This window comes from Pseudoalteromonas sp. NFXS53, assembly GCF_056629255.1.
The window spans coordinates 1-86,469 of record NZ_JBWVBR010000020.1 but is presented as its reverse complement, the minus strand read 5'-3'; the positions used below and the strand labels follow the sequence as shown (position 1 = coordinate 86,469).

The 86,469-nt window shown below is 39.5% G+C and carries 92 protein-coding genes; 38 read left to right on the top strand and 54 right to left on the bottom strand.

The annotated features are described in order from the left end of the window. Nucleotides 1-418: 418 nt before the first annotated feature. The 3 genes from AC1HJP_RS18360 to AC1HJP_RS18350 all read right to left on the bottom strand — a co-directional run bounded on the left by AC1HJP_RS18360 (nt 419) and on the right by AC1HJP_RS18350 (nt 5,203). Nucleotides 419-1,594, bottom strand: coding sequence for an anhydro-N-acetylmuramic acid kinase (locus tag AC1HJP_RS18360; protein WP_480363017.1), 1,176 nt, complete (start codon nt 1,592-1,594; stop codon nt 419-421). 2 nt (nt 1,595-1,596) lie between these two features. Then, nucleotides 1,597-3,555, bottom strand: a complete 1,959-nt coding sequence (locus tag AC1HJP_RS18355; RefSeq protein ID WP_480363016.1) for a RecQ family ATP-dependent DNA helicase — start codon at nt 3,553-3,555, stop codon at nt 1,597-1,599. A 97-nt stretch (nt 3,556-3,652) separates the two neighbouring features. Next, nucleotides 3,653-5,203 carry a methyl-accepting chemotaxis protein gene (locus AC1HJP_RS18350; RefSeq protein WP_480363015.1) on the bottom strand — a complete coding sequence of 517 codons (1,551 nt, stop codon included), beginning with the start codon at nt 5,201-5,203 and terminating at the stop codon, nt 3,653-3,655. A gap of 260 nt (nt 5,204-5,463) precedes the next feature. On the opposite strand from AC1HJP_RS18350, the gene hemH reads away from it, so the two are divergent. Next, nucleotides 5,464-6,480 carry a ferrochelatase gene (gene hemH, locus AC1HJP_RS18345; RefSeq protein ID WP_480363014.1) on the top strand — a complete coding sequence of 339 codons (1,017 nt, stop codon included), beginning with the start codon at nt 5,464-5,466 and terminating at the stop codon, nt 6,478-6,480. Nucleotides 6,481-6,528: 48 nt separating this feature from the next. Here the strand turns inward: hemH and AC1HJP_RS18340 are convergent, their stop codons facing one another. The 3 genes from AC1HJP_RS18340 to AC1HJP_RS18330 all read right to left on the bottom strand — a co-directional run bounded on the left by AC1HJP_RS18340 (nt 6,529) and on the right by AC1HJP_RS18330 (nt 12,088). Beyond that, the gene (locus tag AC1HJP_RS18340) at nt 6,529-9,039 is read right to left on the bottom strand and encodes a bifunctional diguanylate cyclase/phosphodiesterase (protein WP_480363013.1); all 2,511 of its coding nucleotides are present in this window, start codon (nt 9,037-9,039) and stop codon (nt 6,529-6,531) included. 146 nt (nt 9,040-9,185) lie between these two features. After that, nucleotides 9,186-10,589 (bottom strand): YfcC family protein, encoded by a 1,404-nt coding sequence (locus AC1HJP_RS18335; protein ID WP_480363012.1) that lies wholly within the window; start codon nt 10,587-10,589, stop codon nt 9,186-9,188. Nucleotides 10,590-10,711: 122 nt separating this feature from the next. Further along, nucleotides 10,712-12,088, bottom strand: coding sequence for a sensor domain-containing diguanylate cyclase (locus tag AC1HJP_RS18330; RefSeq protein WP_480363021.1), 1,377 nt, complete (start codon nt 12,086-12,088; stop codon nt 10,712-10,714). A 757-nt stretch (nt 12,089-12,845) separates the two neighbouring features. On the opposite strand from AC1HJP_RS18330, the gene AC1HJP_RS18325 reads away from it, so the two are divergent. The 6 genes from AC1HJP_RS18325 to AC1HJP_RS18300 all read left to right on the top strand — a co-directional run bounded on the left by AC1HJP_RS18325 (nt 12,846) and on the right by AC1HJP_RS18300 (nt 17,852). Beyond that, nucleotides 12,846-13,319, top strand: a complete 474-nt coding sequence (locus AC1HJP_RS18325; RefSeq protein ID WP_480363011.1) for a DM13 domain-containing protein — start codon at nt 12,846-12,848, stop codon at nt 13,317-13,319. Nucleotides 13,320-13,485: 166 nt separating this feature from the next. Continuing rightward, nucleotides 13,486-13,914, top strand: coding sequence for a DUF3429 domain-containing protein (locus AC1HJP_RS18320; protein ID WP_480363010.1), 429 nt, complete (start codon nt 13,486-13,488; stop codon nt 13,912-13,914). A 48-nt stretch (nt 13,915-13,962) separates the two neighbouring features. Beyond that, nucleotides 13,963-14,802 (top strand): GGDEF domain-containing protein, encoded by an 840-nt coding sequence (locus AC1HJP_RS18315; RefSeq protein WP_480363009.1) that lies wholly within the window; start codon nt 13,963-13,965, stop codon nt 14,800-14,802. Between the two features lie 72 nt (nt 14,803-14,874). Then, the gene (locus AC1HJP_RS18310) at nt 14,875-15,963 is read left to right on the top strand and encodes a methyl-accepting chemotaxis protein (protein ID WP_480363008.1); all 1,089 of its coding nucleotides are present in this window, start codon (nt 14,875-14,877) and stop codon (nt 15,961-15,963) included. A 94-nt stretch (nt 15,964-16,057) separates the two neighbouring features. Continuing rightward, a complete protein-coding gene (locus tag AC1HJP_RS18305; protein ID WP_480363007.1) occupies nt 16,058-16,849 on the top strand; it encodes a class I SAM-dependent methyltransferase in 792 nt (263 codons plus the stop codon). Nucleotides 16,850-17,003: 154 nt separating this feature from the next. Then, nucleotides 17,004-17,852 carry an EamA family transporter gene (locus AC1HJP_RS18300; protein WP_480363006.1) on the top strand — a complete coding sequence of 283 codons (849 nt, stop codon included), beginning with the start codon at nt 17,004-17,006 and terminating at the stop codon, nt 17,850-17,852. A gap of 90 nt (nt 17,853-17,942) precedes the next feature. Here AC1HJP_RS18300 and AC1HJP_RS18295 read toward each other — a convergent pair whose 3' ends face one another. Next, nucleotides 17,943-20,459, bottom strand: coding sequence for an alpha/beta hydrolase family protein (locus AC1HJP_RS18295; RefSeq protein WP_480363005.1), 2,517 nt, complete (start codon nt 20,457-20,459; stop codon nt 17,943-17,945). A 219-nt stretch (nt 20,460-20,678) separates the two neighbouring features. Between AC1HJP_RS18295 and AC1HJP_RS18290 the strand changes: the two genes are divergently transcribed. From AC1HJP_RS18290 to AC1HJP_RS18275, 4 genes are all read left to right on the top strand, one after another. Further along, nucleotides 20,679-21,914: a glycosyltransferase family 4 protein gene (locus tag AC1HJP_RS18290; RefSeq protein ID WP_480363004.1), complete on the top strand. Its 1,236-nt coding sequence runs from the start codon at nt 20,679-20,681 to the stop codon at nt 21,912-21,914. 126 nt (nt 21,915-22,040) lie between these two features. Then, nucleotides 22,041-23,267: a threonine/serine exporter family protein gene (locus AC1HJP_RS18285; protein WP_480363003.1), complete on the top strand. Its 1,227-nt coding sequence runs from the start codon at nt 22,041-22,043 to the stop codon at nt 23,265-23,267. A gap of 162 nt (nt 23,268-23,429) precedes the next feature. After that, a complete protein-coding gene (locus AC1HJP_RS18280) occupies nt 23,430-25,484 on the top strand; it encodes a S9 family peptidase (protein WP_480363002.1) in 2,055 nt (684 codons plus the stop codon). Nucleotides 25,485-25,658: 174 nt separating this feature from the next. Further along, nucleotides 25,659-26,342 (top strand): LipL32 family surface lipoprotein, encoded by a 684-nt coding sequence (locus AC1HJP_RS18275; RefSeq protein ID WP_480363001.1) that lies wholly within the window; start codon nt 25,659-25,661, stop codon nt 26,340-26,342. Between the two features lie 63 nt (nt 26,343-26,405). Here the strand turns inward: AC1HJP_RS18275 and AC1HJP_RS18270 are convergent, their stop codons facing one another. The 4 genes from AC1HJP_RS18270 to norR all read right to left on the bottom strand — a co-directional run bounded on the left by AC1HJP_RS18270 (nt 26,406) and on the right by norR (nt 29,904). Next, nucleotides 26,406-26,738, bottom strand: a complete 333-nt coding sequence (locus AC1HJP_RS18270) for a zinc ribbon domain-containing protein YjdM (RefSeq protein ID WP_404396411.1) — start codon at nt 26,736-26,738, stop codon at nt 26,406-26,408. Between the two features lie 363 nt (nt 26,739-27,101). Continuing rightward, nucleotides 27,102-27,590: a bacterioferritin gene (gene bfr, locus AC1HJP_RS18265; protein WP_480363000.1), complete on the bottom strand. Its 489-nt coding sequence runs from the start codon at nt 27,588-27,590 to the stop codon at nt 27,102-27,104. A gap of 3 nt (nt 27,591-27,593) precedes the next feature. Beyond that, nucleotides 27,594-28,064, bottom strand: a complete 471-nt coding sequence (bfr, locus tag AC1HJP_RS18260) for a bacterioferritin (protein ID WP_421964189.1) — start codon at nt 28,062-28,064, stop codon at nt 27,594-27,596. Nucleotides 28,065-28,302: 238 nt separating this feature from the next. Beyond that, the gene (norR, locus tag AC1HJP_RS18255) at nt 28,303-29,904 is read right to left on the bottom strand and encodes a nitric oxide reductase transcriptional regulator NorR (RefSeq protein WP_480362999.1); all 1,602 of its coding nucleotides are present in this window, start codon (nt 29,902-29,904) and stop codon (nt 28,303-28,305) included. A 183-nt stretch (nt 29,905-30,087) separates the two neighbouring features. Between norR and AC1HJP_RS18250 the strand changes: the two genes are divergently transcribed. Beyond that, complete coding sequence (locus tag AC1HJP_RS18250; protein ID WP_480362998.1) at nt 30,088-31,305, top strand: NnrS family protein; 1,218 nt, start codon at nt 30,088-30,090, stop codon at nt 31,303-31,305. Between the two features lie 499 nt (nt 31,306-31,804). Here the strand turns inward: AC1HJP_RS18250 and AC1HJP_RS18245 are convergent, their stop codons facing one another. Continuing rightward, entirely contained in the window at nt 31,805-32,257 is a 453-nt protein-coding gene (locus AC1HJP_RS18245) for an Lrp/AsnC family transcriptional regulator (protein ID WP_480362997.1), read from the bottom strand. 96 nt (nt 32,258-32,353) lie between these two features. On the opposite strand from AC1HJP_RS18245, the gene AC1HJP_RS18240 reads away from it, so the two are divergent. The 8 genes from AC1HJP_RS18240 (at nt 32,354) to AC1HJP_RS18205 (ending at nt 38,383) form a co-directional block, all read left to right on the top strand. Continuing rightward, the gene (locus tag AC1HJP_RS18240) at nt 32,354-32,947 is read left to right on the top strand and encodes a LysE family translocator (RefSeq protein ID WP_480362996.1); all 594 of its coding nucleotides are present in this window, start codon (nt 32,354-32,356) and stop codon (nt 32,945-32,947) included. Nucleotides 32,948-33,083: 136 nt separating this feature from the next. Next, entirely contained in the window at nt 33,084-33,614 is a 531-nt protein-coding gene (locus AC1HJP_RS18235) for an alpha/beta hydrolase-fold protein (RefSeq protein ID WP_480363020.1), read from the top strand. Nucleotides 33,615-33,835: 221 nt separating this feature from the next. Then, nucleotides 33,836-34,210, top strand: coding sequence for a tetratricopeptide repeat protein (locus AC1HJP_RS18230; RefSeq protein WP_480362995.1), 375 nt, complete (start codon nt 33,836-33,838; stop codon nt 34,208-34,210). Nucleotides 34,211-34,304: 94 nt separating this feature from the next. After that, nucleotides 34,305-34,649, top strand: coding sequence for a HopJ type III effector protein (locus AC1HJP_RS18225; RefSeq protein WP_480362994.1), 345 nt, complete (start codon nt 34,305-34,307; stop codon nt 34,647-34,649). 60 nt (nt 34,650-34,709) lie between these two features. Then, entirely contained in the window at nt 34,710-35,255 is a 546-nt protein-coding gene (gene sigZ, locus AC1HJP_RS18220) for an RNA polymerase sigma factor SigZ (protein ID WP_480362993.1), read from the top strand. Nucleotides 35,256-35,334: 79 nt separating this feature from the next. Beyond that, nucleotides 35,335-36,105: an arsenical resistance protein ArsH gene (gene arsH / locus AC1HJP_RS18215; protein ID WP_480362992.1), complete on the top strand. Its 771-nt coding sequence runs from the start codon at nt 35,335-35,337 to the stop codon at nt 36,103-36,105. Between the two features lie 371 nt (nt 36,106-36,476). Then, complete coding sequence (locus AC1HJP_RS18210; protein WP_480362991.1) at nt 36,477-37,385, top strand: TolB-like translocation protein; 909 nt, start codon at nt 36,477-36,479, stop codon at nt 37,383-37,385. Between the two features lie 95 nt (nt 37,386-37,480). After that, nucleotides 37,481-38,383, top strand: coding sequence for a TolB family protein (locus tag AC1HJP_RS18205; RefSeq protein WP_480362990.1), 903 nt, complete (start codon nt 37,481-37,483; stop codon nt 38,381-38,383). A 228-nt stretch (nt 38,384-38,611) separates the two neighbouring features. Here the strand turns inward: AC1HJP_RS18205 and AC1HJP_RS18200 are convergent, their stop codons facing one another. From AC1HJP_RS18200 to AC1HJP_RS18155, 10 genes are all read right to left on the bottom strand, one after another. Then, a complete protein-coding gene (locus AC1HJP_RS18200; protein ID WP_480362989.1) occupies nt 38,612-38,992 on the bottom strand; it encodes a hypothetical protein in 381 nt (126 codons plus the stop codon). Between the two features lie 172 nt (nt 38,993-39,164). Further along, a complete protein-coding gene (locus AC1HJP_RS18195) occupies nt 39,165-40,043 on the bottom strand; it encodes a PhzF family phenazine biosynthesis protein (RefSeq protein WP_480362988.1) in 879 nt (292 codons plus the stop codon). A 31-nt stretch (nt 40,044-40,074) separates the two neighbouring features. Beyond that, complete coding sequence (locus tag AC1HJP_RS18190) at nt 40,075-40,869, bottom strand: MBL fold metallo-hydrolase (protein WP_480362987.1); 795 nt, start codon at nt 40,867-40,869, stop codon at nt 40,075-40,077. Nucleotides 40,870-41,047: 178 nt separating this feature from the next. Next, nucleotides 41,048-43,072: a methyl-accepting chemotaxis protein gene (locus AC1HJP_RS18185; RefSeq protein WP_480362986.1), complete on the bottom strand. Its 2,025-nt coding sequence runs from the start codon at nt 43,070-43,072 to the stop codon at nt 41,048-41,050. Between the two features lie 242 nt (nt 43,073-43,314). Continuing rightward, nucleotides 43,315-43,788 carry a GNAT family N-acetyltransferase gene (locus AC1HJP_RS18180; protein WP_480362985.1) on the bottom strand — a complete coding sequence of 158 codons (474 nt, stop codon included), beginning with the start codon at nt 43,786-43,788 and terminating at the stop codon, nt 43,315-43,317. Between the two features lie 351 nt (nt 43,789-44,139). Beyond that, entirely contained in the window at nt 44,140-44,526 is a 387-nt protein-coding gene (gene gloA2, locus AC1HJP_RS18175; RefSeq protein ID WP_480362984.1) for an SMU1112c/YaeR family gloxylase I-like metalloprotein, read from the bottom strand. Between the two features lie 35 nt (nt 44,527-44,561). Continuing rightward, nucleotides 44,562-44,921, bottom strand: a complete 360-nt coding sequence (locus tag AC1HJP_RS18170) for a GFA family protein (protein WP_480362983.1) — start codon at nt 44,919-44,921, stop codon at nt 44,562-44,564. A gap of 12 nt (nt 44,922-44,933) precedes the next feature. Then, nucleotides 44,934-45,341, bottom strand: a complete 408-nt coding sequence (locus AC1HJP_RS18165) for a VOC family protein (protein WP_480362982.1) — start codon at nt 45,339-45,341, stop codon at nt 44,934-44,936. Between the two features lie 21 nt (nt 45,342-45,362). Continuing rightward, complete coding sequence (locus tag AC1HJP_RS18160) at nt 45,363-47,390, bottom strand: winged helix-turn-helix domain-containing protein (protein WP_480362981.1); 2,028 nt, start codon at nt 47,388-47,390, stop codon at nt 45,363-45,365. 2 nt (nt 47,391-47,392) lie between these two features. Beyond that, nucleotides 47,393-47,788 carry a MerR family transcriptional regulator gene (locus tag AC1HJP_RS18155; protein WP_480362980.1) on the bottom strand — a complete coding sequence of 132 codons (396 nt, stop codon included), beginning with the start codon at nt 47,786-47,788 and terminating at the stop codon, nt 47,393-47,395. Between the two features lie 106 nt (nt 47,789-47,894). On the opposite strand from AC1HJP_RS18155, the gene AC1HJP_RS18150 reads away from it, so the two are divergent. The 4 genes from AC1HJP_RS18150 (at nt 47,895) to AC1HJP_RS18135 (ending at nt 53,819) form a co-directional block, all read left to right on the top strand. Then, nucleotides 47,895-48,227 carry a hypothetical protein gene (locus AC1HJP_RS18150; protein WP_480362979.1) on the top strand — a complete coding sequence of 111 codons (333 nt, stop codon included), beginning with the start codon at nt 47,895-47,897 and terminating at the stop codon, nt 48,225-48,227. Nucleotides 48,228-48,378: 151 nt separating this feature from the next. After that, entirely contained in the window at nt 48,379-49,734 is a 1,356-nt protein-coding gene (locus AC1HJP_RS18145; RefSeq protein ID WP_480362978.1) for a TolC family protein, read from the top strand. After that, entirely contained in the window at nt 49,731-50,693 is a 963-nt protein-coding gene (locus tag AC1HJP_RS18140) for an efflux RND transporter periplasmic adaptor subunit (RefSeq protein WP_480362977.1), read from the top strand. Before AC1HJP_RS18145 ends, AC1HJP_RS18140 begins: the two co-directional genes overlap by 4 nt. 9 nt (nt 50,694-50,702) lie before the next feature. Next, nucleotides 50,703-53,819, top strand: coding sequence for an efflux RND transporter permease subunit (locus AC1HJP_RS18135; RefSeq protein ID WP_480362976.1), 3,117 nt, complete (start codon nt 50,703-50,705; stop codon nt 53,817-53,819). A 144-nt stretch (nt 53,820-53,963) separates the two neighbouring features. On the opposite strand, the gene AC1HJP_RS18130 is transcribed toward AC1HJP_RS18135, so the two are convergent. Beyond that, a complete protein-coding gene (locus AC1HJP_RS18130; protein WP_480362975.1) occupies nt 53,964-54,653 on the bottom strand; it encodes a DUF3667 domain-containing protein in 690 nt (229 codons plus the stop codon). A gap of 532 nt (nt 54,654-55,185) precedes the next feature. On the opposite strand from AC1HJP_RS18130, the gene AC1HJP_RS18125 reads away from it, so the two are divergent. The 7 genes from AC1HJP_RS18125 (at nt 55,186) to AC1HJP_RS18095 (ending at nt 58,932) form a co-directional block, all read left to right on the top strand. Beyond that, on the top strand, nt 55,186-55,467 hold the full coding sequence (locus tag AC1HJP_RS18125) for a hypothetical protein (protein WP_480362974.1): 282 nt from the start codon (nt 55,186-55,188) through the stop codon (nt 55,465-55,467). 11 nt (nt 55,468-55,478) lie between these two features. After that, complete coding sequence (locus AC1HJP_RS18120; protein ID WP_404396979.1) at nt 55,479-55,859, top strand: hypothetical protein; 381 nt, start codon at nt 55,479-55,481, stop codon at nt 55,857-55,859. Between the two features lie 335 nt (nt 55,860-56,194). Beyond that, a complete protein-coding gene (locus AC1HJP_RS18115) occupies nt 56,195-56,320 on the top strand; it encodes a hypothetical protein (RefSeq protein WP_276609886.1) in 126 nt (41 codons plus the stop codon). A 128-nt stretch (nt 56,321-56,448) separates the two neighbouring features. Continuing rightward, nucleotides 56,449-57,048, top strand: a complete 600-nt coding sequence (locus AC1HJP_RS18110) for a Crp/Fnr family transcriptional regulator (protein WP_480362973.1) — start codon at nt 56,449-56,451, stop codon at nt 57,046-57,048. 91 nt (nt 57,049-57,139) lie between these two features. Then, entirely contained in the window at nt 57,140-57,766 is a 627-nt protein-coding gene (locus AC1HJP_RS18105; protein ID WP_480362972.1) for an NAD(P)H-dependent oxidoreductase, read from the top strand. Further along, nucleotides 57,763-58,215: a DMT family transporter gene (locus tag AC1HJP_RS18100; RefSeq protein WP_480362971.1), complete on the top strand. Its 453-nt coding sequence runs from the start codon at nt 57,763-57,765 to the stop codon at nt 58,213-58,215. Before AC1HJP_RS18105 ends, AC1HJP_RS18100 begins: the two co-directional genes overlap by 4 nt. Before the next feature lie 3 nt (nt 58,216-58,218). Continuing rightward, complete coding sequence (locus AC1HJP_RS18095) at nt 58,219-58,932, top strand: GNAT family N-acetyltransferase (RefSeq protein ID WP_480362970.1); 714 nt, start codon at nt 58,219-58,221, stop codon at nt 58,930-58,932. A gap of 15 nt (nt 58,933-58,947) precedes the next feature. Here the strand turns inward: AC1HJP_RS18095 and AC1HJP_RS18090 are convergent, their stop codons facing one another. From AC1HJP_RS18090 to AC1HJP_RS18080, 3 genes are all read right to left on the bottom strand, one after another. Next, the gene (locus AC1HJP_RS18090) at nt 58,948-59,352 is read right to left on the bottom strand and encodes a GFA family protein (protein ID WP_480363019.1); all 405 of its coding nucleotides are present in this window, start codon (nt 59,350-59,352) and stop codon (nt 58,948-58,950) included. Nucleotides 59,353-59,404: 52 nt separating this feature from the next. Beyond that, nucleotides 59,405-60,274, bottom strand: coding sequence for an HDOD domain-containing protein (locus AC1HJP_RS18085; protein WP_480362969.1), 870 nt, complete (start codon nt 60,272-60,274; stop codon nt 59,405-59,407). Nucleotides 60,275-60,357: 83 nt separating this feature from the next. Continuing rightward, a complete protein-coding gene (locus AC1HJP_RS18080) occupies nt 60,358-61,917 on the bottom strand; it encodes a DEAD/DEAH box helicase (protein ID WP_480362968.1) in 1,560 nt (519 codons plus the stop codon). Between the two features lie 196 nt (nt 61,918-62,113). On the opposite strand from AC1HJP_RS18080, the gene AC1HJP_RS18075 reads away from it, so the two are divergent. The 3 genes from AC1HJP_RS18075 (at nt 62,114) to AC1HJP_RS18065 (ending at nt 66,266) form a co-directional block, all read left to right on the top strand. Beyond that, a complete protein-coding gene (locus tag AC1HJP_RS18075) occupies nt 62,114-62,692 on the top strand; it encodes an ECF-type sigma factor (protein WP_480362967.1) in 579 nt (192 codons plus the stop codon). Then, complete coding sequence (locus AC1HJP_RS18070; RefSeq protein ID WP_480362966.1) at nt 62,692-63,009, top strand: hypothetical protein; 318 nt, start codon at nt 62,692-62,694, stop codon at nt 63,007-63,009. The genes AC1HJP_RS18075 and AC1HJP_RS18070 overlap by 1 nt, the downstream gene beginning before the upstream one ends. A gap of 353 nt (nt 63,010-63,362) precedes the next feature. After that, entirely contained in the window at nt 63,363-66,266 is a 2,904-nt protein-coding gene (locus AC1HJP_RS18065; RefSeq protein WP_480362965.1) for a serine/threonine protein kinase, read from the top strand. On the opposite strand, the gene AC1HJP_RS18060 is transcribed toward AC1HJP_RS18065, so the two are convergent. Beyond that, the gene (locus tag AC1HJP_RS18060) at nt 66,212-67,249 is read right to left on the bottom strand and encodes a hypothetical protein (protein ID WP_480362964.1); all 1,038 of its coding nucleotides are present in this window, start codon (nt 67,247-67,249) and stop codon (nt 66,212-66,214) included. The two genes, AC1HJP_RS18065 and AC1HJP_RS18060, sit on opposite strands and share 55 nt — an antisense overlap. Before the next feature lie 350 nt (nt 67,250-67,599). Between AC1HJP_RS18060 and AC1HJP_RS18055 the strand changes: the two genes are divergently transcribed. Next, nucleotides 67,600-68,532, top strand: a complete 933-nt coding sequence (locus tag AC1HJP_RS18055) for a hypothetical protein (RefSeq protein WP_480362963.1) — start codon at nt 67,600-67,602, stop codon at nt 68,530-68,532. 57 nt (nt 68,533-68,589) lie between these two features. On the opposite strand, the gene arsB is transcribed toward AC1HJP_RS18055, so the two are convergent. After that, on the bottom strand, nt 68,590-69,603 hold the full coding sequence (gene arsB / locus AC1HJP_RS18050) for an ACR3 family arsenite efflux transporter (protein WP_480362962.1): 1,014 nt from the start codon (nt 69,601-69,603) through the stop codon (nt 68,590-68,592). A gap of 138 nt (nt 69,604-69,741) precedes the next feature. Then, on the bottom strand, nt 69,742-70,278 hold the full coding sequence (locus AC1HJP_RS18045) for a dihydrofolate reductase family protein (RefSeq protein ID WP_480362961.1): 537 nt from the start codon (nt 70,276-70,278) through the stop codon (nt 69,742-69,744). Nucleotides 70,279-70,364: 86 nt separating this feature from the next. Between AC1HJP_RS18045 and AC1HJP_RS18040 the strand changes: the two genes are divergently transcribed. The 3 genes from AC1HJP_RS18040 (at nt 70,365) to AC1HJP_RS18030 (ending at nt 72,157) form a co-directional block, all read left to right on the top strand. Beyond that, nucleotides 70,365-70,916, top strand: a complete 552-nt coding sequence (locus AC1HJP_RS18040; RefSeq protein WP_480362960.1) for a TetR/AcrR family transcriptional regulator — start codon at nt 70,365-70,367, stop codon at nt 70,914-70,916. Between the two features lie 37 nt (nt 70,917-70,953). Then, on the top strand, nt 70,954-71,418 hold the full coding sequence (locus AC1HJP_RS18035; RefSeq protein ID WP_480363018.1) for a low molecular weight protein-tyrosine-phosphatase: 465 nt from the start codon (nt 70,954-70,956) through the stop codon (nt 71,416-71,418). A gap of 100 nt (nt 71,419-71,518) precedes the next feature. Continuing rightward, nucleotides 71,519-72,157 (top strand): 2OG-Fe(II) oxygenase, encoded by a 639-nt coding sequence (locus AC1HJP_RS18030; protein WP_480362959.1) that lies wholly within the window; start codon nt 71,519-71,521, stop codon nt 72,155-72,157. A 204-nt stretch (nt 72,158-72,361) separates the two neighbouring features. Here the strand turns inward: AC1HJP_RS18030 and AC1HJP_RS18025 are convergent, their stop codons facing one another. From AC1HJP_RS18025 to AC1HJP_RS17905, 25 genes are all read right to left on the bottom strand, one after another. Then, entirely contained in the window at nt 72,362-72,739 is a 378-nt protein-coding gene (locus AC1HJP_RS18025) for a hypothetical protein (protein ID WP_480362958.1), read from the bottom strand. Nucleotides 72,740-72,814: 75 nt separating this feature from the next. After that, a complete protein-coding gene (locus AC1HJP_RS18020; RefSeq protein ID WP_480362957.1) occupies nt 72,815-73,453 on the bottom strand; it encodes a DUF2268 domain-containing putative Zn-dependent protease in 639 nt (212 codons plus the stop codon). A 30-nt stretch (nt 73,454-73,483) separates the two neighbouring features. After that, the gene (locus AC1HJP_RS18015) at nt 73,484-73,924 is read right to left on the bottom strand and encodes a hypothetical protein (RefSeq protein ID WP_480362956.1); all 441 of its coding nucleotides are present in this window, start codon (nt 73,922-73,924) and stop codon (nt 73,484-73,486) included. A gap of 33 nt (nt 73,925-73,957) precedes the next feature. Next, complete coding sequence (locus AC1HJP_RS18010; protein WP_480362955.1) at nt 73,958-74,707, bottom strand: MBL fold metallo-hydrolase; 750 nt, start codon at nt 74,705-74,707, stop codon at nt 73,958-73,960. Further along, nucleotides 74,704-75,036, bottom strand: a complete 333-nt coding sequence (locus tag AC1HJP_RS18005) for a DUF6419 family natural product biosynthesis protein (RefSeq protein WP_480362954.1) — start codon at nt 75,034-75,036, stop codon at nt 74,704-74,706. The genes AC1HJP_RS18010 and AC1HJP_RS18005 overlap by 4 nt, the downstream gene beginning before the upstream one ends. An 89-nt stretch (nt 75,037-75,125) precedes the next feature. Next, nucleotides 75,126-75,614, bottom strand: a complete 489-nt coding sequence (locus AC1HJP_RS18000; RefSeq protein ID WP_480362953.1) for a GNAT family N-acetyltransferase — start codon at nt 75,612-75,614, stop codon at nt 75,126-75,128. A gap of 62 nt (nt 75,615-75,676) precedes the next feature. Further along, on the bottom strand, nt 75,677-76,099 hold the full coding sequence (locus AC1HJP_RS17995; RefSeq protein ID WP_480362952.1) for a thioredoxin family protein: 423 nt from the start codon (nt 76,097-76,099) through the stop codon (nt 75,677-75,679). A gap of 140 nt (nt 76,100-76,239) precedes the next feature. Beyond that, entirely contained in the window at nt 76,240-76,389 is a 150-nt protein-coding gene (locus tag AC1HJP_RS17990; protein WP_480362951.1) for a hypothetical protein, read from the bottom strand. A gap of 103 nt (nt 76,390-76,492) precedes the next feature. Then, entirely contained in the window at nt 76,493-76,912 is a 420-nt protein-coding gene (locus AC1HJP_RS17985; protein WP_480362950.1) for a hypothetical protein, read from the bottom strand. Between the two features lie 104 nt (nt 76,913-77,016). Beyond that, nucleotides 77,017-77,439: a hypothetical protein gene (locus AC1HJP_RS17980; protein ID WP_480362949.1), complete on the bottom strand. Its 423-nt coding sequence runs from the start codon at nt 77,437-77,439 to the stop codon at nt 77,017-77,019. A gap of 189 nt (nt 77,440-77,628) precedes the next feature. Next, nucleotides 77,629-78,054 carry a VOC family protein gene (locus tag AC1HJP_RS17975; RefSeq protein ID WP_480362948.1) on the bottom strand — a complete coding sequence of 142 codons (426 nt, stop codon included), beginning with the start codon at nt 78,052-78,054 and terminating at the stop codon, nt 77,629-77,631. Between the two features lie 267 nt (nt 78,055-78,321). Next, nucleotides 78,322-78,768, bottom strand: a complete 447-nt coding sequence (locus AC1HJP_RS17970; RefSeq protein ID WP_480362947.1) for an energy transducer TonB — start codon at nt 78,766-78,768, stop codon at nt 78,322-78,324. A gap of 405 nt (nt 78,769-79,173) precedes the next feature. After that, nucleotides 79,174-79,365, bottom strand: coding sequence for a DUF4177 domain-containing protein (locus AC1HJP_RS17965; RefSeq protein WP_480362946.1), 192 nt, complete (start codon nt 79,363-79,365; stop codon nt 79,174-79,176). A 128-nt stretch (nt 79,366-79,493) separates the two neighbouring features. Continuing rightward, the gene (locus tag AC1HJP_RS17960; RefSeq protein ID WP_480362945.1) at nt 79,494-79,943 is read right to left on the bottom strand and encodes a hypothetical protein; all 450 of its coding nucleotides are present in this window, start codon (nt 79,941-79,943) and stop codon (nt 79,494-79,496) included. Between the two features lie 109 nt (nt 79,944-80,052). Then, on the bottom strand, nt 80,053-80,355 hold the full coding sequence (locus AC1HJP_RS17955; RefSeq protein ID WP_480362944.1) for a hypothetical protein: 303 nt from the start codon (nt 80,353-80,355) through the stop codon (nt 80,053-80,055). Nucleotides 80,356-80,493: 138 nt separating this feature from the next. After that, on the bottom strand, nt 80,494-80,982 hold the full coding sequence (locus AC1HJP_RS17950; RefSeq protein ID WP_480362943.1) for a P-loop nucleotide/nucleoside kinase family protein: 489 nt from the start codon (nt 80,980-80,982) through the stop codon (nt 80,494-80,496). A gap of 164 nt (nt 80,983-81,146) precedes the next feature. Continuing rightward, nucleotides 81,147-81,302, bottom strand: a complete 156-nt coding sequence (locus AC1HJP_RS17945; protein ID WP_480362942.1) for a hypothetical protein — start codon at nt 81,300-81,302, stop codon at nt 81,147-81,149. 905 nt (nt 81,303-82,207) lie between these two features. Continuing rightward, entirely contained in the window at nt 82,208-82,663 is a 456-nt protein-coding gene (locus tag AC1HJP_RS17940) for a hypothetical protein (RefSeq protein WP_480362941.1), read from the bottom strand. 121 nt (nt 82,664-82,784) lie between these two features. After that, entirely contained in the window at nt 82,785-83,303 is a 519-nt protein-coding gene (locus AC1HJP_RS17935) for a hypothetical protein (RefSeq protein WP_480362940.1), read from the bottom strand. 156 nt (nt 83,304-83,459) lie between these two features. Next, nucleotides 83,460-83,738, bottom strand: coding sequence for a hypothetical protein (locus AC1HJP_RS17930; RefSeq protein ID WP_475167680.1), 279 nt, complete (start codon nt 83,736-83,738; stop codon nt 83,460-83,462). 116 nt (nt 83,739-83,854) lie between these two features. Then, nucleotides 83,855-84,157 (bottom strand): hypothetical protein, encoded by a 303-nt coding sequence (locus AC1HJP_RS17925; RefSeq protein WP_480362939.1) that lies wholly within the window; start codon nt 84,155-84,157, stop codon nt 83,855-83,857. A 126-nt stretch (nt 84,158-84,283) separates the two neighbouring features. After that, on the bottom strand, nt 84,284-84,805 hold the full coding sequence (locus AC1HJP_RS17920; protein WP_480362938.1) for a hypothetical protein: 522 nt from the start codon (nt 84,803-84,805) through the stop codon (nt 84,284-84,286). A gap of 118 nt (nt 84,806-84,923) precedes the next feature. Then, nucleotides 84,924-85,316, bottom strand: a complete 393-nt coding sequence (locus AC1HJP_RS17915; RefSeq protein ID WP_480362937.1) for a hypothetical protein — start codon at nt 85,314-85,316, stop codon at nt 84,924-84,926. A 102-nt stretch (nt 85,317-85,418) separates the two neighbouring features. Further along, nucleotides 85,419-85,880 (bottom strand): DUF2846 domain-containing protein, encoded by a 462-nt coding sequence (locus AC1HJP_RS17910; RefSeq protein ID WP_480362936.1) that lies wholly within the window; start codon nt 85,878-85,880, stop codon nt 85,419-85,421. Between the two features lie 111 nt (nt 85,881-85,991). Beyond that, on the bottom strand, nt 85,992-86,469 hold a 478-nt coding region (locus tag AC1HJP_RS17905), incomplete at its 5' end, for an energy transducer TonB family protein (protein ID WP_480362935.1).

The window sequence follows — 86,469 nt, the reverse complement described above, 5'->3', positions numbered from 1 at the left end:
CATTTCGTGTTTTAGTTTAAAAACTTACCCGACGTAAAGTCGGTGCTACCGAGTTAAGCAGCCCAGGTAGCAGCGAACTAATTTCGCGTCTTAATTTCAAACGCTTACTCGACATATAGTCGGTGCTACCGAGTTAAGCAGCCCCGGTAGCAGCGAATTCATTTCGCGTCTTAATTTCAAACGCTTACTCGACATATAGTCGGTGCTACCGAGTTAAGCAGCCCAGGTAGCAGCGAACTAATTTCGCGTCTTAATTTCAAACGCTTACTCGACATATAGTCGGTGCTAACGAGCAAAACTGCCCAGGTAGCAGCGAATTCATTTCGCGTCTTAATTTCAAACGCTTACTCGACATATAGTCGGTGCTACCGATCTAAACTGCCCAGGTAGCAGCGAATTAATTTCGCGTACTTCTAAGTTAATTCGGAAAACTCAATTTTCCCATACTTACCCCAAACTCTGTAGAAGTGCCAACTAAACATTCATTAGCAAGTACGGCAAATAAAATAGCTTCTTTCGCATCAGGGTCTAGGCTTATTTCATTACTTGATGAAATTAAAACCTTGTCGTTAGATAATTCCTGAATTCTTTGCATCAATACTGGATTATGCACCCCACCACCACTGGCATACACGTTTAACTTTTTACCTTCAGAAAGGTAATTTAACTGCTTAGTTATTAGTAAAGCACTTAACTCGCACAAAGTTGCCATTACATCTTCATGGTTCAAGTGTGTTGTATTTGACTCTTCTTGTGCTGCTTGCAAATAGTCTAAGTTAAACACTTCAGGCCCTGTTGATTTAGGAAGGTCTAACTCAACAAAATCCATGTCTAGAAGTTTGGATAATAAATCTTGGTTAACACTGCCTTTCGATGAAATGGCACCATCAATATCAAACGCTTGGTCGAAGTGCTTCTGCATGTAGGCGTCCATTATGGTGTTACCAGGGCCCAAATCACTACACAGCATGTCGTCAAAGCTGCCAGCTTGTGGTAAATAAGTGATATTGGCGATGCCACCTAAGTTCAATAAAATTCGGTGTTCAGTGTTAGATGAAAAGCAAAAGTAATCGCCAAACTGAGCCAATGGCGCGCCCTCACCACCGGCTGCAATGTGCTTTTGTCTAAAGTCGCTCAAAGTGAGTATGCCCGTCTCAACAGCAAGATGATCTCCATCGCCGATTTGCAAAGTGGCGTTAGAAAAGTCTTCAAAATCATGCTGATGCTGTGGGCAGTGATAAATTGTTTGACCATGACTGGCAATGGCATCTATGTCTTTGGGATTTACTTGCCAGTCTTTTAAAGCTTGGTTGATCAGTTGGCCGTGATACTTTCCTATCCAGGGGTTTAGAAGTGTGAGGTATTCTAGCGATATTTGTGGTTTGGCAAAGACTGTTCTGATTTTGCTTTTAACTTCATCAGGGTAATCAACTGTCTTGAAGTGTTTTAAGGTCACTTCGGTACTCGTACCACAACCACTTATTTCACACAAAGCGATGTCTAGCCCATCAAGTGACGTACCACTCATTAAACCTATAATTTGGCGTTTTGGTTTTTGTGAAACGTGGTATAACTGTTCAATGTTTTTGCGCACTTTTAAGCCCCAAACCCTAATTGTTTCACTTTACTCAACACCGCTTGATAACGAATATCTGTGCAACTGCCAAACCCAGCGCGTTGTCGAAATTTCGAAGATGTCGATAGAGGTGAAGTCATGCCAGTTAAGAAACGCGTAAGTATTGCTAAACTTGGCGCAACACCTATTTGCATTAAATGTTGCCTCAATGCATTCAAGTCATTTCTTAATGCTTCATCTGATGGGAACTCAGTTGATTTAGACTGCTCAAGTTTAGCAACTTGCCCTCGACACGCTGAGCAGTGACCGCACTGCTCAGGCGCATTTGTATCATCAAAATATCTTGCCAAGTTGTAACTCAAGCACGTATTTAACTCAAAGAAACGAAGCATAGCAGCGATACGCTTAACCTCAGCTTGCTCTTTTTCTATAAAGTAATCGGCAAGCTCTTTCGCTAAATCTGGCTGTGCTAACTTATTTTCATCAACTTGATACACCTGCATCATGCGTTTTGATTCAAGTTCGATAAGCCCTTGCTCGTGTAAATAATCTAAAGCAGCAACAATGCGGTTTCTGTCATGGCCTTGTTGCACTAAGGCTTGAATATCAACAGTACCCCACACTTTTTTAAATTGTGTATTGTCAAATATTTGTTGAATAAACTGCTGACGACTTGGGTCAAATAGGCTCAAAATTTTGTGCTCAGTGTGCAACCACTTAAATCTAAAGTCGGCGTAAAAGGCGTATTTAGCTTCAATCACACCTTTTAATTCAAGTTGTACCAACAGAGTTTTAAGTGCAAGGAGCTTTATATTACTGACCTTAGAAGCACTGAGTTCCTGCATTTCCCATAAACCATGCTGTTGCTGAGATTGAATTTCATCAATCAGTGCTTGAATACTCGTTTGTTCAGGCGTATCGGCATATACAAAGTTCTCAAGCGTAGCAACACCATCTAAATTAGCTAGCGTGATACATTCTGAAAATTGTCCATCACGGCCTGCTCGCCCAATCTCTTGGCTATAATTCTCTATCGATTTTGGCAAATCATAATGCACCACAAACCGGATATCTGATTTATCAATGCCCATACCAAATGCAATGGTGGCCACAATCACTTGTTTTTGGTTGTTCATGAAGTCATTCTGAATACTTTGACGAAGACCATCATCTAAACCTGCATGATATGCAGCAGCATTAATGCCTGCAGCTTGTAATTGCTTTGCGACTTGTTCGGCTTGTTGTTGCAGCGTGACATAAACAATCCCCGCACCGGCTTGTTGCTTTAAATATCCAACAAGGGCAGAGATTTTTTCATCTTCAGGGTATGCATAAACACTTAAATCTAGGTTTGCGCGATAAAAGCCAGTTTGAACGATATGCTCAGGTTTTATATCAAAGCGACTAGCCATGTCGTGTTTTACTTTTTTTGTGGCTGTAGCTGTTAATAACAACACCAGTGGAATGTCTAATTCGTTGCGATAGTCAGGTAATTTAAGATAGTCAGGTCTAAAGTTATGACCCCATTCAGAAATACAGTGCGCTTCATCAACGACCAGCATAGAAATTGGTACTTGCTTAATGAATTCTCTAAAGCGCTCGTTTTTAAAACGCTCAACCGAAATCATCAGTACCTTGGTGCTGCCATTTCTGACATTTTGCATCACCGACTGACTTTCTTCTCGACTTAACGTGGAATCTAAACTGGCTGCATTAATGCCTTTGCTTTTTAAGAACTCTAATTGATCTTTCATTAACGCCAGTAAAGGCGAAATCACTAAAGTTAGATTAGGTAGTTGTAAGGCTGTCAACTGATAACATAGAGACTTACCTGAACCCGTTGGAAAGATAGCAAGACTAGAATGGCCGTTTACTAGCTGGGTGATTGTTTGCTCTTGGCCTGGCCTAAATTCTGAAAAGCCAAAATATTGCGCTAAGGTTTTATGAAGCACCGACTCGGTCATGATGCGAAATTCCATGTTAACAACTGCTTAGCTAAGATAGCATAATATCAACCCCAAATAATACCGACGCGCTTATTATCAGGGTTGATATAACAACTGTTTCATGTCGTGTTTAACGTTTAAATCGCACCACTAATTCAACCATATCTTGAGATACTTGAGTGAGTGTTTGGCTAGCCTGTTCAACACTTGTTGCACTATTCAGACTTTCACCTGCTAATGAAGCAATATTCACAACTTGTTGGTTTATATCTTCAGAAACATTCGCTTGTTCTTCGATAGCTGCTGCAATTTGCAGCGACATATCATTAATTTTATCAATTGATTCATTAATTTGAACCAGCATGTCGCTGCTTTGTAACAAATGAGCCATACCCTGCTGAGACTCTTGTTCACCTTGCTCAGCGACGACAACCGCATGCTCTGTACTTTGAGATAATTCGTTAATAATACCTTGTATTTCTTGAGTAGATTGCTGCGTTCTTTGAGCAAGACTACGTACTTCATCTGCAACTACGGCAAAGCCTCGACCTTGCTCACCGGCGCGAGCAGCTTCAATTGCGGCATTTAAAGCTAACAGATTAGTTTGCTCAGCGATTTGTTCAATAAATTGTGCCGCATCTGCGATACGTGAAGTTTGCTTTGATACGCCTTCTACAGATTGCTTGATGTTTAACACAGTATTTGTTAATGACTCAATTGCACACTTAGTTTGCTCGCTGTATTCAGCACTTTGTGTTGCAAGATCATGTGATTGACCTGCTTGCTCAGCCGTTGCTTGAACATGACCTGACACATCGTTAATGGTCATACTCATTTCGTTCATAGCTGTTGCGACTTGCTCGGTCTGTAATTGCTGCTGTTCTAATTGTTTATTGGCATTTTGCGCCATAGCTAAAGAGGAGTTCGCTCCTTTAGATACATGCTTTGCTGCATCAGCAATACGGGTAACAACGGTGTCTAAATGCGCTCGCTCACTCAGAATTCGTACATGTAAGTCAGCAATATCGCTTGGGTAAGTCGAATAGACAGACTTTGCAATATCATCACTAAAACTGCTCGATAGCTCATTGCTTAATGCTTTGAAATAGTAGTTCTTTTGTTTACTCTTTAAGACGATGGTTAAAATAGTGGCAAGAACAGAAGAAGCAAAAGCCGCAACTTGGTAACCAGAAATAAATGCTGCCACACATAACGCTAGAACGACGGCAAGTGCTGCATAATAAGTATCAATGCGAAAATTAAACCCGTTTTTATTCTGTTTCGCTTGAGCGTAAATAAGTTCAGCACGTTTAACTGCTGATTCACTCGGTACACTTCTGACTGACTCGTACCCGACTACTTTGCCATGCTCTGTGACAGGGGTAACATAGGCATCAACCCAGTAGAAATCACCATTCTTACAACGGTTTTTAACCAAGCCCATCCAAGGCTTACCTTGTTTTAATTCTGCCCACATGGTTTTGAATGCCACTTCAGGCATATCAGGGTGACGAACAATATTGTGGGGTTGACCAATCAACTCTTCTTTACTGAAACCGCTGATAGCAATAAATTCTTCATTACACTCGATAATATTCCCTTGCAAATCAGTAACAGAGATTAATTTCACATCAGTAGAAAAGGTTTTGCGATTTGCGGTGATTGGCTGATTGTTTCTCATTATGCCCCTCTAATGTAAAACAGCAGATTATTGATTGATTTAGGGGCACGAAATCTACTGATAAATTATTTATTACGCAAACGATATTTAATAATTAGCACAAAATTTAATACTAAATAACTATAAAAAAATCTGTACTTTGTTCTGACACAAGAATGATCTGCTTTTAGGTGTCGAACGTATTGAAAATCTTGTAAAATCTTCCACTCTCAACACCGTCTCACTTTTTTAAAGAATGGTAATTTATAAAGGAGCATTTTGTGTCTCGTTTTTCTGCGATCACTGACAACCCGCATGAGGGTCGTTTTAATAAAAAGACTGGTATTTTGGTAACCAACTTAGGTAGCCCGGATGCGCCAACGCCTAAAGCCTTACGTGTTTATTTGGCAGAATTCTTATCTGATCCAAGAATTGTCGAGATACCGCGCCTAATATGGTTAATGATCCTTCATGGCATTATTTTACGAGTTCGCCCAAAGAAATCAGCCAAAGCTTATGCAAGTATTTGGACTGAAAACGGCTCACCACTTATTCATATTTCTCAGCAACAAGCAGACAAAATCGCCGAGAAGTTAAAGGCAAATAATCATAACGTAGAAGTCGAGCTTGCGATGCGTTATGGCAACCCTTCAATCGAAGCGGGTTTAGAAAAACTTAGAGATAAAGGTATAACACGGATTATTGTATTTCCTTTGTACCCACAATATTCAAGCCCAACAACGGGTTCGACTTTTGACGCAATTGCAAATGTATTAAAGAAATGGCGCTGGGTACCTGAATTACATTTCATCAATGGTTATCACACAAATCCGCTTTACATCGAGTCTCTAGCTAATAGCATTCAAGAAGACCTAGACAAACATGGTACGCCTCAAAAGATTGTCTTCTCTTACCATGGGATGCCAAAGCAGTTTTTAGATCATGGCGACCCGTATCACTGTCTATGTCATCAAACCACGCGCTTAGTGGTTGAGAAATTAGGTTTAGATAAAGACCTAGTAATGACGACTTTCCAAAGTCGTTTTGGTAAAGCTGAATGGTTAAAACCATACACAGATGCAACCCTAGAATCTTTCCCTAAAGAAGGCATCAAAGATATTGCCATTATCAGTCCGGCATTCAGTGCTGACTGCTTAGAAACACTCGAAGAACTTGAAGAAGAAAATCGCGAGATTTTCGAAGAAGCGGGTGGTGAAAAGTATCGTTACATTGCTGCGTTAAACGACAGAAATGATCATATTGACGCATTATATGATGTGTTAAAACCAAACTTATAAACACTTAAATAAACAGGCACTCATTTTGGTGAGTGCCTAACTCTACTTCTATTTATCGAGCATATCTAAGCAAACCGATACCGGTTGTGCTGGACTATAAAAGAATCCCTGCACATTATGACAGCCAAATTGCTTAAGCATGTTGACTTGGGCTTCTTGTTCAACGCCTTCGGCAATTAACTGTGTGCCAATTTCATCGCCTAGTTCGACAAGGTACTTAACCATGGCTTGCTTCTTCTTGTCGTCAATAAGCGTATCAATAAAAGAACGATCAATTTTGACAAAATCAACCTGACTCTTTAATAAATGGCTTAAAGAAGAATAGCCGGTACAGAAATCATCTAGTGCAATTTGCACGCCTTTCTTTTGAAGATCACCCAGTACTTGCCACGTATATTGATTGGCAGCTACAGATTCAGTCACCTCAATCGTTAATGCATTATAAGGCAAGTTGTTTTCTTCAATCGCGTTGATAATCTGTTTATATTGATCGTTACTTGCTTTAAATTCATTAACAGAGCGGTTAATAGAAATTGATATGTGTGTATGGCCTTGACTGTGAATTTTAGCCAAGTCTTTACAGCTCTTTTCTAGTACAAACTGACCGATTTGATGGATAAGACCAAACTCTTCGGCAATTGGAATAAACTGCCCGGGTGAGATAGCACCAAGCTCACTATCAGACCAACGCACAAGTGCTTCGAACTTGCGAATGTTCCCTGTCGTAGAGTCAATGATTGGTTGGTAGTGTACTGAAAGGAGTTGGAATTTTATGGCCTCTTTGAGTTTGTCTCTGAGGTATATTTTCTGCAGATAAGCATTTTGAATCGCTTCGTTATATAGTGCAATTTGACCTGGTGACGTTTTCTTTGCAGAGCCCAAAGCATGCGTTGCATGACTGATTAAAGTCGATGCAGTCAAAGGTTGGTTTGATGTTAATTCTGCTACGCCAATACAAGCAGTGATCTCTACTGACAATTCATTAAACACATACGGAAGTGATATTTTGGACTGAATTTTTTCAGCGACAAGCATCGCATTATCTATGCCGCTGTTCTGGAGTAAAATAGCAAATTCATCACCACCATAACGACAAACGATATCCTGCCGGCGTACGCCATTCTTTATTCGCTTAGCTACTGACAATAAAACATTATCACCAATCTCTGAGCCATAAACGTCATTGACTTCTTTAAACCGATCTAAGCCAATAAATAAAACAACAGACTCTTTTTTCTTTGCGCGGTTTTCTGAAATAACTTGCTCTAAATTCTCTAAAAATGAGCGACGATTGGTCAGGCCTGTGAGCGGTTCATGATTTGCGTAAAACGTCAACTGGGCTTCATTGCGCTTCCATTCAGTGATGTCTCTGAATATCGCGACATAGTTGGTGGGTTGATTTAACTCATCTTTAACGACACTTAAAGTTAATTCTTCTGGGAAAATCTGACCATTTTTACGTCGGTTATAAATTTCACCTTTCCAGGTTCCCGAAGTGTCTAGCGCATGCCACATCTTTTTGTAAAACTGTTTGCTTTGCTGACCTGATGAAAGGACCCCGGGGTCTTGGCCCATTAGTTCAAAGCCTTTATAACCTGTCAAATCTTCAAATGCTTTATTGACCATGATGATTTTGTTTTCATGATCTGTGATCATAATAGCGTCTGTTGCGTGTTCGAAAACCACATTAGTTAATTCTAGCTGCTTTGTTAGTGCATTGATTTGAGATATGTCTTGCACTGTAGCAGTAAAAACACGTTCAGATATTGGGCCGGTTTCGTTTTCAATATGCCCAATAATCCGCATCAGGCCTTTACGCTTAGACAATATTTTATGTCGCACTGTGGTATCGACTTGTTCAATAACCCCACGTTTTAGGAGTGTGAGTAAATCTTCTAGTCGCTCTTTGTCTCTTGGTTCTAGGCACTCTAAAAAACAATCTAGACTTAAATCTATATCATGATGTTTACCGATAAGGTGGCGCATTTCTTTACTAAACCAATGCTTATCTTGTTCTAGATGCCAATTCCAGGAACTCAGTTTTGCAATGCGTTCACCTTTAGCAAGCTGCTTTAAAATCAAATCTTGTGAAGCCATTTCTAAATTATGATTTAGTTCAGCCCCAACGATGTAACTTAATTCTTTTAAAAACGATTGCTGACTGTCGGTTAATAGCCTTTCATCTTCATACATACAAACCATTATGCCAATGGGTGTATGATCTAATGCACGTAAGGTGACACCTGCATAACTGTTGATGTTAAAAACTCTTAATAATTCATCATCAACATAAGTCTCTTGCAGACAATGATTAAGCATACAGACCCCTTCACTATCTTGCGCATCATTGCAAGGGGTACCTGCAAGGTCATAAGTAATATTTGGTTGTAAAACGCCGTCCTTAGCATAACAAACTGTTTGTACTTGAGTTCTTCCATTAACAAATTGGCCTATTAGGCAATGAACAGGAGTAAGCTCTTCAAACATCATCTGAATGGCTTGTTCATACCTAGCTTGGCTATTCTCAAGACTGTAAAAATGGCTAAAAGAAAGTGTCATGTGATCCACTAATTAAACGACGTTTATACAAAATGCACGAATCGTAATAATAATGGAAGGGTTTTGAATTGTTTTGTAGTGAGATCAAAAAAATGCAGATAAATTGCTGCAACAATAAATTATTGCAGCAATTTTAAACGGTGCGGTTATTGAATTACAGGCTGAACGTCCAGACCATAACCTCCAATAACTGCTAAAACTAATACAAGGGAAGCTGCTGCCATAAGTTTAAGCATAAGTGGCAAACAGAATCTAAACCAGTGTGTGTATGGTACTCCCGCCATACCCAGAATACCCATTAGTACGGCATTTGTTGGGATGATCATATTTGAGAAGCCATCACCAAACTGATACGCAAGTACTGCAACCTGACGTGGTACGCCCACTAAATCACCTAAAGGCGCCATTAATGGCATAGTTACATAGGCTTGCCCTGAACCTGACGGTATAAAGGTATTTAATAAAGTTTGGATGATTAGCATACCTACCGCTGACACTTCAGCACCCACGTAAGAAAGTGGTAGAGACATTGCGTGAACTAATGTATGCAGTATTTGGCCATCTTCCAATACTAATGCGATACCACGAGCTACACCGATTAAGATTGCTGTCGTAACTAGGTCTGACACACCTTCAATAAAACGATTTGCAGTTTCATCTGCAGATAACTTACCTAGTACTGCTACTACAGCTCCCCAAGCGATAAAAACACCACCTAATTGTGTTAAGTACCAACCCTTTGTAGAAATGCCCCAGATTGCAATCACGAGCGTAATGATGAAGCTACCTAAGATCATCTGGTGGCGTTTATTTAACTGCGGGTAAGATGGTTTTTCTTGACCTTCTAAAGGACAAGGTACACCTATCATCATTGATTTGCTTGGATCTTCATACACTTTTTTAGAGTAGCTCCAAACATGGTGGAAACCGATGAAAACAAATGGAATGAAAATAGCAAAACGTAACCAAACACCTGAATATTGAGGCACTTCAGCAATTTGTTGAGCAATTAGTACAGTGAATGGGTTAAATGCTGATACACCGTAACCGATACCATAACCAGCTACGATCATGCCTACTGCTGTCATTGCATCAAGACGCATTGCCTTACAAAGGCCAACTAGGATTAATACAAAGGGAATGTATTCACCGGCAGTACCGATCGCACTCGAAGCAAGTGCAAAACAAAATACAACCATGAAGATAAGACGCTGTGGTTTAGTGCCATGCTTTTCTAAAAGACGTCCGATTAGTGCATCAACAGTGCCTGTTGCACGCGCGATTGCCAGTACACCACCTACAATTAATACAAAGAAAATGACATCTTGCGCCGCTGCAAAAGCGCGTGGAATAGAAGTTAGTAGATCCCATGGGGTAAGATAAGTTTTGTCTGCAACCTGCGCATAAGTGCCTGCCACAACCATTTGACGACCTGATTCAGTCGTACTTGTTTCAAAAAAGCCCTGTGGCACAACCCAGGTTGCAAATAAAGCTACAACCATCATGCCCAATAACAAAATCAAGGTATGGGGTACTTTTAAATTACCCATTTACACGCTCCTATTCTTATAAATCTGAGACTCTCTAGTAGTCTGGAGCGCGCATAATACCTAAATCAGCGCCATTATTCACCTTCAAGATGTCAACAAATGAAAACAAGAATTGAAGTAGCTTAGTTTGGATAAGCTTGCTCTGCAATGTGGGTGCGATTTCTACCTGCTTCTTTGGCACTATACAGTGCTCTATCAGCTTGCTTTAACACAGTATCTATATCTTCGCTCAAGTTAGGCCAATGAGATATGCCTATCGAAGTTGTAACGCTACCGACTTGCTGAAAATTAAAGTCAGCGATACTAAGGCGCAGCCTTTCCGCGATTTTATATGCGACATCTAGCTCTACATTTGGCAGGAAAATTAAAAACTCTTCTCCCCCAGAGCGACAAACAAGGTCTTGCTCTCGGGCACAATTTTGCATAAGCGCTGCAAACTCTTTAATGACAATATCGCCAATGTCGTGCCCATATGTATCGTTTACTCGCTTAAAATGATCTATATCTAGTGCCAATACTGAGAAAGCTTGCTCATTTGCAACAAAGTACGATAGAGCATTTTCCATACCTCGTCGGTTTAGCAATTGAGTTAATTGGTCTTTTTGTCTGTCTTGATCAAGTCTTTGAATTGTTTGTTCTATACGTTTATGGCTTGATAGGAATGCTTGCTTTAAATAATCTGCTTCAAAATACCAAGTATTAATTTTATTGGCGTCAAACTTACTATCTAAACCTTCTTCTTTTAATGCCTGGGCTAAGCTTGCTAATGGTTGGGCTATTTTAGTACCAAACAACAGAATAATAAGCAAAGTCAGAACAATAAGTGGCAATGTGCTTAATAAGACATCAATGATTGTATTCGAAACCTTATCCAGCGTTGCTGACTTGTGACTCTGCGAAACAACTCCCCAATTTGGCAGTTTCGCTGGGGCAAATCCCGCCAGCATTTTTTGGTTTTGAGAGTTATCTGCAATCATGCTACCTGATATACCCGCCAAAACCGCATCAACTATTTGGTTGTTTGTTATTTTTTCACCAATTCTAGTTACATCTTTGTGGAAAATAATATGACCATTTTGGTCGACAACGTATGTGTAAGAATCATCATTATGGTGGTGTTTATCGAGTATTTGATTGAGGATATTTTTTTCTTGAAGATAAATAGCGCCACCTACAAAACCTACAAATCTTTTTTGGCTATCAAACACAGGTGAAGTGATACTGACGATTAAATTGCCGACCGGAGACAAGAAAGGTTCTGATATATAAGTTTGTTGTCTAGTTAATGGTTCTAGTGCTTTCTCGCCTTCAATATAGGTATTAACTAAATTTAATGATGAGGGAGATACGGCACGCACTTTGCCATGCTTATCAACAAAAATGGTTGCATTAAAACTATCAGTTTGTTTTAACAAACGCGCTAGTTCAATCTGTAAAACAGTCTGATCATCATGATTATTTTTTAAGGCATCTGAGGTATATTCGAGCTGAGATAACACTGAACCCAAAAAAAGGTCTGTTACATGAGCTATTTTGCTAGCATAGACTCTATTTGCGTCTAAGGTGTCGTTGACTATCAAGTCTTTTTGAACTTTGTAGACAGCAAAAAGTGCGTTTCCGAGTGTTAGGAGCACACCGAAAAAAGCCAATATCAAAACTAAGCGTTTTAAATCAAGTCGCCTGAAGGCACCAAAAACATTAACCAAATGAACCTCTAATGGTTAAAAGTGTAAATACAAACCCAACATTACAAAGTTACGCTTAGAAAAAAATAAATCATTAATCTAAATCAACTTTATGTTTTAAATTTTATATACCAATTATAACAATAAAAAACATCAAGAACCTCAAAAAATTGATTAAGATAACATCTTATTTACCAAAAATAAGTTAGTCGTTTTTTCTATCTGACATCGGTATAATTTAAATATCTTAATTTGTGCTGATTTTTATGGTTCGCAGTAAACTCAAAGCCCTGACTACTCATCTTACTGTTGCTTGTGTATTGCTCGCCACTCTGTGGTTACTTGTCAGTGATAAGCATGTTTTGATTATAGGTAATTCGTTAATCCTAGTCTATGTCGTTTCTTCTCTTGGTTTCTGTATAGTGCCTGAAAAAAATAAAAATAAAAAAAAGAAACATTAGGATTTATATAAGTATAAGAGTCTAAGAAATCCAATTCTTCTCTTCCATATTCAAGCTAGATGGGTGACAAGCGGCTATACTTGCAGAAAGTGATAATTTTTGGTCGCGTTTTGAATAAACTTAAATCTTTAATATTAGCCGTATTAATCTATTTGTTTGGTTTTGTCAGCGGCATATATATGTTGCCCATTTTAATGGCTCCACCATCACCTAGCATGCTTGAATTTGCTACCGCAACATTAAATGCAAAATACCAGGCGGTTATCCCTGACTCATTAAATGGTTCAGATTTTCTTCACTTCGGAGAAGGGACTTTTTCGCTCTCAGAGAAAAGTATTGTCTTTCAAGGTACACTCGCTCCAGGCCCAGATTATCAAGTGTATCTATCGCCAATTTTTGTAGAAGATGAGTCTCAGTTTCTTCAATATAAACAACAAATGGTTAGAGTTGGTGAAGTTAAATCATTCAATGGTTTTATTTTAGAAGTGCCAAAAAACGTTGATATTAATAAATATTCCAATGTTGTCATTTGGTGTGAAGCCTTCCAAGAATTCATTACAGCTGCGAACTACAAACAAGGTTAGAAATGCTTTTCGTCATTTAATGGAAAACTTTTAAATACGGGTTCTTATTTCGTACTTCAATTACCGTACTTCAATCGTTCTGCTCACAGAAAACGACTAGTATTGATCTAGTTTTTTATAAAACTGGTATCATAATGAATTAGTATAAATAAATTTTGGGATCTTCATGCACTCTTTCTCAAATCATGTACAGCTTGGCTATTATGGTGTTTTACCATTTTTAGCATGTATATTCGGCAGTTTAATACTTGGAAGTAACGAAGCGCTTATCCAAGCATTTACATTTTATAGCCTTGGTATTTCAGCCTTCTGTGCTGGTGTAATGTGGCGCCCGGGAGAGCAAAGCATTACCCATGCTGTAATGGCCGTCTTACTCATTATTCCTTTCCCTTTACTGGCTTTTGCGAATACCACAATTACCTTAGCTTATTTAGCTGTTTGTTACCCATTAATCTTACTCTTCGAGCGAGGTATGCCAGCATGGCAGTCCTACCACAAGGATTACCACAAAATGCGTTTTGTGCTGACTTCAGTATTATTTGTCAGTCATTTATTCATGATTGCACAACAAATTGAACTTTCTAGCAACATTTAACTATTAAATCTGCTATATGTAGTATGTAGCTTAAACTAGATGTAGCAGATGAAGATTAAATATTTTTATGCCTTTATAATAATCACCACTTTGTGCCTAGCCTTTTTGCTTCTAAAAAGACCTGGTATAGACATAGATGCATTCGAAGAATTATTTTGGTTTTCGTGCACTGGCTTATTAATCGGTTACGGTGCACAGTATGTCAGTAACCGCTTTTTAATCGTCGCTTGGGGAATGTACTGTGTTGGACTATTTCTTGACGTACTCGATGACATTCTGAGTAAAGACACACTCCCGTTGCTGGTCGCTGATACCTCACTAAAAAAAATTGGTTTGATCTTAACCTGCGTGGTGCTTTACAACGTTATTCATCATGAAAGAAAAATCATAAACAAATTAAATAATGAGATTTTACGACGAAAAAAGCTCGAAGATAAACTGAGCTTTGAAGCTAATCATGATCACCTAACCCAACTTGGTAACAGAAAATCTTGCTTTGAGAACTTTGCTACATTGAGTAACAAGTATCCTTATTTACTTTATTTTGATCTTGATAATTTTAAGTCTGCTAATGATACATATGGTCATCAGACTGGTGATAAAATACTAACTGTGATTTCAAGCACTTTGCAATCCGAGTTTGGCAGTGATAACTGTTTTAGGCTTGGGGGAGATGAATTTGTCGCTTTTAGCAAAATCCCTCCTGAAAACCTTGAAATGTTGAGGGAAAAATTAATAGAGCATATTTTTGAGTTTGGTGTGGGGGTGAGTATTGGAGTGGCCCAAATTACGTCTAAAGAATCTCCAGATGAGATTATGCATCGTGCCGACTCAGCCATGTACTCTGATAAATCACACAAAATAATTCGTCAAAGACCAAGAACTTAGTGCGCTTATTTCTGGCACTTTCTAGATCATGCTGATAGTCTAATACTAATTTCTATTTGTGAGGGAATCGCTGTGTTCGGTAACTTATTCAATAATCAACAGCAAGAACAAGAACTTCAGGCATTACGTCAACAAGTACAGCTTTTACAGCAAGACAACGAAAAGCTTCAATCTGAGAATGATAACCTTAACGAATTGCTAGTCGAAACCCAGGCTCAACTCAATGAGAACACCGATAACCAACTCCTTCAATGTGCTATTAATGGTTTATCTCAAGTTCGAGATATCAGAGAAACCGTTAGTCAAAGTTTTAATTCAATAGAACAAGAAAGCCAGTCTATTAATAACATTAATTCGATTTTCCAAACATCTGAAAAATCTTTGTCTGACATTTTATCGGGTATGGATGGGCTGACCGAGAATATGGCGACCATGACAACCAACATTTCCGGCTTGTCGCAAATGGCTGATAACATCAATACGTTCGTTACCACTATCTCTAAGATTTCTGACCAAACTAACTTACTGGCACTTAATGCTGCAATTGAAGCTGCACGTGCAGGTGAAGCGGGTCGAGGTTTTAGCGTTGTAGCTGATGAAGTTCGTGCGCTTGCGAATAATACCAATGAGTCAGCAAACGAAGTATCTGACCTTGTAAAAAAAATCATGGATACAACACAACAAACGGTAAACGCGGTTAATGTGATCCAAAGTTCAAACAATGATTTATCTGAAAGCATCGCACAATTAAATGATGACTATTCAAGTATAGTTGGCAGTTGTGGCTCGATGAAAAACACCATCATGGATGCAACCACACAGACGTTTGTGCAAACCGTAAAGCTAGACCATGTTGTGTGGAAGTCTGATGTTTACAACCACCTTATTGGACTAAATTCACAGCCGATTTCAGCATTTGCTGATCATGCAAGCTGCCGCTTAGGGACGTGGATGAATTCTGAGGGTCATAAGAAGTTTGGTGATTTAAGTGCTTTCAAACGTTTAGATGCGCCACATAAACAAGTCCATGTTAGCGGCGTTGAAGCAATGAATTTATTTGCTCAAGGAAACAAGCAGGGTTGTATTCAAAAACTAAATCAGATGGAACAAGCATCTGCTGAAGTTATGTCTTTGCTAGATGAATTAGCTAGACAAGCTTAATAGCTTCTTTCTTAACCCCTGTAGAAGATGACAGCCTCGTATCTTGAGGCTATAAAATATATAATCACGCCATTGTTATTTATACATTGTAGTTATGAAACTAAATAAACAGTGGCGTATTTTGACCGTCGGTGATGGCGACCTCAGTTTTTCCCACGCACTTTCTTTACAATTCCCTCGCTCACAGCTTATTGCCAGCGTATATGACTCAGAAGCTGTATTGATCAATAAATACAAAGATAATGCGCTCAATGCTTTAAAACAAAAACAAGTAAGAGTATTAACAGAATTTGATGTCACTGAACCAGGCTCATGGAGAAGGGTTGCTAATCAAAGTATCGATGTGGTGATATTTCAATTCCCCTTAATACCCGCATTTTCTAATTATGATGATTTTAAACAGCAGAATCTGTCAGTAAATACCTTAAACAGACGTTTATTAAGATTATATATACATTTCGCGCATAAGTTCGTACTTGACCCTGCTGGGCCCATGTTATGCATTATTACCTCAAAAGATGTGAAACCTTATTGTGAGTGGGATTTAGAATCTTCACTGACACAGGGTTTGGATATTAACTACCTTGGTCAAAGTATATTTAATATCAGTGACTTCCCAGGTTATAAGATCAGAAATGTAGATAGAGATAAGCATGTAAAAGACACCAGTGGGATCAGTTATGTGTGGTCAGCAAAAACAAAATGTGATGAATTACCTTACCTTAGTCGACCGCATTATCTTTTAGACAACTATTGCAGTTTTTGTCGTGCTGGCCCTTTTCTTACAGACAAAGACAAACTCGCGCATACAAATTCTAAAAAGCATAAAAATATGAAAAAGCACCATGACGATTGGATGGAATATTTACAAAGCGAAACTTTGTAATAAATGTGATTATTTATCTCTCACAAGAAAACAGTATGTTAGAAAAGTAGATACTCACCGCAAAAGCTATGAATAATGTATACAAGCCTATTGAGCAAAGTAAATTTCACGATTAGACTACGGCTCTGATTTAATATGAGAGTAAACATAACCAATGGCAAATAGAGATTTGCTTTTCGCGGTGGCTTGCTTACTGTGTGCAATGATCACCATTCAATCAGGTGCATCTATTGCCAAACAACTCTTCCCTTATGTTGGGCCTGAAGGTACTACTGCTTATAGACTTGGTTTCTCAGCCCTTATTTTATGCCTTATTTTTCGGCCATGGCGACACGTGCCAAAAAAATGGGGGCCAATTGTCGTCTATGGCCTTTGTTTAGGCGGCATGAATATCACTTTTTATTACGCCATTGAGCGTATACCGCTCGGGATAGGAGTTGCCCTTGAATTTACCGGCCCCCTTGCGGTTGCTTTATTCTCGTCAAAGCGAAAACGTGACTATTTATGGGTTGTCTTTGCCATTGCAGGCATTGTATTACTTCTCCCTGATATGAGTACTCAAGCAGGGCTCGATCCAATAGGCGTAATACTTGCCTTAGTCGCAGGAGGATTTTGGGCAGGCTATATTTTATTTGGTAAAAAGACCGGTAATCAAGGCTCAGGCGGGGCAACTGTTGCAATTGGAATGGCAGTTTCAGCACTCGTATTAGTGCCTTATGGTGCAGCCTCACAAGGTGCTGCATTATTGAATTGGGAGCTTATCCCGCTTGGTATAATGATAGGTATTTTATCAAGTGCCCTCCCCTATAGTTTAGAGATGGTTGCACTCAGAAATATGCCTGCACAGGGGTTCAGTATCATGATGAGTTTAGAACCTGCTGTTGCCGCTGTAGCCGGACTTATTATCTTAGGAGAGCTATTAACGGTGTGGCAATGGTTTGCTGTTTTCATGATTATTATTGCCTCTGTGGGCAGTTCATTGGGTAATAAAGAGAAGCACTAAATTTAAGACTTAAGCGCAACTGAAAATTTTGACAGTCGAATTTTAGAATAGAAGAAGCCGGGGTCATCCCCGGCTTTTTCTCTATAATGTTTAGTACTGTTGGAAGTTAGCATTATTTAAAAGATACTCTTCTGGCTTTGGCATCACCCACTTTTCTAGCCACTGCTCTTGCTCCCATAACACATGTAAAATAGCCTCTATTGATTGATACTCATGTGATTCATTCGGAAGTAATACTAAACGTGCTTCTTTATCTAAACTCAATAAGGTTTGATATAACAGCTCGGCTTGAAGTTTTGTCGCCTTATCATCATCTTTACCATGGATAATCAGAACCGGTACACTAATTTTATCTATAGCATTAAAAGCAGATACACCACTAAACAAAGACGCCTTTTGCCAATACGCTTCATCACTGTCTAAATAGCCTTTACTCGCCATAGTCACATTATATTGACCACTTCTTAAAATGCCTGATGAAAAGTAATCCGTATTTGCCAATGCAAGTGCAGCAAGGGTTGCGCCTGCTCCATGACCAGCGATTGATATTTTGCCAAGCTCAGCCACCCCTTTTGCAATTAACGCATCAGTAGCAGCTTTGAAACTAGATTTTAAATCTGTCATAAACGCTGCGCTTGAAGCTGAGTTTTTTAAACTCGGCATGCCCGGGTTTTCTAGAATTGCGATACCTTTTGCAACATATGCCACCATATCTTTGTGGTTGCTCGTTACAAACTCACCTTTCTTGTTGTAGATATCATCACCTAACCAAAATAAGACAGGTAAGCTACCTTGAGTTGCATCGTAGTTGTTTGGTAAGTATAAGTTGGCTGTTAACGTTCGACCATCGGCGCGACGATATTGTAATTGCTCTTTTTTCACACCAATAAAACCTTCTATTGGATGCGTATTTCTCGTTAATTGCTCCAAGGTATTAAAGGTCAAGTCACTAATAAAAAAGTTAGTAGGCTGCAACTGAGTTTCTTTGCTAAATAAAAAACGCATGCCTTCATCATCAAGCAGTGCAATCAAAGACTCAGAGAATTCAGGCTGAGATTGCCACACTGTCGATTTACTGTTTGTTTTTGCATCGAAACGTTCAAGTAATTGAACAACAGAATCACCTTGAATTTGTTGGCTATGCACAAACAAATATCGACCACCAACTACTTTTAACGCTTCAGTGCCTAAATCATTTCTTTGTTTGATAAATTTATGCCAAGTTTGAGAAGATTTATCTTCAGTGAATGTTTTAAATTCAACACGACGTTGGTCTGCATCTCTCGGAGTAATGATGCTTTGTCGTCGCTTTTTATCATCTAAAGACTTTTCTGTCAGTAGTGCCAAACTGTCATTAAACCAATCTATCTTATCTAGCTTCCAATCTAATGTTGCGAACGCTTGAGGCGCTTTACGAAAGGGTGCACTGACAGTAAATAAGTTATCTGAGCCATCAGGTTTAGCTTCGGCCCATAGAACCGTTGCGCCTTTATCCAAACGCCACTGGAACTTATGTTTTTGTACAACGGGTGAGCCTAAAGCTTCAACGAGTGGGTTTGCTGCTAATTCGTATAAAGCATGACCTGTCATGCCCCAGACTTGCCAAACGTTAGCAAAATTATCAAGCGGTCTATCTGATGTAATGGGATCATCAATCATATTGACGATTAAATTGGTTGAATCAGGAGACACATTGAAATGGTTCAAAAAGGTCGCTTGACCAATCGGCTTTGCAAGTCCGCTTAAGCTGATTTTAATAAGTTGACCTTGTGCAAAGAATTTAAACTGATCGACAATCGGATCGGGTTTAATAACCTCAGAAGTCAGCTGTCCATTTTCATCAAGTTGGTTTGTTACTTCGTTTGATTCAGGTTGCGCCGTTACTTGTAATGCTTCACTGGTAGTTAGCTCGCTTTGAGACGCTTCAACAACTTCTTCTACAGGACGAAAGTACTCGGTGATAACTAAGCCATTTTGATTTGGGATGTTAATACGTAACTCTTTTTGAGGCTCAACGGGCTCTTCTAATAAAGGTTTGCCATGATTAATAGCAATATTAACCACAAACCCCGTGCTATCAGGTAACCATTGATAAGGAGAAGTTGTTAAGAAGCCATTTAAGGTCGATTGAGTGACTTGCTCTAATCGTCTGGTCTTAACGTCATAAACCCATAACGTTGCAGAATTGACTCGCTCCAACACAAGACTTAAATAACGACTATTCGCAGACCACTGTACGTCTCTAATCTCGCCTTCAGGTAGGTTATTAATGTTAAGTACTGAACCTGAAATAACATGACGTATTTCAATATCAGCATAACGCTTCAGTGATGCGCGCGAGTAATTGTATGGGTTAAAGTCGATACCAAATAAAGACAGTTGCGGTTGTACTTGTTTAGATGAACCTATCGAATGCTGTGACAATTCAACTAACCAGTCGTTGTCTGGGCTCATTAAGATATCTGGTGTAGATTGCACTTCGACTAAGCGCGCAAACTCTTCCGTTGGTGTCTTGAATCCGATCGTGTTGGCATTCGCAATGGCTTCAGATGATATTAACAATGTAACGAAAAAAGCGCCAAATACAGACGATATTGTGCGATTCATACTGTTCCCCTAATCAATTAGTAGCGAAATAATATACTTAAATCATTAAAATTGCAGCTATTTGCGTAACTTTGAATAATTCCAGATTTGCAGAGTATTTCAGAAAAATAAAAACACTTAAGTGGTTAGAATATCCCTCATAATGACAGTACAACGTCGTGTTTTTGAGTAAATTCAGGTAGACTTCGCGCCTCCAAAATCAACATCTATGAGAGTACAATGAGCAAACGTGTTTTAGTAATTGGTTATGTGTGGCCTGAACCGAATTCTTCCGCGGCCGGCACACATATGATGTCTTTACTGAAGACGTTTCGAAATCAAAACTGGCAAGTTGAGTTTGCTACGCCCTCACAACCAACAGAGCATATGGTTGACCTTAATGATTTTGGGATCAGCAGCAAAGAAATAGCCTTAAATTGTTCGAGCTTTGATGATTACATCACAAGTTATAATCCCGATATTGTGATGTTTGACCGCTTTATGATGGAAGAGCAATTTGGTTGGCGAGTCGATAAGTTTGCCCCTAATGCTCTTAAAATCTTAGATACTGAAGATTTACAATGCCTGAGGCAAGCAAGACATACTGCCCATAAAGGCAAACGAGACTTTACCTTAGCCGATCTACAAAGTGATATTGCCAAACGTGAGATTGCCGCTATTTTGCGTTGTGATGTGAGTTTAATTATCTCCAGTTATGAAATGTCATTACTCGAATCTCATTTCAAAGTTGATTTGAACCTATGCCACCACCTACCGTTTATGGTTAATCTAGAGAATTTGCCAAAGTCTTTGCCTGAATTTGAGCAAAGGGCCCACTTTATGACCATAGGTAACTTTAGACACGCACCTAATTGGGATGCGGTTTTGTACTTACAAGAAATTTGGCCGCTTATCAAAAAACAGCTACCTGAAGCTGAGCTACACATTTACGGCTCATACCCTCCACCGAAAGCCACAGCATTACATAACCCAAAAACGGGCTTTCTAATTAAAGGTTGGGCGGAAGATGCAAATAAGGTCATGCAAAATGCCAGAGTGTGTTTAGCGCCATTGAGGTTTGGTGCCGGCATTAAAGGCAAGCTATTAGAAGCGATGATAAACCAAACACCGAGTGTGACCACAGGTATTGGTGCTGAAGGCATGACTGAAGACCATGCATGGCCTGGTTTAATTGCTAATAGCGCCCAGACGTTTGCTGATGCAGCAGTAAAGCTTTACCAAGATAAAAAGCTGTATGAAGAGAGTAAAAATGCTTCTGAAGAACTATTGAAGTCTTTTTATAATCAGCACCTGTTAGAAGCGTCATTAGTTAAGCGAATTGTCGATATTGCTGATAATTTAGAGACGCACAGAATACAAAATTTCACGGGTCAAATGTTAAAACATCACACCATGAAAAGTACGCAATATATGGCGCAGTGGATTGAGGCAAAAAACAAAAATAATTCACAATAAATTGCTAGACATACCCTCAAAAGTGATTAGAATTCGCACCGTTTCTTACAAAGCATACCAGTTAGGTTAACTTCGACTATATTTAACCTAATATTTACTTTTACCACCCTCATTTGGTTTAAAAACTTGAACACAGCTAGTTTTACGCAAAAAAGAAAGTTTATTGTTAAGCTTGGCAAAATGCTGCATAAATATGGTACGCCAGCTTATCGACTTGAAGCGCACTTAATGGAAGTCGCGACGCACTTAAACTTAAAGTCGTCTTTCGTCATGTCACCGACTTCTGTGACCTTTGTTATATGGACAGACGGCCACGAAGAAGAATACACCCATGTTGCTCGAGTAGACCCAGGAGATCATGACTTGGGCTCTTTGGCCGATACAGATGATGTAGTAAACCAAGTACTTGTTGGTGAGTTATCTTTAGAAGAAGCTGATAATGAGTTAGAAGCCATTTTGAATAAGAAAAGTCCATATAATGCATGGATGACAGGCTTTACCTTTGCTCTATCTGGGGCCGCTTTTGCTATGTTAATGGGGACCAGTTGGAATGATGTACTTTGGTCTGGCTTAATATCACTTCTAGTTTTCTTGTTTGTACTTTGGTCTGGCTATTCAAAACGTGTCACACATATGCTTGAACCATTAGTTGCTATTGTTGCTGGCCTTGCTGCATGTGCAGTCAGTAGCTATTTAGACCCGGGTGTTAATATTAGATTAGTTGTGCTCTCATCAATCATTGTTTTCATTCCAGGTTTAGCGTTGGCACTTGGTTTTGCTGAACTTTCGGCAAGACACTTGGTTTCAGGGACAGCGCGAGTAATGGACTCTATTATGCTCTTATTCAAGCTCTATTTTGGTGCTTTTTTGGGCATTAGTTTAGGGTTTGCTTTATTTGGTAAAACTGATTTTATTCAACCAGAAGCATTACCTAAATGGACTGCATGGTTAGCTATATTACTTCTATGTAGTAGCTTAATTATCATCTTTAGAACCAAACTAAAGCATGCAAGCTGGTCGATTGCTTCAGGTTTTATCGCCTACGCGGCAAGTATCAGCGCTGCGGTTTATTTTGACTACAGCATTGGCGCATTCGTTGGTGCATTTGCAGTCGGCGTTTTTAGTAATTTGTTTAACCGTGTAGTGAATGCTCCAGCCTCAATAGTGGCGATGCAAGGGCTTATTGTTCTGGTGCCAGGTTCAAAAACCTACATTGGCTTGAATTCCTTAATTGAAGGACAAAGCTTCGTGAATGCAGACCAAATTGGTCAACAAACGTTTTTGATCTTCATGTCTTTGGTCGCGGGTTTAATTTTCGCAAACGTGGCGCTGCCACCTAAGAAAAGTTTATAACTACGTTGAAGGCTGCATAAACTAAGCAGCCTTCTTTTCTATTGAATCACCAACATTTCTTTTAAAATCTTGTCGTTAATTATTCTCGCTTAATCGCAAACACTGGAAATCAGTATTTGTGACTATAAAATAGCGAATAAAACTGAACAACAAGGTCATATAATGAAGTTAATAAAATCAACAATTGCACTTGCGGTGGGTTTAGTTACCTCGTCTGCATTTGCAAATGACACAATAACAATCGAAGACATTCCAAAAATCCAATCTGTTGGCCAAACAGCGGTAGACCCTGAAGGCGAACTTGTTGCTTTTACACGCTCAGTGCCAAGAGAACTTTATATTGATGCTAATGGCACAAACTACTCTGAACTTTATGTTGTTGATGACAAAGGCGTTGAGCGCCCTTTCATCACAGGTAAAGTGAGTGTTCGCAGCATTCAGTGGTCTGCTGATGGTGACTTCATCTACTTCCTAACGAAGAAGAAAACAGACAAGTTCACGTCTTTATACCGCATCGCTGCTAACGGCGGTGAATCACAAAAAGTATTATCATTAAACGGTACTTCAATCTCTAGCTACAAGCTAAACCCAAATGGCAAACAAGTTGCTATCTTAGCCATGCCTGCTAAAGATAAGACTGAAAAAGAACTTAAAAAGCTTGGCTTTATGGCTGAAGTGTATGAGTTAGGTCTAAAAAACAAACAATTACATCTTGTTGATTTAGTGCAATCTGAAAAAGCGCTTAAACCTGCTGCGGTCGAAATTGAAGGCTATGTAAGCGACATCAACTTCTCTGATGAAGGTGACAAGTTACTTGTTAAAACTCAGCCTACAGCGCTGATTGACGACAAATATATGAAGTCACAGTGGCACGTGATGGACGTAGCTTCACAGAAAATTACCACATCTTTCAAAACAGAAGGTAAGTTAGGTGCTGCTGAATTCTCATACGAAGGTGATTATGTTGCCATTCTTGGCGCAGAAGATAAGCACGACCCTGCGACTGGCCGTCTATATCTAGGTAATGCAAAGACGGGCGAAATTGAAGAGTGGATTCCGAACTTTATGGGCCACATTGGTGATTTCGAGTGGGCTAACCGCCGTAACACATTAAACTTTGTTGCAAACGTGGGCGCTGAAAGCTTCGTTGGCCAGATCAAAGTTGGTTCTAACAAGTATAAGAAGGTCGTTAAAGAAGGCAAACTGATTGCCTCTAACCTATCGGTATCTGATTCAGACAAGACCATCGTTCTTCGTGGTAACACTGACACGCACCCGAACGAAGTTTTCATGCTTCGCGGTAAAAAGACAAAACGCCTGTCAGATTCAAATGATTGGTTAAATGATAAACGCTTTGCTAAACAAGAAAATATTTCATTCAAGGCTCGTGACGGTGTAGAGATTGGTGGCGTATTAATTTACCCACTTGATTACCAAGAAGGTAAACGTTACCCACTGATCATGGCGGTTCACGGCGGTCCTGAAAGTCATGATAAAGACGGCTGGTTAACGAGCTACTCAGACCCAGGTCAAATGGGTGCAGCCCGTGGTTATGCGGTTTTCTACCCTAACTACCGTGGCTCCACAGGTAAAGGCGTTGATTATTCTAAGCTTGGTCAAGGCGACTATGCAGGTAAAGAGTTTGACGATCTAGTTGATATGAAAAACCATTTAGTTGAAATGGGCCTAGTTGATAGCAAGCGCGTTGGTATTACAGGCGGTTCTTACGGTGGTTATGCTTCTGCTTGGGGTGCAACTAAACTGACTGAACACTTCGCAGCAAGTGTTATGTTTGTAGGTGTTACAAACCAGCTATCTAAGTTTGGTACAACTGACATCTCTAATGAAATGTACCTTGTACATGCCCGCTCATACCCTTGGGAAAAATGGCAGTGGTACTTAGAGCGCAGCCCAATTTACTGGGCAGGTCAGTCTGAAACACCATTACTTATCATGCACGGTAAAGATGACCCGCGAGTTCACCCAGCTCAGTCAATGGAACTATACCGATACATGAAAGTACAAGGTAAAGATGTACGCTTAATTTACTACCCAGGCGAAGGTCATGGTAACCGTAAAGTTGCAGCTCAATATGACTACAGCATTCGTTTGATGCGTTGGATGGACAACTACCTTATTGAAGGTAAGAAAACCATGCCGACTTATGAAATCGACCATGCTGCAAATTTAAAAGCAGCAAAAGAAGCTAAAAAGTAATTTAGCATTCGAGATTAAACCAAAGCCACCTATTTTAGGTGGCTTTTTTGTATGAGCTTCACTCAATTCGTTTTATTAAAGATGAAAAATTTCCATAAACTAATGCTTTAGTAATAAAAGTTTCATGCGTATACTCTATGCTCATTTTTTAACTAGTGACATGGAGTCGAATCAATGAAAATTTCTCGTTTAGTCTTACCATTTGTAACTGCAGCTGTTTTAGCGGGTTGTTCAGCAACAGGTCCACATCTTAAAAGCTCTGTATCTGAAGGTGTTGCGGGTATTGAAGCACGCTTACCTTATGCGAACTACTCAAATTACTTTGGTTATGTAGACTCATCAGTTCAACCTGAAGGTAAATATAAAGGCAAAGATACTTATTATCTTTATGCTTGGGTACCTGCTGCAGTGGATGAAATCGGTGTATCAATGATCTCACCAGCGGTTTCAAAGCCTGAAGGAAATGATTTTAAACATGCTAACTTCACACCTGGCATGCAAAAAGATGCTGATAAATTCTTTGATACTTATATTGTGTTTGATCGTTTAAATATCATCGACAATACAAAAATCAAAAACGGTGGCAAGGTGCTACAAAACTTAGGTCGTAATGACGATACATCTGAGTTACCAGCAAACCCAAGTGGTGCAAACTACAACTCTCTGCTGCGTAAAACTACATCGATGAATAACGCAAGTGAAGCGCTTGTTCGTGGTGTTTACCGAATCTCATTTACGTCTTTCCGTTCAAACGTAGAAGGCTCATTTGAAGCGACAATTGGTACTAATGTACCGGGCGTTAAAATCGCAGCATCACTTGAAGAGTTACATGAATTGGTAAATGGCAATAAGCTTTAAGCTTAGCCTTTACTAATGACAAAAGGCCCGGTCCGGGCCTTTTTAATTTAAGGCATTTATCTATTATGCTTTTTTGACAAACTTAGCTGTTACCATCATTTCGCCAACACCATCAACTTTACAGTCAAGCTCATGGTCTTTCTTATCTAATACGCGACGAACTAAGGCTTTAGTGCCAATTTTAATCACTTGTGAGCTACCTTTGATTTTAAGATCTTTGGCAACGGTCACTTTATCGCCATCTGCAAGCACAGTACCGTTGGCATCTTTAACTTCAAATGCATCTTCATCTACTTCATTCGGGTTCCACTCGTGGGCACACTCAGGACATACAAGGTTTGTTTGATCTTCGTAGACGTATTCAGAACTACATTTAGGACAAGGAGGTAATGACATATTTCACAACTTCTAAAATTACAATGCCGCTATTCTAATAGCTAAAGAAATATCATGCGAGGAGATTTTGAAAAAACCTGATCAACCATCAGCTTTTATCGATGCCAAATTCAGGTTAAATACGCGTTTTTGCAGTGAATGCTGTTGCTGTTTTTGTGGCAATTACTCAGATTGGTCACAAAGTAAAGCGAGCTGAACTTTAAAGCTTTAACAGACCGCTAAAAAGGAGGTAAAAACGGTCCTGTGCAAATTAAAGACTGACAATAAAGTTCGCTCATGTAAAAAATTTAGGACAAGTTTTGAATAAAAACAATGCCCTAAACATTGTACTTTTGTCTATAAAAACAGCAAAAGTACATTCGATTACGCATCTGGTGCACTATTGTCCATCTGCAATTGTATGTAGTTTGGCAGACCCATAAGTTTGATTAAATTCAAGTGTTGTTCGAGCCAGTAAATATGATCCATTTCTGTGTCATCTAAAAGCTTCTCTAGAATTTCACGAGTCACATAGTCTTGTGCTTTTTCGCACTCACTTATGATGTTTTTTAAACTCGCAGCCACTGTAATCTCAGCCGCAAGATCGTTTTCAAGCATTTGCTGAACGTTATCACCCACATTAATAGGCTGACGTGAGGCTGTATCTGGTTTACCTTCTAAAAATAAAATACGTTCAATGATGGCTTTTGCGTGATCTAGTTCTTCATCATACTCATGCGCCAGTTTGTGTCCTAACTTGCCCAACCCCCAGTCTTCATACATTTTTGAATGTGCGAGATACTGATCCATTGAGGTTAACTCTAGCGTTAACTGCTGATTTAGTAGATCAATAATTTTTGGATTACCTTGCATGATTTACTCCTCTACCTGCGACTGCAGATAATTTTGAATGCCAGTGTGCTGAATTAAGAATTGCTGCGCTTCAATCCAATCGACATACTCTTCTTCGTATTCAAGAATTTCTTCAAGCAGTTCGCGAGAGATGTAATCTTGCTCTTTTTCACATAGTTCAATGGCCGCTTTTAGAGCAGGAATTTGCTCCAATTCGAATGCCATATCGCAGGCAAGCATTTCTTCTGTATGTTCGCCGATACGCAACTTTTCAAGATGCTGCAGATTTGGTAAGCCTTCTAAAAACAAAATGCGCTCGATTAGATCGTCCGCTTGCTTCATGTCTTTTATAGATTTTTTATAGGCTTTTTCGTTGAGTTCTTCTAACCCCCAGTTTTTGTACATTCGGGCATGAAGAAAATATTGGTTAATTGAAGTCAGCTCGAGCGTTAAAATTGCGTTTAACGAAGCCAACACTTGTTTGTTACCCTGCATAGGGCCCCCTAAAAATAATAACGAGACGCCCTATAACACTAGACTAATATTCATCCAGTTCAAGACCAATTAAAGATAAGCACTGAATTAATATATCCTTTTAAAATAAACAACTTATAACATAATTGAGAGTGATTTAGATTAGTAAAAACACTCTTAACACCATACTTTTTTACTATCCTTATTAAGCCACGTAAAAATTATGTTTACCTAAGGCGTAGCTAGTTGTTTTGTTTAATTAAATTGATTTTTTCACTGCAATACCTAAACGCTTTGCTAATCGCACCAAATTTGCTCTATCCAGCTTTAATGTTCTGGCCGCTGCAGCCCAATTTAGATCATGCTCTAACAATGCTTGCTCTATTAATTTTTTTTGAAATTGTTCAGTGGCCGACTTTAAAGAGTCTATTTGGTTCAAATCTAAACTGTTTTGAGCGAGGCTTGAAGTTTGTACTTTTTCAAAACAAGACTGAGCAGCATTGTTATGAGCTTGGTTATCTGTAAACAATTCACAGTCACTTTCATCCACACTAATAATGCTATTTGGCCACTGCTTTTGTTTTGCTTTTAATGCAGCTCGACTTATCACATGTTCAAGCTCGCGAATATTGCCCGGCCACGAGTAAGATTGCAGTAATTGATATAAACTCGACGATAACTTTAATTGCGCAATGCCAAGTTGTTTACTGACTTTTTCAGCAAAAAAACCTGTCAATAACGGAATATCATCTAAGCGTTCATTTAAAGAAGGCACTTTAATCGGGAATACACTCAATCTATGATACAAGTCTGCGCGAAAGCGCCCTGCTTCAACCTCTTCTAATAAATTTCGATTTGTTGCTGCAATTACCCGCACATCAACAGATTGGGTTTTATCAGCACCAACTGGTTGAATCTCACCGCTTTGTAATACTCTAAGTAATTTACTTTGGGTATTTAAAGGTAACTCACCGATTTCATCTAAAAAAATCGTGCCGCCGTCTGCAAGTAGAAACTTACCATCACGATGTGAGTTCGCCCCCGTAAACGCGCCTTTTCGGTAACCAAACAACTCACTTTCGGCCAACGTCTCGGGTAAAGAGGCGCAGTTGACTTGAACGAACACTTTGCTCGCACGTAGAGATTGATTATGCAGAGAGTGAGCAACTAGCTCTTTACCTGTACCTGTTTCACCCGTGATTAGCGTCGTAAAGTCAGAACCTGCTACAAGTTGAATATCTCTTTGTAATTGCTTCATGGCCAGACTTTGCCCGACCATTTCATATTGGCCCTTACTCAGTTCGGTGATTAAGTGACTGCCCTGCTGCGCTTTAGTGAGCAGATCTTGAGTTAGTAGTATGGCACTAACATGTCGGGTCAAAGCCTCATTAACCATTTGCAAAAAAGACGGCGCATAGTCTTCAAAAGTGCCCGCATTTAAACTATCTACCGTGATCACTCCAAGCAATTGGCCTTGATGCTTAATCGGAAACCCCATACACGCGTGAACGGGAATATCACCTTCTTGTGCAATAAGAAGTCCATCATAAGGATCGGGGAGTTCGCTGTCGGCACTGAATCTGACAGCCTTATCCGACTGACTAATTGCCTGTAAACGCGGGTGTTTGTCTATCACAAAGTGTCTACCCAACACATCTGGCATTAATCCTGATATGGCAACAGGGACCAGTTTGTTATTTTGATAGAGTAACAAGGCAATGGCATCACTAATAAAACACTCTTTTACAGACTGAATAACGGCTTCAAAACAATGCTCTACGTCGAATTGCGCAGAGTTAGGTAATGCCCGAGCTAACGCTCTATTAAGCATAAGCAGTGAAGATAACGAACGTTGCTCCATGTATTTTTGACTCTTTACCTACCAAAGGACACACAAAGTTTAAGTCAAAATGACTCTCCCATTCAAATTATTATTTACTTAAGCTACTAATAATCTGATTTTATTAAGAATAATATTTGGCACAGTAAATGCCAATACATTCACAAGCCTTAAAAAGATAAATTAATAAACTGTGGAGTAGTCATGAGACCAATCAATTTAACTGAGCCGGTGCCTAGTGAGTTTCAACTTTTAAAACCTCATCAATGGCCGTTATTTATGCTTGGCTTTCGGCCATTCTTTTTATTAGCAGGGCTTTTGTCGGTGCTCGCCATTTTGCTATGGCAGTTTATTTTAAACGGCACACTTTCTTGGCAAGCACAAATTCCAGCGACACTTTGGCATGCACACGAAATGATCTTTGGCTTTGCCTCAGCAGTGGCTATCGGTTTTTTACTGACCGCAGCGCAAACTTGGACTGGCGTGCCTGGGCTTTCAGGTAAAGGCTTGATGATCCTCAGCGCTATTTGGATTTCATGCCGAGCTATTTTCTTTTTTTATGCTGACAATCAATTATTGTTGCTACTCGGCCAAGTACTTTTCTGGCTCTTTGCCATTGCTTATTTGAGTCATATGCTGGTGACATCGGCTTCAAAACACAATTACATCATGGTTGTTGTACTCGCCCTACTCACTATTTTTAATAGCGCATTTTTAATGAGCACTTGGTTAGGCGAATATTCGCTCGCCCGTTTATTCACACAATTGGCCGTGCTTGGCTCTATGCTGCTAATTGGCATTATAGGTGGACGAGTCATTCCGTTTTTTACTGCGCGCGGACTAAATCGAGAAGAGCAAGTTAGAACACCTAAACTCGATAAATTACTGCTGTTATTTAGCCTATTGGCGATGGCCGGGTTTGCTAGCATCAAATTCTTTTCTCTAGATATCAATGTTGGTTTGGTTTTACTTCCTGCTGCCACTTTGCATTTAACTCGCACCATTTTGTGGTTTGATAAAGGAGTATTTAAAGTGCCGCTACTTTGGTCACTGCATTTAGGCTACTTTTTAAGTGCGGTTGGCATTTTGTGTCTCGCATTTAGCTTCCTAACAGGCAGTATTAATCCAGCAGATGCACTGCATTTAATTACTATTGGCGGTATTGGGTTAATGATCTTGGCAATGATGGCAAGAGTCTCTCTTGGTCACACTGGTAGAGCCCTAAAACCCGCTAGTATGGTCGTTTGGGCATTTGCTTTAATAGCTTTGAGCGCACTGGTGCGTGCTTTTATGCCTGTTCTCTATACACCTCATTTGGCTTGGAACATCAGCGCTTATTTATGGGTTGTCGGTTTCGGCATCTTCTTATGGTTCTATACACCCATTTTAATGAAGAAAAGAGTTGATGGGCGTAGAGGTTAATAAACCAGTTGGCGAGTTGGCGAGTTGGCGAGTTGGCGAGTTGGCGATAACAATAACGACTCGTTATTTGAAATCAACACGGTAGCACCGACTTTATGTCGGGTTCATAAAGTCGGCGTCTTGCCGTTAGCACTAACAACCCGTTCTTTGAAGTCAACACGGTAGCACCGACTTTATGTCGGGTTAATAGAGTTGACGTCTAGCCGTTAAAAATAACGACTCATTCTTTGAAATCAACACGGTAGCACCGACTTTATATCAGGTTGATAAAGTTCGCGTCTTGCCGTTAGCACTAACAACCCGTTCTTTGAAATAAATACGGTAGCACAGACTTTATGTCGGGTTTATAGAGTTGGCGTCTTGCCGTTAGCACTAACAACCCGTTCTTTGAAATAAATACGGTAGCACCGACTTTATGTCGGGTTTATAAAGTTGGCGGCAAAGCTATAAATAAAGATCTTTACCGCCAACTTTGTTTGCTACTTTTTTAACTGAAGCGCTACTGTCTTGTGTCTTTTGGAGAATCCATCACAACATGAGTGGTGATGGTTCTCACTTGAGAAATTGACCCCAATACATCCGCATGAAGCGCTTTAAAAGTATGTAGGTCTTTAGTTTCTATGCGCAAAAGATATTCATACGGGCCTGTAACATTATGACATTCCTTAATTTCATCAACATCCTGTAGGGCTTGCTCAAATGCGAGTTGAGAAGGCGTTGAGTGCTCAGTTAAGCCAACAGCTACATAAGCAATAAAACCGACGCCAAGCTTTTCTGGGTCAACAACTGCCTTGTAGCCTTTTATCAAACCTGACTTTTCTAATTCTTGCACTCTTCTTAAACAGGCTGAAGGTGACAAACCGATTTGCTCAGCAAGCTCAGTGTTGGCTATACGCCCATCCCTTTCTAGAATGCGCAATATTTGTTGGTTATAACCATCAATTTTCGTCATTAATTGCAAAACCCAAGTTTATAAAAGTGAAATGCGCGTGATAATTGAGCTTATATCTCGTTAAACTTGTTTTAACACAAGTAAGGGAATAATCCTATGACTCAAGAAATCATTCTCGCGTTTGCGGCGTTCGCGTTTGTTTCATCTATCACGCCAGGACCAAATAATTTAATGCTGATGAGCTCTGGCGCAAACTTTGGTTTTAAAATGACTGTGCCACACCTGATGGGTGTCGTGGTTGGCTTTGCAATTATGATTGAGTTAGTTGGGTTAGGTGTAATGCAACTATTCAATGCGTTCCCAGTGACCTATGACATTTTAAAAGTCGTTTCTATTGTCTATTTGCTTTACCTAGCCTATAAAATTGCAACTGCAACCTCTAGTGAGAGCAAAGATATTGCAGAAAAAAGCAAGCCTTTTTCATTTATGCAAGCCGCACTTTTTCAGTGGGTCAATCCTAAAGCATGGACTATGGCGCTCACTGCGGTGAGCGTTTACGCGCCTGAACAAAACTTACTCACAGTCACTATTATCTCTGTTATTTTCGCAGTCGTCGGTTTTCCTTGTGTAATGAGTTGGATTGTCTTAGGACAAAAAATGCAGGCAATATTGAAACAACCCAGTCATATGAAAAAGTTTAACTGGGCCATGGCGGGTTTATTAATCATCTCTATTGTTCCAGCGCTTTAAGAAACTGCTATAAACTTTTCATCAGCAAAATATCAGTTTTTTATCAAAATAAAATCAATTAATTAGCTATATTTACTTTCAACATGGTGGCAACTATTCAAGGAGTCACCATGAACATAAGTAAACACTTCACGTTATTCATACTTTTACTCGCCTGCCTATACTCGCCTGCCTATTTAATTCGCTCGCACACGCACAAGAGCAACAAAGTAAGGGCGTTAAAACAATAAAGCATCAGTTTCAATCTGAGGCTGCCAAACAAACGATTTCATTCGATGTAATATTGCCTTGGGGGTATGACAAAAATCAAAAATACCCTGTACTTTATACCACATCAGGAGGCAGTCGAATTAATATGCTTACTTATCAAACCGATTGGCTAAGTCATGTTGAAATGGGCCCAATGCCTGCCATGATCATTGTGCAATTACCCCAACTTGATGTTGAGTCAACATTACATCCTAAATTTATCTCAGCATCAGGCGTTGCAAACCCATTAACTTTAAATGTGCTTAAAAATGAACTCATCCCATTTATCGATGAAACCTACTTAACGTTCGACTACAAGGTTCTGGAAGGCTATTCGAGTAATGGTAATTTTGTACTTTATGCGTTTGAACAATCGCCTTCTTTATTAATGGCTTTATTGCCAGCTCTCCTGCTCTAGAGCTAGACAAGTCAGGACTTGTTGAAAGGCTTTCCAAACTAAAGTATTCAGAACAATATCAAGATAGGTTCTTTTATCTATCTCTTGGTTCCTTCGATAATAACGCACCACTGTTTGAAAACATCAAAGCGAATTTTAGTCAGCAAGCGTTTCACGCTCGATTTGCAAATTACAGCCAATATAATTTCTTATCGGTTGCAAGTCTCAGTCTCACAGACGCCATGGAACACCTATTTGCGGATAAAGCCCCTGATATTGGGCAGTTTGCAAATGCGGGCCGACAAAGTGTCATTTCTTACTTTAAAAAGCTCTCTCAAAAATACCAACAATCAATCAGTCCAAACCCAAGCTTAATCGACTTAAGTTTTTACTATGTGGAGCGAAACGAAGGTGAAAAAGCGGTTTCAACGATGCAATATTTAGTCAATTCGTATCCAGAAAATACCTTCTACTTAAGCAGGCTCGCAAAAATTTATGAACAATTAGGAGAAACTGAAAAGAGTCGCCTCACATTACAACAAGGCATTAAGCTTGCGACTAAGCTCAAAAATGAAGATGCCCTTACCTATTTCAATGGTGAATTGAGCAAGCTTTAGACTAAGTATACTTAGGCAATTTAAGCAGCTTAGTTTTATTCAATTGAGCTGCTACGCTCTGCGCGTTAGACTCTGCAAAAAGAGGAACAAACTTATGACATTAAACGACTTCTTAGCTCAGCTTAACGCACAACCAGAAACCATTACTTTTGAGCTGTGTCAGCAAATAATTGCTGATAATTACACTTATACTGCGTCAGCTTTTAATAATAACGGCTTGCAAAGCAGTGCTGAGCAAAACCAAGGCTCTTGTAAAATCTTAGCTTTTGCACAACTCAACAATTTAAGTAAAGAGCAAACATTACATTGCTTTGGCGATTATTATCGTATCGACGTTGTGCAACACCCTGAAAAGGACGACCACGGCAATATCCGTACACTTTTAAAAGCTGAATCGAGTGTCGCAGCAGTTACTTTCGACGGTACGCCGCTTCAGTAAGCTTTTAGTCATTCAGATAGTGGTTTAAGATAAAAAAGCTTTAAACCACTATTTGAAATTATGTCTATCGAACAAATTTGGGCTGAATACAAACACAGCCTTCATGCTTTTTTACTTTCGAAAGTGTCTAACCCTGCAGACGCAGAAGAGTTATTACAAGACATCTTGTTAAAAACACATTTGCAGATCCACCAGCTAAAAGATCAGGCCAGCATCAAACCTTGGCTTTTCCAAATTGCCAATCACGCCATTATAGATTTTTATCGCAAACACAATAACTACCAGCATACCGAGTTAATCGAGGTAATTGAAAAACAAGACGCAAACATTCGAGCTGATTTAATTAGGTGTATAGAGCCATTTCTGCAGGCCATGCCTGAAGATGAAGCTGATTTAATAAGAAAGATTGACTTAGAAGGCTGCTCTCAAAAACAACAAGCTGAACAGCTTGGGGTTAGTTACTCCACCTTTAAATCTAGAATGCAAAAGAGTCGAGCTGACTTAAAAGTGCTTTTCGATCGCTGCTGTGACTTTGAGTTAGATAAACAAGGCAATCTAATTGACTATCATAGAAAACCACAACAAACCGAAAAAAGAATTAAATAAAACTTTTAAAATAGTTTCGTCTTTTTGAACCGCACTTCGTCTTAATAAGTGAATACAAAACACCACTATTGGAGATGAAATGCATTTATTAAACAACCAAGCTTTTGACGTAACCCCTAAGCAATTCTCAATCAGCAATCATAAACCGCATGTATTGGTGCTTTACGGCTCACTCAGAACCCAATCAATGAGTCGTTATGCTGCAGAAGAAGCGGCAAGAATACTCGAACATTTAGGCGCTGAAGTGAAGTTGTTCAACCCAAAAGGACTACCTCTTTTTGATAATGGCGTATCGGTCGAAGACGAAAAAGTCCAAGAGTTACGTGCTTTAGTAAAATGGTCAGAAGCACAAGTTTGGTCTTCTCCGGAAATTCACGGCAATATGTCGGCTGTGCTTAAAAACCAAATTGACTGGATCCCACTCTCAGAAGGTGCAGTAAGACCCACACAAGGTAAAACACTGGCCGTCATGCAAGTATCAGGCGGTTCACAAAGCTTTAATGCTGTAAATAATATGCGGGTACTCGGGCGTTGGATGCGTATGTTAACCATACCGAATCAGTCTTCCGTGGCAAAAGCTTGGCAAGAATTTAACGAAGACGGTACGATGAAAGAGTCCCCCTACCATGCTCGTATTGTCGATGTGATGGAAGAGCTAATGAAATTCACCTTGCTGACTCGCGACAATCTTGATTGGCTTGTTGACCGATACAGTGAGCGTAAAGAGAGCATTAATACTGCCATTAAAGAACAAGTGAATCAGGCTGATGTACTTGAAGAGGTAAAAGTTAAGTTCGAGAGTGAAAAGCTAACTGCAGCAAAAAGCCCAACCAAAGTAGCTTGCTGCTAATTAACTTTAAAGCGTGCTGTTTAGTCCTTACAAAGCTTCATCCTAGCCAAATTTCAAAAAGTAAATTAAAGCTCAAGGACTAAGTCGATGAAAGACAATTTCCCTCTTAAATTGTCTTTCTATTTCTTCTATTTTATTTGGCTCGACAGAGCCTTCCTCCATAAACAGTACTTTAATAAATTGCTATTCAAGCAATATAACCCTACTCATAAAATCATAACCTTATGAAATAAATACTAATAAAAATAATCAGCAAGACGTCAGAACGATTTCATAGCCCTTTCATGTTTTTTATTTTTACAAAGTGGAGTATCGCTTCATCAAGTCACAGCTCGTTGACTGTATTAAGTTTAGTTACAGGAAGAAACACTATGTTAAAGAAATTGATAGTCTTAACTTTATCTCTATTACCTCTTTCTCAGTTACACGCTGAGCAGACTGAGTTCGCCACATTTAAAGGCGCATATATGGGCCAGCAAACCCCGGGGTTAACTGCAGAGCCTTTTGCTCCAGGTATTATTTCAACAAAGGCTTGGGAGCTTCAAGGTGTATTCGCACCCGGTATGAAAGAGTTTTATTACACCATTGATCTTGCGCACGGCAGCAAAGACAAAAAGTTCAGCCCGACAGTAATTGGCTACAAGCTGGAGAATAATACTTGGCGTAAATTTATCCAGTTCCCTCGCCGTGGCGGATTTGTATTCTCTGAAGATGGTAACACCATGTATATGGCTAAACAGTACAGAGAGCGCACAGCTGAAGACTGGTCTGAATTTAAAAGCTTAGGGCCATTAATCGACAAAGAAGAATTTGGCATCATGCGTCTATCAGCATCAAAACAAGGCACGTATGTATTCGATGACTTCAAAAGCAAAGATCTTATCCGTATTTCTAAATTAGTTAATAGCCAACGCCAAGCCCCTAAAGCCATGGGAAAGCAAATTAACACAGGAAAATGGACTGCTCACCCTCTTATCGCACCAGATGAAAGCTATATTATTTGGGATAGCGAAAGAGAAGGTGGTTTTGGTAAGTCAGATCTGTATATCAGTTTCAAGCAGCCCAACGGCGATTGGGGAAAGGCCATTAACATGGGCCCAGAAGTAAACTCAGCAGAAAGTGATTTTTACGCCAGTGTTACACCCGATGGGAAATATATTCTCTTTAACCGAACTATCGACAGAGAAAAAAGTGATATAGACATCTATTGGTCTAGTGCTGAAATCATTGAAAAACTGAGAGAAAAACACAGTAATAACAACGCGACTTTAACTGAGTAAATACACACGTATTTTCGAATGGACCACTGAGATCCCTGCTCGATTGTGCCATTTGAGTCTAAAACTCGCTTAACAGCATAAAATATAGGAAAGATATGAAGCTAAGCACTGTTGTAATCTCATTATTCATTTTGATTCTGCCTATAAGCAACATGGCTTATGATCAAAATGAAAAACCAGAACTTGCAGGTAAGTATTTAGGGCAAACACCGCCCAGCTTAACCCCCCAAATCTTTGCGCCAGGCCTCGTATCGATTCAAGGTCGATATGAAATGGGAGTTTCATTTACTCCCAATCTCGAAGAAATCTATTTTTCTTCGCAAAAAGAAGGCGATGTGGCATATATACATTACTCACAAATAACTAATGGCGTATGGCAACCTATAAAAAAAGTGAATTTTACCCAAGGTGAAAAGGCTGGGGAAATGGAGCCGTTCGTTACACAAGATGGTAAGCATATTTACTTCACTGCATATAACAAAGACTTCACCGATACCAAGATTTGGGTAGTCAATCGAGAAAAGAATGGTTGGAGTACAGCTAAAAAACTTATATCCCCGATAAATAATGAAGAAGTATTTAATTCCACACTGGCAAGCAATGGCGACCTTTATTTTACCGATATCTTTAAATCACAAACCTTTTATTCACCGTTCAAAAACGGGCAATACCCAGAAATATTCCCCGCAGATATCCCTTTTGGTATTCATGGGTTTATTTCACCTGATCAAAGTTATTTACTCGTTGACAATAGAAATAGAGAAGAAAAATCAAGAAAAGACAGAGACTTATATATTTATTTCAAACAAAAAGATGGCGCTTGGTCCAAGCCTATTAATCTTGGTGAAAGCATAAACAGCAAAGTAAGCGAAACTGTCCCCACAGTTAGCCCCGATGGTAAATATCTATTTTTTAGTCGATTTGATGAAAAAGGAGGTTTCTCTAACATATACTGGGTAAGCACAGAGGTGATTGAAAAGCTGAGACCTAAGGTTTAACTATCGATTTTTAATAATAGTTTAAGCTAATTATTTTATACTTAACCTGAACTTTGGTTAAGAAATTTACTAAAATATTGATATTCAGATGATAAGTGTATTTTCAAGTTTGCAGCTGGAGATAGATTTATTATCCAGAGCTCAGGTTACTTAATAACAATCTCATTGAACGGCTCAGATTTACAGTAAAAATATTCAGCCAAACTACATGTTTGGTTATTTTCTTTTTTATGTCAGATAAAAGCCTTGTTGGTTTAACCACTCAATTGCTTCGTCATCGTCTATAAACTTTCTAAAAGTGACACCGGCATTTTCGATATGATGTTGAATATGGCTACCTTGGCAAGGGCTGTCTACTAACCAACATTCTACTTGTTGGTTGTGTCTGGCTAGTTGAATAGCATTGTTGTGTTTATAGTTGATAACTTCTTCAGAGACCTGCCAGCCTCGCAGATCAGCAAAGAGTGCCCACTTTGTATCGCGAACTTTAGCAATCGTTTCATCAAGCTCAGTTAAATAGGCAATATCAGATTGAATATCCCAGTCACCAGATATCTTAGCAACAACTATGTTGCTCTTGTGTTCAACGCTATAACTTGGTTTTACCATAGTAACTGACGCTTCTATTACAATTAATTCTATAATTAATTTATGAATGCTATTAATCAAATAATAGGCAATAAAAAGCCTGCTTTCAAAGTGATATGATAAGCTGCAACAGTATTGATTTAACTGAGTTAAACTCCAATGCCTTAGGGCTTTATTGTGCCTGTTACTCTACTTAATTATTCAAGTCTACTTTAAGTTGCCCTATCTGCTTTGCAAAACCACCCACTTCAACTTTAGTTACTTGCCCACTATTTAACTTTACACTCGCACTCAACCTTGACGCACACCCCATTGCTCGACCTTGTTCAAAAACAAAATCATGTGCCTCTTTATCTTTGAAAACATGCTTTACTAGATAACAAGCCAAAGCCCCCGTTGAGCTGCCTGTAGCTGATTCCTCTGGAATACCAAAAAGCGGCGCAAAATTTCGGCAACTAGCAGTGAACTGACTTTCAGAATCATTTAACTCAAAAGCATGCATGCCAATTAGATTGTGCTTTTCACAAAACTCGCTAAGTTTCTCGTTATCTACTTCTAATTTGTCTAAATAGCCTAAAGGCACTGGCACAATCACATCATGTAAGCCTGTGGAAATGACTTCGATGGGTAACTGAGTTGAAGATAATATATCAATCGGTAAGCCAGTTAAGTGAGCAATATCGTCATACTCGAAAGTCTGCAAATAACTCGGACAAGCTTGCTCCATCACAACAAGGCCGTTTTCTTCAACATTAACGGCTAAAACTCCAGCTTTCGTGCGTTGTTTATATTTGCCTGCAACAATAAGCTTCTTATTAAATAACGTTGAAAATGTTGCAAGCGTCGCATGACCGCAAAAATCGACTTCATCTGTAACAGTGAAAAACGATACTTCAAAGTCCACTTCATCATCTTTTGACACAAACGCTGTTTCTGAATAACCAACCGCTTGCGCTATTTTGAGTTTTTCAGCATGAGACAAGTTGTCCGCATTTAATACAACCCCAGCAGGGTTTCCGCCCTTGCCATCCATTGTGAACGAGTTAACTAAAATAGCGTTTATATCATGCAAATTCATGCTCCTTTCAATCGTTGATTTATGATCACTGTGATTTATTTTTCTGTGACTTCTTTAATACTTGAATACTTCTTTGAATAAATCTCTTGTAGGCTTTATCAGGTAGAAAGTTCGAAGCACCATTTACATCAAATTTTGCAACCAGTTCTCTTAATTCTACTTGTTTAAACATCGTTTCTTCATCCATACCTAGCTGGTGAAACTGTGCTATTTTATCCATCCATAACAACGTATTGTTTCTGAATTCTATTAAATGCGTTTTATCTGATGTCGCACCATGCCCCGGTATAATCAATGTATTTTCATCGCCAAGTTTTAATATGGCATCAATGGCTTTTTGAAAACCTTCAACGCCACCAGCATAAAATGTTGGGTGCCAACTTGTATCAAAAACGTCACCTACAAATATGATATTGCTATTGGGCTCATAAAAAATATTATCAATAGAAGAGTGGGACTTTACTGTTACATGCCTTAGCCCAAGTTTCTCATAATCTTGCTCTGCGATTTTCGCGCCTGCGTTAATAAAAAAAGCATTACCACCGGAATGATCTGAATGTGTATGGGTGTTGGCAATATAAACAATAGGTAAGTTACTTATTGAGTTTATTGCTTTTAACAGATCTTCTAAATGCTTTTCTCCAGGCATTGGATCTATCAGGACCACACTGCCATTATGCTGAAGCACACCAATGTTTGTACCATAAGACTTGCCTTTCAAAATGTGTACGTGTTCAGATATCTTTCGACTTTCTATTTCAGTTGCAAAAGCATTTAGACTAAGGAGTAAAAAACTAATCAGTAAACAGATTAACCGCATTGTCATCTCTTAATTATCAGAATTAACTCAACTGTTATAAACCAGAAAGTAAATTGTTTAAACCATTAATCTTAAAAGGGAATGTAACGTTATATGTATAAATGAAAAATTAGCTTCAGTATAGTTACAATAAAAAAAGCCGCTATCAAAAGCGGCTTACTTGTTAATTTTAGAGCTGTTAAAGCTTAAACCTCTCAACAGATTCAGCCAGCCTATGCGCAAACTCACTTAATGACTCACTGCCTTTAGCCATTTGCTTCATTGAAGATGCGTTATCACTAGCGGTATCTTTAGCCTCAAGCATGACATGGCCAATACGTTGGCAATCGCCCTCTTGTTGCCCCGCAGATTGTGTCACTTGCTCACTTAAATTCGTCACTTCATTTAGCGCATCTTCAATTTGTTGCATTACAGCAACCAATGCTTGGCTTTGTTCAACACAAACAGATGCATCTGTTTGCCCAACATGAATCGCATCAGCAGCTTGTTTGGTATCTTGTTGTAAGGCCGAAATCATCTTATTGATTTCTTCGGTTGAATCTTGAGTGCGAGACGCCAATGTTCTAACTTCATCAGCAACAACCGCAAAACCTCGACCTTGCTCACCCGCCCTTGCCGCTTCAATGGCTGCATTCAGAGCTAGCAGATTAGTTTGCTCAGCAATCGACACTATGGTGTCTAAAATCGACCCTATATTGTTACTGTGCGAGGTTAAACGGGTCATCATTTCCACCGCCTCTGTCATTTTTTCATCTAGTGATTCGATGTGAGACTGATTATCAACCACCAAGGTTGAAGCCTCAGCTTTACGTTCATTGGCCTGTAGTAAGCTCTCTAAACTTTGCTGTGCATTTTGAGACACGTTTGATGCTGAACTTGATACATTTTGTGCCAAACTCGCGGCATCATCCATTCTGATCATTTGTGATGCGGCATTATCTGCTACTAAACGACTTTCAGACAATGACTTTTCAGACACACTATCAAGCTCATGCACTTTGGTGTTTATGTCATTAAGCAGATCTCGAAGGCTGTCTTTTACCTTATTAATATTATCAATCAAAGTACCAAATTCGTCGTCATTGCGTTTTTGCATGTCACGAGAGAAATCTCCCTCGGCTAAATAATTAAGCATTTTATTCACTGCTTTCAGTGGAGAAAGCATGGCTTTACTTGTTGAAAATGCAATAAATGCGGCTAAACCCACAAAAATGACAACCAGAACGATTGCACTGGTTTGTGCTTGCGAAATGAGTTCTTGGGTTAGCTTTTGAGACGATTCAAATGATGTTTTGGTTTGATCTTGTATTTCATTTAATGAACTGATTACTTTTACAGCATGTTGCTCTGCTTGACGATAAGCCTTAGTCGCACCGGCTTGAGACTGGCGTTGTTTGCTGAGCGCTGAGTATAAGCTGCCAGGCGCTCTCAATAATGATTCTATTTCTTTTTGGGCGTTCTCAAAGCTGATAAACACATCATTGGCATTCACACCTTGGGCTTGGCGTTTCAAAAAAGCGTAATTATTGCTGATGTTATCCAGAATAAAAGACATATCTTCTTTGTGTGCAGCAATGCTTGCTAAATTGAGATTTGGAATTTGCTTTGCGTTTGTTTCCAAAGTGAACAACATGTCATCAATGCGAACACCTGTCCCCATCATCTCTTCGAGCTGACGGCCTTTTGCTCCTTCTATCAACTCGATATCTAGCATTGCCACACTGGCCTGCTCTTTACTGTCTAATAGAGTTTGCAACAAGGTGTCGATTTTATTTTGTGCGAGTAATGAGTTCGATTTTAATGCCAACATTTGATAGCCAGCTTGTTCCATTGAGCTTATCGCTTGCTCAACCTGAGACACTGAACTAATTAAAGCTTGGTTATACGACAGCTTACTTTTTAATTGGGCAGTTAAACTCTGCTGTGTCTGAGCGGCAGATTCAAAGTTACGTGTAGCTTGCTCGACCTCATTTTTCGACTCTAAATTGTATGCTTGGGCAACCTGTTTACTCAAGCGTAATTGTTGTAACTGTAACTCATCAACAGCTCTTTGGCCCGGTAATGTTATGTCTGTTACTTTCCTATTTGCATCACTGATCTGTGATAGCGCCATATATCCCAGTGAGCACGCCAGTAAAAGCAAAATCCCGATTGCCCCAAAGCCTGCTGTTATTTTTTGTTTTATTGTTAAATTGCTAAGCATAAAAATGGTTCCCACGGTTGAGGACCGACCACTATGTTATAAAACAAAGCAAATTCCAAGCATTTACTCTAAAACATTTAACGATTCTTTAATAAATTTAGGCAATTATGGCGAAAAATGCCAAGATGATAAGTAATTAAGCAATTGTAATATTGTTCAATATGAGGTTTTTAAACTTCACAAGTAATTAAGCCTAACTGCACGGTTGCACATAATAACTTGCTATAACACTTTAAAGTGAACTAACCACGCTGTAATGCCACTTTTTCAATGCCATGTGCCGGTGTAAACTGCTTAAAAGCTCTAAAGCCATGTTTCTCATATAACTTAATTGCCGGTTGGTTTACCACAGCAGTCTCGACGATGGCATATTCAAACGCTTTATTTTGCAAAACAAACTCAATTAAACGGCTCGCTATCCCTTGTTTAAAATACAGAGGTGATACCGTTAAGCTGTCTATTTCTAGAATTGTTTTTGAAATGTCCTGAGCTGAAGACTCATTCAATGATATTTCAATTACACCCGCAAGCTCACCTTCAACAATAAAACCATAAAACTGAGACGTTGAAGCTTGTATGTTTTGAACCGTGCGAGATAAAGGCGGAAAATTTTCGACACTAATTAGATCAGCCTCGATTTTGTAAGAGCTTTGAAAAACCTGATAGATTTGCTGGCTAACCTCATAGGAGGAATTGTTTAATTGTTGGATCATCATCTTACTTATTATTGTTATATATACAGAAAAGTACCGAGATTAACTCACCCAACAACTAGCAGATTGTTTTTGCTCAGCATTTTATGCGCAATGAAATTATAAAGTACCAGCCAGACAAACACACTCGTTAAGACTGCGTAGCCTCTAAAGGCAGGTAAAAGCCAAATCATCAACACCACAACCAACAAATATGTAATGAGTACTGACACAAGAAGTTTCCAAGATTTGAGCTTTAGTCGCACATTACAATGATTGCACTTAAAGTAGAACGGAAAAAAAGCGAGTGACATCGCAAAAGGCTCGATTTTCTCATGGCACTTTGGACAAATCGCATCAGACATCTTGGCTCCTCTAAACTTCGTACAACTCTAAAGGTAAACCATCTGGGTCTTGGAAAAAAGTAAACCGCTTTCCAGTGTATTCATCCACACGTATAGCCTCTACTTCAACCCCATGATTTTCTAATGCCTTTACTTCAGTGTCGATACATTCAACACCAAAGGCCAAATGCCTTAAGCCCTGAGCTTCTGGGCGGCTCACTCTTTCTGGCGCATTCAGAAAAGAAAACAATTCAATTTGGCTGCCATCAGGCAAAGCCAAATCTAGCTTGAAAGAGTCTCGCTCTGCTCGGTAATTTTCTGCAACGACTTGTAACCCTAAAACTTGTGTGTAAAAAGCTTTAGACCTTTCATAATCAGAACAAATAATTGCCACATGATGAATGCCTTTTAAATTCAACCTCTTCTCCTCGCAAAATAGGACATTATCAAAACTTACTCATCTATAAACGTCCAAGTGTCCGCACCGTCAAAACGCCTTACCTTAATATCTTGTGCAACTGCTGGGTCCACCATACGAAAATTCACAGCGGTTTTCTCTCTTCCGGTTTTTTCAGTCAAGGTGTAATGGGTAGTACACCCACATTTTCCACAGCGATGAAAGTGTATGAACTCGTCACCATGGCTATAAATTTCTGTACCACCTTGGTTGATATTGAGTGAAACGTCTTGCGGAGGATAGTTCCCCCACAGGGCCGCTAAACGATGGCAAATAGAGCAATTGCAACTGGTAAGTGACTCAGGTTTCGGCATAGTTAATTGAATATTCCCACAATGACAACTTGCATTTAGCATCTTATTTTCCCTTTATTTTTTATTAAGTTGTAGTAAGTCCCACTTATTGCCGTAAAGATCTTGAAATACCACTACTGTGCCATATGCCTCTTCTCGTGGTTCTTCATGAAACACCACGCCTTTACTTCTCATAAACTCATAATCGCGCCAAAAATCATTGGTCTGTAGAAACAAGAACACCCGGCCACCGGTCTGATTACCGACTGCGTTTTTCTGCTCATCAGAACTCGCCTGCGCTAATAATAGATTCGTGCCATTCGAGTTTGGCGGTGACACTTGAACCCAGCGTTTTCCGCCTCCCAACTCTGTATCTTCAACTAAGGTAAATCTAAGTTTGCTCGTGTAAAACTCAATGGCATCATCGTAGTTTTCAACCACTAGGGCAATACAACCTATACTTTGTTCAATTTTTCCTGACATCTCTGATCCGTCTATTTTGGCTTACTTCAATTCAATCATGACCAATTCGTTGTTAGTTTTCACAAAGTTATCACCCAACATCTTTAAAGACCGTTTTGAAAAATCACTCATAAACAAATTGTTTTTATCAAAACGACCAATAACTTCAGCTTGCTCTAATACTGGGTTATACAACCAAACATTTTGCTGCTTATCTTGAAGAAAAACTTCATTGCCTTTCATGTAATAACGGCCTTGAAGTGTTAATGCTGGCAGTGCTGTAATAGCTTGCACCTGACCGCCTACGATTTTTTTAAGTTGGCTGTTGTCATTCAATACTAGAGTGTTGTCGGGTAACACCTGTGCCCAATGAAAGGACCCTTCAAATAGAGTGCTAAGGCTATTCGTTTTTAAATCTATGGCAATTAGAGAGGTGTGTAACTCTGTTTCAGATTGTACGTACAAAGTATTTATTGTTGCTTGCAGCAATTGCTTTACAGGTACATCCAACTCGAGCTTTTTTGGTTTAGAGTTTTCATCAGCAAGGTTTAAAAACCAAACATGATTTTCAATGAGATAAGCCACTCGATTTTTATCTAACCAAATGTGATCTATAACAGCCCCTGCTTGAGTTAATTGCAAAAGCTGTTCACCTTGTTGCAGCCAAATCTGAGTTGCACCACTTCGATTGCTGAGTACACTGATTTCACCTGTTTCAGGTCGGAACTTACCCTGCATATCAGTAAATTTAGAAGGTGCAATATCAACGACATTGATAAGGTTAGTTACAGAGCTTAAGCGAACCTGATGATTGTCTCGACCGAGTAAAGCAAACAACTGCTTTTCAATAAACGTTAACTCCGATACTTGCATGCTACTAGCTAGGTTTGTTTTGCTTATGACCTTTCCCTGAGGACTGTATTCTACAAGTGATTTATCTAGAGCTACCCAAAGGTTGCCATTGTCTGAAAATGTCATAGCCAAGTTGTTAGAACTTAACGTTTGGTCGAAGCTGAAACCTAAGCTAATGGATTCAAGCTTTTTCTCCTTAAGTTCAAACACCTGTAATTGCTTGTTGTATCGCATCGCTAGTAAAGTTTTATCAGGCGATAAAAAAGCATTCTCAATCTGACCTGCAAGCAAACTAGTTTGTTGATGTGTTTGAATATTCAAAGAAATCAACTCTGACTGCCATTGTTTGTCGGTTTTAATAAACAAAAGTGTTTCATCATTTATGAAAAGCGGCGTGTGATTGAAGTCATTTTGGCAAGGCAATACACGAGTGAGCGCTTTAGTCTTGATATCTAACACCACTAATTCAGCGCATTTGACGCCATTTTGTTCAATGGTTTGGCCAAAACGCAGTTGCTGTTTATCTTTAGCTAAAACCATTCGACCATAAAGATGCGCTTTATTTAACAGCACTTCTCTCAGGTTGTTTTGTGTATTGTGAAGCACTAACTGGTTACCAGCTTGTTTATCGATAAAGATAAACTCAGTTTTGGACAGCGGCACTGCTTGAGCTAGTTGCTCAGTTTGTGTGTCTAAACTAATTAAATTCGCCTGAGCAGTTTCAGCTTTTGTCGCTGGTTTAAAAAACAAATGAATACACGTAAATATGACGATTAATAATGAAACAACACCTAACAAAGCAATTGGTTGATTCAAAAGACTCTGTTTGGCTTGGTGGGCGTCTGTGATGTTTTGCTTTTCAAGCGCCTCGCCTTCAAATGCCTCAACTTCAAGCTTTTCACCTTCTAGACTAGAAGTCACAAAAACCAAGCTATAACCACGTTTAGGATGCGTTTTAATAATGCCCTGCTGTTTGGCTGTATCGCCAAGAGACTTTCTCAGTTGTGCGATAACACGCTGTAACGCATTTGGAGCAACAATCACATCTTGCCAAACTTGTTGTTGTAATTGCTCATAACTGACAAGCTCACCTTTGGCATCAAATAACACTTTAAGCACCGCCACCAGCCTAGGTTCGAGTTGCGTTACAGTGCCTTGCTTGCTTAGTTCGCCTGATTGCCAGTTTATGGTGAAACCATGAAAATGTGCTTGTTGCATACTTAGTGAGCTCGTAAGTTCTGCAAGATATTGCACTGACTCGAATTTGGGTCATCACATCCGTCAAGCAAGCCTGTTAAGGTTTGCTCTAATGCTTCGAGTTCAATTTTGGCTTTTTTAACTCGCTCTAATTGCGCTGCGATTAAGTCATCAACATGATTATTGTGCCCTTCGCAGGCATTGCCATGATCGCACCCAAGCACTTTTTTAATCTCTTCAAGAGGAATTTGTAAATCTCTACAGCGGCGAATAAACGATAAACGCTCAACATCTTCTTGCTGATAAACGCGATAACCGTTGGCGGCACGGGCGGGCTCTGGTAATAATCCTATCTCTTCGTAATAACGAATGGTTTTACTGGTCACCTGAGTTAATTTTGAAAGTTCGGCAATTTTCATGTTGACCTTCCCGTTACTGGAAGCTTTATAGTGGCCTTACATTAACGCACTTTTTATTCGTGTGAAATAGTTAAACTCATTTAAATTATTGGTTTATAGATTAGTCATGTTGAAATCGCGCATCGCATACATTTTTGTATTGGTCTTGCTGCACAGTTTATTAAATTGTGACCGCGCGCCTTTTCATGCCGATAATAGTCATGATGAACCTGTCCATGTACATGAGTTAGTTAAATCACCTCATTTCGATCAAGCCGACGATGGCTCGCAGGTTTTCCACGCTGATATTCATAACCACCACACTTGTCACAGCGGCAATAGCATTAAAGTTCAAAGTGTGCTGGCTTATAGCGAACAAATCAGCAGTTACAACCCTGCTTATCAAAGCAAATGTTACCCGCCTTTAGTACCGCCTCCGAGTTTACTCAATCACGCCTAGCGCACACATTTATAAATTTTTGAACTGATGATTCATTGCTATTGCTTCTAGCTTCTAGCTTCTAGCTTCTAGCTTCTAGCTTCTAGCTATCATCCAGTGTGCGCTCGACTGTTAATTTTCATCCAGAATTTTAATAAATTGAGTAACGAACATGAAAAAGGTCTCACTTTTGATCATGGGTTTGGCTGTTTGTATGCCACAACCTGTGTGGGCTGAGCAAACGCCGCTTAGCCTAAAAACTGTGCTACAACGCACACAAACAAACCACCCTAGTTTGCAACTTTACAAAGAAAAAGCAGCCATTATCGAAGCGAACCGCTTACAAGCGGGTTTATCGCCTAACCCAGAATTAAGCTTCTCGCTCGAAAATGTATTCGGCAGTAACGAAACAAAAGGTGTCAGTGCTATAGAAGGCACTTTGCTTATCAGCCAATTATTTGAACGCGGTGATAAAAAGCAGCGTCGCATTGCAATGCAAGATAGCAAACTGGCGCAATTTCAGACCGAATATCAACTCACACAACTCGATGTGTTTGCTGATGCCACCGCGCAATATTACCAGGTGATGCACTTACAAAGCTTGCTAGCATTAAGCCAAACGCAGCAAAGTACGGTATCGGACGCGCTTAATACCATTAAACAACGCGCAGCGGCGGGTGCGGTATCGAATGCCGATGTGGCTCGGATGCAGTTTGAATACGGTACGCTACAGCTCGAACAGCAACAGCTTGAAAGTGAATTTACAACAGCAAAACTGCGCCTTGCTCAATTTTGGTTAGGTGAAACTGACTTCAATACCGTTCAAAAACTACTACCAACTCGCAGAAACGCTAACGGTAATGCTAACAGCAATCTGAAAGCAGAACTGAGCCTGCCAAATTTAGCTGACTTACATAACGCTATTGATCTGGCACCTGAAATTCAGCTTATCTCACAACAAGTGCTAGCCGAACAAGAAACTATGCAAATGGCTTCAGCCAATTCGGTCGCAGATCTTACTCTTGGCACAGGAGTCAGATTTGATAATGCCAGTAACAGTGCTTCACTGCTGTTTGAAGCAGCAATGCCTCTGCAACTCAGCAATCCGCAACAAGGCAATATTAAAGCGGCTCGTGCGCAAATCGACTTATTAAGTGAACAGCAGCAATTAATTCGCCAATCTCTTAAGCAGCAGATAACCCAAACCTACACCCAAGCGCAAAACCAACAGCGCAGACTCTTGCTGTTGCAAAGCCAATTACTCCCTTTGGCAAAAACTTTAATCTCACAAAGTTTAGACAGTTATCGTCTTGGGCAGATCTCAGTGTTGCAACTGTTAGATGCGCAAAAAGAGCGTTTCAATACCGAGCAAGCGATCATAGACACACAGATATCACTGCTTAATTCGCACCTTATGTTACAGCGTCTAATTGGCAATACCTCGCTATCAGCACTGAATAACGCTCATTCTCTGTCACCTCTCTCTAAAGAAACTGCAACTTCTTCGCCATGGAGCAACACACTATGAAATCATTAAAACTATCGACTATCGCCTTAATATTCGCTTTCTCAACGCTCGGTCTGACTCATAGCACTATGGTTTTTGCTGGCGAAGGACATGATCACGATGAAAAGACAACTTCGGCTCAGAAACAACTGCAACATGATGAAGAAGAAAATGTGGTGGTGCTCACCGAGCAAGCCATTTTAGCCAATGGTATAAAAACCGAACGTGCGAGCAGTGGCATAATAAGCCAACACGACACCTTGTTTGGCGTGGTCGCGCCAACCATAGACAACACTTTCACCATCATGGCACCTTATCAGGGCATTGTTGAAAAAGTATTTGTAGAAATTGGTGATCGAGTGACTAAAAACCAGCCGTTACTCAAAGTACAAAATCGCCAAACCTTACAAAGCTATATCATCAAAAGTCCTGCCGATGGAGAAGTAACAGAGCGTTTAATTGCGCAGGGGCAACTGGCGTTAGATCAAACCTTACTGACCATCATTAATCTTGAGCAAGTGTGGGTTGAGCTGTCGGCATTTCCAGAAAACATCGAAAAGCTCAAAATCGGTCAAAGCGCTGATATTTACGATTTACACCAACACTTAAACACCTCGGGCAAGGTCTCGTATATCGCCCCTATGATGACAGGCGGACACATCGCTCGGGCAAGAGTGGTGCTAAACAACCGTGACGGACACTGGCGACCAGGCATGCATGTGAAAGCCGATGTAAAAACGGCAGAGCTTACAAGCCAATTAAGAGTGAAACAAACCGCCATTCAAAGCTTAAAAGACGAAAACGTGGTGTTTGTTAAAACTGCAAACCGCTTTGAGGCGCGTCATGTAAAACTTGGTGAAGCCAACCGCGAATGGGTGTCGGTCATTGAAGGCTTAAATGCAGGCGAAGAGTATGTCACTGAAAACAGTTACATCTTAAAAGCCGATATTCTAAAAAACGGCGCAAGCCACGCGCACTAAGGAGCAGAGATGATTGATTTTATAGTTTCTTTTGCCGTAAAGCGTCGCTGGCTAGTCATGGCTGCCACTTTGCTGGTTGCCGCATTTGGTGTGTATAACATGACGCGCTTATCGATTGATGCGGTCCCAGACATTACCAACGTACAGGTGCAGATCAATACCAAAGCCACCGGTTTCACTCCTTTAGAAACCGAGCAACGGATCACCTATTTAATAGAAAACGCCATGGCAGGATTACCAAACCTCGAAACAACACGCTCGCTGTCGCGTTATGGTTTATCTCAAGTCACCGTTATTTTTAACGAAGGTACCGATATTTACTGGGCAAGACAGCAAATTGGCGAACGTCTGCAAAGTGTTCGCAGCGAATTGCCCCGCAACATAGAGCCCAGTATGGGCCCTATCGCCAGTGGTTTAGGGGAAATATTTACCTATATTGTTAGAGCACAAGAGAGTGCCAAAAAGCCCGATGGCTCGGCTTATAGCGCAGAAGATCTGCGCACTTTGCAAGACTGGGTTATCAAACCGCAACTCATGAAAGTTAAAGGGATCACTGAGATAAACAGCATTGGCGGGTTTGAAAAGCAATATCAAGTTGCCCCTGAGCCGAGCAAACTACTGGCGTATAAACTGACTATTGCCGATGTGGTTAATGCCCTTGAGCAAAATAATGCCAATCGCGGCGCAGGTTATATTGAGCGCAATGGCATGCAATATTTGGTTCGCTCTCCCGGGCAATTGAAAACCCTGACGGACATTGAACAACTTGTAATCGCAAGGCGTGACGATGCACCCGTTCGTATTAAAGACATAGGCAAAGTCTCTTATGGAAAAGAGCTGCGAACCGGCGCTGCCAGTTATGGCGGTGAAGAAGCGGTACTTGGCACAGCCATGATGTTGATGAGTGAAAACAGTCGTGTGGTTGCCAAAGCCGTTGCAGATAAACTACAAGCAATTCAAAGTAGTTTGCCTAAAGGCGTTATTGTCGAAGCCGTTTACGACCGCACAACGTTAGTTGATAAAACCATTGCCACCATAGAGAAAAACCTATTTGAGGGCGCGGTGTTAGTCATCGTTATTTTGTTCCTGTTACTTGGCAACATCACAGGTGCGCTCATTACCGCATTGGTTATTCCACTGAGTATGTTGTTTGCCATGACAGGCATGGTAAGCAATCGCGTATCGGGTAACTTAATGAGCTTGGGCGCCATAGATTTTGGCTTGATTGTCGACGGCGCGGTCATAGTCGTTGAGAATGCCCTGCGCCGTTTGGGATTAGCCCAACACCAACACGGTCGCTTGTTAACCTTAAAAGAGCGCTTAGACGTTGTGTATCACAGTACCAAAGAAGTCTTTAATCCCGCCGCATTTGGCATGCTGATCATCATGTTGGTGTATTTACCCTTATTTGCCCTGCAAGGCGTCGAGGGCAAAATGTTCCAGCCAATGGCGTTTACCGTAATCGCTGCGTTAATTGGCGCGCTGATCTTTTCTATTACCTTTGTGCCTGCGGCCATTGCCATTTTCGTTAAAGGCAAAATTGAAGAAAAAGAAAATCGAGTCATGCGCTCAGCAAAAGCCATTTACCAGCCGTTACTCGCATACTCTTTGAAACACTCGGTTGCGTTAGTCGCCGTGGCATTCACTTTTGTAGGAATTGTCGCTTGGCAAGCACAAAAACTTGGGGCTGAATTTTTACCTAAACTCGACGAAGGCGATATTGCTATGCATGCGCTTCGGATCACAGGCACTGGGTTAGAGCAATCGGTTGAGATGCAATTAACGCTTGAAAACACCATTAAAACCATGCCTGAAGTGGCGCATGTGTTCTCAAAAATTGGCACACCTGATGTCGCCACCGATCCTATGCCGCCGAATGTGGCAGACACCTTTATGATCTTAAAGCCTAAATCTGAATGGCCCAACCCTGATGAGAGTAAAGCTGATGTACTTGCTCGACTCAGAGCTAAAGTCGCTGACATGCCGGGTAATAAATACGAGTTTACTCAACCCATTGAAATGCGCTTTAACGAATTAATCGCCGGAGTACGCGCCGATGTGGCACTGCGGATTTATGGCGATGACTTAAGTGTACTTGAACAATATGGCGAAAACGCCACGGCATTATTGAAAAATGTCCGTGGTGCCACCGATGTGCGCTTAGAGCAAATGGCTGGCTTACCGACTTTATCGGTTGAACCACAGCGTGATCATTTGGCGTTACTCGGCTTAACGGTCAGTGATATTCAAGACACCCTCGCCACTGCAGTCGGTGGTGTTGAAACAGGCCTAATTTATGAAGGCGACAAACGCTTTAAACTCTTAGTCAGGCTTGATAAACAATGGGCGCAAGATTTAGAGGCCTTAAAATCACTGCCTGTGGCTTTACCTGCAAGTCAAAACCCAGATCTGGCGTTTGTGCCCTTGGGCGAAGTGGCCAATATCGAGTTGACCACAGGGCCGAATCAAATTAACCGTGAAAGCGGCAAACGCAATGTGATTGTCACCGCCAACGTTGATGAACGAGATTTAGCCAGTTTTATCAGTGAAACAAAAACACTTATGAATGGCGAACTAAATCTTCCTGCAGGTTATTGGCTTGATTATGGGGGGACTTTTGAGCAACTCGAATCAGCCAGTCAGCGACTCAGCATTGTAGTACCTGTGACTTTATTATTGATTTTAGGGCTGCTTTATAGCGCGTTTAATTCAATCAAAGATGCATTGGTCATTTTCAGTGGCGTACCATTGGCATTAACGGGTGGGGTATTGGCTTTAGTGCTCAGAGACATGCCTTTTTCAATTTCTGCCGCAGTCGGCTTTATTGCCCTCTCTGGTGTCGCAGTACTTAACGGTGTCGTCATGCTGTCATTTATTAAGCAGCTCAGGGAGCAAGGTTTAAACCTATACCAAGCCATCGAGCAAGGGGCGCTTCAAAGGTTACGCCCAGTCATGATGACCGCCTTAGTCGCCAGCCTTGGCTTTTTGCCCATGGCGCTGAATGTAGGCACTGGTGCAGAAGTACAAAGGCCACTGGCTACCGTCGTCGTCGGCGGTATTGTCACCTCGACACTCCTGACTTTAGTGGTGTTACCTGCGCTTTATAAATTGGTTTATCGAAGATAACGGTACTTTCTTTTTTATAAAGTAATCATTTCAAGAATAGTTACTTTAAGGAATAGCCACTTTAAGAAGCAGTGTTGGAACGCTGCTTCTTATTTAAAGTTTATGAATTGTTATTTTGCATAGATAGAAATTAGGCAGAAACTTTTATTTGCTTAACACCACATCAAACATCACACCCATAGTCGCCATATATACCAAATAAATTACACCTGACTTTAAAATTGTGACCCACCATGATGCCTGATACATGGTCTTAAATGCTTGTAAAAAGTACCACAAAGCATATAACAAGATAGGTGGTTGAAGAATGAGAAAAGTTGTGTGCTTTTGTTCTAATACCTCAAGTGGCCCCATTAAAATCAAGACCAAGTAACTCATGGTATGAATATGTAACGAAAACACAATATTACTCACCATGTAACTACTTGGGTAAAGTGCTTTTACGTAGAGAGCAAATAGAGGGAACAAGATAAACATCGCTTTAGAATACAAATCTAAAGACGAAGCCGAGTAATCTTCTGCGACAATAAAGAATTGTTGAAATGTCGAAAATAATAAGAAAAAGATCACACTAACAACTAAGTACAGCCTAAGTGGAGGCGTATATTTGGCACGCATTCCATGCTCGTACTCATGCGAGGCTAAACCCGGCTTGATGAACAAAGTTTTCAGTGTTCGAGAAAGCCTGCCATCAATATCTAACAATTCATGCACAGATTCTCTTATAAAAGGAATTAGTGGTTGCCTAGTTGATTTAATACTTTGCCCACATTGAGAACAAAACTTAGCTTCATCAGATAACAAGGCTTGGCAATTCTTACAATTCAATTCCATATAATTATTCGTTATTTACTTAAAAACTATAGGTTTTTAAGTTGCTATATGACTTTTATTCATTTCATATTAGATATTCGAGCAACGCAAGTAATATTGAAGATAAAACGTTATTTCAACTCTGGTTAGTCTGCTAGTTAAATATTAAAAATGGACTGCTCTCTCTTAACCACCCATGACCTTGGTCGTATTACTAACTTTATGCAACTTGATTTATAAATATCTCGTAAACGCGTTTTTGATGACATTTAAGCAATAAGCGCGATGTAAAATCGGCGCCTACAGAATAAAAACAGTGAAGATCCGTAGGCTTGGGTTTACCCCACGCCAAAACAAAATTTATCTGGCTGATTTTTAAAGTCACTTTCGATAAAATAGCGAACTTAACAAGTGTTCAATTCCACACAAAACGCGCACTAAAATAAGGCAAAAACTCATTTCTCACAGAATTCACTTTAGCTCAACGTTATTAATCACCTACTCAATTGGCGCATTTGCTTGCTTTTTATTGCACGCATTTTTTGCGTTTCCTGTGGTTTTAGCAGCAAGTATTCCCGCATTTGTCGCAAGCTTTATTCCGAGCAATGAAAAACTCGCACACCACCCCCATGCAACCTTGTATGCAGGCTGCTTCACCGGTATGTGCTCTGTCGAATTAATAGAAAGCGTATGGGCGTTATCGCTTATTTGCTTAATAGGCACCTTGCTTTATGTTTCAAGTATTCGTTTATTCAGTGGCTTTGGCGGACGACTTGGCGGAATTGCGTTTACCTCGGTCGCTATTTTTGTACTTACTAGACAGGTATTGATGTAATGCTAAATTCGATTGCAATTGATTTGTTATTTATCTCGTTATTGGGCGCTATTTCAACCTACCTGTTAGCAAAACGAAACCGCTTTGATGCCATCCGTGCGTCAAGCTGCTTATCTATTTTAGCCTATGGTATTTTCTACTTAGTTGGTTTGAATACTGAACTTTATAGCTTGGTATTTTTTGGCAGTACTTTTGTAGGCATGAGTGCCCCTATTCGGTTCGGCCTTGAAAGCATTTGTTTATCTGCGGTTTTGTTTGCGCTGTTTTTTGAGTATCTCATCCCTCACTTAACAGGATTTGGTGGCGCACTTGGGATCAGTGCATTCTTGTCAGTATGTATTTCCCATATCGCTTTTCTACTGCTCGCCAAGATAAAAAGGTTTGCACCCTAACCTTTCTCAAAGATTACAGAATAACAATAAAAATCATCACCTTAAAATGAAAACCAGCAAGAAAAACTAACCTAAACCCTGATCCACTCTCGTTTTTAGAATCAATTTACTTTTATATCTAATTATTTATTAAGGATATAAATTCAAGTTATGAGCACATAAGAAACCTCTTCACAAAAATTTAAAATCCAATAAAAACATAAAGTTAAAAACAAAAATACAAAATATTAGAACTCTTAATTATCCACTGTAATAAAAAGATCAAAAAACAACCTTGATAATTCGAACTCTAATTATTAGACTAGTAAGTGAATAAACAAAACAAAGAGGAAATCATGAATACTTCTAAAAGCCTTACAGAGCTTATCTGTTTCTACACAATTCTTTCTGTTGGTTATGTTTTCGCTATCTGCTCTGAAATCGTTAACTATAACCCTAAGTGGTCTCACTCGAACCGCTAATTATAGTATGGCCAGTTCGCTGGCCTCCAATTCCCCCCTCATTTAGAAACTTACTTCTATCTTAATTCTTACCTATTTTATTATTACTTGTTATAGTCAAAGTCTTTACATCATCTAGGTTTATCTCATTGCAAGCTGCGTTTACCCATTTAGAACAAACACTTAAACAATACGCTCCATTATCAGTTCAAGCTTTAAACCGCTACTTTAGTGCCTGCCAATATACTCGTATTGCTAAAGGCACAACCTTGTATGCCATTGGTGAAATACCCAGTAGTTTTGCCTTTATTCATAAAGGGTTGATGCGCGCTTATTTGATAGATGCAGAAGGTAATGAGTTTAATAAAAACTTCTTTGCTGAAGGACGTTTTCCAGGCTCAATGAGTGCCTTACTAAAGAATGAAACCAGCTTTTTAGCCATAGAAGCGCTCGAAGACTGTGACATCATAACTATAGATTTTAAACAGTTTCGCCGTGAGTTGTTTGCTGATAATGAACTTATGGCATTTCATATCAACTACTTAGAGCAACATTGGCTGTTAGAGAAAGAGCCTAAAGAAATTGGATACTTACAACACGAAGCAAAACAACGATATTTGATGTTTTTAGACAAGTACGAGTCAATTTTGTCGAGACTCCCTCAGTACCATATTGCCAGTTATCTAGGGATAACACCTACCCAACTCAGTCGAATTAGAAAAGATCTAAATAACCTGAGCTTCGGTTAAATAATTAATTGCTTTTATCAACATATGTAAAGGCGTTCAAAGTTCAGCTTTCATAAACTAACCGCATCAACCACTTGCAGGAATGAAAGCAATGAACTATTTAGATGCACTAAACTGGCGCTACGCTGTAAAAGAATTTTCAAACCAGACTTTATCGCAAACACAAATTGATGGCTTAGCTGAGAGTGTCAGACTCAGTGCCAGCGCTTATGGTATGCAACCTTACAAACTTTTAATTGTTGAAAGTGCTGCACTTAAAAATGCATGCTTACCATTTAGTTATGGGCAAAACAAAGTAGCAGAGTGCTCACATTTATTGGTATTGGCAAATTACACCGAGATCACCGCAGACACTATCAACACTTTTATCAGTGAGCTTGCGGCTTCTCAATGCAAAGAGGATGAAACGTTATCGGCATATAAAGATATCATTTCACAAGACATTTTGAGTAGAACATCAGCAGAGCAAAGTACTTGGGCGCAGCAACAATGCTACATCGCCCTTGGCAAGCTCCTCAGTTATGCAGCAATGCATCAAATTGATGCTGGCCCTATGACTGGGTTTGATGCTCAAGGTATCAACCAAGTGCTTGGGCTCGATAAACAAGGGCTTAATGCCGCTATTCTTTGCCCTGTTGGTATTCGCAGTAAAAGTGACAGCACTGCGACTCGGCCTAAATTTAGAAAAACAACCGAGCAGTTGGTGGTAACATTATGAACTCGCTCGGTATGCTGGCAATTCTTGCTGGCGGCTGTATTGCTATCCAGGCAGCCATGAATGCAAGGCTCGGGGTACACTTAAACAGTGCGCTTCTAGCCACAGGTTTTGCGTTTTTAGCCAGCTTTACGCTTATCACCAGCTTTATTGTGCTCAGCCAGTTTAAGACGCTGCAAATCACTTTTAGTAACATACAACTGACAAGTGTGCCTTGGTATTTATGGTTTTCTTGTACTTTGAGTGTGGTTGGTGTCGGTGCAATGTATTGGCTCATACCAAAAATGGGCGCGGGTATGATGATGAGTTATGCCCTCACCGGCCAGCTTGTTATTGCCATGCTGATCAGCCACTTTGGGCTATTTGAGAGCCCACAAAAACTCATAACCAGTAGCAAGCTATTAGGCAGCGCGCTGCTCATCGTCGGTATTATTCTAATTAACAGGGACTAGATCATGACTTCAGAACTTGCAAAAAACTTACAGAATTTAGATGCATTTTGGTCTGCAATGGCGCACAACACTGAACTAAAAAGTGTTCAACAAAAGCATCAAAAAAGCGAGCAAAAACTAAAAATACATACCTGTTGGCCAAATAAAGCTTGGCAGGCCGACTTTGGTTTAGATTACTCAGAAAAAGCGCATACATTCCCCGCTGGCAAATCTAGAGTGACGATTTTAAAGTCAGCAGAGCATAGTTCAGAGCAAGTAAAAATGTCACTGCAAGCCATGGTTTTGCCTTTGTACGAGGCACACTTTAATGGGTCAAACCAAGTTGAAGTGCTCACTCGTCCAGATGATTTAGCGTCTTGGGCTCAAGCTTGTTCAAACGCATTTGGTTATAGCATCGCGCCAGAAGCTCTGTTACCTCTACTCACAAACCCAAATGCGACTTTGTTTTCTTATAAGGTTGACGGGACTATAGCAGGCACAGCCATTACATTTCAAAGCGATGATGTGATGGGCGTGCATCAAGTAGGTGTCGATCCTAATTTTAGAGGCCAAGGCATAGCAAAAACACTTATGCATCACCTGGTTGATTTTGCCAAGCGTCAAGATACTCGTTTAATGACGCTACAAGCGTCAAAAGCAGGACTTCCGCTGTACCAACAAATGGGGTTCAGCTTGCTTGCTGAGGTTTATCACCTAGAGCCAAGCCAAGCAGTCTGACCGACACTCATACCCTTATTGCCGGTTCGGCTCGTGGGCTTCGTATTGGGGTAAATCTTGATTAAGGCTATCCCAACAGGCTTTTGATGTAACGAAGTTATGAGAGATTGGGCGCTCTGTGATGTCAGAATCAAGAATACCTAGACGCAGGCGAATACGAGATTTATCGACATCATTTGAGCTATAAACTGGCGAGCCACAAGTTTTACAAAAGTGACGTTTACGACCTGTTTTCATCTCAAAGAAATTTAAATTATCAGCGCCTTTGACTATTTTGAATTCGTCGCTGTTCACAAAGCCATTGGTTGCAAACGCAGTACCGCTCGATTTACGACATAAAGAACAATGACAGTGAATAATAGCACTGATTTGACCAACTTCGACATTGATAGCGCCACACAGGCAACTTCCTTGGTACATCATATTTACTCATTACAATTATTGTGTGGCTAGTGTAATCAGCTAAGAGTCATTAATGAAGTAGCTCAGCAAATAATTTATGGGCATGCTCTAGAGCAGCTTTGCCATCATCAAGGGCCTTTATCGAATTAAGGTGTGCTCTTGCCCATTCAGCCAACGGTGGAATGCGTTTAACTTCTTGAACTACTGTCTTTTTTGTCACCCCTTTCATGTGATAAACCATTTCACTACATAAGTCAGCAAGTTGAATAATTCTAGCTAAATGAACCGCGTCTTCATTTAACTCATGATGTGCCGATAACTCATAGTGATGATGATGTGCGACTACATTAGATATAGATTTGGGTATATTCCATTGTATGCAGATCTGTTCAGATAATTGTGCGTGTGGCTCTTCAAATAACCGCTTTTCTGATTCAACATGCTGAGCTGGCGTTGACCACACATAGTCATCAATATGATTGAATTTGTCCTGACTTTCTTGAAAGCGTAAAAATAACCCTAGGTCATGCAATAAACCAGCTAGATATGCTTGCTCAGGTTTCACATGGCATTCGTTTAAATGACTCGCTATAAGTCGGGCCAAACACGCAACTTCAAGAGAGTGTTGCCATAACCGTTTTTCGGCATCTGTCACTGGCACAAATACTTTAGTAACCGCGATAGAAGCAAGTAGATTATGAATTTGGTCGATACCAATACGAATCACCGCATCATGAATATTGGTAATTGGGTTATGAATTCCAAACAATGCGCTGTTGCTTAACTTTATAGTACGAAGAGCAAAGGTGGGATCAGACTCTGCAAGCTGAATGACTTTGTTAAAATAGTCAGGATCATTAACAGACAAAGATAAAAGTTGCGTTATCACACTCGGCAACATAGGAATGTTGTCGATTTCTTTTGCTAGCGCATTCGTCATATAACATCCTCAAAACAAAGCCCATACTAAAAGTATAGGCTTTGAATTGCAGAACTAACAAAATGCTTTAGTGTGAATTTACATTACCCACGTGTATTTCTGTAACTGCTTCTTTTTGGTTTGTTCGTGCCAGCATTATTGCTATTGCTAGAACGATTACCGTTACTTGGCCGACTATTGTTATTTGAGCGATTCGAGTTATTTGCCTTCCCTTGCTCACTGCGTTGCCCTTGACCACTCGGCTTGTTATTGCCATTTTGTGGTTTGCGATTTCCCGAGTTAGGCTTATTTCTACGCGGTTTATTTGCGTTCGATTTATCACCTTCTACGCGATTAGCTTGCGACCTAGGCTTTGACTTCGGCTTAGCTGCGTTGCTTGAATTTGATTTAGCTTTACTTTGCTGATTACCAGTTGACGCTTGTTCACCATCCACTTGCTTAGGCTTTTTCGGTTTCTTAGGCTTTTTCTTTTTCAGTGGACGTGTGTCTAGCTTAGATTCTGGCACTGGGTTTTGTGGCTCGAAACCCGGCTCAATTTTACGCGGAATAAGCTCTTGAATGAGTCGCTCAATCCCAAATAAATCATCAGCATCTTCATGGGTTACGAACGACACTGCCTCACCGGTTGCGCCTGCACGGCCTGTACGGCCAATACGATGCACATAATCTTCATACACATTCGGTAAATCGAAGTTCACTACATTTGGAAGCTCTTGAATATCTAAACCTCGCGCAACAATGTCCGTTGCCACCAGCACACGCACTTCACCCTCTTTAAAACCCGAAAGGGCTTTCATGCGGGCGTTTTGGCTCTTATTACCATGAATAGCTGCTGCCGCAATTTTTGCTTTTTCTAAATCACGAACCAAGCGGTTTGCACCGTGCTTAGTGCGAGTAAAGACAAGCACCTGTTGCCAGTTATGAGTTTTCACTAAATGCTTAAGTAACCCAGTACGTTTACTTCTATCGACTTCATAGACGCTTTGCTCAATGCTTTTTACTGTGCTGTTCGCTGGCGCCACTGAAATCTCAACCGGATCGTTGATAAGGCCTTTTGCCAATTCACGAATTTCATCAGAGAAAGTCGCAGAGAACATTAAGTTTTGACGATTTTTAGGAAGCAATTTAATCACACGCTTAATGTCGTGAATAAAGCCCATGTCTAACATGCGATCGGCTTCATCTAAAACAAATAGCTCTAATCTGTCGAACTTAATGGCGTTTTGCTGGAATAAATCCAGTAAACGGCCCGGAGTTGCGACTAGGATGTCTGCACCACGACGCAACTTCATCATTTGCGGATTAATTTTCACCCCGCCATACACAACCTGTGTCGACAGATTTAAATGCTGAGAGTAAGTTTCAACATTCTGCCAAACCTGATCAGCAAGCTCGCGCGTCGGTGTTAACACCAGTGCACGTACTTGATTCGCTCTGGCTTTATCCCCTTTACTCAGTAGTTCAAGCATAGGCAGAGTAAAGCCCGCCGTTTTACCTGTGCCCGTTTGTGCGGCTGCCATCACGTCTCTGCCCTCTAAAACGGCAGGAATAGCTTGAGCTTGAATGGGAGTTGGTTGGGTATAACCTTTGTCGGTTAAAGCTTGAAGAATATTTTGGGATAAAGCGAGATCAGAAAATTGCATATAATTACTCAAATTTGTAAGGCGATGCAGAGTACAGGAATAAAGGTGCGTAAGCAATTTAAGCTTAGTAATAGTTTTAATTTAAAGAAAGTTTACGGAAAATATGAGCTTTTACGTCTCTCGTACTTAAAACACTTGTCTGATAACTTAAATGAGTTTGCATATATCTGTGCTTTTGAGAATGTAAGGAACAAACATGTCACATGACTTCACCCAAGCCATTATCGAGTGGCAAGCTGGCGCCCCTAATGCCCAAGAGAAGTTTCAATTGGTGATTTATGACCATTTAAGACAACTCGCCTCAAAGCAAAAACAAAAAATGGCGAAAAAACACGGTGAGCACAACCTTGAGGCGAACATCAATGCAACGACTGCGCTGGTGCATGAGGTCTTTATTAAAATTCAACAAGGCAGTACAGAGTACTTATCGAACCGACGAGATTTTGCGTTACTGGTCAGTAAATCTGTGCACAATATTTTAGTCGATCATGCTCGTAAAAATGCCTCTCAAAAACGCGATGCCGACATCACCAATATTGATAGTAAAAACTCGCTAGTAGATGAAAGCCATAACCCTGACAACAAACTCCTTGATTTAAGTGCTGCTATCGAAGACATGGAGGTCTCTTTTCCTCGCCAGGCGCAAACCATGCAGCTCAAGTACTTTGGCGGCCTATTGGTAAAAGAGATTGCTGATCTTTTAAACATCAGTGTTTCTAGTGCAGAAAAAGACATCGCGTTTGCTAAATCTTGGTTGAAAATGAGACTCAGCTAATGCAATTAACAGTGTTATCTACCCAGCTAAATAGCGTAACAATACGCATTATTTGGCACTCAAGGGTAGGAAAATGCACAATTTGGATTGGTGATCGATGTCACCATTTTCATACTTTATTTGGCAAATTAAATAGAAAAGTTCAACTCACATTTGAGGACATAGCTCTTACCTTTATCTTTGTGCCTTTTAATAAAGCTCGCATTGGCTTATTTCTCATTAAAAAAAATCAGCTCATTTATAAAGCGGCAAGTTGGTCACTGCAAACTTATAAACCAGTCAAAATATCAGACTTGCCTTTATCACAGTGGCGCTAGTGCTCGTTTTTTTTCTATTGAATAACTATAAGCCAAATTAAACATTTACATTTAGTTACTTGAACTTATACTCATTAACCTGAACTTTGGTTAAGAGATTTACTAACGTATTGATATTGAAATGATAAGTGATTTTTCAAGTCTGCAGCCAGAGACTTTTAGCGATAACCCCGCTCACGCGTCCTGCTATCGCTAAGGTACCTATATCTATGTAGGCAAGGCGAATTTACGCGTCAATAGTTGGCCTATTGCAAGTAAATTCAACGCAGTTAACGTTGAAAGTAGCCGCTGGAGATAGATTTATTATCCAGAGCTCAGGTTAATTATTAAGGGAATAACAAGCATAACACACCATGTCACTTTACCTACATTTTGAAGCTTTATTAGACTTAGACGCTCAGGCACAAAGCGATTACCTGACAGCAATGCAAGACGCAGAGCTGGAAAGACAATTACAAGCCTTGCTCACTCACCATAATCAATTAGAAGAAGCCACCGACTGGCATGATTTGGTAGCTGAGCAAGTTGGCAAAGTAACCGGCGATGAACAACTTCACCAGCTTCAAGGCACACACATTGGCCCTTATCAATTAACTGAGATGATAGGCCAAGGCGGTATGGGCGTTGTCTATAAGGCCGAGCGAGTCGATGGCGCACTCAAGCAAAGTGTGGCGATAAAGTTCTTAATGCCCTCGGTGATGCGTGTTGTTGGCGAGCAAAATGCAAAAAACGAAGCGCAGATCTTAGCAACTTTAAACCACCCAAATATCACCAAAGTATTTGACGCTGGCACAACCGACAGTGGCATACATTACTTTGTAATGGAGTTACTTGATGGCCTGCCAATTGACGTTTACTGTGAGCATCACACACTCACTTTTGATGACACAATTAAGCTCGTACTCGATGTCGCAGACGCGATACAAAGTGCGCACCTTTTAAATATTGCACATACCGATATCAAGCCATCTAATATTTTAGTGACATCGAGCGGTCTGGTAAAAGTGCTCGACTTTGGTATTGCCAAGCTCGTGCATGGTCAGTCTGAAGGAAATCATCAACAAGCATTAAAGCAGTATCTACAGGCAATGAGTTTGCCTTATGCCTCACCAGAGCAACTTACCAATGACACACTGACGCTTAAAACCGATCAATATTCTTTGGCTGTACTGCTTTATAAATTATTGTCAAAGCAACTGCCGTTTGAAACCCATGGCAAAACAAAACCGGAAATCATAAAAACCAAACAAACTCTGCCAAGTATTCCACTATCACAACACGTAAAGGGTTTTAAAAACAAACGTTTGATTGGCAGCGACTTAGAATTCATTCTGGGCAAAGCGCTACAAATAGAACCTGAAAATCGGTTCGACAGTGTTAAGACGTTTAAGTCTGAGTTACACCGTTATTTGCGCCATTTACCGCTGCACAATCGCAAGCATAGCGTCATATATAAGTTAAAAAAGTGGCTACAGCGCAGCCCAGCTCAAGCCATCATTTTTGGAGTTTTAGCAGTTTCAAGTGTGACTTTTTATCAACAAAATATTCGCATTGAAGCTGAGCGTAAAACCGCAGAACAAGTCGCTGAACAAATGATCAACATCTTTAAAATGACCGATCCGACTCAAGGGTTTTCGCCTACGCTCTCAGCCAAAGATATTTTACTGCAAGGGGCTCAAAACATAGAGCAAGACGAAAACATTAACTTTGTCGCAAAGTCTAGGCTCATGACCAGCATTTCAGAGAGCCTCATTGGCCTTGGTTTCTATTCAGAATCGATCCCATTTTTAAAAAATTGGTCAAACAGTCACGAATTTAAAACAGCCAACCCAAGTCTATATTTTAAGTCCAACCGTTTATACGCTAGAGCCCTTCGTGGGGTCGGCGACACACAAGCTTCTTACGCCCTCACCAAACAGTTATTAGCTGACATCGACGAATACAAACCGTCTAAAAAAGAACAACTCGATGCCTACATCAACCTTGCAAGTTTAGGCATGGTCAAAGTCAGTCAGGCAGGCTATGACGAAGTGCAATCATTACTTGAGAAAACACCAAGTATTGAAGACCCTGACCGTTACTGGCAAATGAAAGTCTCTGAGTTCACTGCGCTACAAGATGATGCTTATAGCCTCTACTTCCATGGCCATATCAATAAAGAGGAGATGCAAGCGAAGCATCAACAAGTAAAGGAGATGGCCAAATCGTTAGATGAAAATTTACCTAAAACGCATTTTGACTATGCACATTATCAAGCAAGTAAAGCCTGGCTAGAAATTGAATATGGTACTCAGTGTAATGATTGTGTGCAAAATATCATTAATGCCATACCTGGACTTGAGAAAAAATACGGCAAAGATCATCGCCACGTCGATTTTGCATATCGACAACTTGCACAAACTTATGAATTAGAAAGAAAGTTTGATAAGCAAATCGAAGTGCTCGAGCATGTCGTCAACCTCAGAGAGCGTCGGTACGGACAAAGTAGTTACGAATTTCTAGAGCAATACCTTTCTATGTCGAGGGCTTATGAAACCATTGGCAAAGTAGAGCTGTCAGAGAATATGCGACTTTATGCCTATAATTTATTTAAAACACTGGATAATAATTTTAACCGAACCGAAATAAATATTGGTTTATACGGTGAGCTTCATACTGCGATTGCCATGTTTGAAGCCACTGAACAAATGGACAAAGCCTACCCATATATTCTCGAAGCTGAAAAGTTACTGCATTCAGATCCAATATTTAAAATAGACAGTAATTTCGATATCCAAAGTATGCTCATGACCAGCCGTAAGAATTACATCCTTGAAGGTGCAAAGTTCAACATAGAGTTTCTTCGGTCGCAGCAATCAGAGTTTAGCTTTCCAAATGATTTTGAGCTTAATTTCGAGCTAGCCAGAATGTACTTTTTTGATCAGCAGTTTGAGCTATCGATAGAACACTATGAACAAGCCATGGCCGCTATCGAGCAATACCGAAAGACGATACCCAGCTTTTTCGCTCAACATATCGGCCTACAATATATGAAATCACTTGCCGCTGCAGGTCGCTTAGAACAAGCACAAAAAGAGTTCGACACTTGTTACGCATTTAACTATCTCGCCAACCCGTCAGACGATAACTTTTGGCTAGGCTTACTCGAAAAAATAGCCAAGCAATATAACTTAACAGTTAATGTACCTGAGTTAAGCGAATATCAAGAAACACTTTCGGCCGAGAGCTCACAAGAAACCAAAGCGTCTAGTTTATAAAGTAGTTCAAATTCGCATTGGTGATTTTTAATGATGACATCAGAGTCTGCACATTGGCTTATATCAAATTTGTTTTGTTTAGACTGCGCACAATGTAAACCAAAGTACATAATATTGAGGTTTTCTAGCACTTCGTAATTGAATACTAAAATCGCCAGATGCTCTTTAACTGGTAGTGAAAAGGTTGGTATGGTCTCTTTTATCTCTCCAAAACACACTTTATTATTTACTACCTGCCCTACTTTCATCGCTCTATTGAATTCAGAGATTAAGTGATGCAAATTACTTGGCACACAGTATGATTGTTCGAGTAATTTAAAAAAATAACACAACGAAAGTATTTCACCCTGCTGGATCTGTACGTCTGTATTCGCATAGTGATTTATACCGCGCGTTAAAGGCGGTAATGCATCTGAAATACACTTTATAGCAGCCAGTAAACTCGATTCCGTGCAAGGTAAAACAGCTGAAGTATGATGCTTAAAATCTGCCACATTAAATTCATAGAAGGCGTTTTTAGCATTTTTTCCTGCTATCGGCTCAGGGTAGCTGTCAATTAACCCACATAAACCAAAACGAGATTCCAACAATTTAATTACATGGTTATGTAGAATAGGATTTGCAGCTTTGCAGTCACCTAAACTAGTGACTAACCAGTGGTTCTTTTCTTTTGATAGTTTGACAAGTGGAAATGCACTAATAAGTCGAAGCTCTAAACTTTGACCATTATCGCTTTCATATACCTCAACCCAATTCGTCAGAAACTCAGCCCACTCACCCGCGCCGATTAATGCATGGAGCTTAAAACTGGCATTGATATAAGCTTGAGATAACAACGCATCAAAGGCCAATGCCTGTTGTTCCAATTTAAACCAACGAAATTTTTGTGGGCAAGATAATAAACTACTCATTGAGCTTGGCAGTTTGCTTTGTTGCTTTTGATAGTCACTAAGTACTTGCAATTGTTCTGTGAGAGTGCGCATTTTGTTCATAGGCTCCATGTTTAGCTAGGCTCAATCTAGCTATTCAACAACCGCTTTTTAATACACGCATTTTCAACTCAGAACCGTAATCGATAATCAAACTAGTACTAAATTACCCCGTCAGAGATTTTGCTAGTACGTTTTTATAGTTTTTCAAGTTTTTTCTTTCTGATACTGGTTATTGAGTTTATCGCAACTATACTCATCTTGCTTTTGCTTACTTGTAATGGACATTTTTGATAGGGATTTCTAAGGATATCTAGCCACTCATAATGTATCCGCCAGTATTGATACTGACCCTTACACTATCCGTCGACTGGTATCTCCGTTGAATAATCGGAGGAATGACGATGAAAAAATCAGTAATGTGTAAATCACTGATCACTGCCAGCATTCTCGCTGGCCTATCTCTAACTGCTTATGCAGGTTCAAATAAAGGCTCGACACCCAAAGGTAAACCCTTTGTAGAACTTCAAGGCCAAATTGTTGAAGTCGAAGGTAAAGTTGCCACACTTCAAGATCAGGTCAACGCATTAGTTGCACGCGTTGACACCATTGAAGACAGAGTCGGCGCTAATGAAGACGCCATTGCATCTTTAACGGCGACCAATGCCAGCCTTCAAGCGCAAATTGACGCCAACGCAGACGATATTTCGTCTTTGCAAGCGCAAGTTGATACACTCGAGGCTGAAAATGCCGACTTGCAAGCACAAATTGATGATTTAGGTGGTGCTGATGACGACTTACAATCTCAAATTGACGCCAACAATACCCTTATCACTTCATTGAACCAATCAATTAATGACATGGGGGTGTCATTACAATCACAGATAGACAATAACCTTCAACTCATCGCACTGCTGGAAAATGAAATTGAGAATATCAATGACTCTCTGGCTATGAAACAAATGATTGTCTCGGGTTCTTGCCCTACTGGTCAGTCTATTAGAGAGATCTATGATAATGGCAGTGTCGCCTGTGAAGTCGACGATGTAGGAGGTGGCAGTGGTGCAATAAGCCAAGTGAGAGTCTATTCATATGGCTATGTCGCTAGTTATTCTTCTGGCTATGTATATGCCACTTGTCCATATGGATACACACTTACAGGTGGGGGAACTCAACACCACTCTGGATACTATGGCTATGAGATATCAAGGCCATACCAGCACTCTGGTACTGCATACGATTATAACTGGTCAGCTAGAACTTGGCAGACTTACATCTCATACCCTTACTACGGTACATACTTACATGCATTCGCAGTGTGTATAAAATTTAACTAACTATAATTTTAAATAGATATATAGTTATGAAGATGGGCTTAGCCCATCTTCTCTTTGTTAAAACCAATGGCGCGTTTTATTTGCAAACCACACAAGACTGAGCATCACAGGGACTTCAACCAATACTCCAACCACAGTTGCAAGCGCAGCGCCCGAATGTAAGCCGAACATTGAAATAGCCACAGCGACTGCCAGTTCAAAAAAGTTAGAGGTGCTGATCATACATGCAGGGGCAGCAATGTTATGAGGTAACTTCAGCTTCTTAGCAAGCCAATATGCCAAAGCAAAAATACCATAAGTTTGAATAAGTAGCGGAATAGCAATTAAGCCGATGACTTGCGGCTGTTCAATAATCGTTTGTGCTTGAAAGCCAAATAACAGCACCACAGTGCCTAACAAGCCAATAACAGAAAAAGGCTTTATACCAACCAAAAAGCGGTTTAACTGCACCTCCCCTTGCTGTTTCAGTAAAAAACGTCTAAAAGCAAAACCTGCAGCCAATGGGATCAAAACATACAGCACGACTGAGATAATCAATGTTTCCCAAGGGACTGTAATATCACTCACCCCAAGCAAAAGCGCGGTGATCGGCGCAAACGCAAATGCCATGATAATGTCATTCACTGACACCTGCACAAGGGTATAGTTTGCATCCCCTTTGGTTAGTTGACTCCACACAAATACCATCGCAGTACAGGGCGCAACACCCAATAAAATCATACCTGCGATATATTCGTTCGCACTTTGTGGATCAACAATTGACACGAAAAAGACTTTAAAAAACAACCAACCTAACAAAGCCATTGTGAAGGGTTTAATCAACCAATTAAGTACCAAAGTGAGGATGATCCCTTTTGGTTTTTTGCCGACATCTTTAATGGCTGCAAAGTCGACTTGAACCATCATAGGAAAAATCATCACCCAAATGAGCAAAGCAACGACTAAATTGACATGAAAGAACTCTAAACCTGCAACGACTGCAAAGGCGTCTGGCATAAAGTTACCAGCAACTACACCAATTAAGATACTTAGCCCAACCCAAACAGATAAATATCGCTCAAATAGCCCCATACTTTTCTCACTTTTAACTGGCTAATTCTTGTGTCAAACATTGCAACACAAGAATATATGAATTTTCATATATTCTAAGCCAATCAAAAAGAAATATACATATGGAATTCCATATATTTCAATTTCTGAGCTTGAAAACTAGTAGTCCGCGCGGATGTAATGATTTTGCACTAAACAGTCCAAATATCGTGTGGCTTTTACATGTTTAAACTTGAGTGGTGCTTTGAGTTCTCCAAAAAGTGGAATACCGCCTCCGAGTAAAACAGGAATAGTCGTTATGATTAACTCATCAATTAAATCTTGCTGCAGAAACCCTTGAATGGTTTTACCGCCATCAATATAAAAGTGTTTAAACCCTTGCTGATTCAAGTTTTCGATGACTTCTTTTAATTCGCCCTTGACTAAAAACACCTTGTCTTTCAACTTTTCTGGTACTTGCTGCAGCGTATTGCTTAATACAAACACGGGCTTTGAATACGGCCAATCACAGTCAAAACTTAATACTACTTCTAAGGTATTACGCCCCATCACTAACGCGTCTATGTTCTGCATAAATTCAGCAAAACCACAGTCATCGCCAGTTGGATTTGGCACTTGATGTAACCAATCTACTTGGTTGTTTTTATCTGCAATAAAGCCATCGAGACTGGTTGCTATATACACCGTGTTTGTCATTACACACCTCTTTTAGCTTGTATAAAACTTAAAACCTAACTAAAATTCTACACTGTAGAATTAATTATATAATTAGAGATATTTTGATGAGTGTCAAGCAAACAAAAAGAGGCCGCCCTGCACAAAAACAGTTAAGCCAAGACATCATCATCGACCAAGCAAAGCAACTCATGCTTGAAAAAGGCAAGCCACCAAGCATTAGAGCTTTGGCAGCTGCATTAAATGTCGATGCCATGGCCATTTACCATTACTTTAAAAACAAAGATGCATTGCTCGAGGCTGTGGCTGTGTCATTGATCAGTGATATTCATGACCCGCAATCACTGCATTGGCAACAAGAGATTTACGAGTTAAGCAAAAGCTATTTAGCGATACTTGATAAATATCGCGGGATATTACAAACCTTACTCAGCAGTAAAATGATTGGCCCAGCCGAGGTCTTCGCAGCACGTTTCGAGCGTATAACTGGGTCACTAGATTTAAATACAGACACACAACAAACCGTGCTGCATTTGCTCGTTGATTATTTACATGGTTTTGCCCTTGCTATGGAGTGTAACCCCAACCGAGATGAACTAAACCTTGAGATGATAGAACAACCTGTTACTTTTATTTGTAAAACAATGGTTTTAGAATAAACACCGCTATTAGGGAGAGACTTTGATGAACGCTGACATTTCAAAAATTCTAGTTGTATGCATGGGTAACATTTGCCGCTCACCAACGGGTGAAGCTGTGCTGAAACACAAAGCTAAAACACTGGGCTTAGATCTAACCATAGATTCTGCAGGCACTATTGGTTATCACAGTGGCGAGAAACCCGATAGCCGTTCAATGAAAGCGGGTGAAAAAAGAGGATACAGCTTTAAAGGGCAGTATTCTCGCAAGGTTAAGCAAAGTGATTTTACAGAGTTCGACTTGATCTTAGCGGCTGACAAGCAAAACTTAGCAGACCTTCAAGCAAGTTGCCCGAGTGAACATCAACACAAACTTAAGCTATTTTTAAGCTTCGCTGATAGCCAATACGATGAAGTGCCAGATCCTTATTATGGTGCAGGCGATGGCTTTGAACTGGTGTTAGATTTGATTGAAGAGGCTTCAGACAAACTATTAGCCAAGATTAAAGAAACACAAAAATAGCGATAAAACTTAAGCCAGCGCAATAAAATCAAATTTCATGCTCGTCTAAGATTTGTTTCTATGGTAAAACGCAGCCAAACTATTTTAGATGAGCAAATTTGTGACCAATAATACAGAACTCTTTGCCAACATTGCCCAAGACTTGCAATTTACAGGCTACAGCATTCAAACGCTAGACCAAGAATTACCTGCGCTTCAGGCGTTAAAATCTCGTCTTGCAGAGTTTGACTTCGACACGTTTGATGAAGCAGGTATCGGTCGCAAAGATGATCATCAAAAGAATGAAACCATTCGCAGTGACAAAATTCATTGGTTAGATAACAGCAATGCACTTGAAGGTTGCTTTTTAGACTATATGGATGAGTTAAAAGCCTACATGAATAAGCGTTTATTCATGGGACTATTTAGCTACGAATGTCATTTTGCGCACTACCAGCAAGGTGCTTTTTATAAAAAGCATTTAGATGCATTCAAAGGTCAAACTAACCGTTTACTTTCTACTGTGTTGTATTTAAATCCAGATTGGCAAGCCGAAAATGGCGGAGAGTTGGTCATTTATGACGGTGAAGATCACGATAAAGAGCTCACCCGTGTTACGCCAAACTTTGGCACCCTTGTGACGTTTCTAAGTGACGAGTTTCCTCATGAAGTTCTGCCAGCAAAGGCTGAACGCTTTTCAATTGCAGGCTGGTTTAGGGTGAATAACAGTGTAAATGGTCAAATTGACCCGCCACGTTAAATATTAACTTCTTTTGTAAGAGCGCCTCATTAGCTAGTACGCTCTTACAATGATTTCTATCACACTACTCTCCACTAAAGCGTTTTATTTGTAAAAAACTGCCAAGATAACTCCTAGTTAATCTATACAACATTACCTCTCCCCACCCAGATTAAGTAACGTTTACTTTAAAGTCAGAGATTAAAGGACCTTGCATTTAACCACTCATCCTTCTTCTTTTAATTTTAGAAAAACAACCAATTTAGATTTAAAGACAAACCAACATAAAGCCGAGACTGCAATGACAGTCAGGATAAACTGAAAAGCGACATGAACCTGCTCTGATGAATTCGTTAAGTAAATTGAGGGTAAAATAAACAAAAAGTTGACTAATAAGAGATTTAAAAGCTGAAAGTCTTTTTGCCATAAAAACGGACAAATCATACCAATGAATAGTCCAACTGAAGCGCCAAGCGTTAAAGCCAATACCGAGCTATTAAAAACCATTATTAATCCCAATAGTGCTAGCGAACTTCCAGCCATAATCCAGCCAGCCTTTTCTATAAAGACTTTATTGAAATTTGCTAAATGTGCTTCTTGCATTTTTATCCTTAAATTAATCTCTATTTGTTTACACAAAAGTAAGTGTAAATAACATTTTAGAAGTGACTTTTATACTTAAATGCTGACCAGTTCTTCAGCTTTTATGTGTGCATGAGTCACAGCACAACCACCATACTTTTTAATATATTCTGCTACTAAATTGAAACCTACCCAATAACCTGCTCGATTAGGAAATTTAGATTGGTCTTTCCCTGCAAAATAAACCGTGTAATCAAATTGAGCATCTGATAAATGCGGCTGCATTTGTTGATATAAATCTCGCCAAGCGTACTGTTTTATATCATTAAAAAACGTCAACGAAGCCTGATTACTGAACTCATTTTCAAAATGACAAGCTAGTCCTTCTGTTACTAGGTGTTGAAGCAAAGTGTCATCTTTGCCGGTCACTGATGACCTTATGACGTGATGTAATTCGTGCGCCATCACCATAGTTAATTCATTGTTGATAATATCGACTAAATCTCCGCGCTCGGTATCTAATAGAATATCAACTACGTATGGCGTGCTGACACACCCAAGAATACCGCTGTCATTTTGGTAATCTTGACTACAAGGACTGATAACAATATCTATGTCGGGTAGTGCTATGTAGCTTGAGATTTCGACCAATGAGCTCTGTGCTTTAGACTCTAATAGTTTGAAAATATGATCAAACTTTCCAGAAGCATTTAAAATCGTAATATTTGTTGGCATCGGATTATTATTATTTTAAGTGGATTAACCTTAATCGCTGTTTATTAAAGAATGATCTTTACTTAATAAACTAAATAGATGTTCTGAGTTTTTATAACAAAAGAACTGAAAATACTCACTGCTGGTAAATTCAACGACGACAATACTAAAACCTAAAAAAGTTTTGTACTTTACTTTTCTCACTTTATTTAAGTCTCTAGAAAATTCATACCCTGTTATCTTATTTAATATAAACAGCCTAGAATCGACAACTTTAACGATTTGTGCTTGTTTTTCCTTGAAAAACGCTTCACTTGATAAGCCCTTATGCGCCCAATAGATTACTGAAGGTATGAGTGTAGTCAAAAGTAATATGCTATGTGTTCCAATTAAGAATTCCACAATCAGTGCCAAAATGACCAATATACCTAAACAAAGGCTAATTTTGGCATCAATCACTTGGTATTTTACTCTGTCGAATTCAAACACCATTACACGTACCTATAAAGGTGAAAGCTATCCTCGTTAAAGATAAACATATTCATGCCACTCTTTGTGAAGAAAGTCACAACGAGTATTTTGTAGCGCTGCATCTATCGAAATGGGGGGCTTACTACTAGCTATGGCTTCTAAATAAGATTGTCTATCACTTATGGCTGATAAGATTTCAGACTCTCCAGATAACGCATTACCGTGTGACAATAATAAAGTGCATGAAGCATAGCGTTTAAGAAGCTCTAAAGAATCAAAATGCTTCTTAGCATTATCAACATGCACAGAAGGCAAAAGTGGCGCTCCTTCATTTGATGTCATTAAATCATCGGCTACATGCACAAACTGATTATTGATAATGGTGAACATGCCACAAATAACGTGACCTTGAACCAATTTGAATGTCAAATTAAACGAGCCAAAAGTTAATTGAGAGCGCTCAGTTAAAGTATTCATTCCATCAAAGGAATGATGTTTTTCTATCGGTGTATATTTATTAAGTGACGCTTTATAGAGCCTATTACCATACAATATCGGTGAATTAAGTGCAGGTAAACCTGAAATATGATCAGGGTGGAAATGCGAAAAAACGACTTTCGTGATTTCAATTCCTTCCTTATTTAAATCCTCGCGAACCTGTTTTGCATGTTGCTCAAATGCTGTATCGATTAACAGCGCTTCTTGACCGTTTATCAAAGCATAAATGTTAAATCCAAAATGTTGATTTTCAAAAGGAGGAAATTGGAATTGGTATAAACCTTCAGTTATTTTTATTTTCTTCATTCGTTATTTCTACATTCATTGTTAATACTTTGCGCAACGCTTAATTTCCTTACTCCAAAAAAGACGCCACCAAAAGAAATTAAGAAGGCAATAAACACAAAAACCAATGTGCTGGTATTTGATATATCTATACTCGGGCTCCCTACAACAGCAAGGGTATTAATGAATAACAAAACAATACCTGACTGAAGAAAACCTTTGTAACCAATAAACCCAGCAAACAACAAAAATATAAATGAAACACTGATTGCTGGCGTGAAAGGCGCTGCTGCTAACAGCATGCATATAAAAGAAAGGACAATAGAAATCCCGATAGCCGCTTTAAACATGATGCCTCCTTGGCACATGCGCCTTTTCGTAGGCGCTACAATATTAAGTTAAATGAATAGCAAGTAAACAAAAAAACAGATGAACTCTGTTATGCCACAACTTCCATTTCCATGAAAACCGCGTTTTCTCCATAAGTTGAAGATATATTTGCCTCTGCAACCTCTCTAAATCCCTGAAGGGACCAAAAGCTATTAGCGCCTTGAACTGCCACAAGGTTTATTCGTTTAAATCCTTTAGCTTTGGCAACTTCAATTAGTTTTTTTATCATAACCCGGCCAATTCCTTGTCCTTTTGAGTATGGGCTAACAGCCATATCATGGAGGTATAAAGTTTGACTATTTACCGGCCCTAATAGCGGCACAAACAATTTTGGAGGCTCAGAATCTCCCCATGGATGCGCCAGTAAATAACCTAAAGCCTCATTTTGCTCTGAAACACAAACAAAGCAAGTTTCAGGTGATGCCGTTTGTTTAGACTTAAGAACATCTAACGTTTCTAAATCGACCTCATGATAGGCTTTAGCTTGAATTGCCAAGATATCATTCCAGTTGTTATCCTCGATGAGTTTAATATCCATACGCTCTATTTCGGCATATCAGCGAGATCAATCTGAGCAAATTACCAGGCTAAAATCAGCGCTTAATTTTTTGCTTGTGCTATCAATTGCGATAACTGTGTTTTTGTTAACGAACCACTTTTTCTTGTGACTTCCTCGCCGTTTTGGAAAACAATCACTGTGGGTAAGCCTCTAACTGCAAATTGTTTACTTAATGTCGAGTTTAATGAAACATCAACTTTACCCACAGTGACACTGTCAGCATGCTCTTTCGCAAATTCATTGATTGTATTGTTCATTAACAAACATGGGCCACACCACTGAGCCCAAAAATCCAACAAGACAATTTCATTCGAATCTAAGGCTTTTCTTAACTCTTCTTCACTAGACAAATTCAAAGGCCCATTAAGACTTTGGGCTTTCTTATTCACCTTTTTGGACATTGCTGATAATGGCCACTTGGCTATGGCAAGTAAATTCGTCACCATCAGAGCTAAAAACAGCAATATCCATCCTAAGATTTTACAGGTAAGAAATATATTGGTGCATTTTCTATAAACGATTCGATATTATTTAGCTTGCCTGTAATGTGGTTTCCAAGACTCAATGTTTTCTCCTTTTATGACTGACCGCTTATGTTGACTCTTTATTCGCTCGCTGCGGCTATCTTCGCGTTCGTATTCAACGCAGTCGTTTTACCTAGTTCAAAACCCCAAGCAAAGAATAAACAGACTACAGCTGAAAAGAGTAACGCATATGCGATAAGTTTTGAGTCAGATAGGTTCTTGTCTTTCATATATTTCCCTTATACGTACATATAGAATGGGTAGAACCATTAAGCTAATACCGTATTCACAGAATTAACTTAACCAATCAGACTTAAATTCTCCAATTTCGTGTTATGTGTTCAGTTCTGAGCAGTGCTCTTTAGATACATAAATGCGACTAAACGTCTTACCTGGTTCATCCTGATATTTAATGTGCATACTTATGTGATAACCCTCTTCAAATTGAGCATCATAATTTGAGCTTTGGCAGATATAGTTTAATGCCACCTCATCATAGTGAGATTTAAACTCATCAATATTTTTTTCATTTGAAGTAATACCTGAAACCGTTAACGCTAAAGTGAAACTTTTATCTGTCACACTAACGCTGTCTAAGGCGAGTTGCTCATCTTTAAAAGGTGTGATTTTCTTAATTTCACTTGCTACTGTTTTAGCATAACTAACTTTCGAATAACCATAATAACCCACTGCAGCAACTCCAAGAATTACCACTAATGCGATTTTTTTGCTTTGTGAAACTGTTTTAGACATATAACCAAATTTCCCTGTGTGTATTAAACCTTTGTAACTTAATAAAGGTCGCTTTCTAAGTTTTAGCGCGGTACAAACAGAACCAACTGTGCAGAATTGATGCTTTAATCTGCTTTTAGATAAAGCGATTGCACCGCGTATTGATGATACTGTATTACGAACTCTGCAGCTTGGGCAAGAGTTTCTGGATAAGGAACACTTTCATAGCTATTTTGTGTTGTGCGAATTTTTTGAAATACAAATCCATGTTCAATTAAAAATTTAATCTTTTTCCACTGTGCTAAATCAGATTTTTTTGGGGGTTTAAAATGGCGACCTAAGTTAACCGCAACTCCCTTACAAATAGGGCACTCAATAGTCTTAGGATAATCATATGGTGCAACATCAAATTGACGCATGTTAGAAGTTCTACACTCACAACATGCAAATGACATTGAATATCTAGGGCCCTGATATTTTACTTGAGGTTGAGGTAAATCTCTAAGTCCAGCTTTTCTTCTAAACTCCATTCTCGACTGTTTATTCATAATTGTTTTAGACCTACGACTCTTCCCCTAATTAGTCAAAAATACAAAGTTCACTAAAAAATTAAAACTTGTTGGAGTTCCTTTTTAATAGAACGCTTTAAGCACTGCAGATTTTACTGAGTGATTTTGAATTCATAGCAGAATCAAAACAACTCAGTAATTTGCTCAGTAACTCAATTCGCCATGCTTTTACACAACAGTCTTATCGTAACACACTAACTCTACAACGTTTTGCTCAGGGTCTTTAACATAAATCGACCTCCACTGACACCAAGTATGTTCAGCGGTGATGACCTCACACCCAGCATTCTCTAAGCGTGTTTTTTCAGCTAAATAATCTTCTGACGAGATTTCTAATGCAAAATGATGCAGGCTAGAACATGCTGATTCAACTGTTGCGATGTTGTCATTCACAAATGCTCTGGGTAACTCTTCAGCAAATAATCCTATTACCTGTGTATGACCACCATGCCCATCTGCAATTTTAAAAAATGCCACCTTAGGAAACTCTTTGATCAGTTCAAGACCAATAATGTTAGAGTAGAACTCTTTCATTTTATCCAGATCGCGAACTCTTAATACTGTTTCACCTAACCCTTTAATTGCTGGGTTCATCACTTTCTCCTTAAAACCGTCGCCCCGAGCAGAGGCTGTTAAATGTGAGCTAAAATATTGAACGAAGTAATGGGTGCCCACATGTAATTACCCGGTTTACGTCGTTTATTATATTTAGGAATCTCAATTATTTTCGAAATAAGAAATAGCCTCAAGTGCCTCGTTTAAATAAAATTGTAGGGTCAGGTCTTGAACTGTGTAAAGCTTGTAAAAAGCAAGATCTGACCCCTTGTTACCTTTTGATACCTTTTTACTAACTCATTAGTTTTAAATTTTACGAGCTGGACAATTTTTAAGGTATTCAATTTCAGTTGGATTTCTACTTGTCGTAAAGTCCAAACGAACAGAAGTTAAGACAGGGGTACTATCCTTATTTTTTTCAGTCGCTTTCCACTTCCATTTAGTTAATGCTGCCGCGGCATTCTTATCAAAAACACCTTTAGGGAAGGAAGAGCGCACTTTGTAACCCTTAAGTTTTCCGTTTTGATCTATGCCTACAATCAAGTCAACGCAACCAGATATATTTTTCTTGGCTGCAGAAACCGGATATCTTGGTTCAACTCTTTTAACGACAGTCCAATATTCTTCAACAAGTTTGACCTGTTTTTTCGCAGACAAATCTAGGTAATTCGATTGAACTTGTTCAGTTTCCGGTGTTGATGAACACGCTGCCAAAGCAAATGTTAGAGGAATTATTAAGTAAGACTTATGCACTGCTCTCTCCTTGGTTTTATTATTCTATTTTAAGGGCTATCAGAACTAACTCAAAATAAGCGCTAATAATCTACTGAATTTAGCATATTCAAAAGGTTGTTAATTTTATAATTTACCTCGCAAGTTTCAGGGAAAAATATTTATTTAACCATTCTTAATAAGAAAAATAAGAAACCGATAAACGCAAATACAAAAACTAAAACCATTATTGTTAAAGTCTTAGATTTTCGCATTGAGCTCAACAACGCCAATTCAGTGTGAGGGGTAAACAAATCAACAATACCATTTGATTTATGATTCTTGGGATGTTTATTCTTCATAAAAACATTAACCTCCTACTCGACTTATCGTTTAGCTAACACTTGCCCCCTGTTGTTTAGGCACGAGTTAAATGAATGCACTCCCTTATTTAGGGCGTTTTAGAATAGCAATTGCAGCAATATTGTTAGCCAAACTACCCATATTGAACTCTAGTTCAACAAGCTCACAGCCATTATTGCCCAGACTATTTAGATCATCTTGTAAGGCTTGTGCGTCAAGTTTTGACGAAAATAGGCCTTGGTATCCGAACTGAACCGTTTTGTATTCCCACTTCATTGATTAAACTCCGTTTTATAGATTTGTGTAATACTTGCGCCATGGTTAAAAACAGTTTGGCAATTTTATTACGCTGTTTTAAACCATGGAGCGAACTCGTTTTACCTCTAACCTTTATTAGGTTGGCGCTACTTTAAAATTATTCTAGAACTACTGACTTCTTTTTCGGTGGCTTTAGGTTGCATAGAAGGATTTAAAGGATACTCAAAACCATCAAAATTTAAAACGACCTGACCAACACCGCCAGTAGACACGACTAAATTGCTCCACCCTTTATTTTTAATCGGCGAGACTAATACCGGCTTTTTAGTGATCATAACCTTAGATTGAAATTTAAAGCCTTCTTTAGTACCAACAAAAACAAATGATGTACAACCACCTGAGCCACACCAGTTTCTGTCGTTAAGGTAAACATAAGCATCTTTTATACTGTCATCGTTTAAATCAACAAAAGCGGATTCATAATTAATAACTTCTTTATTAAAGTGTGAATTCAAAGCTTTTTTCAATTCAATCTCACTTTCTGCATAAGTCACGGTAGTAAATAATAATGCCAATATAGTTATAATTTTTCTCATAGTATTCCTTTATGCCCAACTGATGAAAAGAAGAGGCTAAAATTAGCGGCGAAAGAGCACTAACCTGCTGTTTTGCACCCTTTATGGCTAAACGCTTGTTTAGAGGGGACTATTCACCAGCGCTATCACCCGAACATCCCCCCGCATCAACGCCTTCAGAATGAAGCTCTGAGTCATGTAAAGAGTCGAAATAATCATTAATACGTTTGGCTTTTACTAATTTCGAAACTACTGATGCTCTCTCTTCTTGAACTTCGTCTATATCTTCTGCCAAGATCTCCACTCTAATGTCTTTACCTAGCAAGCTAGCTACTTTATTAAACCGCTCTGGAAAGTTTTCTCGATCAATGTTTTCGAAAACATCCAAGAGCTCCTCATAAGAATAACTACCATAGTCAGGTTCCGATAACATTTAATATTCCTTCTAACGCAGTGTTAACGGGTGAACAACGCCACCACCTAGCCTAAACCAATGTGCCGTAAACTAAAGCTGAATCCAACAGAAAATGCCAAGTATTGAGAATCCTTCTTAAACGCTTTGATATGCGTATTACCCTACACGTACGAGATTAAGATTTTCACTCGCTGTTGGAGCTTCAAAATACTGAGTAACATGATGAAATACTGCTGCTGTGTCAAATAAAGCTCTTTCAGGTTGTTCTTCTCGGCGCTTAGCAATTTGAGATAAACATTGCTCATCTGTTAAGTCTAAATACCAAAGCTCATGTTCACTATCTACTTCAACACACAGTGATACGAACCAAGCTCTTTGCTTAATAGTATTCGCTGGAAAGTCCATGACAACGTTAACCCCAACATTCAACAAACTTTGAACATGGTTTTTAACGAAAGGCTTTATGAGATTAGAGTGTTTAATGTAGTCGTCAAACGTTTGAATTTGTGAAGGATAATGAGCTGACAACCAGTCGTCTTCTGAAATTAGGACTGCATTATTTTCAACAGCCACAACCTTAGACTTAGTCGATTTACCTGCTCCCATCTTTCCACAGAAGAAGAGTAGCTTGCCTTGATTTTCCATGTTTCCTCAATTTACAAATAATGCCTTAATAAACGGCGAAAAAATTGTTGGCTAAAATGTGAAGCGAAGCTTAACAGCTAGCAGTTTTTTGGGATATTAACCCGCTTTTGCACACATCAAATTGTTATCTTTGTTATATTGCCATTGCACATTTATAGAAGGAATTATTTACTAGATTTATACTCATTACTTGAAGTTTTGAGATCGTTAAATTTGCTCTCTAGTTTATCTAATCTTTTCCTTGTTAGAACAGCAAAGGTATAACCTGAAATTCCAAATGTCATACCAATCGCACCAAATATAAACCCCATGACTTCCATAAATCACACCTTCTCTTCGGAACTCTTCTGTGTAGGATTGCTTTTGCTTTTTTTGACTCATAAATCACCTCTATCTAACTATAGATGGTGTCTACTTTTTTTGGGTAAGTCCTATGCCTAACGCCGTTGTAACCGGCAAAAAATTGTTGGCTAAAATGTGAAGCGAAGCGTAACAGCCAACAGTTTTTTGTCCGCGTTGACGACCTTGTTATGCGTTGACACTCAAAATTAAAAGCGCTTGCGCCTGCACTAATAAGCCAAACTTTAAATTAAAAAACACTCACCAAACCCAAATTTGCAAAGAAGCGCTCGACTGGTGAATGACCTTTCTGGTCACAGCCTAAATTGAAAAACGAAGAGCCAAGACCAACTTAAAACTTAATTACGCCACTGTACCTAAAAGCTGATTTGAAGAAAAGACTTGAAGTAAAAACCGTTTTAAAGACAGTGATTTAAAGTGACGCATAACGCCGTTGTAACCGGCAAAAAATTGTTGGCTAAAATGTGAAGCGAAGCGTAACTGCCAACAGTTTTTTGTCCGCGTTGACGACCTTGTTATGCGTTGACACACAAATTTAGAAGCGCTTGCGCCTGCACTAATAAGCCAAACTTTAAATTTAAAAACACTCACCAAACTCAAAATTGCAAAGAAGCGCTCGACTGGTGAATGACCTTTCTGGTCACAACTTAAATTGAAAAACGAAAAGCCAAGACCAACTTAAAACTTGATTACGCCACTGTACCTAAAAGCTAATTTGAAGAAAAGACTTGAAGCAAAAACCGTTTTAAAGACAGAGATTTAAAGTGACGCATAACGCTTGCCGTAAACGGCACAAAATAGCAGGCTAAAATTGGCGACGAAGGAGCACAGCCTGCTGTTTTGTGTCCTTTGTTTAACGGCCTTGTTAGAAGCCGCCTCTCCGTTGTTCTTTTAAAGGGTCGTGAGGCTTTACATTACCCCCTTGAGTAGCCTTATTTATATACCCTAAGTCAGTTTCAATTTCTACTTGAACCAAGTAGGGTTTGCCTAACGCTGAGCGCCAGTAATGATATTTTTCCTGATATTCTGGATTAAAGCTAAATTTAGCTGTAATTGATTTCACCCATTCATCGGGTAGCTTATGTGCTTTAAGTATTCGCGTAATTTCAAAACTCATATACTGGCACATATCTTCTAATAAGGGGGAACTGATATCGCCTGTACAATTTATTAAATCTAGCGAGATCATATCTACTTCATGCTTTCGAGCTAATAGCAATAGCTGGCCTACAGCCCAATAGCCTAAGTAATCATTATTGCGTCCACTCAATAATTCAGCGAGGTTAATTGCGACCCCTTTTAACTCTCTACGACGAGGCATAAATTCTCATAGGCTTCTAACGCTTGCCTAACCGGCGCGAAATAGCAGGCTAAAATTAGCGACGAAGGAGCGCAAGCCTGCTGTTTTGCGTCCCTTTGGTTTAGGCACTTGTTAGCTGTTTTTACCAATTAAGTTGTTTAGCTACTTTTTTGGCTCCACGAATAAAAGACTCTGGTTCGTCTTTTGATAGAATCCCATCAATAAACTCATTCGATGCCGTAATTACTCTGATGGTAGATTTATCAGCATTTATGATTCTAATAAACTCTTTCTGGTCTATTGTGAAAGTCTTTTTCCCAGCAGCTCTTCCCATTAGGTTTGTATCAGTAATTGAGCTACTAGCATTTGATTTAATTTCTGTTATTTCTCCATTGATATTAATTTTCACTGAAGAAGGGATACTACCTATCGTTTGTACACTAAATAAAACTATTTCAGGATTATTTTCACTCCACTCTATATTTGCCCAGATCAAAGAATCAGGGCTAGCCCAAATAGATTCTTTATACACTTTACCTGGTGACATTGTGATACGTTTTTTACCATCAAAAGTATCAACTTGGGTTTCCGTTGTAGCTGCACAACCCACCATAAATAGTAAGATGAAATAAATGCTATATTTTTTTATAAATTGAATCATTGGATTAAATCCTTTTATTGTGAATTAACGTCATTTTCGAGAAACAGCTAACGCCTCGCTTAACCGGCGCAAAATAGCAGGCTAAAATTAGCGACGAAGGAGCGCAAGCCTGCTGTTTTGCGTCCTTTGGTTAAAGCGTTTGTTAGGTTACGAACCTCAATCTACACTGTGATACTGTGCTGCTTGTTCGTAACAGTTAACACATACAACTGACATTTGATTAAATTCTCTGAATTTTTCTGTCATGCCGTCCTCTTGCTCAAAAACAGCCTCACATTGATAACACCAAGCTTGAAGATCATTCGGAACGCTTGAGTTTTCGATGAAACCGACAGGCTCTCCCTCAGGTTTGACCAGGTGACCACATAGTACGGCAGCCACTCGCTTTCCATGCTTACCGCAATCAATATACATCGGTTCTATATCTGTACTCATTAGTAACCTAACGCTCGATTAACGGGTTAAAAATAGTGGGCTAAAATTGAGCGAAGCGAAAAGCCCGCTGTTTTTAATCCCTGTTTAATTGCTTGTTATGTGAATTGCTTAACAACTCAATCACCACTGCTTCCCGAATCACCACCAGAGTCAGAGGTTGCTGAACTATCTGTCGAACCAGAAGGTTCAAAATTTGAACCTCCACTTATATCGATCCATTGCCCTTTATGTTTCACAAATTTCTTTAATATATAGTGCACTATGGCAGGCCCGAGAATTGGTAAAAATAGTGCCAACAACACTAGTTTCGATTTTTCAAAAGTAGTTCTAATCGGGCAACTCAATACCGAATATGCAGCAGATGAGAACATTACTAAATGTACCAATAGTGATACTAGATAGATTGGCCAGTTTTCCATAGTTCTCCTAATTCACATAACGCCATTTTAAGCGGCGAATAATTGTTGGCTATAATGTGAAACGAAGTGGAACTCAGCCAACAGTTATGAGTCCGACTTTAAAACCTTGTTAAGTGCCGTTTTTATTTAGTTATTTAAAAACGACTTTTCATAAATAGTTAAGGAGCCTTTTATTATTCTAGGCAGCTTGAGTTGCCAACTTTTAGCAACTAACTCTAAGGAATACACTACAGCTTCATGTTCAGGGTTAGCAATATCACGAACAACTACGTGTGCGATATTGCCATTTTCTTTAACAGTCCCAAGTACATTATCGGGTACAAAGCTACCAAAGTTTTTGTCTCTTGATTCCCATGCTATGTATGACCAAAGCTCAAAGATATCACCATGATTGAGTTCTTTAATATCGTTTTCAGTGAGTTTTTCTAAACCATACATCTCTAGAAATTCAGAGTTACTCAGTAATGGTTCTGTAGATTGAGCTAACCAAGATAAATCTGATTTAGAAATATATTCAGATGCTTTTTCATAATTTTTATCCTTCATATTACTAAGGAATTTGGAAACAATACTTTGAGGCATTTCGAGCTCATTACCCATTACATTAAAACTTAAAAAAATTATTAATATTGAAATATGCTTCAACATTGCATCTGGACTCCATGAGGCATTTAACGCCTAGCTTAACCGGCGCAAAATAGCAGGCTAAAATTAGCGACGAAGGAGCGCAAGCCTGCTGTTTTGCGTCCTTTGGTTAAAGCGTTTGTTAGGTGTTTCTAGCACCATCGTATAACTCGCCGAGAGTTAAATTTTCATGCCAAATAGCAGTAAACTTTACTCCATACCTTTTCTCAAACTCTTCAGCCAAAGTTTCAACTTCAAGTGCATCAGGTAACCATTTAGAGGGGTATAACTCTCGATAAACCTCTAATACTTTGTCATTTGGCGAAAACTTAAGCTTATCAGCTGGTGAAAATGCAAAAGAGTCCGTAAACATAACTAAAAACTCTCGAATGTTGCCTTTAGAGGAATCAGGAAAAGCCAACTTCCAACTTTTGCCCATACACCCTCTTTTCCTATATTTAGAAGGCAAAGTATCAATAGCACCAGTGAAGGCCATGATAAGTAACCCGATCCCGATGATGTACACAAATTCCATGAAACACCTAACGCCTCGCTTAACCGGCGCAAAATAGCAGGCTAAAATTGGCGACGAAGGAGCGCAAGCCTGCTGTTTTGCGTCCTTTGGTTTAAGCGTTTGTTATATTTTTTTCTCACCTAATTTAGGCATCACTTTATAAGCATATTCTTTAGTTACAACTCCCATTTGTGTAGTGGTAGTGAACCCAGTTACACCTGCAGTACTATAAAAGTCACCTGCTGATATAGAGTAGTGAATATAATAAACCTTGCCCTCTTCAAAAGTACCAGAAACTACACCATCACCTCCTGTAGCATATGATTTTTCTTCCGCTGCAATTTTATGAACTCCGGCAGGAAGTTTATAAACATGATAACTATCATTTGAAAGGTCATTAACTCGACACCCATTGATAGAGAATGGAGTCGAATACATGATGCCGTAGAAAGCATCTGGACGGTAAATTACAAGTGTAGTTTCATTAGATGAAGAAGCAGCTTTTGGTAATTCACACTTTGGGCTTGTCGCTGCGCAGCCTGTTATTGTAAGAACCAAAATAAGTATAGTGATATAAAACTTCAAACAAATCTCCCGAAAATATAACGCCTTAATAAACGGCGGAAAATAGCAGGCTAAACTAAGCGAAGAATGAGCGCAAGCCTGCTGTTTTGCGTCCATTGTTTAATTAATTTGTTATGTTCTCTTTTTAAACTGTATGTACTTAACGTGCACTTTATTACCGACAGTACCAAATGCATTGGGTAAGACTTTTGCTTTTCTAAGCCCTCGTAATATTGCACGTGAGTGTATTCTAATTGGATTGAGACTCAATATTTTAAGGTTTATTACTTTACCTTCATTTGATACATCAAACTCTACGGTACCTTCTGTATTTGTTAAGGCACAGGCAGAAGGCAAAGAAGAATTAAACCGTATTGTACTGGGCTCAAAAATACTGGGGTTACCTTCAATTGATGTAGCAATGCTAATGGGTTCATCTAGAAACTCGATGTCAGGGTCATTGCATGCTTTAGTAACACCAAACTGGACACCAGCTACAAGTAATAATGTACTAATCACGATGCCTCCTGAGAACATAACGCTTGCCGTAAACGGCACAAAATAGCAGGCTAAAATTGGCGACGAAGGAGCACAAGCCTGCTGTTTTGTG

Coding starts and splice junctions, on each gene's coding strand:
- AC1HJP_RS18355 (WP_480363016.1), bottom strand. CDS start 3,555: ATGGAATTTCGCATCATGACCGAGTCGGTGCTTCATAAAACCTTAGCG.
- AC1HJP_RS18350 (WP_480363015.1), bottom strand. CDS start 5,203: ATGAGAAACAATCAGCCAATCACCGCAAATCGCAAAACCTTTTCTACT.
- AC1HJP_RS18340 (WP_480363013.1), bottom strand. CDS start 9,039: ATGACACTTTCTTTTAGCCATTTTTACAGTCTTGAGAATAGCCAAGCT.
- AC1HJP_RS18335 (WP_480363012.1), bottom strand. CDS start 10,589: ATGGGTAATTTAAAAGTACCCCATACCTTGATTTTGTTATTGGGCATG.
- AC1HJP_RS18320 (WP_480363010.1), top strand. CDS start 13,486: ATGCACTCTTTCTCAAATCATGTACAGCTTGGCTATTATGGTGTTTTA.
- AC1HJP_RS18315 (WP_480363009.1), top strand. CDS start 13,963: ATGAAGATTAAATATTTTTATGCCTTTATAATAATCACCACTTTGTGC.
- AC1HJP_RS18305 (WP_480363007.1), top strand. CDS start 16,058: ATGAAACTAAATAAACAGTGGCGTATTTTGACCGTCGGTGATGGCGAC.
- AC1HJP_RS18300 (WP_480363006.1), top strand. CDS start 17,004: ATGGCAAATAGAGATTTGCTTTTCGCGGTGGCTTGCTTACTGTGTGCA.
- AC1HJP_RS18295 (WP_480363005.1), bottom strand. CDS start 20,459: ATGAATCGCACAATATCGTCTGTATTTGGCGCTTTTTTCGTTACATTG.
- AC1HJP_RS18290 (WP_480363004.1), top strand. CDS start 20,679: ATGAGCAAACGTGTTTTAGTAATTGGTTATGTGTGGCCTGAACCGAAT.
- AC1HJP_RS18280 (WP_480363002.1), top strand. CDS start 23,430: ATGAAGTTAATAAAATCAACAATTGCACTTGCGGTGGGTTTAGTTACC.
- AC1HJP_RS18275 (WP_480363001.1), top strand. CDS start 25,659: ATGAAAATTTCTCGTTTAGTCTTACCATTTGTAACTGCAGCTGTTTTA.
- AC1HJP_RS18270 (WP_404396411.1), bottom strand. CDS start 26,738: ATGTCATTACCTCCTTGTCCTAAATGTAGTTCTGAATACGTCTACGAA.
- bfr (WP_480363000.1), bottom strand. CDS start 27,590: ATGCAAGGTAATCCAAAAATTATTGATCTACTAAATCAGCAGTTAACG.
- bfr (WP_421964189.1), bottom strand. CDS start 28,064: ATGCAGGGTAACAAACAAGTGTTGGCTTCGTTAAACGCAATTTTAACG.
- norR (WP_480362999.1), bottom strand. CDS start 29,904: ATGGAGCAACGTTCGTTATCTTCACTGCTTATGCTTAATAGAGCGTTA.
- AC1HJP_RS18250 (WP_480362998.1), top strand. CDS start 30,088: ATGAGACCAATCAATTTAACTGAGCCGGTGCCTAGTGAGTTTCAACTT.
- AC1HJP_RS18245 (WP_480362997.1), bottom strand. CDS start 32,257: ATGACGAAAATTGATGGTTATAACCAACAAATATTGCGCATTCTAGAA.
- AC1HJP_RS18240 (WP_480362996.1), top strand. CDS start 32,354: ATGACTCAAGAAATCATTCTCGCGTTTGCGGCGTTCGCGTTTGTTTCA.
- AC1HJP_RS18230 (WP_480362995.1), top strand. CDS start 33,836: ATGGAACACCTATTTGCGGATAAAGCCCCTGATATTGGGCAGTTTGCA.
- AC1HJP_RS18225 (WP_480362994.1), top strand. CDS start 34,305: ATGACATTAAACGACTTCTTAGCTCAGCTTAACGCACAACCAGAAACC.
- sigZ (WP_480362993.1), top strand. CDS start 34,710: ATGTCTATCGAACAAATTTGGGCTGAATACAAACACAGCCTTCATGCT.
- arsH (WP_480362992.1), top strand. CDS start 35,335: ATGCATTTATTAAACAACCAAGCTTTTGACGTAACCCCTAAGCAATTC.
- AC1HJP_RS18210 (WP_480362991.1), top strand. CDS start 36,477: ATGTTAAAGAAATTGATAGTCTTAACTTTATCTCTATTACCTCTTTCT.
- AC1HJP_RS18205 (WP_480362990.1), top strand. CDS start 37,481: ATGAAGCTAAGCACTGTTGTAATCTCATTATTCATTTTGATTCTGCCT.
- AC1HJP_RS18200 (WP_480362989.1), bottom strand. CDS start 38,992: ATGGTAAAACCAAGTTATAGCGTTGAACACAAGAGCAACATAGTTGTT.
- AC1HJP_RS18190 (WP_480362987.1), bottom strand. CDS start 40,869: ATGCGGTTAATCTGTTTACTGATTAGTTTTTTACTCCTTAGTCTAAAT.
- AC1HJP_RS18185 (WP_480362986.1), bottom strand. CDS start 43,072: ATGCTTAGCAATTTAACAATAAAACAAAAAATAACAGCAGGCTTTGGG.
- AC1HJP_RS18180 (WP_480362985.1), bottom strand. CDS start 43,788: ATGATGATCCAACAATTAAACAATTCCTCCTATGAGGTTAGCCAGCAA.
- AC1HJP_RS18170 (WP_480362983.1), bottom strand. CDS start 44,921: ATGCTAAATGCAAGTTGTCATTGTGGGAATATTCAATTAACTATGCCG.
- AC1HJP_RS18165 (WP_480362982.1), bottom strand. CDS start 45,341: ATGTCAGGAAAAATTGAACAAAGTATAGGTTGTATTGCCCTAGTGGTT.
- AC1HJP_RS18160 (WP_480362981.1), bottom strand. CDS start 47,390: ATGCAACAAGCACATTTTCATGGTTTCACCATAAACTGGCAATCAGGC.
- AC1HJP_RS18155 (WP_480362980.1), bottom strand. CDS start 47,788: ATGAAAATTGCCGAACTTTCAAAATTAACTCAGGTGACCAGTAAAACC.
- AC1HJP_RS18150 (WP_480362979.1), top strand. CDS start 47,895: ATGTTGAAATCGCGCATCGCATACATTTTTGTATTGGTCTTGCTGCAC.
- AC1HJP_RS18145 (WP_480362978.1), top strand. CDS start 48,379: ATGAAAAAGGTCTCACTTTTGATCATGGGTTTGGCTGTTTGTATGCCA.
- AC1HJP_RS18140 (WP_480362977.1), top strand. CDS start 49,731: ATGAAATCATTAAAACTATCGACTATCGCCTTAATATTCGCTTTCTCA.
- AC1HJP_RS18135 (WP_480362976.1), top strand. CDS start 50,703: ATGATTGATTTTATAGTTTCTTTTGCCGTAAAGCGTCGCTGGCTAGTC.
- AC1HJP_RS18130 (WP_480362975.1), bottom strand. CDS start 54,653: ATGGAATTGAATTGTAAGAATTGCCAAGCCTTGTTATCTGATGAAGCT.
- AC1HJP_RS18115 (WP_276609886.1), top strand. CDS start 56,195: ATGAATACTTCTAAAAGCCTTACAGAGCTTATCTGTTTCTACACAATT.
- AC1HJP_RS18105 (WP_480362972.1), top strand. CDS start 57,140: ATGAACTATTTAGATGCACTAAACTGGCGCTACGCTGTAAAAGAATTT.
- AC1HJP_RS18100 (WP_480362971.1), top strand. CDS start 57,763: ATGAACTCGCTCGGTATGCTGGCAATTCTTGCTGGCGGCTGTATTGCT.
- AC1HJP_RS18095 (WP_480362970.1), top strand. CDS start 58,219: ATGACTTCAGAACTTGCAAAAAACTTACAGAATTTAGATGCATTTTGG.
- AC1HJP_RS18090 (WP_480363019.1), bottom strand. CDS start 59,352: ATGTACCAAGGAAGTTGCCTGTGTGGCGCTATCAATGTCGAAGTTGGT.
- AC1HJP_RS18085 (WP_480362969.1), bottom strand. CDS start 60,274: ATGACGAATGCGCTAGCAAAAGAAATCGACAACATTCCTATGTTGCCG.
- AC1HJP_RS18080 (WP_480362968.1), bottom strand. CDS start 61,917: ATGCAATTTTCTGATCTCGCTTTATCCCAAAATATTCTTCAAGCTTTA.
- AC1HJP_RS18075 (WP_480362967.1), top strand. CDS start 62,114: ATGTCACATGACTTCACCCAAGCCATTATCGAGTGGCAAGCTGGCGCC.
- AC1HJP_RS18070 (WP_480362966.1), top strand. CDS start 62,692: ATGCAATTAACAGTGTTATCTACCCAGCTAAATAGCGTAACAATACGC.
- AC1HJP_RS18065 (WP_480362965.1), top strand. CDS start 63,363: ATGTCACTTTACCTACATTTTGAAGCTTTATTAGACTTAGACGCTCAG.
- AC1HJP_RS18060 (WP_480362964.1), bottom strand. CDS start 67,249: ATGCGCACTCTCACAGAACAATTGCAAGTACTTAGTGACTATCAAAAG.
- AC1HJP_RS18055 (WP_480362963.1), top strand. CDS start 67,600: ATGAAAAAATCAGTAATGTGTAAATCACTGATCACTGCCAGCATTCTC.
- arsB (WP_480362962.1), bottom strand. CDS start 69,603: ATGGGGCTATTTGAGCGATATTTATCTGTTTGGGTTGGGCTAAGTATC.
- AC1HJP_RS18045 (WP_480362961.1), bottom strand. CDS start 70,278: ATGACAAACACGGTGTATATAGCAACCAGTCTCGATGGCTTTATTGCA.
- AC1HJP_RS18040 (WP_480362960.1), top strand. CDS start 70,365: ATGAGTGTCAAGCAAACAAAAAGAGGCCGCCCTGCACAAAAACAGTTA.
- AC1HJP_RS18025 (WP_480362958.1), bottom strand. CDS start 72,739: ATGCAAGAAGCACATTTAGCAAATTTCAATAAAGTCTTTATAGAAAAG.
- AC1HJP_RS18020 (WP_480362957.1), bottom strand. CDS start 73,453: ATGCCAACAAATATTACGATTTTAAATGCTTCTGGAAAGTTTGATCAT.
- AC1HJP_RS18015 (WP_480362956.1), bottom strand. CDS start 73,924: ATGGTGTTTGAATTCGACAGAGTAAAATACCAAGTGATTGATGCCAAA.
- AC1HJP_RS18010 (WP_480362955.1), bottom strand. CDS start 74,707: ATGAAGAAAATAAAAATAACTGAAGGTTTATACCAATTCCAATTTCCT.
- AC1HJP_RS18005 (WP_480362954.1), bottom strand. CDS start 75,036: ATGTTTAAAGCGGCTATCGGGATTTCTATTGTCCTTTCTTTTATATGC.
- AC1HJP_RS18000 (WP_480362953.1), bottom strand. CDS start 75,614: ATGGATATTAAACTCATCGAGGATAACAACTGGAATGATATCTTGGCA.
- AC1HJP_RS17990 (WP_480362951.1), bottom strand. CDS start 76,389: ATGAAAGACAAGAACCTATCTGACTCAAAACTTATCGCATATGCGTTA.
- AC1HJP_RS17985 (WP_480362950.1), bottom strand. CDS start 76,912: ATGTCTAAAACAGTTTCACAAAGCAAAAAAATCGCATTAGTGGTAATT.
- AC1HJP_RS17980 (WP_480362949.1), bottom strand. CDS start 77,439: ATGAATAAACAGTCGAGAATGGAGTTTAGAAGAAAAGCTGGACTTAGA.
- AC1HJP_RS17975 (WP_480362948.1), bottom strand. CDS start 78,054: ATGAACCCAGCAATTAAAGGGTTAGGTGAAACAGTATTAAGAGTTCGC.
- AC1HJP_RS17965 (WP_480362946.1), bottom strand. CDS start 79,365: ATGAAGTGGGAATACAAAACGGTTCAGTTCGGATACCAAGGCCTATTT.
- AC1HJP_RS17960 (WP_480362945.1), bottom strand. CDS start 79,943: ATGAGAAAAATTATAACTATATTGGCATTATTATTTACTACCGTGACT.
- AC1HJP_RS17955 (WP_480362944.1), bottom strand. CDS start 80,355: ATGTTATCGGAACCTGACTATGGTAGTTATTCTTATGAGGAGCTCTTG.
- AC1HJP_RS17950 (WP_480362943.1), bottom strand. CDS start 80,982: ATGGAAAATCAAGGCAAGCTACTCTTCTTCTGTGGAAAGATGGGAGCA.
- AC1HJP_RS17945 (WP_480362942.1), bottom strand. CDS start 81,302: ATGGAAGTCATGGGGTTTATATTTGGTGCGATTGGTATGACATTTGGA.
- AC1HJP_RS17940 (WP_480362941.1), bottom strand. CDS start 82,663: ATGCCTCGTCGTAGAGAGTTAAAAGGGGTCGCAATTAACCTCGCTGAA.
- AC1HJP_RS17935 (WP_480362940.1), bottom strand. CDS start 83,303: ATGATTCAATTTATAAAAAAATATAGCATTTATTTCATCTTACTATTT.
- AC1HJP_RS17930 (WP_475167680.1), bottom strand. CDS start 83,738: ATGAGTACAGATATAGAACCGATGTATATTGATTGCGGTAAGCATGGA.
- AC1HJP_RS17925 (WP_480362939.1), bottom strand. CDS start 84,157: ATGGAAAACTGGCCAATCTATCTAGTATCACTATTGGTACATTTAGTA.
- AC1HJP_RS17920 (WP_480362938.1), bottom strand. CDS start 84,805: ATGTTGAAGCATATTTCAATATTAATAATTTTTTTAAGTTTTAATGTA.
- AC1HJP_RS17915 (WP_480362937.1), bottom strand. CDS start 85,316: ATGGAATTTGTGTACATCATCGGGATCGGGTTACTTATCATGGCCTTC.